At 60.3% G+C, this 96,611-nt stretch carries 90 protein-coding genes and 1 other RNA gene; 37 read left to right on the plus strand and 54 right to left on the minus strand.

All coding sequences use genetic code 11. The features are described from left to right. Nucleotides 1-203: 203 nt before the first annotated feature. On the minus strand, nucleotides 204-1,745 hold the full coding sequence (locus PSV26_RS14275; protein ID WP_300571616.1) for a hypothetical protein: 1,542 nt from the start codon (nucleotides 1,743-1,745) through the stop codon (nucleotides 204-206). 80 nt (nucleotides 1,746-1,825) lie between these two features. Between PSV26_RS14275 and PSV26_RS14280 the strand changes: the two genes are divergently transcribed. Then, on the plus strand, nucleotides 1,826-2,260 hold the full coding sequence (locus PSV26_RS14280) for a transcriptional regulator (RefSeq protein ID WP_300571618.1): 435 nt from the start codon (nucleotides 1,826-1,828) through the stop codon (nucleotides 2,258-2,260). Nucleotides 2,261-2,331: 71 nt separating this feature from the next. On the opposite strand, the gene PSV26_RS14285 is transcribed toward PSV26_RS14280, so the two are convergent. Continuing rightward, on the minus strand, nucleotides 2,332-3,039 hold the full coding sequence (locus PSV26_RS14285) for a hypothetical protein (RefSeq protein ID WP_300571620.1): 708 nt from the start codon (nucleotides 3,037-3,039) through the stop codon (nucleotides 2,332-2,334). A 15-nt stretch (nucleotides 3,040-3,054) separates the two neighbouring features. Next, nucleotides 3,055-3,498 carry a hypothetical protein gene (locus PSV26_RS14290; RefSeq protein WP_300571622.1) on the minus strand — a complete coding sequence of 148 codons (444 nt, stop codon included), beginning with the start codon at nucleotides 3,496-3,498 and terminating at the stop codon, nucleotides 3,055-3,057. Between the two features lie 120 nt (nucleotides 3,499-3,618). Between PSV26_RS14290 and PSV26_RS14295 the strand changes: the two genes are divergently transcribed. After that, the gene (locus tag PSV26_RS14295; protein WP_300571624.1) at nucleotides 3,619-4,311 is read left to right on the plus strand and encodes an HNH endonuclease; all 693 of its coding nucleotides are present in this window, start codon (nucleotides 3,619-3,621) and stop codon (nucleotides 4,309-4,311) included. Nucleotides 4,312-4,511: 200 nt separating this feature from the next. On the opposite strand, the gene PSV26_RS14300 is transcribed toward PSV26_RS14295, so the two are convergent. Beyond that, on the minus strand, nucleotides 4,512-4,946 hold the full coding sequence (locus PSV26_RS14300; protein WP_300571626.1) for a helix-turn-helix domain-containing protein: 435 nt from the start codon (nucleotides 4,944-4,946) through the stop codon (nucleotides 4,512-4,514). 41 nt (nucleotides 4,947-4,987) lie between these two features. Then, on the minus strand, nucleotides 4,988-5,896 hold the full coding sequence (locus PSV26_RS14305; protein ID WP_300571628.1) for a hypothetical protein: 909 nt from the start codon (nucleotides 5,894-5,896) through the stop codon (nucleotides 4,988-4,990). A gap of 293 nt (nucleotides 5,897-6,189) precedes the next feature. Here PSV26_RS14305 and PSV26_RS14310 point away from each other — a divergent pair, with 293 nt between their 5' ends. The 3 genes from PSV26_RS14310 to PSV26_RS14320 all read left to right on the plus strand — a co-directional run bounded on the left by PSV26_RS14310 (nucleotide 6,190) and on the right by PSV26_RS14320 (nucleotide 8,724). Beyond that, nucleotides 6,190-7,140 (plus strand): DUF932 domain-containing protein, encoded by a 951-nt coding sequence (locus tag PSV26_RS14310; protein ID WP_300571629.1) that lies wholly within the window; start codon nucleotides 6,190-6,192, stop codon nucleotides 7,138-7,140. 103 nt (nucleotides 7,141-7,243) lie between these two features. Further along, nucleotides 7,244-7,903, plus strand: coding sequence for a DUF1071 domain-containing protein (locus tag PSV26_RS14315; protein WP_300571631.1), 660 nt, complete (start codon nucleotides 7,244-7,246; stop codon nucleotides 7,901-7,903). After that, nucleotides 7,900-8,724: a lambda-exonuclease family protein gene (locus PSV26_RS14320; protein ID WP_300571633.1), complete on the plus strand. Its 825-nt coding sequence runs from the start codon at nucleotides 7,900-7,902 to the stop codon at nucleotides 8,722-8,724. The genes PSV26_RS14315 and PSV26_RS14320 overlap by 4 nt, the downstream gene beginning before the upstream one ends. Before the next feature lie 173 nt (nucleotides 8,725-8,897). Here the strand turns inward: PSV26_RS14320 and PSV26_RS14325 are convergent, their stop codons facing one another. The 8 genes from PSV26_RS14325 to PSV26_RS14360 form a co-directional block, all read right to left on the minus strand. Beyond that, nucleotides 8,898-10,787, minus strand: a complete 1,890-nt coding sequence (locus PSV26_RS14325) for a DUF262 domain-containing protein (RefSeq protein WP_300571634.1) — start codon at nucleotides 10,785-10,787, stop codon at nucleotides 8,898-8,900. A gap of 41 nt (nucleotides 10,788-10,828) precedes the next feature. Continuing rightward, nucleotides 10,829-11,986, minus strand: coding sequence for a GIY-YIG nuclease family protein (locus tag PSV26_RS14330; RefSeq protein ID WP_300571636.1), 1,158 nt, complete (start codon nucleotides 11,984-11,986; stop codon nucleotides 10,829-10,831). Continuing rightward, nucleotides 11,983-13,902: a DEAD/DEAH box helicase gene (locus PSV26_RS14335; protein WP_300571638.1), complete on the minus strand. Its 1,920-nt coding sequence runs from the start codon at nucleotides 13,900-13,902 to the stop codon at nucleotides 11,983-11,985. The genes PSV26_RS14330 and PSV26_RS14335 overlap by 4 nt, the downstream gene beginning before the upstream one ends. A 1-nt stretch (nucleotide 13,903) precedes the next feature. Beyond that, nucleotides 13,904-16,531 carry a DNA methyltransferase gene (locus PSV26_RS14340; RefSeq protein ID WP_300571640.1) on the minus strand — a complete coding sequence of 876 codons (2,628 nt, stop codon included), beginning with the start codon at nucleotides 16,529-16,531 and terminating at the stop codon, nucleotides 13,904-13,906. A 306-nt stretch (nucleotides 16,532-16,837) separates the two neighbouring features. Next, nucleotides 16,838-17,158: a hypothetical protein gene (locus PSV26_RS14345; protein WP_300571642.1), complete on the minus strand. Its 321-nt coding sequence runs from the start codon at nucleotides 17,156-17,158 to the stop codon at nucleotides 16,838-16,840. A 252-nt stretch (nucleotides 17,159-17,410) separates the two neighbouring features. Continuing rightward, nucleotides 17,411-17,656: a hypothetical protein gene (locus tag PSV26_RS14350; RefSeq protein WP_300571643.1), complete on the minus strand. Its 246-nt coding sequence runs from the start codon at nucleotides 17,654-17,656 to the stop codon at nucleotides 17,411-17,413. A gap of 99 nt (nucleotides 17,657-17,755) precedes the next feature. Beyond that, nucleotides 17,756-18,394, minus strand: coding sequence for a hypothetical protein (locus tag PSV26_RS14355; RefSeq protein ID WP_300571645.1), 639 nt, complete (start codon nucleotides 18,392-18,394; stop codon nucleotides 17,756-17,758). 131 nt (nucleotides 18,395-18,525) lie between these two features. Further along, nucleotides 18,526-18,984, minus strand: a complete 459-nt coding sequence (locus PSV26_RS14360) for a thermonuclease family protein (protein WP_300571774.1) — start codon at nucleotides 18,982-18,984, stop codon at nucleotides 18,526-18,528. Between the two features lie 336 nt (nucleotides 18,985-19,320). Here PSV26_RS14360 and PSV26_RS14365 point away from each other — a divergent pair, with 336 nt between their 5' ends. From PSV26_RS14365 to PSV26_RS14370, 4 genes are all read left to right on the plus strand, one after another. After that, nucleotides 19,321-20,256: a hypothetical protein gene (locus PSV26_RS14365; protein ID WP_300571647.1), complete on the plus strand. Its 936-nt coding sequence runs from the start codon at nucleotides 19,321-19,323 to the stop codon at nucleotides 20,254-20,256. 79 nt (nucleotides 20,257-20,335) lie between these two features. Continuing rightward, on the plus strand, nucleotides 20,336-20,758 hold the full coding sequence (locus tag PSV26_RS22690; protein ID WP_366946012.1) for a DUF4238 domain-containing protein: 423 nt from the start codon (nucleotides 20,336-20,338) through the stop codon (nucleotides 20,756-20,758). A 23-nt stretch (nucleotides 20,759-20,781) separates the two neighbouring features. After that, entirely contained in the window at nucleotides 20,782-21,306 is a 525-nt protein-coding gene (locus tag PSV26_RS22695) for a DUF4238 domain-containing protein (protein WP_366946013.1), read from the plus strand. Between the two features lie 31 nt (nucleotides 21,307-21,337). Next, complete coding sequence (locus PSV26_RS14370) at nucleotides 21,338-22,039, plus strand: SOS response-associated peptidase family protein (RefSeq protein ID WP_366946010.1); 702 nt, start codon at nucleotides 21,338-21,340, stop codon at nucleotides 22,037-22,039. 204 nt (nucleotides 22,040-22,243) lie between these two features. Here the strand turns inward: PSV26_RS14370 and PSV26_RS14375 are convergent, their stop codons facing one another. The 9 genes from PSV26_RS14375 to ompA form a co-directional block, all read right to left on the minus strand. After that, nucleotides 22,244-25,657, minus strand: a complete 3,414-nt coding sequence (locus tag PSV26_RS14375) for a DEAD/DEAH box helicase (protein WP_300571649.1) — start codon at nucleotides 25,655-25,657, stop codon at nucleotides 22,244-22,246. Nucleotides 25,658-25,720: 63 nt separating this feature from the next. Then, the gene (locus tag PSV26_RS14380; protein ID WP_300571650.1) at nucleotides 25,721-26,185 is read right to left on the minus strand and encodes a hypothetical protein; all 465 of its coding nucleotides are present in this window, start codon (nucleotides 26,183-26,185) and stop codon (nucleotides 25,721-25,723) included. Between the two features lie 134 nt (nucleotides 26,186-26,319). Further along, nucleotides 26,320-26,532, minus strand: coding sequence for an AlpA family transcriptional regulator (locus tag PSV26_RS14385; protein WP_300571652.1), 213 nt, complete (start codon nucleotides 26,530-26,532; stop codon nucleotides 26,320-26,322). A 161-nt stretch (nucleotides 26,533-26,693) separates the two neighbouring features. Then, nucleotides 26,694-27,173, minus strand: a complete 480-nt coding sequence (locus PSV26_RS14390) for a hypothetical protein (protein WP_300571653.1) — start codon at nucleotides 27,171-27,173, stop codon at nucleotides 26,694-26,696. A gap of 410 nt (nucleotides 27,174-27,583) precedes the next feature. Next, nucleotides 27,584-28,828 (minus strand): site-specific integrase, encoded by a 1,245-nt coding sequence (locus tag PSV26_RS14395; protein WP_300571655.1) that lies wholly within the window; start codon nucleotides 28,826-28,828, stop codon nucleotides 27,584-27,586. A 235-nt stretch (nucleotides 28,829-29,063) separates the two neighbouring features. Further along, nucleotides 29,064-29,450: a transfer-messenger RNA gene (gene ssrA, locus PSV26_RS14400) on the minus strand. A gap of 12 nt (nucleotides 29,451-29,462) precedes the next feature. Then, nucleotides 29,463-30,128: an HAD-IA family hydrolase gene (locus tag PSV26_RS14405; protein ID WP_300571776.1), complete on the minus strand. Its 666-nt coding sequence runs from the start codon at nucleotides 30,126-30,128 to the stop codon at nucleotides 29,463-29,465. A gap of 12 nt (nucleotides 30,129-30,140) precedes the next feature. After that, nucleotides 30,141-30,848: a bifunctional 2-polyprenyl-6-hydroxyphenol methylase/3-demethylubiquinol 3-O-methyltransferase UbiG gene (gene ubiG, locus PSV26_RS14410; RefSeq protein ID WP_300516413.1), complete on the minus strand. Its 708-nt coding sequence runs from the start codon at nucleotides 30,846-30,848 to the stop codon at nucleotides 30,141-30,143. A 69-nt stretch (nucleotides 30,849-30,917) separates the two neighbouring features. Then, on the minus strand, nucleotides 30,918-31,553 hold the full coding sequence (gene ompA / locus PSV26_RS14415) for an outer membrane protein OmpA (RefSeq protein WP_300571656.1): 636 nt from the start codon (nucleotides 31,551-31,553) through the stop codon (nucleotides 30,918-30,920). A 253-nt stretch (nucleotides 31,554-31,806) separates the two neighbouring features. Here ompA and gyrA point away from each other — a divergent pair, with 253 nt between their 5' ends. From gyrA to rfaD, 11 genes are all read left to right on the plus strand, one after another. Beyond that, nucleotides 31,807-34,467 carry a DNA gyrase subunit A gene (gene gyrA, locus PSV26_RS14420; protein ID WP_300571658.1) on the plus strand — a complete coding sequence of 887 codons (2,661 nt, stop codon included), beginning with the start codon at nucleotides 31,807-31,809 and terminating at the stop codon, nucleotides 34,465-34,467. Then, complete coding sequence (locus PSV26_RS14425) at nucleotides 34,467-35,054, plus strand: DUF2059 domain-containing protein (protein ID WP_300571660.1); 588 nt, start codon at nucleotides 34,467-34,469, stop codon at nucleotides 35,052-35,054. The genes gyrA and PSV26_RS14425 overlap by 1 nt, the downstream gene beginning before the upstream one ends. 91 nt (nucleotides 35,055-35,145) lie before the next feature. Then, nucleotides 35,146-36,228, plus strand: a complete 1,083-nt coding sequence (gene pheA, locus PSV26_RS14430) for a prephenate dehydratase (RefSeq protein WP_300571662.1) — start codon at nucleotides 35,146-35,148, stop codon at nucleotides 36,226-36,228. 38 nt (nucleotides 36,229-36,266) lie between these two features. Next, nucleotides 36,267-37,145 carry a prephenate dehydrogenase/arogenate dehydrogenase family protein gene (locus tag PSV26_RS14435; RefSeq protein ID WP_300516428.1) on the plus strand — a complete coding sequence of 293 codons (879 nt, stop codon included), beginning with the start codon at nucleotides 36,267-36,269 and terminating at the stop codon, nucleotides 37,143-37,145. A 10-nt stretch (nucleotides 37,146-37,155) separates the two neighbouring features. Beyond that, nucleotides 37,156-39,138, plus strand: coding sequence for a bifunctional 3-phosphoshikimate 1-carboxyvinyltransferase/cytidylate kinase (locus PSV26_RS14440; RefSeq protein ID WP_300571663.1), 1,983 nt, complete (start codon nucleotides 37,156-37,158; stop codon nucleotides 39,136-39,138). 138 nt (nucleotides 39,139-39,276) lie between these two features. Next, nucleotides 39,277-40,962: a 30S ribosomal protein S1 gene (gene rpsA, locus PSV26_RS14445; protein WP_300516432.1), complete on the plus strand. Its 1,686-nt coding sequence runs from the start codon at nucleotides 39,277-39,279 to the stop codon at nucleotides 40,960-40,962. Between the two features lie 69 nt (nucleotides 40,963-41,031). Beyond that, nucleotides 41,032-41,343, plus strand: a complete 312-nt coding sequence (locus tag PSV26_RS14450) for an integration host factor subunit beta (RefSeq protein WP_096664686.1) — start codon at nucleotides 41,032-41,034, stop codon at nucleotides 41,341-41,343. Nucleotides 41,344-41,395: 52 nt separating this feature from the next. Next, nucleotides 41,396-41,668 (plus strand): lipopolysaccharide assembly LapA domain-containing protein, encoded by a 273-nt coding sequence (locus PSV26_RS14455; RefSeq protein WP_300516437.1) that lies wholly within the window; start codon nucleotides 41,396-41,398, stop codon nucleotides 41,666-41,668. Next, complete coding sequence (gene lapB / locus PSV26_RS14460; RefSeq protein WP_300571665.1) at nucleotides 41,658-42,803, plus strand: lipopolysaccharide assembly protein LapB; 1,146 nt, start codon at nucleotides 41,658-41,660, stop codon at nucleotides 42,801-42,803. Before PSV26_RS14455 ends, lapB begins: the two co-directional genes overlap by 11 nt. Before the next feature lie 194 nt (nucleotides 42,804-42,997). Then, entirely contained in the window at nucleotides 42,998-43,945 is a 948-nt protein-coding gene (rfaE1, locus tag PSV26_RS14465) for a D-glycero-beta-D-manno-heptose-7-phosphate kinase (RefSeq protein ID WP_300571667.1), read from the plus strand. Between the two features lie 16 nt (nucleotides 43,946-43,961). Next, on the plus strand, nucleotides 43,962-44,978 hold the full coding sequence (rfaD, locus tag PSV26_RS14470) for an ADP-glyceromanno-heptose 6-epimerase (RefSeq protein WP_300571669.1): 1,017 nt from the start codon (nucleotides 43,962-43,964) through the stop codon (nucleotides 44,976-44,978). A gap of 22 nt (nucleotides 44,979-45,000) precedes the next feature. Here rfaD and PSV26_RS14475 read toward each other — a convergent pair whose 3' ends face one another. Both PSV26_RS14475 and PSV26_RS14480 read right to left on the minus strand, forming a co-directional pair. Further along, nucleotides 45,001-45,351, minus strand: a complete 351-nt coding sequence (locus PSV26_RS14475; RefSeq protein WP_300516448.1) for a cytochrome C — start codon at nucleotides 45,349-45,351, stop codon at nucleotides 45,001-45,003. 10 nt (nucleotides 45,352-45,361) lie between these two features. After that, nucleotides 45,362-45,814, minus strand: a complete 453-nt coding sequence (locus tag PSV26_RS14480) for a CBS domain-containing protein (protein ID WP_300571671.1) — start codon at nucleotides 45,812-45,814, stop codon at nucleotides 45,362-45,364. A gap of 197 nt (nucleotides 45,815-46,011) precedes the next feature. Here PSV26_RS14480 and PSV26_RS14485 point away from each other — a divergent pair, with 197 nt between their 5' ends. Beyond that, on the plus strand, nucleotides 46,012-46,515 hold the full coding sequence (locus PSV26_RS14485) for a helix-hairpin-helix domain-containing protein (RefSeq protein WP_300516454.1): 504 nt from the start codon (nucleotides 46,012-46,014) through the stop codon (nucleotides 46,513-46,515). A 123-nt stretch (nucleotides 46,516-46,638) separates the two neighbouring features. On the opposite strand, the gene PSV26_RS14490 is transcribed toward PSV26_RS14485, so the two are convergent. From PSV26_RS14490 to PSV26_RS14500, 3 genes are read right to left on the minus strand one after another with little or no spacing between them, the layout of a single operon-like run. Beyond that, entirely contained in the window at nucleotides 46,639-47,793 is a 1,155-nt protein-coding gene (locus tag PSV26_RS14490; RefSeq protein ID WP_300571673.1) for an FAD-dependent oxidoreductase, read from the minus strand. After that, nucleotides 47,790-48,524, minus strand: a complete 735-nt coding sequence (locus PSV26_RS14495; protein WP_300571675.1) for a DUF3047 domain-containing protein — start codon at nucleotides 48,522-48,524, stop codon at nucleotides 47,790-47,792. The genes PSV26_RS14490 and PSV26_RS14495 overlap by 4 nt, the downstream gene beginning before the upstream one ends. 1 nt (nucleotide 48,525) lies before the next feature. After that, the gene (locus PSV26_RS14500; protein WP_300571677.1) at nucleotides 48,526-50,694 is read right to left on the minus strand and encodes an FAD-dependent oxidoreductase; all 2,169 of its coding nucleotides are present in this window, start codon (nucleotides 50,692-50,694) and stop codon (nucleotides 48,526-48,528) included. Nucleotides 50,695-50,917: 223 nt separating this feature from the next. Between PSV26_RS14500 and mtnP the strand changes: the two genes are divergently transcribed. The 6 genes from mtnP to PSV26_RS14530 all read left to right on the plus strand — a co-directional run bounded on the left by mtnP (nucleotide 50,918) and on the right by PSV26_RS14530 (nucleotide 56,446). Next, the gene (gene mtnP, locus PSV26_RS14505) at nucleotides 50,918-51,796 is read left to right on the plus strand and encodes an S-methyl-5'-thioadenosine phosphorylase (protein ID WP_300571679.1); all 879 of its coding nucleotides are present in this window, start codon (nucleotides 50,918-50,920) and stop codon (nucleotides 51,794-51,796) included. Nucleotides 51,797-51,815: 19 nt separating this feature from the next. Continuing rightward, the gene (gene arsS, locus PSV26_RS14510) at nucleotides 51,816-52,778 is read left to right on the plus strand and encodes an arsenosugar biosynthesis radical SAM (seleno)protein ArsS (RefSeq protein ID WP_300571681.1); all 963 of its coding nucleotides are present in this window, start codon (nucleotides 51,816-51,818) and stop codon (nucleotides 52,776-52,778) included. A 7-nt stretch (nucleotides 52,779-52,785) separates the two neighbouring features. Next, nucleotides 52,786-53,469, plus strand: coding sequence for a TIGR04283 family arsenosugar biosynthesis glycosyltransferase (locus tag PSV26_RS14515; RefSeq protein WP_300571683.1), 684 nt, complete (start codon nucleotides 52,786-52,788; stop codon nucleotides 53,467-53,469). Nucleotides 53,470-53,476: 7 nt separating this feature from the next. Further along, on the plus strand, nucleotides 53,477-54,142 hold the full coding sequence (locus tag PSV26_RS14520; protein ID WP_300516470.1) for a TIGR04282 family arsenosugar biosynthesis glycosyltransferase: 666 nt from the start codon (nucleotides 53,477-53,479) through the stop codon (nucleotides 54,140-54,142). 33 nt (nucleotides 54,143-54,175) lie between these two features. Beyond that, the gene (locus tag PSV26_RS14525) at nucleotides 54,176-55,252 is read left to right on the plus strand and encodes a methyltransferase domain-containing protein (protein WP_300571684.1); all 1,077 of its coding nucleotides are present in this window, start codon (nucleotides 54,176-54,178) and stop codon (nucleotides 55,250-55,252) included. A 255-nt stretch (nucleotides 55,253-55,507) separates the two neighbouring features. Then, nucleotides 55,508-56,446, plus strand: a complete 939-nt coding sequence (locus PSV26_RS14530) for a succinylglutamate desuccinylase/aspartoacylase family protein (RefSeq protein WP_300516476.1) — start codon at nucleotides 55,508-55,510, stop codon at nucleotides 56,444-56,446. Between the two features lie 112 nt (nucleotides 56,447-56,558). On the opposite strand, the gene PSV26_RS14535 is transcribed toward PSV26_RS14530, so the two are convergent. From PSV26_RS14535 to PSV26_RS14570, 8 genes are all read right to left on the minus strand, one after another. After that, nucleotides 56,559-57,104, minus strand: a complete 546-nt coding sequence (locus PSV26_RS14535; RefSeq protein ID WP_300571686.1) for a DinB family protein — start codon at nucleotides 57,102-57,104, stop codon at nucleotides 56,559-56,561. A gap of 90 nt (nucleotides 57,105-57,194) precedes the next feature. After that, complete coding sequence (locus PSV26_RS14540; RefSeq protein ID WP_300571687.1) at nucleotides 57,195-60,824, minus strand: hydantoinase B/oxoprolinase family protein; 3,630 nt, start codon at nucleotides 60,822-60,824, stop codon at nucleotides 57,195-57,197. Nucleotides 60,825-60,886: 62 nt separating this feature from the next. Further along, nucleotides 60,887-61,861, minus strand: a complete 975-nt coding sequence (locus PSV26_RS14545) for a TRAP transporter substrate-binding protein (protein ID WP_300571689.1) — start codon at nucleotides 61,859-61,861, stop codon at nucleotides 60,887-60,889. 35 nt (nucleotides 61,862-61,896) lie between these two features. Continuing rightward, a complete protein-coding gene (locus tag PSV26_RS14550; RefSeq protein WP_300571691.1) occupies nucleotides 61,897-63,189 on the minus strand; it encodes a TRAP transporter large permease subunit in 1,293 nt (430 codons plus the stop codon). 23 nt (nucleotides 63,190-63,212) lie between these two features. Next, on the minus strand, nucleotides 63,213-63,722 hold the full coding sequence (locus PSV26_RS14555; protein ID WP_300571692.1) for a TRAP transporter small permease: 510 nt from the start codon (nucleotides 63,720-63,722) through the stop codon (nucleotides 63,213-63,215). Nucleotides 63,723-63,826: 104 nt separating this feature from the next. Next, entirely contained in the window at nucleotides 63,827-64,789 is a 963-nt protein-coding gene (locus tag PSV26_RS14560) for a TRAP transporter substrate-binding protein (protein ID WP_300571694.1), read from the minus strand. Between the two features lie 22 nt (nucleotides 64,790-64,811). Beyond that, the gene (locus PSV26_RS14565; RefSeq protein WP_300571696.1) at nucleotides 64,812-65,693 is read right to left on the minus strand and encodes a putative hydro-lyase; all 882 of its coding nucleotides are present in this window, start codon (nucleotides 65,691-65,693) and stop codon (nucleotides 64,812-64,814) included. A gap of 94 nt (nucleotides 65,694-65,787) precedes the next feature. Continuing rightward, nucleotides 65,788-66,702 (minus strand): LysR family transcriptional regulator, encoded by a 915-nt coding sequence (locus tag PSV26_RS14570; RefSeq protein ID WP_300571697.1) that lies wholly within the window; start codon nucleotides 66,700-66,702, stop codon nucleotides 65,788-65,790. 114 nt (nucleotides 66,703-66,816) lie between these two features. Between PSV26_RS14570 and PSV26_RS14575 the strand changes: the two genes are divergently transcribed. From PSV26_RS14575 to crcB, 4 genes are read left to right on the plus strand one after another with little or no spacing between them, the layout of a single operon-like run. After that, nucleotides 66,817-67,782 (plus strand): TRAP transporter substrate-binding protein, encoded by a 966-nt coding sequence (locus PSV26_RS14575; RefSeq protein ID WP_300571698.1) that lies wholly within the window; start codon nucleotides 66,817-66,819, stop codon nucleotides 67,780-67,782. A gap of 8 nt (nucleotides 67,783-67,790) precedes the next feature. Next, entirely contained in the window at nucleotides 67,791-68,300 is a 510-nt protein-coding gene (locus PSV26_RS14580) for a TRAP transporter small permease (RefSeq protein ID WP_300571700.1), read from the plus strand. A 7-nt stretch (nucleotides 68,301-68,307) separates the two neighbouring features. Next, nucleotides 68,308-69,609, plus strand: coding sequence for a TRAP transporter large permease subunit (locus tag PSV26_RS14585; protein WP_300571702.1), 1,302 nt, complete (start codon nucleotides 68,308-68,310; stop codon nucleotides 69,607-69,609). 34 nt (nucleotides 69,610-69,643) lie between these two features. Then, nucleotides 69,644-70,033: a fluoride efflux transporter CrcB gene (gene crcB, locus PSV26_RS14590; protein WP_300571704.1), complete on the plus strand. Its 390-nt coding sequence runs from the start codon at nucleotides 69,644-69,646 to the stop codon at nucleotides 70,031-70,033. A gap of 85 nt (nucleotides 70,034-70,118) precedes the next feature. On the opposite strand, the gene PSV26_RS14595 is transcribed toward crcB, so the two are convergent. The 3 genes from PSV26_RS14595 to PSV26_RS14605 are packed head-to-tail and all read right to left on the minus strand — an operon-like array spanning nucleotide 70,119 to nucleotide 72,763. Further along, nucleotides 70,119-71,078, minus strand: coding sequence for a tripartite tricarboxylate transporter substrate binding protein (locus PSV26_RS14595; protein ID WP_300571706.1), 960 nt, complete (start codon nucleotides 71,076-71,078; stop codon nucleotides 70,119-70,121). A gap of 41 nt (nucleotides 71,079-71,119) precedes the next feature. Further along, nucleotides 71,120-71,422 carry a hypothetical protein gene (locus PSV26_RS14600; protein WP_300571708.1) on the minus strand — a complete coding sequence of 101 codons (303 nt, stop codon included), beginning with the start codon at nucleotides 71,420-71,422 and terminating at the stop codon, nucleotides 71,120-71,122. Nucleotides 71,423-71,425: 3 nt separating this feature from the next. Continuing rightward, nucleotides 71,426-72,763 (minus strand): acyclic terpene utilization AtuA family protein, encoded by a 1,338-nt coding sequence (locus PSV26_RS14605; RefSeq protein ID WP_300571710.1) that lies wholly within the window; start codon nucleotides 72,761-72,763, stop codon nucleotides 71,426-71,428. A 194-nt stretch (nucleotides 72,764-72,957) separates the two neighbouring features. Here PSV26_RS14605 and PSV26_RS14610 point away from each other — a divergent pair, with 194 nt between their 5' ends. Next, the gene (locus PSV26_RS14610) at nucleotides 72,958-73,938 is read left to right on the plus strand and encodes a LysR family transcriptional regulator (protein ID WP_300571712.1); all 981 of its coding nucleotides are present in this window, start codon (nucleotides 72,958-72,960) and stop codon (nucleotides 73,936-73,938) included. 364 nt (nucleotides 73,939-74,302) lie between these two features. On the opposite strand, the gene PSV26_RS14615 is transcribed toward PSV26_RS14610, so the two are convergent. Then, complete coding sequence (locus PSV26_RS14615; protein ID WP_300571714.1) at nucleotides 74,303-74,935, minus strand: heme-binding protein; 633 nt, start codon at nucleotides 74,933-74,935, stop codon at nucleotides 74,303-74,305. Between the two features lie 713 nt (nucleotides 74,936-75,648). Between PSV26_RS14615 and PSV26_RS14620 the strand changes: the two genes are divergently transcribed. Then, nucleotides 75,649-76,833: an alkane 1-monooxygenase gene (locus PSV26_RS14620; RefSeq protein ID WP_300571716.1), complete on the plus strand. Its 1,185-nt coding sequence runs from the start codon at nucleotides 75,649-75,651 to the stop codon at nucleotides 76,831-76,833. A gap of 87 nt (nucleotides 76,834-76,920) precedes the next feature. Here PSV26_RS14620 and PSV26_RS14625 read toward each other — a convergent pair whose 3' ends face one another. From PSV26_RS14625 to PSV26_RS14655, 7 genes are all read right to left on the minus strand, one after another. Next, nucleotides 76,921-78,003: an XdhC family protein gene (locus PSV26_RS14625; protein ID WP_300571718.1), complete on the minus strand. Its 1,083-nt coding sequence runs from the start codon at nucleotides 78,001-78,003 to the stop codon at nucleotides 76,921-76,923. Nucleotides 78,004-78,036: 33 nt separating this feature from the next. Beyond that, entirely contained in the window at nucleotides 78,037-78,615 is a 579-nt protein-coding gene (locus PSV26_RS14630) for a carbon monoxide dehydrogenase subunit G (RefSeq protein ID WP_300571720.1), read from the minus strand. A gap of 49 nt (nucleotides 78,616-78,664) precedes the next feature. Then, nucleotides 78,665-79,849: a VWA domain-containing protein gene (locus PSV26_RS14635; RefSeq protein WP_300571722.1), complete on the minus strand. Its 1,185-nt coding sequence runs from the start codon at nucleotides 79,847-79,849 to the stop codon at nucleotides 78,665-78,667. 113 nt (nucleotides 79,850-79,962) lie between these two features. Beyond that, complete coding sequence (locus tag PSV26_RS14640) at nucleotides 79,963-80,871, minus strand: MoxR family ATPase (protein ID WP_300571724.1); 909 nt, start codon at nucleotides 80,869-80,871, stop codon at nucleotides 79,963-79,965. A gap of 162 nt (nucleotides 80,872-81,033) precedes the next feature. Further along, nucleotides 81,034-81,825 (minus strand): xanthine dehydrogenase family protein subunit M, encoded by a 792-nt coding sequence (locus PSV26_RS14645; RefSeq protein ID WP_300571726.1) that lies wholly within the window; start codon nucleotides 81,823-81,825, stop codon nucleotides 81,034-81,036. Nucleotides 81,826-81,847: 22 nt separating this feature from the next. Then, complete coding sequence (locus PSV26_RS14650) at nucleotides 81,848-84,223, minus strand: xanthine dehydrogenase family protein molybdopterin-binding subunit (protein ID WP_300571728.1); 2,376 nt, start codon at nucleotides 84,221-84,223, stop codon at nucleotides 81,848-81,850. 95 nt (nucleotides 84,224-84,318) lie between these two features. Beyond that, the gene (locus tag PSV26_RS14655; protein WP_300516536.1) at nucleotides 84,319-84,786 is read right to left on the minus strand and encodes a (2Fe-2S)-binding protein; all 468 of its coding nucleotides are present in this window, start codon (nucleotides 84,784-84,786) and stop codon (nucleotides 84,319-84,321) included. 247 nt (nucleotides 84,787-85,033) lie between these two features. Between PSV26_RS14655 and PSV26_RS14660 the strand changes: the two genes are divergently transcribed. After that, the gene (locus PSV26_RS14660; protein ID WP_300516539.1) at nucleotides 85,034-86,170 is read left to right on the plus strand and encodes a sigma-54-dependent Fis family transcriptional regulator; all 1,137 of its coding nucleotides are present in this window, start codon (nucleotides 85,034-85,036) and stop codon (nucleotides 86,168-86,170) included. Here PSV26_RS14660 and PSV26_RS14665 read toward each other — a convergent pair whose 3' ends face one another. From PSV26_RS14665 to queG, 4 genes are all read right to left on the minus strand, one after another. Further along, nucleotides 86,171-86,653: a copper chaperone PCu(A)C gene (locus tag PSV26_RS14665; protein ID WP_300571729.1), complete on the minus strand. Its 483-nt coding sequence runs from the start codon at nucleotides 86,651-86,653 to the stop codon at nucleotides 86,171-86,173. 43 nt (nucleotides 86,654-86,696) lie between these two features. Further along, complete coding sequence (locus tag PSV26_RS14670) at nucleotides 86,697-87,245, minus strand: YcnI family protein (RefSeq protein WP_300571731.1); 549 nt, start codon at nucleotides 87,243-87,245, stop codon at nucleotides 86,697-86,699. An 80-nt stretch (nucleotides 87,246-87,325) separates the two neighbouring features. Beyond that, nucleotides 87,326-87,703, minus strand: a complete 378-nt coding sequence (locus PSV26_RS14675) for a DUF2946 family protein (RefSeq protein ID WP_300571733.1) — start codon at nucleotides 87,701-87,703, stop codon at nucleotides 87,326-87,328. Between the two features lie 129 nt (nucleotides 87,704-87,832). Continuing rightward, on the minus strand, nucleotides 87,833-88,927 hold the full coding sequence (gene queG, locus PSV26_RS14680) for a tRNA epoxyqueuosine(34) reductase QueG (RefSeq protein WP_300571778.1): 1,095 nt from the start codon (nucleotides 88,925-88,927) through the stop codon (nucleotides 87,833-87,835). Between queG and tsaE the strand changes: the two genes are divergently transcribed. From tsaE to PSV26_RS14695, 3 genes are all read left to right on the plus strand, one after another. Next, the gene (gene tsaE / locus PSV26_RS14685) at nucleotides 88,913-89,422 is read left to right on the plus strand and encodes a tRNA (adenosine(37)-N6)-threonylcarbamoyltransferase complex ATPase subunit type 1 TsaE (protein WP_300516552.1); all 510 of its coding nucleotides are present in this window, start codon (nucleotides 88,913-88,915) and stop codon (nucleotides 89,420-89,422) included. The genes queG and tsaE overlap by 15 nt on opposite strands. Beyond that, nucleotides 89,419-90,822: an N-acetylmuramoyl-L-alanine amidase gene (locus tag PSV26_RS14690; RefSeq protein ID WP_300571735.1), complete on the plus strand. Its 1,404-nt coding sequence runs from the start codon at nucleotides 89,419-89,421 to the stop codon at nucleotides 90,820-90,822. The genes tsaE and PSV26_RS14690 overlap by 4 nt, the downstream gene beginning before the upstream one ends. Before the next feature lie 160 nt (nucleotides 90,823-90,982). Then, the gene (locus PSV26_RS14695; protein ID WP_300516574.1) at nucleotides 90,983-91,207 is read left to right on the plus strand and encodes a glycine zipper domain-containing protein; all 225 of its coding nucleotides are present in this window, start codon (nucleotides 90,983-90,985) and stop codon (nucleotides 91,205-91,207) included. A 588-nt stretch (nucleotides 91,208-91,795) separates the two neighbouring features. On the opposite strand, the gene PSV26_RS14700 is transcribed toward PSV26_RS14695, so the two are convergent. The 4 genes from PSV26_RS14700 to PSV26_RS14715 all read right to left on the minus strand — a co-directional run bounded on the left by PSV26_RS14700 (nucleotide 91,796) and on the right by PSV26_RS14715 (nucleotide 96,386). Then, nucleotides 91,796-92,284, minus strand: coding sequence for an aromatic-ring-hydroxylating dioxygenase subunit beta (locus PSV26_RS14700; protein ID WP_300518560.1), 489 nt, complete (start codon nucleotides 92,282-92,284; stop codon nucleotides 91,796-91,798). Nucleotides 92,285-92,390: 106 nt separating this feature from the next. Then, a complete protein-coding gene (locus tag PSV26_RS14705; protein WP_300518563.1) occupies nucleotides 92,391-93,701 on the minus strand; it encodes an aromatic ring-hydroxylating dioxygenase subunit alpha in 1,311 nt (436 codons plus the stop codon). An 83-nt stretch (nucleotides 93,702-93,784) separates the two neighbouring features. Continuing rightward, the gene (locus tag PSV26_RS14710) at nucleotides 93,785-95,638 is read right to left on the minus strand and encodes a long-chain fatty acid--CoA ligase (RefSeq protein WP_300571737.1); all 1,854 of its coding nucleotides are present in this window, start codon (nucleotides 95,636-95,638) and stop codon (nucleotides 93,785-93,787) included. A 94-nt stretch (nucleotides 95,639-95,732) separates the two neighbouring features. Then, nucleotides 95,733-96,386, minus strand: coding sequence for a DedA family protein (locus PSV26_RS14715; RefSeq protein WP_300518569.1), 654 nt, complete (start codon nucleotides 96,384-96,386; stop codon nucleotides 95,733-95,735). Nucleotides 96,387-96,611: the final 225 nt, after the last annotated feature.

Raw genomic sequence — 96,611 nt, forward strand, 5'->3', positions numbered from 1 at the left:
TGAACGCATCCGTTCGATACGTTGAGCTGGTTGGATGTATGCGTCGGGCCACCGGCTTTGGTGACGGCCCGTCTTACGTGGTTTTCTGTGAAGAACATGTGCTTTTCCTTTTAGTTTTGCATGCTCATCAGGCCAAAATGGAGACTACCTGATGTCTCCTATTTTAGTTCGTCAGCCTCCAGATTTAGACGCAATTGGCGGTCCTACCTGGCTGCTATTACCTCTGCGAGGGCCGATCTAGAGGAAGCGTTTTGACTCTCTACGTCAGTCACGGTTTGTCGAATATTTTGAAAGGCATCCTGCATGTTTTTCAACCGCTCCGTATTGGTTGCCATTGCGGTTCCCGGTGCTAATTTCGATGGGTTGGCTTCGATGAACTGATAGATCTGCATGAGCTTCTCGACCACGTCTTTCATAGCGCTAAGCTCGGCCAACCTTGCTTCCATCGTTACCATGATTTCTTTGGCGTTGGCTACAACTGCGTCCCTGTCCCCGATCTTCAATCGTGGCCTGAGAACGTCAATCTTCTCGACCAAAGTCTGATACTTCTTTCCGGACAGCTCACCTTCCTGCTCAAGCTCTAGCCGGCGGTTTTCTAGTTGTACGGGAGTGAGAGCAGCAAAATCCTCTGTACCCACCGTGGCATTCATAAACTGAGGTTGAACCACAGACGTCACTGGGACCGGGGCTGGAGCCCTGTCCGGCGAGTTCAGTGCGCCGGCATAATTGAAAATCAAGATAAATACGATGAAGATCCCCCCCAAGATGAGATAGCCGGTCGGTACATTCTCCCCAGGAGTCTTTGGCGTCTTCTCCTTTGGGAGCAAACCGTTCTTTGCCAAAAGCTTTGGCATGAAGGCGGTCACGTCCTGGAGTTGTTTGCCGTGCACTGTGCAATAGTGACTATTCTTGGCCACGCTCATAGTGCATGTCTGGATGTAGCAACTGTGAGCTAAACAAAAATCCGAGCCCTCGCAGGCCAAGTTCTCGCACTTGGACAAGACGCCGCCTTGAGTACACCTTAAAGCGGCAAAACCACGCTCGATCTCATCCAGTTTCTGGTTCCCCGCAGTTCTGTCCATTAGCAAAGCATTCACCGACAGATTCACTGCCTTCTTTGCCTCTGCATAGACCCTGAGCGCTCTATTGGCACCCTCGACGTAGACCGACTCCCGAGCTTTATAGGCCTGCTTGAAGTCGGCCTGCTTGCTCCGAAGCCAGACCAGTGCGGCATTGAGCTCCGCAATCCCCGACTGATACAACGTCACCCGGTCAGTGACAGTCTGATTGCCACCGCTTGCCGAATTGACCTGTTGAAGAACTTCCCTCCTGCGATTGAGTACAGGTAAGAGCCAGGTCTCGATATGCTCGATCAGCATTTCGACGGTGTCCCAGTTTGGAACCATCTCCGGCTTCTCAGACAAGGCCAATAGTCTTTGTGTGCGGTCGGCCTGCTTGATGGTGTCGAAGCTGTTGATCAGGTCAACGCCCATGCCGATGGCCGCACCCGCTACGGCTGCATGGCGTACCCCAGGGATCATTCCGACTATGCCGATTTGCTCATTCGCATCAGCACCCGTTATGTTTTCGAACTTTTTGCTGTAACCTCCAAGCCAATTGGCAAACGAGTCGGGGTCATTGCCTGAGAGGCGGTCATCGATATCGGCGAGCTCCAAGGTCCAGACCTCCGAGAAGGTGCTTAACGACGGTGTCGAATGTGAGTGTTGGTCGAGTACTTCGTTCATTCCAAAAGCATAAACCAAGTTGTTATTAACAACAACTATGCAGTTCCCGCAAAATAGCAGCAGCGTTTCACACTCGCTGAATGCCCGTCGATGACAAAAAAGCGTTCGCCGAAAGACTCAAAACTGCCCTGAAGCGGCTGCCTAAGTCCATTGAAACGGCTACTGAACTGGCTCATCAGTTCAATCTGAAGCATCAAAACGAGCCGATAACACCCCAAGCTGCCCAACGTTGGCTAAAGGGAACGGCTTATCCCACGGCAGACAAGCTCCAGACCCTGGCCGACTGGCTCAATGTCTCCGCTCATTGGCTGAAGAATGGCCCGCCCCCGGCACCGAGAAAGTCGGCATCAGGTAAACGTGGACAGCCAGGACAGCCCGGTCAACTGAACGAGAAGGAAGCCAGGCTACTGGCGAAGTTACGGTTGCTTTCAGAGCACCAGGTCTACATCGTGGCCGAGCTCATTGACCAGTTGGCACTTGAACGTGAGATCTGGGCAGATCCGTCCGAGAAATAACCGGCAAAAGGTTTCAGGCGTCCCACGGTGGCTAAATGCTCGAAAAAATGCCGCTTAAATGGGTTCGGGGCCTAGCTTCCGGCGTTACCCGGTAGCCCGCGCAGATACTCCATTGCGGCCCCTTCCCTCTCAATTTCGGGAAACGCGCGAGCCAGCACTCGAAGCATCTCCTCTTTGCTCTCCAGCACAGCCAGAAGCTGATCGGCAAAGTCATTCGCCACCGCCGACAAACTGTGCTCCTTCATAAAGTCCTGGATAACCTGAACTTGAGGCGAGTCGGGGAGCACGTAGCGTAAGAATGCCCAGTGCAAACAGACAGCAAGCCTTCTCTCGCTGTCGGGGATAGCCCGAAGGCCGCCACAGACGTCGGCCATGACCTCTTCCCAGTGGGGCTTACGCTCTGGATGAAGTTCGATCTCCAAGGGAACAATCACTATGTGTTCTAACGCGTTGTCGATGTCCGTTAGCCTCTCGGCTATGCCCTGATCCCATCTCATCGCACTTGCCAATGCCAGCTTCGGCACGCGCTGAACATGGAAGCGCTGAATATGAAGAAACTCATGCCTAACCGCCCCGTCCGGAAAGTACCCGTTGGTCGGTACAAACAGTCGAAGTCGCCGGGGTTCAATGGAAACTTCAAGCCGGCCTTGCCCGAGCGGTCCGGCCACGTTGAGCGCTGAATCCCCAAAGACCTCGACTTGCAAACCAGAGTCTTGCTCTACCTTGTGGACAAACTCCTGGACGGATTGACTGAGGCGGGCGAGATAGGCAGGCTGCATGATCCGACAGTCAAGTTATCTCAGCCCATTGCGAAACGCAGTCGCTGCCGCATTGACGGCAGACATTACGGCAACGAATAGTCCAGCATAAATCACGAGAAGGCCAAAGAAAGCCTCCAAAAAAACGGTGCGTTTGATCCTCCAGGTAAGGGCGACCATGCCGCCTAAAACCTTAATGTCAGAGTGTCCGCGAAGCCGCAGCCTTTGCCTTGCTCGGGTCAGATCAAGCGGTGATATGAAACCGTTGTCCATAAAAGCCGACACGTTGGCCCACATCGACAAGGCCGCCGTTAACGCACAGACGTAGAAGGCTGCAGTCAAGAGCCAGTTACTAAGGTCTATGCGGCTGAAGTCGAGTTGAACCCAGGCTAGTAGAGAAATCGACACCAGCAAGATCATTGGCGTCAGGTTTCTGAGAAATTCGAGAAAGGCAGCTCGCCCAGGACCGAGGATGTACATGAAGCAAAGTCTAACTTCTTCTATCCATATTACAGACGTAGCTTGTCGATCATTTGGCTATGGAACGAGAGACCTGCTCTGAGACTTCCGAAAAGTAGCTTCTTATGCCAGACTCCGCCGATGAAACTGAACTCCTACATAGACGCTATTCCGCGTGCCACCCCCACGCTCGCTCTGTACACGGACGGTGCGAACCTCAAGATTAACTTGGGCGCAGTATCCGAGAGTGGCCGCTGGAGCCTCGCTGAAAATCGCTCATTTTTGAAGGTGCTTATCTACCGCAAGACGGATACTGGTGGCGACATCTATGTCGGCGACTTTGTCCGTAAGATCAAGCGGCCACGGACCGATGAATTTTCATACGTGCAGTTCTCCAACACGAAGCTCGTTGGTAGAACAACCGTAAAGTGGACGGAGTTCACCGACCAACCGAATAGTCGGTCGCAACGCGTTTACTTACCCCGTCCAAGCGCTGTTTGGATAGACCCTTCAGAGGAAAAAGACTACTTCGAGGGCGCAACCACTTCCGTCGTTGTCAACAAGTACGAACGCGACCCGAAGGCGCGAAAGGCGTGCATAGATCACTTTGGAGCGAAGTGCCGCGTCTGTGATATGACGTTCAAAGAAAAGTATGGCGCGAAGTTAGGCGGTGAATTCATTCACGTTCACCATGTTGTCCCGCTCTCCTCAATCAAGAAGACCTACAAGGTCAACCCCCTCAAAGACCTCGTGCCTGTCTGCCCCAACTGTCACGCAATGCTTCACAACGGTAACTTAGGACCAGATGAATTGCGTCGCCATCTCAAGAAATAACGGCGTCAAACGGCGATTGAGGACCAGAATCAGCGATCAGCCCATTCGAAGATTGCAGCGACGTACACAAAGTTCGGCGACTTTGTGTACGTTGACCCGATTCTTTGCCTTTGATTCAAGGCAGTCGGACGACTCAAAGTTTCTTATATATAGATAGAGAAATCAGACTGAAATCGGCCAAAAACCTGGCCACACCCAGATCACTCCTGGGGCGGGGCCAGCTTCGCCGCAGCCTCTTTCTTGCCCATCTTCCTGAGCGCAGCAATGGCTGGCATCTGACTGGCTCTCGGGCGGGTCGTGCCCTGCTCCCACTTATAGACCGACTGATCGGAACAGCCCAAAAGCATCCCAGCCTCAGCCGCAGACAGCCCCAGCCGCTTGCGTTGAGTGGCCAAACCTTTAGCACTGAACCTGACAACTGATCCAGCCTCTCCAGGGGTAACAACTGGCCCCCTCTTCGGCGAACCCTTGCCTAACTTCGCCACGAGACGCTCCAGGTCAGCAACACGACGCTTTAAGGCTGCGATGTCTGAGCGATACGCAGCCGAGGACTTCTTCAGGGCTTGAAGCTCCGTGCGGACCTCCTTGCGTGAGACACGGGAGATCTCGGACTTGAGAATGGTGGCGATGTTCATGTGAAAGATACTAGCGAGTTATTTTTAGGTCAAACGGAGTACTATTTTCCACAAGTTAAACATTGTCCGTCTTGTGAAGAGCAGAGCCTTCCATCGCAGTCTTCTAATGGGCAATCCCTTACAGTGACCAAATATTTCTCACTGCAGACAACACAGAACAATTCACCACATTCGTGGGACTCTCGTGTTGTAACAGCAAGCCGTTCGTCAAAGCCTGCATCTCTGTTCACAGAGACTAAGCAATCAGGGCAAAAATATCGTGGTTTTTCCTTATCAAATGCAAAAAGTTTGAGAGTCTGCTCCGGGCTCATCAGATCAACTATTACTTTGGTTTCCACACAAAGAGAGAGAAGATACCACTGCCCCTCATCAAGAATCGAATCTGGTGCGGTTTCCATTAAATATCTTCTGACTTGAAGCCAAGGCTTATCAGGAAATAAGTAGGAGTAAAACTCCAAGGTTGTCTCAACCACCTCAAGAGCTTCGACACCCAAGTTCTTGTCTACCGTGTGAGCAATAGCATTTCTCTTTTTCCTGGCTGCTTCAAAACGTTTTGCAAACTCACCCGCTACAGCCGTTGACGAAACAGTTGTCAGCAGTTTGACTAAGTCTTGCGCATCGACACTTTTAAAACTGGCAAAAGCTACTGAATTCCCCTCCTTTATTGCTGGCCACTTAGAAGGGCTATCGGCCAGCAGGAGGAACGGAGAAACCTCGGCAATCTTACTTTTGAGTGCAAACTCAACACCTTGTTGAGCCAAAGTCAACGCAGTGGCCAGCCTTCGTCTTGCCGCCAACCAATAGTCACTCTTCACCTCATTTGCATCTTCCAGCCAATCCTTAGCATCTTCAAAGGCGGTCAGCAAACTGGCAGCAGAGTCCCAAGCCAGATTGAACAACTCTTCAGACGTGTCGCGAAAATCCGCTGCGGTTGGAATATCTGTAATCATTCTGGTCCTGTTCTTCCGGGGGTAGGTCTTAGGGCCACCTTGAATACAAGTCAAAAGCTCAATCTTGGCCCTCCTAGTTGGTATAAGAAATATACACAACAACCAAGGAACCTCACCATGTCAATCATCCTGCTGGACCTTCTCAAGGTCGCAGCAACTGCAGTAGTCAAAGCCGTCGCTGAGTACCTTTCAGCTTCGAAGCCAAACGACACCGCCAGCAAGTAAAAGCCCTTTTCTTTCAATCCAAGCCCCTCCACGGTCTCGTGCAGGGGCTTTTCTTTTTGGAGCTACTAATGTCACACGAAATCAACACCATGGCCTACGTGGCTGAAACACCTTGGCATGGCCTTGGTTCAAAGCTGCCCCCTGGTCAGTCTATCGAAGCTTGGCAAGCTGCCGCAGGAATGTCTTGGTCAATCAAAGAGACTCCGGTCATGTATTCAGTCGGTGCCGAGTCCGAACTGCACTTTCGCACCAGCATGGAGAACAAGGTTCTCTTCCGCAGTGACACACACGCACCGCTTTCCGTTGTATCGAATCGCTATAAGCCTGTTCAGCCAAGAGAAGTCCTGGAGTTTTTCAGGAGTTTGGTCAGCGCTGGCGGCTTCGAGCTAGAAACAGCCGGGGCACTCAAGGGCGGCAAGAAGCTTTGGGCACTGGCTAAGACCAACCAGCAGACTGTTCTCAAAGGCAACGATACGGTCAAGGCGTACCTTCTTCTGGCAACGTCATGTGACGGAACTCTTTGCACACAGGCGTTCTTCACATCGGTCCGAGTCGTTTGCAACAACACCTTGCAACTTGCTCTTGGGGAATCTGCCGGCGTTGTGAAAGTCCCTCACTCCACCAGGTTCGATCCGAAGACAGTCAAGGAAAGTCTTGGCTTGGGCCTCTCAGCCTGGGACCAATTCAGCCGCTCAATGAAATCTCTGGCAAATCGCCCGGTGTCCGAAGTCGAAGCTCGGGCATTCCTGGAAACGGTCTTGGGCGATGAATTCGAGGACGACGGCAAGGCTCATAGACCCATCCAAACAGTCTATGAGCTGTTCTCTGGCAAAGGTCTTGGTGCCGACATGCAATCCGCCCAGAACACTGCCTGGGGGCTTCTGAACAGCCTCACTGAGTACACAGACCACCGAACCAAAGCTCGAAGCCAGGACAACCGTCTGAACTCAGCTTGGTTTGGGGCCGGTGCGGCTCTCAAGGCGAAAGCATTTCAAGAGGCCATGCTGCTCACCGCTTAAACCTTCTCCCCTCTCCCCGCACCGCTGAGGTGGTGCAAACGTTGGCCCCGGCTGGAATCTGTCCAGTCCGGGGCTTTGTCTTTTTGAACTCAAGGAAATCATCATGGAACAACAACCCCAAGGGAATTCGTTCGTCCGCCTGAGCAACATCAACGTCGCAAGCCACGTTGAACGCAAAGGCAACTTCTGCTACCTGTCCTGGCCCTTCGCCGTATCCGAACTCCGCAAGGCTGACCCGCTGGCTTGCTGGGAAGTCATCCGGTTCAACGGCCTGCCTTACCTGGCAACCGAGACCGGGTTCTACGTCGAGGTAGCTGTGACTGTTGAAGGCGTGACATTGAGCCAGGTACATCCCGTGCTCGATGCCCGGAACAAGCCCATTCAGAACCCGACCGCGTTTGACATCAACACGTCAATTCAACGGTGCCTGGTCAAAAGTATTGCACTGCATGGGCTAGGTTTGAGCGTCTATGCAGGCGAAGACTTGGCGAACCTGGAAACAGCCCCAGCACCTACCGCAGCCGTGAAGGAAAAACCAGCCTCACGCCAGGCAGCAAAGGCTCCGGCTACGCCTACCCCACTCCGACAAGTCCCGGCCACGATCGACGCAAAGCAACAGGCTCGCATCCGGGAACTGATTGCAGAAACCGATGCCGACCTAGCTCGTCTGCTGGACTACTTCTCGGTGGAAAACCTCGGTCAGATCCAGGCGAACCAGTACGACCGGGTGATCCGAAGCCTTGAACACAAGAGGGCAGCATGACCCGGATCGTCAGACTGATTCAAGGTACTGAGGAATGGCACCAGCACAGAGCTTTGTATCGGAATGCATCTGAAGCTGCGGCCATGCTTGGGCTGTCTCCCTGGATGTCTCAATACCAGCTTTGGGAGGTCAAGACCCACCGAAGGCGTCAGGAAGTCACATACCCGATGCAGCGCGGCATTGAGCTTGAGCCTGCAGCAAGAGCGGCTTACGAGACCCACACCGGAATCATCATGCAACCGGTGGTCATGGTGGACGGCGAGTATTCAGCCAGCCTGGACGGACTGTCACTGCCCGGTGACACGATTCTCGAAGTGAAGTGCCCTATGAAAGGCACGGACAGCGAGACGTGGAAGCTGGCAGAGGCTGGCCAGGTTGAACGCCACTACCAACTGCAAATACAACAGCAGCTCATGGTCAGCGGAGCCAAGCGTTGCCACTTCTGGGTATTCAACGGAAAGTCAGGGCGAATGGTGGAAGTGCTGCCAGACCTTACAGACTGGGGAGTCCTTGAGACTGGCTGGGACGCCTTCATGAAGTTCGTCGTCACCGACACCCCACCACCACTGACGCCACTGGACACGGTTTACCGGGATGATGACGCCTGGAGGTCGGCGGCTGAGGTCTACATTGCCCGGAAGACTGCTGCAGAGCTAGCACTGGCAAAGGCTGAAGAGGCCAAGACGGAACTTGTGGAATTGGCCCAGCACAGCAGTGAGCGAGGCTATGGCGTGTCTGTGTGTCGGTTCTGGAAGGGGCGGATGAACTCGAAAGAGGAGGTTCGGGTCACTTTGACCAAGCAGGAGGTACAGCCATGTTGAGCGTGCTGTTTTGGGTAATATTTACACCAGTCCTGCTGATTAGCGTGGCGATGGCTTGGCTGTGGCTGCTGTCAATGGTGTTCAGAGCCATTTTTCGGGGCTGAGTGACAGAGGAAGAGAATGGGGCCTTAGGGCATTTTTCTCTCGGTGAAAGGCACGAGGTCGCCATCTGGCTAGCTCACGACGGGTCCTGGCCAGATACGCAAAGCAGCAACCCAAAGTGAATTTCCTCGCTGAGTAATCTCGTCTTCACCCCAAACGCTTGCTGAGAGCAAGCTCCGATTTAAATGTAGGTTCGTGTGCGATAAAAATAAGTCCTTCTTCACTTCAAAACTATAGTTTTTTGCCGCTCGATTTGTTCCGTAGTGCAATAAGGTGAGGTTTCCGAAAGTAGGGATCAGTTGCTCACGCTTCGCAATTGCCGCTTGTTTAGCCGTTCGTGCATCGGTTGAAATAAACCCGGAATTAACGTCAACCACCTCTTGTGCCGAAGCTACTGACCCGTCTCCAAGCGGCCAATGCTCAGTCCAGCTTTGCGGCAGCATGTGGTCAATATCCAAACTATCAAGCGATGGGGTGATAGGCTCCTCAGATCGCTCAGTTCGCAAGGCGTTCTCCAACTCCACTAGCACCGAACGCATTTTGGCCGTATCCAAGTGTCCTCCATACATGGGACTACCCACAAAATGGCGCAAAAATTCGTCGTCTCGTGGCCACCGTCCAGCATCCCCTGAAAACGCCTTTAGTGCTTCAGACAAGCTACTAGACGTGAGGGGGCTACCCTTAAGATTTCGAAGTACCTGCAAAAATACCTTGTTATAGTTTTTGTTCGTCAACTTACAAATTGCACGTCTTATAAGGTATGAACCAAGGGTGTTGAACATCTCATTTTGTTCAGCTTCGGAGCCGCCAGACCGTGCAATTGCGAGTGCGAGTACATAAGTCGTACTAGCATCCCACTGTGCAAAACGCTTACCAAAATGGCCAATCGGGGCCTTCGGATTTCCGTCCAACAGGGCTTCATAGGAGTCGGCATATTCATCCAAGAGATGAAGTTGACCTTCTGCACTAATTCCCGTAGCTTTCACATATCGCTGATACTCAGCATAAATTCGTCCCTGGTCTACTTCATCCCGCAATTCCGCTTGCAATACAGTTTGAACAAACCATTCGGTCCTGGGCCGATTCAGGCGACCCCTGCGTTCGTTGGACTTCCATCCCCTACTTTCATAGCGGCTCCAAAGCTCGGTATATAACGCAGCAGCATCAGATCCTTCCGCCTCAGCATTCAGAAAAACATAATTTCTAATCAAATCGGTGGCAGTGAGTTCAACCCCGTGCCCATTTAAAGTCTCAAAAATTACTTGCGCATCATCCTTCGCATCGAGCGTAATTGCAATTATTACAAGATCGTCCAACACGGCAGACACCAACGCTTCAGATGCCTCGTTTGGCGGACTGTCAATAGTCTTCATCCAGGCAGTCATCTGCTCTGCGAAATACCAAATAGCTGCGAGTGCTGGCGGGTGATTGATTCCAACTTTTTTCAGTGTCGCTTGCTGAGTGAAATGCTCAGGAAAATCACGTCGCAGATCGTCAAACGACGTAGATACGATGGCACGCTCATAGGCCCCCCGGTCATAAAACGTTGGCCAAACCTTAAAAGGCTCAACAGATTTATCGCGCATGTTTCGCAAGTCAGAGTTCTGCAGGCATGTTTCAACTGCCGGAAGGAGCTCAACGCAATCGGTATTACGCAAAACGATGGTGAGCGCAGCTAGAGCGAATTGAAGCGTTGTAATCCGTTGTTGTCCATCAATAATGTGAACTTTTTCAACGCCCAGTATCTTCTTGCGCTCTTGCGGCTCCAAGACTATTGCGCCCATAAAGTGAGGCGTCGGTGGCAAATCAGCCAATCGTGCTTCTGCTTTCTGCTGGATGTCCAACCACAGGCGAGACCATTGATCCTGTTTACTCCAAACGTAAGCACGCTGGTAAAACGGAACGCAATACTGGCGCTCAGGTTTAAAGAGTTGATGAACCGAAGTGCGGTCAGAATCCATAATGTCCTTCTTTTTATTGAATGTTGATCGATGCGGCTAGATCAATCTTTCAGAACTACCTGCTCAAGGTCACCGTCATAGTGGTAATGAATAATTTCGCCATTTATAAGTAGCTGAATCGCCAGTTCAATGCTGGCAATAGGAGCGATGAACCACTCTCTTGGAACATGAAGCTTGCCTTGTCCATCTGTGACCTTCAGTTCCAGGCAGTGCTTTCCAAAGAATGTGTGAAGCAGGTTCTCAAATTTCTGTGGATTGAGGTTGTAGCACTGGAACGCTGAGACAATTTTTACCGGCGCCATCAAGTAGGTTGGCTCCTTGGCTGCATTCTTAATACGGTCTTCAACTGAAGTCGTGGCAAAGCCAATCTTGAAGAGGTTGGCGATCTTCTTGACCTCGGGCAATTCGCTTCTGGACTTCAGGACATAAACATAGCCGGTGGACTGGTCATCCGACTTGATGAGTTCCAGCTCCTCCAATGCCTTGTCGTGGCCGTCAAGGATACGCCGACCAGATGGGTCCTTGTAGAGTTCTGTCGCAAGGGAGCGAAGCAACATGTTGGACTCAGTGCCATTGTCAAAGATGACTCTGAGCCTGGCATTTACCTTCTTGTTCTTTACTTCCTTCTCGCCCACTTCTGCCACATAACAAACCACTCCATGCAGTACGAAGAAGTGACCTGGTTTGATCTGCTGTTCACCCGTAAAAGCCCTCATTTCCCGCATGCCAGCACTAAGCTCTGCGTGACAAGTGACAAATAGCGGCTCAAATTTTTCAAAGTCCTCACACGGCTTGCGAGAAGCAATTTTGTCAGGCATTTTCATGGTGGATGGAACGTGGCGAAGCTTAAAGATGCTCTCTTCACCTTCGTCCAGTAGCCCTAGGTCGTCGTCCCCATAAATATCATCAACAGTCTCAACAAATTTCCCCAAAAGTTGATGGGTGTCAATGGCTCTCAGTGAATCAGATTTGAGCTTACTTGAACGAATGCCAGCTAGACGACTATTGAGCTTGAACTCATGCATGTCTGAATGATTGGGCTGAGGCTCACGTCCATTTTTGACAAAGAATTCCTCAATCTCCTTAAATGACGAAACAAGACGATGGTCTGCCGTCATGGCACCAGTTGATATCGGCTTAACCTTAAGCAATTCAAGGTCGTCGTCAGCCACCAGCTTGAGAAGGTCTTCCTTCTTCATACGCCTTGCTGTCTCCGTTGATTTCGAATGTAGATAAGTGCCTCACCCATACGGACTTCAAGGGCATCGGTAGACTGTGGGTTAGGTGCTCTTCCATTGATGCGCGTGAACTCCTTCACCTTTGGCCATAGGAGCAATGCCTCCTCCGGTGTCATAACGATACGGGTTGCTTCAATGGCTTCCTGAATGGTCTTCAACACACTTGCTGTGACAGATTTGGATAAGATTTCAAAAGCCGACTGGAACGGGTTCACCTTGTCAATGAGGTCAATATGCAAGTCGTCTATGTTCACAAACTTACCAGCCATTTTGATGAATCTGCGATCACCGTCCTCCTTAAATTCTCCACTTTTCAAAACAGAGTCGGCAACGATGTGCTGGCGTACTGTCTCAACTTCGTCGTCCGTCAAATCTGGATAGCGAAGCTTGATGATTTTGGGGATGAGAATTTTGTTGATGACTTCAGGATCAACATTTCCAGGTATTGCCTTGAGCATGGTGTCATCTTGAAGAATGACTGCCTTCATATCGTTTAGGTCTGACTCAATGATATCTTTGAGCTTCTTTGTGGATGGCTCCTTGAAACCACCGATCTTTACTTCGCCTGGTCCTGCCTTGTCGTCATCATTCAGTTTGGTTTTGAACTTGAAGTTCGGCGCAAGAACCTGCTCCATCAGAAGTGAACAAGTAATGGCCTTCAACATATTGTTTACGGCAACCTTCACAAGATCGTCATGTGCATCAGGCTGCGCAATCAGGTTCGTGAATTGAGCGTGGGACTTATTGGGACTGTCCCGCGTGCAACGGCCAATGATCTGGATAATTTCCGTCAAAGAGCCTCTGTAGCCGACAGTCAACGCATGTTCACAGAATGACCAGTCAAAGCCCTCTTTCGCCATTCCTAAGGCAATGATGAGATCAAGCTCTTCTGGCGTTTTTATTGTCCTCAGAAAATTGACTATTTTGTCTCTGGCTCTAGGTTCATCGTGAACCAAATCGGCAACACGGATAATTTTTCCGTCAGTGTGCCTCTTGACTGTGATGACCCCAGTTGCAGGGTCTTGGCTTTGCACGACACCAATGATGTCTAAGATCTCGTCAACTTCTCGGTACTTGTCCTGGGTAGATTCACCCGACCGAACATGTGGAATGTGAAGGATTGTTTTCTTGTCTGTATCCAGTACTTCACCAATCGCACTGAGATAACGTCTCTGGTAGAAGTGATAGCCAATACCCAATGACTTCATATAGGTGTAGCCGTTCAACTGCTCGTAGTAGTTGTAAGTCACCTTAGTGAACTTGGCCTCATCCTCAGGCAACAGCACGGGGACACTGTCACCACGGAAGTAGCTTCCAGTCATCGCAACAATATGCACCTTTGACTTCTGCATGACAGTGCGCAGCAGGAAGCCAAGCTTGCTGTCAGCATCTGCTGAGACATGGTGGAACTCGTCAATTGCGAGAACACAACCGTCCAATGCTTCCTCTTCAATGGCTTCGAATGCGAAGCGAAGAGTTGCATGTGTGCAAATCAGAATGTCGCTGTCGTCCTTCAAGAAATTCTTGAATGCCGTAACTTTGCTTTGATCTCCACCTGGTGTGCAAAGATTGTTCTCAGGCTTCACCACCCAGTCTGTAAAGAACCCATGCTCTGACAGCGGTGTGGAGGCAAATGACGATCCGATAGACCGCTCAGGAACAGCAATGATTGCCTTCTTGATTCCTTGGTAATGAATCTTATCCAAGGCGAGGAACATCAATGCACGACTTTTACCTGAAGCAGGTGGAGCTTTCAGTAAAAGATACTGCTGATTCCTGGCTTCATAAGCCCGAGCCTGCATCTCCCGCATACCCATGTCGTTGAGCTTCGTGCTCTCACCAGTCTGATGGTAGGTGACTTCGACTAAATTAGGCATCTCAGCTCATTTCCAAATATTGATTAAAAATATAGCTCAGACGCTCTTCATCATCTGCAAAACCTGAGATTCGGAAGCATTGCTCCACTGCTATATCAAGCTCATGGTGACTTTTTCGAAGGTCATCAGGCATGTCTTCAACATCGTAAAGATCAGAAAGACTTTTCTCGGAGTAAGCCTCCCTTATTGAAAGCATTTGCAAAACTTTGGTGCGTACCGCAGCCTTAAAAGATTCTTTTGGACTCGGAAACGGATAGTTGTTGTACACGATATCCTTGGAGTATCGAAAGTCCTGCTTTATACGACCACAAACAGCATCCACCCATACCATATGCATTCTTGACATCAATACACCATATAAAAATAAGTCATGACTTGCAATAATGAGGCAGCTATTTCCAGCGACATATTTTGGAGTGAATAGACCCATAGGTATATATTCACGTTGCGATGATGAATGGCAGGGAATCAGTATGAAGTTCTGACCTTTGGGTTGTGTGATCTGCGCAAAAAGGTGAGGTATAGCGGCTAGTTGAGGCCGCGACGACGCTTCACGAATCTTTTTCAGCTCAATTACTCTCTTTGCAATCACGGCAACATCCATATAGCTCTTGCGATCCACATCCTCCAACCAGATACACCAACGATCCGATCCATTCAAATATTCCTTCGCTGAAAGGAAGGGCTTTATCCATCGCTCGGCCCTACTGTCGCTTTGAACGACTTCTATTTTTTGCTCTGTGGTCAGCAACAACTTTCCGCCATCCGCGGGCATGTTCCCGAAGTTCATCTCAGGATAGCCAGCAATCTGCTTCGAACGCGAATGCACATACACCGTTCTTGCATCAGCCAAGTATGGATTTATCTGCTTCGCCTCTTTCGCATAGCTGTTCCTGTAGATAATTTTTTTACCGGGTCCGACAGCCTTCACCCCGATAATAATTACGACGACTTTTGCATTCTTCTTGGCACTGTTGGACCATACAAAGCTAGTGTGGGCAAAGAAAATTTCTAGATTTTTTTCTAGCACAAGTGGCCATCCAAGAGCAACTTGCTCACCTTGACAAATTGAGTTGGTCGACACAAAGGCAAAGGCCGATGAAGTTCCGGATATGTAGGCTGCAGCTTTAACAAACCACGCAAAAATGTAGTCAACACTTTTATAGTCTTCACCAAATACATGAATAAGATCTGCCGTCTGTTCCTCACTCTGCCTTCTAGACCCTAGATACGGCGGATTTCCCAGAACATAAATTTCCTCATCTTGTGAAATGGGACAGATTTGCTTCCAATCGGCGCGAGTCGCGTTGGCACAAACAATCTTTCCGCTCGGTTTCAACGGTAATGTCGGTGTGTTTTTCCCGAATTTTTTCATGAACACCATGTTCATTTGGTGCTCAGCCAACCACAATGAAAGCATTGCGATTTCATGTGCAAAGTCATCCAGTTCAATGCCAAAGAACTGACTTAGCTGGATTCCCGTCAATCCGAAATCAAGTTGATGATTTAGTTCACTTAATCGATTGAAAATATCCATTTCAAGTCTGCGAAGTTCCTTATAGGCAATGATCAAGAAGTTTCCTGATCCGCACGCTGGATCAAAAACTTTTATTCTTGAAATCCGCCGTTGCAAATCCTGCAATCGTTTTTCGCTATCCCTATTTTTCTGGAGTTCCTCGTAAAGACCATTAAGAAAAAGAGGCTCGATAACCTTCATGATGTTAGCTACTGAGGTGTAGTGCATCCCCATGCTCCCGCGCTGTTCAACGTCAACAACTGCTTGAAACATCGAACCAAAAATATCTGGATTTATTTCAGACCAGTTCAGATCAAGACCGCATTTGATTAAAAGGTCACGTGAGCGTTTATCAAATTTCGGGACCTCAATGTTCTGAGCAAACAATCCGCCATTTACATATGGAAAGTCTTTCATGTAAACGGGCGACTTGTCCCGTTTTTCTTGGTTCAAAACGGAGAAGAGGGTTTGAAGGTACTCAGTTAAGTCAGTTCCATCTGCTGATGTATGCGACTCAATGCTTTTGCTAAACAGCTTGGCCTTGAAGATTTCTGTGTCTTCAGCGAAATAACAAAATAGCAATCTTGAGAGAAATACATTAAGCCTGTGCCGATCCTCAACTGTCTCAACCGGATTTCTATCAAGAATCAGGTCATAAAGCTTTGCCATTTTTTCGGCTGCTTTGACATCAGCAGGACTGTCTTCCACCTGCTTTGATTTTTCCATTCCTGCCCACGGGAGGAAAAAGTCAAATTTGCTTCCGAGTTCAACGAATTCCATTTCCAGGTCTTCACCTGTCTTGGTGTCGTATGCACTTATTTTTTCGTAGTCAGTCGCAAGCAAGAACCTGGGCTTGTGCTTTTTGACTCCATCAACCAGCTTCATCTGCTTGAGCAGTTCACTGGGTTTCTGACTGTTGGTGGCACTGAAGAAGACATGGCTCTTCCAAAGAACGGAGGTCTTGTCTTTGGAGAGGTTGTATTCGCCGGCCGCAAGCCTCGTGATGGAAGCTTTAGGCTTACCGTAGGCTGTCAAAAGATCGTAAATGAAATTGGACTGATCGCTGGTGAGTAGGACTTGGCGTACGTTTTGCTCAATTTGGGCAATGTTCATAGTTTTTATTGATCTAATTTTTGGTTTATGGGCAATGTTGCCTTCCCCATTCGTGATGATACAGACGCTTGATACTCACGGCCAGACACCGTTCAACATCCTAGCCAACCTAGCCCCAGCCAAGCTCAGCCGTTGCTCAACAACCGGCGTACAGCGGTCAACGTACACCCCCTCAACCTTGCGGTCTGGATAAAAGCCTGGAGTAGCCACGATGCGGCAAAAGATCTCAAAGATCCCGGCGTCAGCGTTTAAGCCGGAGATCAATAGAACTCGTAGACACGCCTCCTCATTGAACAATCGCTTGATCTAGTACAGACGAAGGGTGAGTTTTCCGGCAATCGCAAGTATTGAAAGGTCCCCCACTTCGTAAGAATTTGAAGATGTCGCACCATTTTTCGGCTTTATCTTTTGCCCTTCTACAACCCATGTGTTGGAGCTGGTTGCACCGTTCTTAGGTTTTAGCTCCTTGCCGTCCCACACCCAGGTGTTTGAGGAAGTGGCTCCGTTCTTGGGCTTAATTTCCTTCCCATCCATCACCCAGGTGTTTGAGGATGTGGCCCCATTCTTTGGTTTCAATTCCCTTCCGTCGCAAACCCAATCTCTCGGTAGCTCAATCTTGTTGCTCATACCATTTCTCCCATAAACGTTCTTAGAAAACACTCACCTTATCTGGACTCCATAGGGCCTCTCCAATCCCTGACGTGGCTGAATATCCTCACGAGCAGCAGCTACGTCTGCAGTTCTGAAAACTCTTTGGGAGCCCCGACATAGTTGTTCGGAGCTTTCAGCTTACTCAGGCATTTGCACCCGGCAGCGGTTTGAATACTGCCGAGAGAGCAGCCGACCCAAGTAGCCCATCTAGCTCTGGGAATTTGGGTGTCACGCCCCTACCGCGTCTTTCACACACTTCTTCGTGAAGCTGTTCTTAGCAGCACCAGCCAACTTCTTGTCCTTTGCGGTGATGTCGCACTTAGCTGCAGCGTCTTTCTCGCACTTCTTCAGGAACGAGTTTTTGGCAGCACCAGCCAGCTTCTTCTCAGCGGCGTTCGCCGCGCAGGTTGCATCCTGGGCGAATACCGAGCCAGTGAACGTGAGAGCGGCGATCAAGCAAATTTTCTTCAGCATGAAATTCTCCGTTGAGTGGGGACATCCCGAGGGCAGTTTAGCGAGATGCAGTGAATTCTGGAACAGGTTTGTTGCTCGTGGGCGAAGTTTTGGGGAAATTCATGGTTTCACATCGACTTCCAGCGCTTCGTAGATCGTGTTCTGGTCAAGTGCCCCACCGGCATACCGAGTTACCCAAGTGCTACGCACGTAGCGTTTGGCTATGGGTGAGTACCACACAGTTTCAACTGCAACCCCCGAAGATCCCGAGCTGCGATTTTTCCAAACACCTTTTCCTTCAATCTTCACTGTTTCGTAAGTTCCAGCCGGAACCGTGATTCGCTCCGTGCCAGCGACTGTGTAGGTCATTTCAATTTGACCCTCACGCCCCCGGCTATTAATCCAATTCCAAGATGCGCTCCACGTCTTCCCGAGCACAAGGGGGAACGCATATCGTTGTTCCTTCTCAATTCTCCCCTTGACATCACTTAGCCTGTTCCAATCGAGGTCATAGAGATATGACTCACTCGGAGTGCCATCGGTCTTCCGGGTTGTTGAAATACTGTCGATGCCGACTAAAGCAACAACCTCCTCCCGCGATCCGGTTGCTACCTTGGAAAAACCATCAAGTGCTGAGGCTTTCCAGCGATCTCCGACCTGAACTGCTGGGCGATCAACAGGGAAAGTTATCTGACCATGCGCGAGTTGCGCGTAAAGAGCGACAACCACTACGAGCAGGCTATTTAGGCGAATGTTCATTCGAGTCCCCCGGTTGGGTTGAACTGCTACCACTCCAAAGCGATTATTGGAGATGGTCCAACGATTTTGCAACGCTCGTGCCCACCCCACACCCTCCAATTGGGGGAGACGTGTAAATCTTTGGAGTTTTACTACCGCCTTTGCTTCCGCCATTCCCATGGCGGCGTCGGCTCTCGATCCATCCAAAGCCCCTTCCGAGCCTCCCTGGCACGCTCTTCAGCGTGGGTGTATGCCAAGCGGTCAGCTCCGGATTGCTCTCGCTGGTAAGCCTTGTAGTGCCAAGCAAATCCCGCCTCGACCTGAGCCAGGTTGGCGTCCAGGCCTTCAACGAGGACTTTGCCAACGTTTCTGCCGTAGCGGTCAAGCTTGGTCGTTTCAACGGTCACTTCCTTGCCGGCAACCATGTCTGAGAGGTTGTCCTTGGACTTCTGACCGAAAGGCATGCCCTTTTCGGGAGCGTCGATACCGGAAAGGCGGATCTTGTGCTGGGTCTTGGACTGATCGAGGACCGTGATCGTGTCGCCGTCGCTGACTCGTACAACTTTGCCTTCGATGGTCTCACCGGCAGCAATCCCATGAGCGAGAACCATCAAGCACAGACCCACGACGCACCTAGATATCACACGCCGGCCTTTCACAGCGTTCAAGGGGGCGGAGTCGTAACGACTGGACGTAACCAAGTCGTGGCGGCCTCGTCCGGTGACATAGAGCGCAGCTTTGTGTCCTGCCAAATGACCACAGCAACCTCCTCCAACTGGGCAGGCTGAACTGTTTGCCAACGCTCATGCAGCTTCTCGCCGCACTTGGCAATCCATTGGCTGGGGGTCAACTCGTCCATGACTCAAATATACTGTATATAAACACATATTGTCCAGTACAATTGCGGGAATCGACAGCAGCCTTTGAGACAAGCACTGGAGAGCCAAATGACCTTTGCCGACAGCGAATCTTCCAAAAGTGAGCCATCTAATGAGGCTCAAAAGCCAATGGAAAGTAAAAGGCTCCTACGATTCGAAACCGCTGAGGAGTTTCGATCACGTCCTAACTACTGTGCCGATTTAGAACCCGAAAAAGACAAACCGCTACAAATATTCGGTGGGTATGGATTCAAGAAAGGTGCGTATGTTCACTGCGGCCTTGTAGGCTGCAAGCAATACCACGGAGCCGGCTTTAATGTGGTGAACGCCATTGGTAAAGAGACAAATATCGGGAGGTGTTGTGGCAAGACTCGCCTGGGAGCCGAATGGGCTGAGATGGAGGCAAGATTCCAAAAACAAACCACATTGCAGGCGCTTCAAGATGTCCTAGCCGAAGCAATGCGCAAACGTCAAGAGACTCTAGCAAACGCCAGAAAATTATCTTCCCTCGTTGAAGCTGCGCACAGGACCGTGGACACAATAATCGCTGCGATAGCTTCGGACAGGCCTCTACACAAAGCCTTCCTAAGCTGCCAGAAAGATCGCGGTAGATTGAGCTATTTCAGAAAATTAGATGCGGATGAGCGTGCGTTGTATCCAGGCCAAAGCACCGTCCGTACACCTATGGGCTACATCGATGGGATCAATGCCGCAAGCGTTAGTCCCAAGCTCATAAGAGAGTTAAAGTTCAAAATAATTGTTCCATTGGAGGAGCTAGAAGATGATAGTTTGGCCCTTCTATCTCACAAAGCACTAGCTGCCAAGTCACTTGAGTTCGGAGCTATGGGCGGCCTATTACAAACTGCAGAACTTTTTATCGCTGACGCTGAAAAGTTGTCCCGGCAAAAGAACTGGGAGAACTTTGAAAATTTCTGCGTTGCGTCTCAGGTCAATATGAGCGCAAATGCTCACCGAATTTTGCGCGGACTTGCCGGGACCTTGTGACAAGTCACTGCGCGGTCAATTCTTGATGTCCAACCTTTAAGCGAGTTGATCCAAACCCAATTTGGTCGCATGGATGAATATGCAGAAAAAGCGACACCACTACGTTCCCAAAGCCTACTTAAGTGCTTTCTGTGATGCAGAAGGTCGGATATGCGTTTACAGAAAGGACAGAGCTGAGACGTTGCTTCGCGTTAAACCTGATGCAACTCAATTTCGTGGCTACTACTATTCTCAACCTATACCCGAAGGGGGTACAGACAACAACACGCTAGAAGATTTATTCTCGACTATCGAAGGCCCGTGGCCAGAAACGGTATCAAGACTTCAGCGACGAGAAAACGTCAACGACAGGTTGGAGAATATCTTTGAGTTCATGGCACTGCAACGAGCGCGGGTTCCAGCGAGCCGCGATGGAACAGAAGCAGCACTCTCTGAAAAAGTTAGAGCGACTATGGTCGACATGTTGCAGAATGGAAAGTTGCCCCTCCTCCCGCAGGTTTAGAGAACATCGTTGACGATGTTCAGATTTCCATAGACCCGCATCAAAGCATTCACGCCATGGCCAAGGTAATGCAAGCCATGGGATCGATCTTCAATGAAGTGGGGCTTGCGGCAATACATAACACCTCACCACTTCCGTTCTTAACGAGTGACAACCCCGTTGCCTGGCTTAATCCAGCAACTCCGTTCGAACAGCAGCAGCCCTACGCTTTACAGCCTAACAGTCCAATCCTTCTCATGTTCCCCGTGAGTCCGAACGTACTCCTTTTGGGATCAACGGAATATCGGGAAAGTTTCGGCGCCCATGGTCTCTTGCATAGCGAAGTGAAAGATCCCGAATGGGTCGAGGTCATAAATGCCCAAACCTGCAGATTTGGCTATGAAGCTGTAATTGCGCAAAGTCCAGGTCAAGAGGATCTGATCAAACGATATGCCTCGATATCTCCAATATATAAACAGACAGGAGGATATGTAGGCCAACACCTCTTGCCACTACCTGACTATATTTTCGGAACTCGAACTCCAAAGCCAAAATGGCATAGCAAGTAGGCCCATCGGAGTCGAAAAGCCGCCCCTTCCCATGTGCTCCAACTACCGCCCAGTAACCCGTTCAGATCGGATGCTGACGTTTTTTGGTATTGAACGGGCCAAAGACGAAGCTCCAGTCGACGTTTGGCCTCTGGGGCTAGCCCCGTTCATCCGACTGGCCGAAGATGGCTCAGGCAACAAAGTCGTTGACGATGGAATTTTTGGTCTCCTCCCCCACTTCGCCGAACTCGCTGCGGGCCGGAAGACCTACAACGCCAAGTCGGAGACAGTGGCTAAGCTGCCCAGCTTTAGAGAGTCCTGGAGCAAAGGCTGGCGGTGCATCATTCCGGTCGAATCGTTCTATGAACCCAACTGGGAAACCGGCAAGGCCGTTCGCTGGTTGATCCAGCAGCCAGGTGAAGTTCCGATGGGACTAGCGGGGATCTACCGAAAGTGGCGACATCCAGACGGTCGGGAACAGCTTACATTTGCGATGCTGACGATCAACGCAGACGGCCATCCTGTGATGCAGCGGTTTCACAAGCCTGGCGACGAGAAACGAATGGTGGTGATCCTGGATCCCAAGGACTATGGGGAATGGCTGTCGTGTCCCGTGAAGGAAGCCCCGAAATTCTTCAAGCAATGGACTGGGCCGTTGGAAGCATTTGCTGCACCGCTACCTCCTAGAGCTCCTAAGGCTAGCAGTGTGAGAACTGTCAGAGTGCTGCCGCCTGAGGATCCGGGGCTGTTTTGAGACTGCATGCGTATGGGTCAAAGGTCACTTCTGGCGAAGCCTTCCAAATTGACTTGAAGCAATTCGGTCTCGACAGCTCAGCTTCTCGTCTTGATTCTTTCCTTCTATATATATAAGAAACTTCAGACTCACCGAAGCCCTGTGAAATCGACAAGTCCCGAGAATCGACGTACACAAAGTCCACTGACTTTGTGTACGAGCGCATCAAGCTGACAGCAAACGCGTAGGCATTGCGTAGAAGTCTTCGCACTCCATCGGCGCATCAAAATCTCGTTCAAGGCCCAACTCAGTCCAATCGATGTGATGCTCAAGTGCGCAACACTGCGCATCAAAAAACCGGCACGTTTGGCATCTACCCACCGGCGACGATTGCATGCCACGGCCTGTCAAGCTACGACCAATTCTGTCCACGCCTGTTGGCAACGACTCAAGCAAGACCTTGCGGCGCTTTAGGCGAAGCACCATCTCGTCCAGGTTCCAACCCACTGGGACCTCTGACTGAGAGAAATCTGTCGTTTTCTCTCGACCAGTGCCAATGACGGGAAAGAAGACGCCCAGCGGCTCCAGCAAGTCTTTTGTCATGCCAAGCGCAAAACTGTCCGCAGCAGCCTTATTTTCATTGGACCCACTGACGCGGACCTTCTCACGCAACGTCGCCAGCATGTTGAGCTCATTGGTCAGTTTGACCAACTCTCCCTCGGAGATCACCAAGGCCTTCAACCCCTCCTGTAATGCCTTATCCTGATTCAGCTTTTTCGAAAAGCCGATGCCATTCATCGCCCCACTCTGCATTCTCTGAAGCACCCGAAGGACTGGGATCAACTTCTCCGTCTTTTCAGCAGCTACCTGCGCCCAGGTCGAGCACTTTGAAGGCGTGAATAGATCAGACAACCAAGGCTCACGGTCACCGAACAACGACTGCAGTTTTCTGTAGCTGACCTTCCGGCCTTTTACCGGGTCTGTCAGACCACACAAGTGCATCAATACCGCGTGCTGCTCGTCAGCAATCTCACGATCCTTTCGCTCTTCAGCCTGGCCGTAGCTCCGCCGTTTTTCATCAGCCAACGAACGTAACCGCCAGAAATGAACATCTGGAACATCATGTCCACGACCCGGCATTAAAGCCAAGATTCGATCATCGTAATAGCGAGCTGCATCTCTCTGAGCGCGTTGAAACTGCTCCGTCGCTTGCTTCTTGACCTTGGCTGTAGACTTATCAGCGATTGAAGCGGCCAGCGGTTCAACTATCTGGTAGTTCTGGAACGAATCGTCCCGGATGAGTTGTCCCACGGCCTGGTTCTGCCTGCTCTCGATCTCCCTGTAGCTCCTGTAGGCCGACAGATCCAGGATTTGAGGCAAGTCATTTCCGTTGTATCCACCGCTGTACTCGTCAGCGAGGGCTTGCTGGACACGCTCAATGACGTCAGAACGTGGCGGGAAGTAGAACGGATCCATGTTCACCTCGCCCACATACACGCGTACTTCACAGGCGAGATCACCACGGTTTGCCCGGTTAATGGTCTGGATGATGCGACTGGTGTCAGCGGGAATCTTGTCGAAGCGGCAGTACAGGATCTCTAGCTGCCGGACGAAATTGAGACCAATCGAGAATATCGGACTGGCCACCAGAATAGGCTTTGACCCGATTCGGGCCTCCTCGACTTCTTCGTGAAGTGCTTCCTGGCGGGAAACAACATAGCATTGGTCCTCCAAGCCGAACTCTCGCAGCAAAATTCTGTAAGGCTCCATCTTGGAAGTGCTGATGGCCAGCATCACCTTCGGTAGTGGCCGCCCCTCATCTAGGGCCTGTTTCAAGCGTTTGAACAGCTCGATCACATCGGGACGAAAGTTATCCAGGGGATGGATGTGCAAGGGGTTGCGTTTGACCGGTTCGAACTCGTAGCAGCAATACCGGCTATCGACCAATGTTCCACCTTCAAGCTTCGTCAAGGTTCCGGTCAGCATAAGCCGCTGGATGTCCGTCAGCGTTCCAGTCATAAAGATGACAGACCTGGCCCTCGTGATGGCGTCCTTGAAGTAAGTGAACTTGGTACTGTTTTTACAGAAGTCGTCCAACGCGACGTGAAATTCGTCAATGACCAAGTGATACGGCGTCAAGGCCGCACGCTCCATCAACTTCAGGATTTTGGGCAGTGATTCGTTCGTTGTCACAAACGTACCGCTGCTGGGCGTGTACCGGTAGTCGAATGTTTGATAGTGGAACGACTCCACACCCTGTGCCAGCAGGTCTTGGTGCATTTGGGAGACCAAGGGGATCGTCTGTGCAACGTAAATGACCACGCCCACCTTTGCCTTTTCCCGAATCCACTCGATCACTGCTTGAGTCTTGCCAGAACCTGTCGGGGCCTGGACCAGGGCGTACTTTGAAGCGATGAAGCTGGCGAACGGGGGGACGTAGCCTGCGCTGGTGAGGGTCATGGTGCGGTGCGGAATCTCCTCAAACCACTTCAAGCCGTCACGAACATAGGCATATGCATCCTCAGACAACTCTTTCAGCGGAATGACAATGCCATCGCCGTGGCGTCTAGCGAACTGAGGCTGGAACTTGCTGACGTAGTAGGAGCCTGGTGTTCCCTCGTCGGCCAAGAATAGCTGGCAGAAGGCTTCATCTCGCAATACCGCGTTGACCAGCGACCGCCCCCCTCTGGGCGTACCCGAAGGCGGAACAAAATATTCAGCAGTCACTACCCCTGTGTTGGTCTGAAGCTGGATTTTCTTCTTTGCATAGCCATTGGCGACTTGCCAGTCGTGTCTTAGCCGTGACCGGCTCTGGTTGGCTTGTCGGATCATCTCCGGCAACAGCTCAGGCACATTGACCTCATCCCGGACACCCTGGATCAAGCCTTGACGGTTCTGCTCCTGCAGCAAGCACTGAATTCCTGCGTCAAAGATGGGGTTAGCTACGAAGTGAAGTTGAACAGACGAGACGATAGGAGCCGGGTCGATCCCGTAAACAAGCTCGGCCACACCTCGCTTGTTGGCGTGGATGTGAAAAAATCCGCTGTCCGTACAAAACTGCCTGAGATAAGCCCCGATCAGCCCCCCGCGGATGCGACGGTCTAAAAAGAAGAACAGGTGGACTCGTAGGCCGGGTTTAAGCAATTCGCCCTGAGCGTTGAGCACGCCTGAGCTGCCGCTGAACTGGTAGTGGCAAGTCACGTCTCGAAACTCGGCGGGCAGCTTTTCAGCGATGAGCCATTTGATGGCGTCTACAGACACGACCGAGATTCCGTCCGGGACTTCTAGGCCGTCGAAGTCCATCATGACCCAGTGTGTCCCGTCTGGGTGTTCCGGGAAGTTTTCCTTCAGTCTTTGGCAAGGCATCACGAGTCCAGGTGTACCGATGCCTCGGATCAATGCGGCTCGTGAGTTTCGGGAGAAATGCGTGATCAATTCACTCATCTCACGGATACCACTAACCGTAAACGTTTTTGCCAAGTAATAGAACGCGTTACCGTAGTTTTGCCGCTGTACCGAACCGTCTTCGTCGATAGTAAAACGCTTCGTGAGTGGCTTATCCTTTGCGAGCAAAACTGTAACGGTGGGCATGCCCGCAGGTTGCCCTTCCTCGGCCTTTTCATTTTTTGAATGAGTCATAGTATTTAACCTGGCTAAGCGGTGCAACCCGTCTTTAATAAACAGGTTGCACTTACTCATACCTCAAACGGCCTTCTTGAATTTGCCTTTCTTGAGCACTTTGGTACCCTTCATGAAGCGCCAATACCCCAGTTCGTCAGGCACAAGGCCCGTCGTGACGACTTCCGACCTGTTGAGAATCGGGTTAACCGCCGCAAACGCCGCTTTGGCTACGGCTGTGGTCAGTTTTCCCTTAAGACCAAAGGCAACGGCCCAGAGCCCAGAAGAGATACTGACCTTGGTTACCGCACCAACCTCGGAAGCTGACTGAAGCGCTTCAACAACCGTCAGAACCCGTGCGTATTCCGCTGAGCTTCCATGCGAAGACCCGGCAGGCAGGAATATCGTGTACGTGCCACTACCAACATCGGTTGTCTGGTCGTCTTCAGATTCGCCTGGAAACTCGATGTCGTCGAGCTGAATGGTCTCTTGCTCTTCAAGTTTGAGTGTCTCGTCATCTGTGGACGAGGTTGCATCATTTTTAGACATAGCTATCTTTCTGCGGCGATGCCGCATGAATTTTTAAACGTTTGATTTCGATTGAAAGCGTTGCGGCCGCAACGACTTTCGGTTGTCGGCCTGCAGAAGCTACTTGCAGCCGAAATATTGATGGGGAAACTAAATTAGCTGCTGACGGCAGGGCCGGACCGGTTTTGGATCCAGGCCTGGATTTCATGCGCCAGCCATGCAACGGCTCGGGTGGCAAGCTTGTGTTGGCGCGGAAACAGTCCCCGCTTAATCAACGCGTAAAGCGTGGACTTCTTCAGGCCAGTCAGCTGCATAACAGCCTTGAGGCGTAAGAGCTTGAGAGGCTCGGGTTCATTTTTTCTATCCATGAAGACACCTTTAAGAGTAAGTTGCACGTTCGCGGTGAACGTGTGTGTGTATCTTCAATGTTGTCGAAAACAATGCCCAGATTTGTACCTAGAAAACTACTTAGGTGTAGTTAGCATCCTTCATAAACGTCACTGATTTTCACTCTCAATGACGGCAAAAATCATTTTTTGCGCTTTGGTGAAATAAGTTTAGGGTAGGCGTCTCGAATCCACGTCTGAATGGTGCTTGGCTGGACTTTTTTTTGCTCAATCTCCGTCAACATATCGTGGATGTCGTTCCAGATGTCGAAATGCTTGCTCCAACGCCCGTACTTGAGTTTTTGTTTTGCTGAGCGCCTTAGACCGGCGAATGCAAACTTCAACACCCTCTTCTTCACCGGGTCAAAATTTTCACTGCGTTTGGTTCCCCCAGCCTTGCCAATCTTGCTGCGGACGGCCTTTGCCCCGCTCTCGACGACTAGGTGTTGGGAGTCATAAAGAACCCAATACCGGTGTGACAACTCCGTGAAAGCCACGATTTCTGCGACAAACGCAGACTGCTCTCTCGAAACGTCTGATGGCGTTTCAGAGTCGTTTTCCGTAGGGCATTTGTCGATTTCGCTTAGCCCTAATGTTGCAAGGAGTTCAAGTTCGTCCGACAAGGGAGTGTTAGGTGAGTCGATTCTCGGCATCAGCGCTCGTAGAAGGCGACGAAGAGGCGTGTCAAACGAGGTGAGCTGTGGAGTTGATTCCAATAACGCGGCTAGTCGATCAAATGATTGTTGTTGGCTATTTAAAGTTTGACGACTAGTTCTCCAGCGTTCGAATCTGGTTTTGTATATTGGGGATACTAGAAAGTGCATCCAATTCTTTCAAACGTTAGTACGGCGATGTACGCATTCGTCCAAGTGGTCCGACCAAGCCTGCATCATGACCCGCCGCTGCTTCAAGTACGTTGCGTGGTTATACGCCGCACTGACCTGGTCCCGTGGCAGGTGGGAAAGCTGCAGCTCAATGTGGTGGTGATCGAACCGAGCCTTGGGGAGGCTAAGGTACTCAGCCCTCCGCTGTATCATGCGGCCCGCTGAGACAGATCAATGATGTCTGCCCCCTTGCGCAGCTTATCCAGGTAGTCCGCCCACGATTGCATCATGACAGTCCGGTGCTGCAAGTATTGGGTGCGGTTGTAGGCTCGGCCATTGGCGTCTTTCACGGCGTGGGCAAGCTGTGCCTCAATCACCAGAGGGTCGCAATCCAGACGTTCTGCCAACATGGTTCGTGCCGTCGCTCTGAAGCCGTGCCAAGTGTGCACGTCTGGCGTGTAGCCAAGCGTAATCAAAGCCGTTCGGACTGAATTTTCAGATATTGGGCGATCATGATTACGCTCACCAGGAAACACCAACACCCCATGGCCAGTCAGGGGGTAAAGATTGCTCAGAATTTCCAAAGCCTGACGAGAGAGCGGAACTTGGTGAGGGTTGCCGTTTTCCTTACCATCCTTACCGCGTTTCATACGGGCGGCTGGGATTGTCCATAGCGCGTTTTCCAGGTCAATTTCTGCCCAGGCCGCAGCACGTAGTTCACCAGGTCTTTGAAACAGCAGCGGAGCTAACTGCAACGCAGAACGGACAATGTGGCCGCCCTTGTACGCCTGAATTGCCCGCAGCATCTCCCCCAACTTCACTGGGTCAGTGATGGCCGCAAAATGTTTGCCACGGTAGGGAGACAACGCACCTTTCAGATCCGATGTGATATCACGATCTACCCTCCCGGTAGCTACACCGTAACGCCAGACTTGCCGCGCAAGCATGAGGCCGCGATCAGCAGTTTCGATTGCACCTCGCTCCTCTACTTTGCGAAGTGTTGCAAGCAGCTCCACCGGCTCGATTGTCTTAAGTCGCCGATCACCTAACCTTGGGAACAAATCACGCTCAAACTGGCGCAATGATCGCTCAGCATGAGCCGTGCTCCATTGCGACAATTGTTTGCCGTACCACTCCAGGGCAACAACCTTAAAGGTCTCGCCCGCTGGATTGGTTGCTTTGAGCTTCGCGGCCACACGGACCTGAACAGGATCGTGGCCTTCAGATTTTTGCAATTTAGCCACGTCCCGAGCACGTCGCGCCGCTGTCAGACTAACGTCTGGATAGCTCCCCAGTGCCATTTGTTTTTCAACACCGGCAATTCGGTACTTCCAAAACCAGCGCTTCGAACCGGCTGGGCTGATTTGAAGGTATAACCCGCCGGAATCGCTAAATCGCGCTTGCTTCTTGTCCGATGGGCACTTGGCGTTTCTACATTGAGCATCGGTCAGCATTGGGGTACAGCTCCAGCATGGGGGATAAAAAAGCGCTTTTTAAGCAGAAAATGGGGGTACAAGTCCCAGAAAAATAACTAAAAATTTGCTTGTACCCCCGTTTGTACCCCCTCTTTAAACAGGCTGTCAATGGACCTTAGCGCACCTGCATAGACAGTCAAACCTCATAACTAATTGATTTACAAAGAAAAAAGGCCGCTTACTGGATGTCAGTAAACGGCCTTGGACGTTATAGTGGTGGAGCTGGGGGGATTTGAACCCCCGTCCGCAAGCCTTGTTCGGGCAGATCTACATGTTTAGCGGTCTGATTTGAGTCTCGCCACCTGTGTCGCGCAGTCGCACGCTACACAGGACGCCAGCACCCTATTTTCTTGCCCCGGGTTAAGGTACCCAGCCCGGAGCCAGCCGATGAAATTATCTTTACAGCCGGGAGCATTTAACTTGCGTCAAACACCCCTTGCCCAGCCCATCGGCCTGCTGTTGTAAAGCTCACTGGCAATTAAGCAGCGAGTGCGAAACGTTCGTCGTTTGCAGTTAGTTTGTTTGAATCAGTTTTACGAGCACACTCAGCTCGACATGCACCACACCGCGTCCGAACCCACGTCGAAACCAATGCAGCCCCAAGCCAAGTAGTTTAAGCCATCCGCAGCAAATTCAAGAGGGACGACGGCGAAACAATGGTGGCGTCGGCCTTCCAGTGCCGGGTATCGGCCAGCGCACCGAGGTAACCGTAGGCTGCGGCCACGGTCGGCATGCCGGCCGCGCGACCGGCGACGATGTCCCGCTCGTCATCCCCGACATAAATGCAGCGCCCGGGCTGGAGCTGGAGCTGGCGGGCAGCTTCGAGCAACGGCGCCGGATGCGGCTTGGCGTGCGGCGTGGTGTCGCCGCTGATGATGGTCTGCGCGGAGCCAAACAGCGGCATCCTGCGTGTCAGCGGCAGGGTAAAACGCGCCGATTTGTTGGTCACCACGCCCCACTTGAGCCCGGATCGGTCAATGTGTGCGATCAGCTCAGCCACGCCGTCGAAGGCATAGGTGCGCTCGGTCATGCAGGCTTCGTAATTGGCGAAAAACTCTTCTTTCAGGTCGCCGTAACCGTCATCGTCGGGGCTGAGGCCGAAAGCAATGCCAATCATGCCGCGCGCACCCGCACCGGCCATGGGCCGGTAATCTGTCAGCGGCAGCGACGCCAGACCGCGGTCGGTGCGCATCTTGTCGGCGGCTGCGCCCAGGTCGGGCGCACTGTCGATCAGGGTGCCGTCGAGGTCGAACAGCACGGCCTCAATATCGTTGAATATCGGCTCCATCGGTCACGGTTTCTGCGTGGCCAGCATGTAATTGACGCTGGTGTCGGCGCTGAGCCAGTAATGCCCGGACAGCGGGTTGTATTCCATGCCTTTGGTCTGCTGCAGCTCAAGCCCCGCACGGCGGCAATAGGCGGCCAGTTCGCTGGGTTTGATGAATTTGGCGTATTCGTGGGTGCCGCGCGGGAGCAGGCTCAACACATACTCGGCCCCGACAATGGCAAACAGAAAGGCCTTGGCATTGCGGTTGATCGTGGAAAAGAACACCTGGCCGCCCGGCTTGACCAGCGTCGCGCAGGCCCGCACCACGGAGGACGGGTCGGGCACGTGTTCGAGCATTTCCATGCAGGTGACGACATCAAAGGTCCCCGGCTGCTCGGACGCCAGTGCCTCGGCACTGATCTCGCGGTACTCGACGCCCTGGGTATTGGCCTCGAGCGCATGAAGCTGCGCCACCTTGAGCGCCTTGGTCGCCAGGTCGATCCCCAGCACCTGCGCGCCCCGGCGGGCCATGGCATCGGCGAGAATGCCACCCCCGCAGCCAATATCGAGGACGCGCTTGCCCTGGAGCGGCGCCAGACCCTCAATCCAGCCCAGCCTCAGGGGATTGATCTGGTGCAGGGGGCGGAATTCGCTCTCGGTGTCCCACCAGCGGTGGGCCAGATCGGAAAATTTGGCCAGTTCGGCCGGGTCTGCGTTTTCAGTGGTGTGCATGGATCTGATTATCGCCCGCCCATAAAAAAACCGCGCCGTAGCGCGGTTTTTTAAGTGATCCTTGAAGGATTACTTGTTGGCGCGGGTGCCAACCACTTCGATTTCCACGCGACGGTTCTTGGCGCGGCCTTCAGCAGTCTTGTTGTCAGCAACTGGCTGTTTCTCGCCTTTGCCTTCAGTGTAGACACGGTTTTTCTCAATGCCCTTGGACACCAGATAAGCCTTGACAGACTCAGAGCGGCGAACCGACAGCTTCTGGTTGTAGGAGTCGCTACCCACTGCATCGGTGTGACCGACAGCAATGATGACTTCCAGGTTGATGTCCTTGATCTTGCCGACCAGATCGTCAAGCTTGGCTTTGCCTTCAGGCTTGAGCACAGACTTGTCGAAGTCAAAGAACGCGTCAGCGGCGTAAGTGACTTTGGTGGCTGCGGGAGGAGCTACCGGTGCGGGTGCAGGACTGGCGGCAGGTGCTGCAGCAGCAGGTGCGGGAGCCGGTGTAACGACAGGGACAATAGCACCGTCGCAACCTGGAGCGGCAGTAGCCGGGGTCCAGTTGGCATCGCGCCAGCAGTATTCGTTGGTGCCGTTTTTCCAGACCAGCTCATTGGTGCCGTTTTTCCAGTTGTCAATTGTTTGTGCACCAGCGGCGGTTGCAAGCGCTGCGGAAGCAAACAACATTGCCACTTTGTTGAGTTTCTTCATGGTTCTCCTCTAGAGAAAAGCCGCAGACTTGCTGCGATTGGATACACGCCGTGAGTGACCATCACTCAAAGCGTTACAGTTATTGTGCCATAGCTCATTGACCGTTCAAGCGCGCTAGCGGCTTCGTCTGACACAGAATCGAGATTCTTTGTTTTTTGTTGCGGACTTGCCACACCCCGATCAAGCCCAAGTCAGGCCTTAAAATCAGCAGGCTTATCTCCTTGCGCGTTGCATTATCCTTTTCAGGCCTCTCATGACCCAGTTTGCCAAAGAAACCCTGCCCATCAGTCTTGAAGAGGAGATGCGGCGCAGCTACCTGGATTACGCGATGAGCGTGATCGTGGGTCGCGCCCTGCCCGATGCGCGCGACGGTCTCAAGCCGGTGCACAGGCGCGTCCTGTTTGCGATGCATGAGCTCAACAACGACTGGAACCGGCCTTACAAGAAATCGGCCCGTATCGTCGGCGACGTAATCGGCAAGTACCACCCGCACGGCGACCAGTCGGTTTATGACGCGATTGTCCGCATGGCCCAGGATTTTTCCATGCGCCACATGCTGGTGGACGGCCAGGGCAACTTCGGCTCGGTGGACGGTGACAGCGCCGCGGCCATGCGTTACACCGAAGTGCGGCTGTCCAAGATCGCCCAGGAGATGCTGACCGACATCGACAAGGAAACCGTCGATTTCGGGCCCAACTATGACGGCAGCGAGAAAGAGCCGCTGGTTCTCCCCTCCCGCATACCGAACCTGCTGATCAATGGCTCCGGCGGCATTGCCGTGGGCATGGCTACCAACATTCCACCGCACAACATCAACGAGGTCGTGGATGCCTGTCTGCACCTGCTGAAAAACCCCCAGGCCAGCATCGACGAGCTGATGGAAATCATCCCGGCGCCCGACTTCCCCACCGCCGGCATCATTTACGGCATCAACGGTGTCAAGGACGGCTACCGTACCGGCCGCGGCAAGGTCGTCATGCGCGCGCGCTGCCACTTCGAGGACATCGACAAGGGCCAGCGCCAGTCCATCATCGTGGACGAGCTGCCCTACCAGGTCAACAAGAAGACGCTGCAGGAGCGCATGGCCGAGCTGGTCCACGAGAAAAAGATCGAGGGCATCAGCCACATCCAGGATGAAAGCGACAAGTCCGGCATGCGCCTGGTCATCGAGCTCAAGCGCGGCGAAGTCCCCGAGGTCGTGCTGAACAACCTGTACAAGCAGACCCAGCTGCAGGACACCTTTGGCATCAACATGGTGGCCCTGGTCAACGGCCAGCCCAAGCTGTGCAACCTGAAAGACCTGATCCAGGTGTTCCTGTCGCACCGCCGCGAGGTGGTCACACGGCGCACAGTGTTCACACTGCGCAAGGCGCGCGAGCGCGGCCATGTCCTGGAGGGCCTGGCCGTTGCGCTGGCCAACATCGATGATTTCATCGCGATCATCCGCAATGCGCCGACACCGCCGGTCGCCAAGGCCGAGCTGATGCTGCGCCCATGGGACAGCAGCCTGGTGCGCGAGATGCTGACACGCACCCGCGCGGACGGCGGCGTGGTCAATGCCGACGACTACCGCCCCGACGGGCTGGAGAAGGACTTCGGCATGGGCAGCGACGGGCTGTACCGCCTGTCTGAAACCCAGGCCCAGGAAATTTTGCAGATGCGCCTGCAGCGCCTGACCGGCCTGGAGCAGGACAAGATCGTCGCCGAGTACAAGGAAGTCATGGCGGAAATCGACGACCTGCTCGACATCCTGGCGCGTCCGGAACGCGTCTCCACCATCATTGGCGAAGAACTCGCCGTCATCCGCCAGGAGTTCGGCCAGTCCAAGCTGGGCCTGCGGCGTAGCCAGGTCGAGCACAGTTCGTTCGACCTCAGCACCGAAGACCTGATCACGCCGACCGACATGGTGGTCACGCTCTCGCACACGGGTTACATCAAGAGCCAGCCGCTGTCCGAATACCGCGCGCAAAAACGCGGCGGTCGCGGCAAGCTGGCGACGGCCACCAAGGAAGACGACTGGGTGGACCAGCTCTTCATCGCCAATACGCACGACTACATCCTGTGTTTTTCCAACCGTGGCCGGCTCTACTGGCTCAAGGTATGGGAAGTACCCGCGGGTTCACGCGGCTCGCGCGGCCGGCCCATCGTCAACATGTTTCCGCTGCAGGAAGGCGAAAAAATCACGGTGGTGCTGCCGCTGACCGGGGAAAAACGCAGCTTCCCGGCGGACCAGTATGTGTTCATGGCCACCAGCATGGGCACCGTCAAAAAGACACCGCTGGAGGACTTCAGCAACCCGCGCAAGGCCGGCATCATTGCCGTGGACCTGGACGACGGCGACTACCTGATAGGCGCCGCGCTGACCGACGGCAAGCACGACGTGATGCTGTTCTCGGACGGCGGCAAGGCGGTGCGTTTCGATGAAAACGACGTGCGACCGATGGGCCGAAATGCCCGCGGCGTGCGCGGCATGATGCTTGATGAAGGCCAGGGCGTGATTGCCATGCTGGTCGCGGAAGACGAAGCCCAAAGCGTTCTGACGGCCACCCAGAACGGCTACGGCAAACGCACCTCCATCCAGGAATACACGCGCCATGGCCGCGGTACCAAGGGCATGATTGCCATCCAGCAAAGCGAGCGCAACGGCAAGGTCGTCGCCGCCACCCTGGTACATACGGACGATGAAATCATGCTGATCACCGACAAGGGCGTGCTGGTTCGCACCCGGGTCAGCGAGATCCGGGAGATGGGCCGCGCCACCCAGGGCGTCACACTGATCGGCCTTGATGAAGGCTCCCAGCTCAGCGGCCTGCAGCGCATCGTGGAAAACGATGCCAGCCTGGACGACAATGACACGGACACGGACACAGACACTGACTCAGGCGCAACCGCCTCCAACCCGGAAACGAATTGATGAAAAAACTGCTCACCACCCTCCTGATTGCCGGCTACGCCTTTTCGGCCGGAAGTCAAGCCCAGACGGTCGACCCCAAGCTCGAATGGGCCACCCGGCTGGTAGCCCTGCAGCAGGGTCCGGATCTGGACAGCCTGGTCGAACAGCTGGCCGGCGGCGCCACCCAGGACCTGATCGCCGGCTGGGAATCCAGGCTGGAAACCTCCGTTCCCGCCGCCCGACAGGCCAAGGTCACCGAAGACCTCAACGCCGAGCTTGCCAAGTTCGCGGCAGACGCCAACAAGATCATTGCCAGCAAGGTGAGCCAGGCCAACCGGGATGCCCTGGTGCCGGCCTACATGGACCGTTTCACACTGGAAGAACTCAAGCAACTCACCGCTTTTTTCGACTCCCCTGCCGTGAAAAAATACAAGGCCTCCACCCCCGATCTGGTGGGCGTTTTCGTCAATAAACTGGTGGAGAGTTCCAAAACCGAGATCCAGGCCCGCGCCAAGCAGTTCAATGAAACCGCCACCAAAATCGTGGGTGTGGCACCAGCGGCCAAACCTGCGGGCGCCGCACCAGCGGCCAAACCCGCGAAAAAATGACGCGGGGTCGCTCCGCCCAGCCGGCGTGCCGGCGCCCAACTTTCCACCCATGCGGCGCCCTCCCGACCGCCTGGCTTGAGACGCCTTATCCATGACCCAAAGTCTTCAGCAACTTCGCGTAAAAATCGATTCGGTCGACCAGCAACTGCTGGCGCTCCTGAACCAGCGCGCGGCGCTGGCCAACGAGGTCGGCGAGATCAAACGCCAGGACGGTTCGCCGGTCTTCCGGCCGGAACGTGAGGCCCAGGTCATCCAGGGGCTGCAGGCGGCCAACCCCGGACCGCTCAAAGGGGACAACATCGCCCATATCTGGCGCGAAGTCATGTCGGCCTGCCGCGCGCTTGAAGCGCCCCAGCGCGTGGCCTACCTCGGTCCTGCCGGTACCTTCAGCGAGCAGGCTGCCGTGCAGTTTTTCGGCTCCAGCATCGAACACGTGCCCTGCGCCAGTTTTGACGAGGTGTTTCGCGCCGCGACGGCCGGCACCGCCCAGTTCGGCGTTGTTCCGGTGGAGAACAACACCGAAGGCGTGGTGACACGCACACTGGACCTGTTCCTGAATTCGCCCCTGCACGTGGTGGGCGAAACCAGCCTGTTGGTACGCCACAACCTGCTGCGCCTGACGGCATCGCTCGACGGCATCAAGGTCGTGCTGGCCCACGCACAGGCCCTGGCGCAATGCCAGGGCTGGCTCACAACCCATTTGCCCGACGCCGAGCGACGCGCAGTCTCCAGCAATGCCGAAGGAGCGCGCCTGGCGGCCAGTGACACCGCGTGGGCCGGTATCGCGAGCGAGCGTGCCGGGGCCGAATTCGGCCTGCACATTGCGGCCCATGCGATCCAGGACGACGCCTTCAACCGAACCCGCTTTGCCGTGATCTGCCTGCCGCAGGTGCTGGGCGCGCCACAGGCATCGGGCAAGGACTGCGTCAGCCTGATTGTGTCGGTTCCCAACAAGCCGGGCGCTGTCCACGACATCCTGGTCCCCCTGAAAACCCATGGCGTGTCCATGACGCGCTTCGAGTCGCGCCCTGCGCGCTCGGGTCAGTGGGAATACTTTTTCTACATCGACTTGCAGGGTCACCCTTCGCAGCCCAACGTGGCAGCGGCCCTGAAAGACCTGCAGCAGCTTTGCGCCTTCTACAAAGTGCTGGGCACCTATCCGGTCAGCGACTGAAACCATGACGCAATTGCAAGCAACCACGACCCCCCGACATGTTTGAACAACTGGGATTGATAGGCTGCGGCCTGATGGGGGGCTCCTTTGCGCTGGCGCTCAAACGTGCAGGTCTGGTCAAGCGGGTGGTGGGTTACAGCAAATCGCCGTCTACCACCGAGCGGGCTCGCCAGATGGGCGTGATCGACGTGGAGGCGCCTTCGGCACTGCTGGCGGTCTCCGGGGCCGACATCGTGCTGCTGGCCGTGCCGGTGTCCGCCACCGAGGCCACCTTCAAGGCCATCCGCCACCTGGTGACCCCCACAACGCTGATCATGGACGTCGGCTCCACCAAGCGCGATGTCGTGGACGCAGCGCGCCGGGTGCTGCGCGACCACCTTGGCTGTTTCGTGCCGGCCCATCCGATCACCGGCAAGGAAGTCTCGGGTGTCGAACATGCCGATGCGGACCTGTACACCGGAAAACAGGTCATCCTCACGCCAATCGAGCGCACCTTCACCGTCCAGTTGCAGAAGGCGGTGGATGTCTGGACGGCGCTGGGCTGCGACGTCCTCAAGATGTCGCCCCAGTCGCATGACGCCGCGTATGCCGCCGTCAGCCATCTGCCGCACCTGATTGCGTTTGCGCTGATCAACAGCATCTCCGGCCAGGCTCAGGGCAAGGATTACCTGTCGCTGGCCGGCCCGGGATTTCGCGACTTCACCCGCATCGCGGCAAGCGATCCCAAAATGTGGCGGGACATCCTGATTGCCAACCGGGAAGAGTTGCTGGAGCAATCAAAAATTTTCCAGGCCACCCTGCATTCGCTTGAAAAACTGATCAGCAGCGGCGACGGCGATGCGCTGGAAGCAGGGATCGACCACGCCAGCCATACCCGCGCCAACTGGCGGATCACCCCCCTCAAAGCCCTCAAATAGGCGCGGGGCCATGTTCGATACCGAGTTCCTGGACATTCCAGCACTGACGGGTGCCGGTGGCAGCGTGCAACTGCCCGGCTCCAAAAGCATCTCCAACCGGGTCCTGCTGCTCGCCGCGCTGAGCGAAGGCCGCACCAAGGTGCATGACCTGCTCGCTTCCGACGACACGGCCGTGATGCTGGCCGCCCTGCGCCAGCTCGGCTGCACGGTGGTGCAAAGCGGCAACAGCGCCGTCATCGAAGGCCTGGGCGGCCAGCTGGCGCAAAGCCAGGCCAGGCTTTATCTCGGCAACGCCGGCACCGCCATGCGGCCGCTGACGGCGGCGCTGGCGCTGCTGGGTGGCGACTTTGAACTGGCGGGCGTGCCACGCATGCACGAGCGTCCGATTGGCGACCTCGTCGACGCACTGCGGGGCCTGGGTTGCGCCATCGACTACCTGGGCGAAGAGGGTTTTCCGCCGCTGCGCATCCGCACCGGGCGGCTGAAGCTCGATGCCCCGATCCGCGTGCGCGGCGATGTCTCCAGCCAGTTCCTGACCGCCCTGCTGCTGGCCCTGCCCCTTGTCGCCACGCGGGATATTTCCATCGATGTCGTCGGCGAGCTGATCTCCCGTCCGTATATCGAAATCACGCTGAACCTGCTGGCGCGCTTTGGCATCACCGTCCAGCGCGAGGGCTGGCAGCGTTTCACTATTCCGGGTGGCAGCCGCTACCGCTCGCCCGGCGAGATCCATGTCGAAGGGGACGCCTCGTCTGCTAGCTATTTCATAGCGCTTGGCGCAATAGCAGCGCCGACTGAAGGCCAAAATGGCATAGAGATTCAGGGCGTGGGCGCGGACTCCATCCAGGGCGATATCCGCTTTGTGGAAGCAGCGCAGATGATGGGCGCCCGCATCGACAGCTCGCCCAACACCTTGCGCATTTCGCGCGGCGCCTGGCCGCTCAAGGCCATCACCCTGGACTGCAACCACATCCCCGACGCGGCCATGACGCTGGCCGTGATGGCGCTGTATGCCGACGGCACCACCATGCTGAGAAACATCGCCAGCTGGCGCGTCAAGGAAACCGACCGCATCGCCGCGATGGCCTGTGAGTTGCGCGAGCTGGGCGCCAACGTGGAGGAAGGTGCCGATTACATCCGCATCACGCCGCCGATCCGGTGGCAAACGGCCGCCATCCACACCTACGACGATCACCGCGTGGCCATGTGTTTTTCGCTGGCGGCCTTCAACCCGGCAGGCCTGCCGGTGCGCATCCTGGACCCGAAATGTGTCGCCAAGACCTTTCCGGACTACTTCGAAGCCCTGTTTTCGGTGTCGGTGACCGAGCGCCGGCTGATTCCGGTGATCTGCGTGGACGGCCCCACCGCGTCGGGCAAAGGCACGCTGGCCGCCCTGGTGGCGCATCGCCTCGGCTACCGCTATCTCGACTCGGGCGCCCTGTACCGCCTGACGGCCTTTGCCGCCGGCCGTGCCGGCGTGGCACTCGATGACGAAGCCGGCGTCGCTGCCGTTGCGCGCACCCTGCCGGTGCGTTTTCAGGGCGATCAGGTCTTCCTCGGCCAGGAAAACGTCTCGGACGCCATCCGCAGCGAAGCCGCCGGCATGGCCGCCTCCCGGGTGTCGGTGCATCCTGGCGTGCGCGACGCCCTGACCGAGTTGCAGCGGGGCTTTCGTCAGCTGCCAGGGCTGGTGGCCGACGGGCGGGACATGGGCACCGTGATCTTTCCTGACGCCACGCTGAAAATCTTCCTGACGGCGAGTGCCCGGCACCGGGCGGAACGGCGCCATAAGCAATTGATTTCAAAGGGAATTCCGGCTACAATCAAAGCGATTGAGCAGGATTTGGAGGCAAGGGACGCGCGTGACATGTCACGGCAATCCGCCCCTTTGAAGCCCGCTGATGATGCCAGGCCACTGGACAACTCCGAGCTGTCGATTGAAGAATCGGTAGCCCGGGTGCTGGACTGGTGGCAAGGCAGCCGGCCCTTCTGACACTCAACGCACGCCAGTGCACGGTCAGCGGGATCATTTAACTTAACCGCGGGTCACCCGCACACAACCGCCGCAGTCAGCTCTAAAAACGATAGCAATGGTGCCGTCGGAAACCTGCTCTGTGGACTAGGAAAATCAATGTCTGAATCTTTTGCCGCCCTCTTTGAAGAATCGCTGAAACGCTCCGAAATGCGTACGGGCGAAGTCATTACCGCCGAGGTAGTGCGTATTGATCACAACCACGTGGTTGTGAATGCCGGACTCAAATCCGAGGCTTATGTCCCCCTCGAAGAATTCAAGAACGACCAGGGCGAACTCGAAGTCCAGGTCGGCGACTTTGTCTCCGTGGCCATCGACTCGGTCGAAAACGGTTACGGCGACACCCTGCTGTCCCGCGACAAGGCCAAGCGCCTGGCTTCGTGGATGAGCCTGGAAAAAGCCCTGGAATCGGGCGAATTCGTCACTGGCCAGACCAGCGGCAAGGTCAAGGGCGGCCTGACCGTCCTGGTCAACGGCATCCGTGCTTTCCTGCCCGGCTCGCTGATCGACACCCGCCCCGTCAAGGACTTGTCTCCGTACGAGAACAAGACCATGGAATTCAAGGTCATCAAGCTCGACCGCAAGCGCAACAACGTCGTGCTGTCACGTCGTGCGGTGGTCGAAGCCTCGATGGGCGAAGAACGCGCCAAGCTGATGGAAACCCTGAAGGAAGGCTCTGCCGTCAAGGGCATCGTCAAGAACATCACCGAATACGGTGCCTTCGTTGACCTGGGCGGCATCGACGGCCTGCTGCACATCACCGACATGGCATGGCGCCGCGTGCGTCACCCGAGCGAAGTGGTGACGGCTGGCCAGGAAATCGTGGCCAAGATCCTGAAGTTCGACACCGAGAAAAACCGTGTCTCCCTGGGTCTGAAGCAGATGGGCGACGACCCATGGATGGGCGTGAACCGCCGCTACCCGCAAAGCACCCGCCTGTTCGGCAAGATCACCAACATTGCCGACTACGGCGCGTTTGTGGAACTCGAGCCTGGCATCGAAGGCCTGGTCCACGTGTCCGAAATGGACTGGACCAACAAGAACGTGGCCCCGAGCAAGCTCGTCAACCTCGGCGACGAAGTTGAAGTCATGGTTCTGGAAATCGACGAAGACAAGCGCCGCATCAGCCTGGGCATGAAGCAGTGCAAGGCCAACCCCTGGCAAGAGTTCGCGCAGGACACCAAGCGCGGCGACCGCGTCAAGGGCCCGATCAAGTCGATCACCGACTTCGGCGTCTTTGTGGGCCTGGCTGCCGGCATCGACGGCCTCGTGCATCTGTCCGACCTCTCGTGGAATGAACCCGGCGAAGCCGCCGTTCGCAACTACAAAAAGGGCCAGGAAGTCGAAGCCATCGTGCTGGCCGTTGACGTGGACCGCGAGCGTATCTCCCTGGGCATCAAGCAGCTCGATTCCGACCCGTTCACCACCTTCGTGTCGATCAACGACAAGGGTGCAGTTGTGACCGGCAAGGTCAAGACGGTTGACGCCAAGGGCGCCGAGATCGATCTGGGTGAAGACATCATCGGTTACCTGCGCGCCAGCGAAATCAGCCGTGACCGCGTTGAAGACGCGCGCAACGTGCTCAAGGAAGGCGACGAAGTCTCCGCAGTGGTGGTGAACGTGGATCGCAAGACCCGCAACATCCAGCTGTCGGTCAAAGCCAAGGACAACGTTGACCAGCAGGAAGCCATGGCGACCCTGAGCCAGCAGTCCTCGCGCGAAAGCGCCGGCCTGACCAACCTGGGCGCCCTGCTGCGCGCCAAGCTGGACAACAACGAGAAGTAAACCGGACTTCCGAGACATGGCGTGCCCGCTCCCCGGAACGGCACGCCATTTCTCTGTCCCCTGATTTTTATGACCCGAAGCGATCTTGTCGAGGAACTGGCTGCACGTTTCAGCCAGCTGACCCACCGCGATGCCGAATATGCCGTCAAGACAATTCTTGACGCCATGAGCGATGCGCTGGTGCGTGGGCACCGCATAGAGATTCGTGGTTTTGGCAGTTTTTCGATCAACCGCCGACCGCCGCGCATGGGCCGTAACCCGCGCTCCGGCGAAAGCGTGGCGATCCCGGAAAAGCGTGTTCCCCATTTCAAGCCGGGCAAGGCCCTGCGCGAAGCGGTGGATACCCGGACCGAAGAAATGCTGGCACCTCCTGTCAAATAGCAGCGTCCCGCCTGGTGCTGGCTACAATTGCCGGACCACAAGGGGACCTGCAGTGAAATACCTCATGTGGCTGCTCAAGGCAGCCATTTTTTTTACGCTTTTTGCGTTCGCGCTGAACAACCAGCAAGCCGTTTCCGTGTATTTCTTTTTCGGCACGCTCTGGCAGGCGCCCCTGGTGCTGGTCGTGCTGGTCACCTTTGCCTGCGGGCTGGCCACCGGCATCCTGATGATGATGCCGCGTTGGTGGAAAAAGCGCAGAAACGTGCGGGCCAGCCAGCAGAGCCAGCTCGGCGAGCACCCCTCCACCATGCACCATGGACTTTGATTTCACCTGGGTTCTGCTCGGGTTTCCGGTTGCCTTCACCCTGGGCTGGCTGGCGTCACGGCTGGACCTGAGACAACTCCGGATCGAAAACCGGCAGGCGCCCAAGGCCTACTTCCGCGGCCTCAATTTCCTGCTCAACGAGCAGCAGGACCAGGCGATTGACGCCTTCATCGAAGCCGTCCAGAACGACCCCGACACCTCCGAGCTGCATTTCGCGCTGGGCAACCTGTTTCGCCGCCGTGGCGAGTACGAACGGGCCGTTCGAGTCCATGAGCACCTGATGTCGCGCGGTGACCTGACCCAGACCGAGCGCGACCGGGCGCAGCACGCGCTGGCGCTTGATTTTCTCAAGGCCGGACTGCTGGACCGCGCGGAGGTGGCGCTGCGAAAGCTCGAAGGCACGACTTACGAGGAAGAAGCCCGGCTGGCCCGGCTGTCGATTTACGAGCGCTCGCGCGACTGGGCCCATGCCACGGAAATCGCCGGCAAGCTTGACAGCGCCAGCCATGGCAGCTTCAGCGGCCGTCAGGCTCACTACCTGTGTGAGCAGGCCCAGGCTGCCTTCGCGTCCGGCGACACGGCGCAGGCGCTGGACACGCTGCAACAGGCGGTCAAGCTGGCACCGGCTTCACCGCGCCCGCTGATCGACCTGGCCAAACTGCAAAACCAGCTGGGCCGGCACCAGGATGCTTTCGAGACCCTGCTCAAACTTGAAAAAACCGCGCCGCAGGCCTTGCCACTGGCGGCAGGACTGCTGAGCAACCTTGCGCAGCAAGGCGGCCAGCAACAAAAGGCCGTTGACCTGCTGCAGGCCAGTTATGCGAACACGCCATCCATTGACGTGGTTGAAGCCATCATCAAGATCGATACCCAACCCGGCGAACCACGCGACCGCTATGTGCAGCACCTGGAGCGCGAGGCCTCGCTGGTAGCTGCCGCCAAATGGCTTGCAGGTGAAAAGTTCGGCGACGATCATCAACGCGTCCTGGTTCAGCGTGCGCTGGACAAAGCCACCAAACCCCTGATGCGTTACCGCTGCGCCGCCTGCGGGTTTGAGGCGACCCAGCATTTCTGGCACTGCCCCGGCTGCCAGGCCTGGGACAGCTATCCGGCCCGCCGGATCGAAGAGTTATGAACACCCCCGTCGGATGCTCACTTCGTGTAGCACCTTCCCCCCTTGCAGGGGGCGACACCTGCGGCCTGGCAGAGCCGATGTCTAAGTACACCCCCGTGGCTTCGCTTCGCTGCGCCCTCCCCCTTGCAGGGGGCGACACCAGCGGCCCGGCAAAGCCGGTTCCACGGTGCCCGCTAGTGTAAGAATCCATACCCATGACAACACATACAACTCTGTCCCGCGAACAGCTTGCCCAGGCGCGTGTGCTGGTGGTCGGTGACGCCATGCTGGACCGCTACTGGTACGGGGCGGTGGACCGCATCTCGCCTGAAGCGCCTGTTCCCGTGGTGCGGGTCACGCGCCAGGAAGAACGCATGGGCGGCGCGGCCAACGTGGCCTACAACATCGTGACCGTGGGCGCGCGCGCCTCGCTGCTCAGTGTGGTCGGCGACGACGAAGCCAGCCATCAGCTCGAGGCCCTGGTGGCCGGCTCGGGCATCACACCCTGCTTCGGCCGCGACCCGCAGCTCAAGACCACGGTCAAGCTGCGCGTGATCGGCCGCCAGCAGCAGCTGCTCCGCCTGGATTTCGAAAACACGCCCGAAAACGAGGTGCTGGCCTCGCAGTCAGCCGAGTTCCAGAAACTGCTGCCGGCGCATGACACGGTTCTGTTCTCCGATTACGGCAAAGGCGGGCTGGCGCACATCGGCCTGATGATTGCGCAGGCCCGCGCCGCCGGCAAGGTGGTGCTGGTGGACCCCAAGGGCTCGGACTACTCACGCTACCAGAACGCCACGGCGATCACACCGAACCGCGCAGAACTCGAGCAGGTCATCGGCCCCTGGCAGGATGAAGCCGATCTGCAGCACAAGGTGCAGAACCTGCGCGAGCAGCTCCAGCTGCAGGCCGTGCTGCTGACACGCAGTGAAGAAGGCATGACACTGTTTGATGCCCAGGGCCAGCTGCATGTGCCAGCGCTGGCGCGCGAAGTTTTCGACGTCACCGGAGCCGGCGACACCGTGATCGGCACCCTGGCCGCCATGGCCGCCGCCGGCCTGAGCCTGCGCGAAGCCGTCCCGGTGGCCAACCGCGCCGGCGGCATCGTGGTCGGCAAATTCGGCACCGCGACGGTCAGCTACGGCGAGCTGTTTGCCGCGCCCTGAAAGACAAGGAACAAGCATGAAAATCGTGGTTACCGGCGCAGCGGGGTTTATCGGCGCCAACCTCATCAAGGGGCTGAACGCTCGCGGCATCGACAACATCATTGCCGTCGATGACCTGACCGACGGCGACAAGTTCCGCAACCTGGCCGACCTGCAGATCGCCGACTACATCGACGCCGACGATTTCTACGAGCTGTTTGCCGAATCCGCCTTTGGCAATGTCGAGGCGGTTTTCCACGAGGGCGCCTGCAGCGACACCATGGAGCCCGACGGCAAGTACATGATGGACAACAACTACGCGCTGTCCTGCGACCTGTTTGCGGCCTGCCAGGAGCAACGCACCCGGCTGCTCTATGCCTCCTCGGCCGCAACCTATGGCGGTTCAAGCACCTTCCGCGAGTCGCCCGAGTTCGAAAAACCGCTCAATGTCTACGGCTACTCCAAGCTGCTCTTCGACCAGCGGCTGCGGCGCGAACTGGGGGCCGACTTTTCCGGCACGGCCACCCAGGTCGCGGGCTTTCGCTATTTCAATGTGTACGGCCCGCGCGAACAGCACAAGGGGCGCATGGCCAGCGTCGCCTTTCACCAGTTCAACCAGTTCCGCGCCGAAGGCAAGGTCAAGCTGTTCGGCGAGTACGGCGGTTATGGCCGGGGCGGGCAGATGCGCGACTTCGTCTTCATCGACGACGTCGTGGCCGTCAATCTCTGGTTTTTTGACAACCCCGGGAAGTCCGGCCTTTTCAACCTCGGCACCGGCCGCGCACAGCCCTTCAACGATGTGGCGCTCGCCGTCGTCAACACCCTGCGCCAGCAACAGGGCGATGCGCCGCTGACCCTGGAAGAAGCGGCCCACGGCAGCCTGATCGACTACATCGACTTCCCGCCCGCGCTGGTCGGCAAGTACCAGAGTTACACCCAGGCCGACCTGACGACCCTGCGCTCGGCCGGCTGTCAGCATGCCTTTGCCGATGTGCAGACCGGTGTGGCGGCCTACATGCGTGCCTTGACCGAGGGCGAAGCCGCCAAAGCCTGAACTGCCTGCGACCGGATCGCCGTCAGCGCGGGTATCCCGGTGCGCTGGCGTCTGCCGTCGAAGCGCCATCGGCCTGCGGCTCGGGGAAACGGTAATACAGGGTGTTGAGGTAATGCGCCACGTCGGTCACGTCCTCCTCGCGCCAGCCCAGCCCCGAGGTGTTCTGCCAGCGCTCGACTTCGGCCTTGAGGCTGGCCCAGTTGCTGGCCGCCTTCCTGTCGCGCCAATGAAGCTGGCTGTTATGGCAGCCAATGCAATGGGTCGAATACAACAGTTCGCCGCGCAGGGCGTCGGTTTTTGTCCGGGCAGACACAGGCCCGGCAAGGCCCCAGAGAACGACCACAAGAAAAACAAGCCACTTCTCAACCATCATGGGGTTCTCCTCATGCGCTCTGCTCGAATTCCCGGTCCCTGGCGCCGATCACTCCGGCGGCCAGATCGGCCAGTTCCCGCGTCAGCAGCTCCAGGATGTCCTCCATCGTGACAACGCCCGTCAGCCGGCCCGCCTCATCGACGATGACCAGCCGGCGCAGCCGGTGCCTGCGCATCAGTGCCACCGCGTCCATCGCATCCATCTCCGGGGTCACCTGGACAAGCTCAACGGACATGACGTCGCCAGCGGTGAAGACCTCGGGGTCCAGCCCTTCGGCCATCAGGGCGAGCACGAGGTCCCTGTCGGTCAGGATCCCGACTGGCCGGCTCTTTTCCGCCGCATCAACGACAACGAGCGCGCCAACATGGTGCTTGCGCATCAGCTGGGCGGCCACCAAGGCCGAAGTCTCGGGCTCGACCACAGCCACCACAACGGTTGCAAAGTCTTTCAAACGAGTGGTCATTTTCAGCTCCTTTGGGCTGCCTGGAGGCTTCTTTGTGGCGATACTGCAGCTTATGCCTTTCCCGGCGCCGGCATCGTTGATCCAGCGCAAATACCCGGGCCGGTCAACCCGGCTGCCGCAACAGCCGTTAAATGCGGGACATCCTGGTTCACGGGAGGGATCACCCGCTTCAACCATCCATTTTGAGGAGCTTCCTGATGTTCAAGAAACTGCTGGCCTTCGTGGCCACCATGTATGTTGCCATGGCCTTTGCCGCCGTCGACGTCAACACCGCCACAACGGCCGAACTCGACAGCATCAAGGGCATCGGCCCCGTGAAATCCGCCCTGATCATGGCCGAGCGCAAGAAGGCGCCGTTCAAGGACTGGAATGACTTTGTGACCCGCGTCAAGGGCGTGGGCACCGACAGCGCCGCCAAGTTTTCCGCCGATGGCCTGACCGTCAACGGCACCAGCTACAAGGCCGGCGGCAAAGCCGGGGTCAAGGCTGATGTGAAGGCCGACAAGCCGGTGACTGAAAAAGCCAAGGATGCCGCGGTTGCCACCAAGGACGCCGTCAAAGGCGCGGCCATGGCCACCAAGGATGCGGCCAAGGAAACCGCCAAGGACGTCAAGGCCGCCGTGACCCCCAAAGCCGACACCAAAGCCGAAGTCAAGGCCGACGTGAAGGCGGGCGCCAAGACCGAGCCTGCCAAAAAGTAAGCGCCCCGCGCTTGGAAAACAACCCGCCCTGCGCGGGTTTTTTCATGCCTTTTTGGCCATCAGCCCTTATTCCAGAAGCGCAAACAGCTATCGAAAACAGAGCAATTCAGGACATGTTGCAGGTCATGATGGTGCCGCGTACCGGGCCACAAAGCCGCGGTCAATGCGGTCCTTCAGCTGCCATACCCAGCGCCCTTCCACGTGCAGACCGCCCCATGCGGCAATCGCGTAACGTCCGCCGCAGGAAATCAGGTTCAGCGTGCGCGCGGGCGGCGTGTAAGGCCGCAGCGCCTGCCCCTGCCAGGCAGCGCGCAGGTTGGCCAGCAGGGGTGGCCCGGCATGCACGGCGTAAACGCCGCTGCGTGGATGCGGCGCATCGATGCGGCTGGCCACATCGCCGGCGGCAAACACATAGGGGTGACTGGTGCTTTGCTGAAAGCGGTTGACGGCCACAAATCCGGCTTCGTCCAGTGCCAGCCCGCTGCCGGCCAGCCAGCCCGGCGCTTGGGCGCCGACGGCCAGCAAGGGGGCGTCGCAGGCCAGGCGCGCGCCGCCGGCCAGCCGGATTTCTCCGGGCGACATGCCCACGCAGGCAGCGGGCAGCACCGTGATCTGCAGGCGCCGCAGGGCCTGCACCACCCGGCGCTGCACACCGGCCGGGTAGTTCCAGGCCGGTGGCGGGCCCCCGGTCACCAGGCTGACGCGGCTGCCCGGCGGGTAATCGGCGCCGCCCAGCGCATGGGCGGCGGCCATGGCCAGCTCCAGCCCCGCCGCGCCCGCCCCCACCACCGCCAGATGAATCGGCCGGCTGCGGCCCAGCGCTGCCACCTGCGGCCACAGCTGGGCGAAGGCTTCGATGGGGCGCACAAACAGGGCGTGTTCGCGCGCGCCGGGCATGCCCGCCTCGATGTTTTCGCGGTCCATCACCGGACCGGTGTTGATGCTCAGCCAGTCCCAGGCCACCGTCTCCCCGTCGGCCAGTCTCACGGTTTTCGCCTCGGCATCAAGGGCGACGCCACTGCCCTGAACGTAACGTGCACCGCAGCCCGCCAACAGCCCGTCCAGCGGGATGACACACTGATCGAGCGCGTAATGCCCGGCCACAAAACCCGGCACCATGCCGGAATACAGCTGGCGCGGGTAAGGGGCGATCACGGTGATGTTGAGGTCCGCCGGCCGGTTTTGCGCCAGGCCGTGCAGCACATGCACATGGGCATGGCCAGCGCCCAGCAGCACCAGGTGTTTCAGGCCCGGGCGCGCCTTCGAAGTAACAGTCATGGGGACAGTGTGACATCCCCGACATGGCCCAGGCTGCGGCCGCCGGTGTTGTCGGCATCGGCGCCCACCAGCACGGCCTGCAGCGGAGGCACCGCATCGCTTTCCTCGCCAAAGGCGCGCCGGAAATCAGCGCCCAGGTCGCGCGAATGGGCGACCCACTGGCCCAGGCGCTGCTCGCCGCTGTCCAGCACGATGAAACGCACGCGCGCGCTGTAGGCATTGGGCAGCAAGGTCCCTGGCGCCAGGGTGGCATCCCAGACGTAACACAGGGTGGCCGAGGGCAGTTTCTCGCCGCTGGCGACACGCGCCAGGCGCAACAGGTTGCGCTCGAACAGTCCGAGCATGTCCAGCGGCATGTCAAACAGCGCACACACCTTGAGCGCGCTGTCGTCGCCCTCGCGGCGGCGCAGGTCGCCCCCGCGCAGCGCTTCGTCCAGCCGCCAGCGCCAGCGCAGCCGCAGCCCCGCCTCGGGCACCAGCGCAGGCAGGTCGTGCACCAGGTTGCCATAGGACTTGACCGCTTCAACCCGCAACACCTTGCGCCCATCCATCTCGACCAGGGCATAACGGGTCAGCGGGATCTTGCCGCCCGGCACGCCCACCACCCGCCAGGGCGGCGGGGGTTGCGCTCCGGTGGCCGATGAAAACGCCGCGAGGGCCGGGCCGGGCGTCTGCGCCTGAGCCAGGGGCAGCAGCAGTCCGGCGAGCAATACCGCCAGCCAGTGCGTCATGTCAACCCCGCTTCCAATCATGGTAGCGGCGCACCCATTCAAGCAGGCGCTTGGGCTGGTGCGCCCGCTTCCATTCGCCGGCCGCAAACTTGTTGGCCTCGGCCAGCGTCGGGTAGGTGTGGATGGTGGAGAGGATCTTGTTCAACCCCAGGCCGTGCCGCATCGCCAGCACATATTCCGCCAGCAGGTCGCCCGCGTGCGTGCCGACGATCGTCACACCCAGAATCGTGTCCTTGCCCGGCACCGTCAGTACCTTGACAAAACCGCGCGCCTCGCCATCGGCAATGGCCCGGTCCAGATCGTCCATGCCGTAACGGGTCACTTCAAACGGGATGTTTTTCTCCCGCGCCTCCTGTTCGTTCAGGCCGACACGCGCCACCTCCGGGTCGATGAAGGTGGTCCAGGGAATCACCGAATAATCAGCCTTGAACAGCCTGAACTCGCCAAACAGTGCATTGACTGCCGCGTACCAGGCCTGGTGCGCCGCCACATGGGTGAGCTGGTAGGGTCCGGCCACGTCACCCGCCGCGTAGATGTTGGGGTAGATGGTCTGCAGGTAGTCGTTGGTCTCCACCGTGCGTTGCACCGGGATGCCGAGTTCTTCCAACCCGTAACCTTCCAGCCTCGCGACCCGCCCAACGGCGCAGATCAGCTGATCAAACTCAAGGCGCTGTTCACTGCCGCCGTGTTCGACGACAAGCGTTTTCACACCGCCCGATGTTTCGCAGCGCAAGGCCTTGTGGCCAGTCAGCACCGACACGCCATCGGCGGCCAGCGCCTGGCGCGCCAGCTCCGACACCTCTACATCTTCACGCAACATCAGGCGCGGCGCCATCTCGACCTGCGTGACCTGCGAACCCAGCCGGGCCAAGGCCTGCGCCAGCTCACAGCCGATCGGCCCGCCGCCGAGGATCACCAGGCGCCGGGGCACTTCGTCGAGCTGCGCAAAAGCCTCCCACAAGGTGTCGCTGGTCACGTAGCCCGCCTCTTCCAGCCCAGGCAAGGGCGGTACCAGCGGCCGGGCACCGGCTGCGATCACGATGCTGCGTGTCGTCAGGGTCTGGGTACCGCCCTCGTTGAGGGTGATTTCCACCGTCCAGGGGTTGACGATGCGCGCATGACCCTGCAGCACCTCCACCCCCAGGCCGGTGTAACGCTCGATGCTGTCATGCGGTTCAACGGCGCGGATGACCGCCGCGATCCTCTGCATCACCGCCTTGAAACTGAACACCGGCGTGCTGTCGCTCAGGCCATAACTGGCGCCGTGCTGCATCTGGTGTGCAAGTTTCGCGCTGCGGATCAGCGCCTTGGACGGTACACAGCCGTAGTTCAGGCAGTCGCCGCCCATCTTGTGGGCCTCGACCAGCGTCACCTTGGCCTTCACCACCGCGGCAATGTAGGCCGACACCAGACCGCCGGCGCCGGCGCCAATCACGATGAGGTTGCGGTCAAAAGACGCGGGGCGCACACTGGCCCAGCGCGCGTAGACCTTGCGGCGCTTGAGAAACTGCAGCACTTTGTTGACCGCCAGCGGCAAGACGCCGAGCAGCACAAAGGAGCCGATCAGCGCTGGCGAGGCAATCGACTGCAGAGAATCGATTTTTGCGATCTGCGTCCCGGCATTCACATAAACGACGGTGCCGGCCAACATGCCAAGCTGGCTGACCCAGAAGTAGGTCCAGGTCCGGATGCGGGTCAGGCCCATGAGCAGGTTGAGGGCAAAAAACGGCACGACCGGGATCAGCCGCAGCGAAAACAGGTAAAACGCGCCCTCTTTCGCTATGCCCTTGTTGATATCGTCCAGCCGCTTGCCAAAACGCGCCTGGATGCTGTCCCGCAGCAGGTAACGCGCCGCCAGCATGGCCATCGTCGCCCCCAGGGTCGAGGCGAACGACACCACGACGGTCCCGAGTACCAGGCCGAAACCGGCGCCTGCCGCCAGCGTCATGATGACGGCGCCCGGCAACGACAAGCCGGTGACGGCGACGTAAACCGCAAAAAAAACCAGCGTCACCCACACCGGTTTCTGATCGAACACCGCCTGGAAAGACGACTGGCTGTCCTTGAGGAAGGCCAGGCTCAAAAATCGCCCCAGATCCAGCGCAAAAAAGGCGCCTATGCCCGCCAGCAGCAGCGCGGCGATAAAAAGTTTGCGTGAATTCAAGGCCATCCTCTAGGTTGTTCTGTGGATTCAGTCGGACGACGACGCCGATTCTTACCAAAACAGGCGTGGGCGGTGTAAGAAATCCCGCGCGGCAGCGACCAAGCGGGCAGAAGGCCTTAACGCCGGGCTAACACCGCTGGCTGCAAAACTCGCTCAAAATCGAAAGATGAGGCGAATGGTCTTGGGCCGGCGCCCGCAAGCAGTCTAAATCAACAAGGAACCCGCAAGCATGACCCAGGCACTGGTAGGCATCATCGGAGGCAGCGGCCTCTACCAGATGGACGCGCTCGAGAACGCGCAGGAGCATGTGATGGACACGCCCTTCGGCGCGCCCTCCGATGTGCTGGTCACCGGCAGTGTCCACGGCGTTCCCGCCGTGTTTCTGGCCCGCCACGCGCGCGGCCACCGCCTGCTGCCTTTCGAGGTGCCTTACCGCGCCAACATCCACGCCATGAAGCAGCTCGGCGTGCGCTACATCGTCTCGGTATCGGCCGTGGGTTCGCTGCGCGAGGATTTCAAACCGCTGGACATGGTGCTGCCCGACCAGTTCATCGACCTGACCAAGCGCCGCGACAGCACTTTCTTCGGCCAGGGTGCGGTCGCCCATGTGTCCATGGCGCAGCCGGTCTGTCCCGCCACTGCCGGTCTGCTGGCGCGTGCGGTACGCAGCATGCTGGCTGCCGATACGTCGGGCCACGGCGTGGACCTGCACGAAGGCGGCACCTATGTGTGTATCGAGGGCCCGCAGTTTTCCAGCCTGGCCGAATCGCACTGGTACCGCAGCATGGGCGCCGGCGTGATCGGCATGACCAACATGCCGGAAGCCAAACTCGCCCGCGAGGCGCAGATCGCCTACACCACGCTGGCGATGGTGACCGACTTCGATTGCTGGCACCCGCGCGAGGCCCAGGTCAATGCCAACATGGCGCTGGCGAACCTGCTCAAAAATGCCGGCCGTGCCCAGCAGGTGGTGGCCGAGGTGATACGCCTGCTGGGCGCCGAACAACCGGCCAGCCAGGCCCACACCGCCTTGCACAACGCGCTGGTCACCCAGCCCGACACCATGGCCCCCGAGGTGCGCGCACGGCTGGCCGCGCTCCTGCCCTGAACCCCACCGGACCCCAGTTATGCACGACACCCTTCCCCTGCTGAAAAAAACGCCTTTTCCAGCCCTGCGCCGCGCGCAGCTCGACACCCTGCAAGTCAACCTCGGCTACCGATGCAACCAGAGCTGCGTGCACTGCCATGTCAACGCCGGCCCGAACCGCACCGAAATGATGGACGCCGACACCCTGGCGCTGATCCCGCAGGTGCTGGCCGCACGCGGCCTGGGCACGCTGGACCTGACCGGCGGCGCCCCTGAACTGCATGCGGGCTTTCGCGACCTGGTGCGCGCCGCCCGGGCGCAGGGTGTGCGCGTGATCGACCGCTGCAACCTGACCATCCTGTTCGAGCCCGGGCAGGAAGGTCTGGCCGAATTCCTGGCAGAACAAGGCGTGGACATCGTGGCGTCCATGCCCTGCTACTCGGCCGCCAATGTCGACAAGCAGCGCGGTGAAGGCGTGTTCGACCTCAGCATTGCGGCCCTGCAAAAACTCAACCAGCTCGGTTACGGCCAGCCGGGATCCGGCCTGCTGCTCAACCTGGTCTACAACCCGCAGGGCCCCTCGCTGCCGCCCGACCAGCAGGCGCTGCAGGCCGACTACAAGCGCGAGCTGCTGGCGCATTTCGGCATTGTCTTCAACGAGCTGTACGCGCTGACCAACATGCCTATCCAGCGTTTCGGCTCGACCCTGGTGTCCAAAGGCACGTTTGACAGCTACATGGACCTGCTCAAGGGCAGCTTCCAGCAGCACAACCTGGCCGGCGTGATGTGCCGCAACACGGTCAGCGTGGACTGGCAGGGCTGGCTGTCGGACTGCGACTTCAACCAGCAGCTCGGCCTGCCGCTGGGCACCTCGGGCCTGCAGCGCCATCTGCGTGATCTGCTCAGCAGCGGGATCGACGGGCAGCCCATCCGCGTGGCAGGCCACTGTTATGGCTGCACCGCCGGCCAGGGCAGCAGTTGCGGCGGCGCGCTGGAACACTGAGTACAGCATGGCTGCGGCGCGCCTGTCCGTGGTTTTGCCGGTGCTCAACGAAGCCGGCGGCCTGGGCGCGGCCCTGCAGGCGCTGGCGCCGCTGGGGGCACGCGGTGCAGAGCTCATCGTGGCCGACGGCGGCAGCAGCGACCACAGCGCCGCGCTGGCGCTGGCTGGCGGCGCGTATCTCGTCAACGCGCCGCGCGGCCGGGCGCTGCAGATGAACGCGGGCGCGGCGCAGGCTACGGGTGAGGTGTTGATGTTCCTGCATGCGGACACCCGCTTGCCCGCTGACGCCGACGCGCTGATCAGCGAAGCGCTGGCCGGCGGCTCGCAGGTCTGGGGCCGTTTTGACGTGTCCATCACCGGTCGTCCCCGCATGCTCAGGCTGATTGCCGCCTTGATGAACCTGCGCTCGCGCCGGACCGGCATCGCCACCGGCGACCAGGCGCTGTTCATGACCCGCGCGGCCTTCGAGGCCGTGGGCGGCTTCCCGCCCCAGCCGCTGATGGAAGACATCGAAATGTCCCGGCGGCTGCTCACACTGTCGCGTCCGGCCTGCCTGAGGGCCAAAGTGCAGACCTCGGGCCGGCGCTGGGAAAGCCGCGGTGTCTGGCGCACCGTGCTGCTGATGTGGCGGCTGCGGTTTGCCTACTGGCGCGGCGCGGCGCCCGAGCGCCTGGCCGAGTTGTACCGTTGAGCACGCCATGACCTGCCTGGTGATTTTTGCCAAGGCACCGCAACCCGGCGCCGTCAAGACCCGGCTGATTCCCGCGCTGGGGGCGGACGGCGCGGCGGCGCTGGCGCGCGCCATGCTGGACCACACGCTGCAACAGGCGCTGGCGGCCGGCCTGGACGCGGTCGAGCTGTGTTTGAGCCCGGCGCCCGGCGACACGGCCTGGCACGGCGTGACGCTGCCTGCGGGCGTGGTCTGCACCGCACAGGGCGAGGGTGACCTCGGTGAACGCATGGACCGTGCGCTGCAACGCGCCCTCGCCCTGCACACCGGCCCGGTGCTGCTGATCGGCACCGACTGCCCGGCACTGGGCAGCGCGCACCTGCGCGAGGCGGCCCGGCAGCTGGTACACCACGACGCCGTGCTGCTGCCCGTGGCCGACGGCGGTTATGTGCTGATCGGCCTGCAGGCACCCTGCCCCGCGATCTTCACGAACATGGCATGGAGCACCCCGGCGGTCGCCGCCGAAACGCTGCACCGCCTGGCCGCGCTGGGCCTGCGCGTGTGGCAGGGGCCCATGCTGCACGACATTGACGAAGCAGCCGATCTGGCCCACTTGCCGTCCGGCTTCACAAACCCGAAATATCAGGCCAAATCGGCCTCCAGCCCAATCAGAACAAGCGCCAGCAGCTCCTGATTCAATAGCAAATCACTTCCCGAAAATTGCCCCATGAACAACGATAACGACCAAAACACCTACGACATCGTCACCGATTATTACGGCCGCCAGCTGCAGGGCACGACCGACCTCAAAACCAGCGCCTGCTGCGACATCAGTGCCATGCCCGAATGGCTCAAGCCGCTGCTCGCGCGCATCCATCCCGAGGTGCTGTCGCGTTACTACGGCTGCGGCCTGGTCTGCCCGCCGCTGCTTGAAGGCTGCCGCGTGCTGGACCTCGGCTGCGGCTCGGGCCGCGATGTGTATGCGCTTGCCCAGCTGGTCGGGCCCACCGGTTCGGTGGTTGGCGTGGACATGACCGATGAACAGCTGGCCGTGGCACGTGCGCACCAGGCCCACCATGCCGGGCTGTTCGGTTACGACAACGTGACGTTTCTGCACGGCTACATCGAGCGGCTGGACGAACTCGGCCTGGAAGCCGGCAGCTTCGACGTGATCGTTTCCAACTGCGTGGTCAACCTCTCGCCCGACAAGGACGCGGTGCTCGCCGGTGTGCAGCGCCTGCTCAAGCCCGGTGGCGAGTTCTACTTTTCCGATGTGTATGCCGATCGCCGCGTGCCGATCGCGGTGAAAAACGACCCGGTGCTGTATGGCGAATGCCTGGGCGGCGCACTGTACTGGAAAGACTTCGAACGCCTGGCGCAAGGCCACGGTTTTGCCGACCCTCGCCTGGTGGAAGACCGGCCGCTGGACATCACCGACCCGCAACTCGCTGCGCGCACCGGTAACCTGCGCTTTTATTCGGCCACCTGGCGGCTCTTCAAGCTGGCCGCGCTGGAGTCGGCCTGCGAGGACTATGGCCAGGCGGTGATTTACCAGGGCAGCATTCCCGGCCACCCCGGCCGCTTTGTGCTCGACAAACACCACGACATCCAGACCGGCAAGGTGTTCCCGGTCTGCGGCAACACCTGGCGCATGCTGCAGGACACGCGCCTGGCACCGCATTTCAGCTTCATCGGCAACTTCGACACGCACTACGGCATTTTTGAAGGCTGCGGCACCAGCCTGCCGTTTGACGGCGCGCCGGGCAGCAGCGCCGGCGTTTGCGGGCCGGCCGGCTGCTGCTGATTAACTTCAAGCCACCGGGTACCTGCTGATCGCCATCGTCCTGACTCCGACCTTGGCAACGACAGGCCTGCAGCCGACCTGCCCGAGGTGTTAGCCCCCTCGGGGAGCACTCCGGCAGCCGCAGGGGCCTGGGCCACAGGCCTTTGCTGCTGCAAAGCAGACCCGCCGCTTCAGCCCATACGCGATATTCAGCTATTATTTATGTAGCATTTGTCGCCGCAAAGCGCCGACCACCTCCACCACCGAAGGACTCCATTGACCTCTGAACTGCCCCTCGAAGTGCTTCCACGCGACCTGTCGGCCTACCGGGCGGGCAACACCGGCGTCGACTACGTTCACCGCTTCGCCTCGGGCCGGCCCGGCCCGCATCTGCTGGTCAATGCGCTGACCCACGGCAACGAGATCTGCGGCATGGTCGCGGCCACGCATCTGCTGGATGCCGGCATCCGGCCGCTGATCGGCACGCTCACCGTCAGCTTTGCGCATGTCGAAGCCTACAACGCCTTCAACCCCGACCAGCCCTTCGACAACCGCCAGGTGGTTCACAACCTCAACCGCGTCTGGTCGGACGAGTGGCTGGACGGCCCGGAAGACAGCCCCGAGCTGCGCCGCGCACGCGAGTTGCGACCGGTGATTACCGCGGCCGACCACATCCTGGACATCCACTCGACCTCGCAGGCCGTGGAGCCCTTCTGGGTCTACCCCGCCTTCGAACGCAACGCAGCCGTCGCGCAAGCCATAGGCCGGCCGGCCGTCCACCTGGTGATGCCCAACGGCCTGGGCTCAGGCACACCCCTGATCCAGCACGGCCGGCATGGCCAGCAGGACGGCACCGCCGGCGCAGCGCTGGTGGTGGAATGCGGCCAGCACTTCGCCCGAAGCTCGGCCGATCTGGCGACCCAGGTGACACTGGACTTCCTGGCCCACTTTGGCCTGATCGAACGCACCGCCGCGCCGTCCGCCCTGCCCGCGCAACGCCGCTTTGAGCTGCTGCAAACCCGCATGGTGCAGACCAGCGAGTTCCGCTTCGTCAAGCCGCTGCTCGGTTTTGAGACCTTCCAGAAGGGCGAGCTGATCGCCACCGACGGCAGCGCTGAAGAAGTGCGTTCACCGTGCGACGGCTGCACCGTGTTCATGCCGACCCGGGAGCCGATTGTCGGGCGCGAAGCGGTGTATTTGACGCGGGCGATTTGACTTTGAGGGGGTCGGCCAACCGGTGAAAAAATCCCGCACCCGACAACGCCACGTCAGGCGGCCAAAACCGCCCGGAGAACGAGCGCAGATTCCACGAACGAGGAGCCCCGCCTTACACCAGCGCAACCAGGTCCGTGACCCCCACATCCACGCCGGCCTGCATCAGCAGCGTGGTCGCCTGTCCGCGGTGATGCGTCTGGTGGTTGAAAAAATGGGTCATCGCCTGCCAGGCGGGGTGTACGCGCGCCACACCCTTGGTGTTGCTGTAGGTCATGGTGAACTGCGGGTAGGCCTCGGGCATGTCCGCCACCCAGGCCTCCATCGCAACGTCAAGCTGCTCGCGCTTGGCGCGCAAGGCGGACCAGTCGTCAAACAGCACGGTGCCCAACTGGCTGCCCGGCGGCAGGTCCAGCACGGACTCGCTCAGGCTGGCCAACGGGGCGCCGTGGTCCAGACCGCACTGCGCAAAACGCCGCAGCCAGATCTGGTCGGCCACCACGAGGTGGTTCAGCGTGTGGTGCAGCGATCCGAAAAAGGCGCCGCGATCCCGTTTGCGCTCTTCGTCGCTGAGCGACTCACAGGCCGCATACAGGCGCTGGTTCATCCAGCGGTTGTATTTCGCCAGAAAGCGGTAGTTGTCGGAGAATGCCGCACTCATGCCAAACGCTCCTGAATTGATAGCTGCTTTCGCCCGCAGGAAAAGGTCTGCAAGCGATTTTTACCACATATCAGGAGATGCAGCACCGCCTCACGGCTTGCCAAAGCCGCCACCGCCCGGCGTGTGGATCTCAAAGATGTCACCCGGCAACATCTCGGCCTGGCCGATGTGGTCCAGCGCCTCGATCTGTCCGCCGGCGCGCACCACCACGTTGCGCCCAACCTGACCCGGCTCACCCCCGGCCATGCCAAACGCGCCGTGTTTGCGGCCGTTCGACAAAATGCTCGCAGTCATGGCTTCCAGGAAACGCACACGCCGCACACCGCCGTTGCCACCTGTCCAGCGCCCGGCGCCGCCCGAACCGTGGCGGATTTCGTAACTCTCCAGCCGCACCGGGAAGCGGAACTCCAGCACCTCAGGGTCGGTCAGGCGCGAATTGGTCATGTGCGTCTGCACGACGCTGGTGCCGTCGAAGCCCTCGCCTGCACCGCTGCCACCCGAGATGGTTTCGTAATACTGGTGCCGTTCGTTGCCGAAGGTGAAGTTGTTCATGGTGCACTGGCTGGCCGCCATCACGCCGAGTGCGCCATACAGCGCATTGGTGATGCAGGTGGAGGTCTCCACGTTGCCCGCCACCACCGAGGCCGGCGAGTTGGGGTTCAGCATGGAGCCGGCCGGGATGATGACCTTGAGCGGCTTCAGGCAACCCGCGTTGAGCGGGATGTCGTCGTCCACCAGCGTGCGAAACACGTAAAGCACCGCCGCCATGCACACCGCCGTGGGCGCGTTGAAGTTGTTGCTCTGCTGGGGCGAGGTGCCGGTGAAATCGATCTCGGCGCTGCGGCTTGCCGTGTCCACCCGGATCGCCACCTGGATCTGCGCGCCATTGTCCAGCGGCAGCGTGAAGGCGCCGTCCCTGAGCTGGGTGATCACGCGGCGCACCGACTCCTCGGCGTTGTCCTGCACGTGACGCATGTAGGCCAGCACCACCTCCAGACTGAAGGTATCGACCATCTTGCGCAACTCCTGCACGCCTTTTTCATTGGCGGCGATCTGCGCCTTCAGGTCGGCCATGTTCTGCTGCCGGTTGCGGCTCGGGTATTGGCCGCTTTTCAGCAGTGCCACCATCTCGGCCTCGCGCAGCACGCCGCGTTCGACCAGCTTGACGTTGTTGATCTGCACGCCCTCCTCCTCGATACGCGTCGAAAACGGCGGCATGGAGCCTGGCGTGGTGCCGCCGATGTCGGCATGGTGACCGCGCGAACCCACATAAAAGGTCGGCAGCTCTGCGCCGCCCAGGTAGACCGGCGTGATCACCGTGATGTCGGGCAGGTGCGTGCCGCCGTGGTAGGGGTCGTTGAGCACATAGACATCGCCCGGCTGCATTTTTCCGGCGTTCTCACGGATCACCGTCTTGATGCTTTCACCCATGGAACCCAGGTGCACCGGCATGTGCGGTGCATTGGCAATCAGGTTGCCTTCGGTGTCGAACAGCGCGCAGCTGAAGTCCAGCCGCTCCTTGATGTTGACCGAATAGGCGGTGTTCTGCAGCTGCAGGCCCATCTGCTCGGCAATGTTCATGAAGAGGTTGTTGAACACCTCCAGCAGCACCGGGTCCACCGTGGTTCCCGCGGCAAACTGGATGGCGCGCTCGGCGCGCCGGTCCAGCACCAGGTGGTCCAGTGCCGTCAGCGCGGCCTCCCAGCCGGGCTCGACCACCGTGGTGGCGTTTTTCTCGGCAATGATGGCGGGGCCGGAAATGATGTCGCCGGGCTGCAGGTCTTCCCGCACCACCAGGGCCGCATCGTGCCACTGGCCGCCCGAATACATGCGCACGGTTTCGCGGCGCGGTACTTCGCGCGGCTCGTGGGTGGCGTGGCGCGGCTCCACCGGCGCATCGCCGGCAACCACCGCCTCGACCGACACGGCTTCCACCACCAGGCCCTTGCCCTGCATCAGGAAGGCAAACCGCTGCCGGTAGGCGGCTTCGAAGCCGGCCTCGATCTCGTCCAGCGTGCCGAAGGGAACCACCAGCGCCGAGTCGCTGCCCTCGTAACGCACATGCACGCGGCGGTGCATGGTGATGGTGCCCGTGCTGACCTGCTGGCGCTGCAGTTCGGCCTGCGCCGTGGCAGCCAGTGCGTCGAGCTTGTCGGCCACCTCCTGCAGGGCCGCCGGCGACAGCTTGAGCTCGACCGCCTGCTCGCGGATCACGTTCTGGTCGGCCAGGCCCATGCCGTAGGCGCTGAGCACCCCGGCCAGCGGGTGCACAAACACCCGGGTCATGCCCAGCGCATCGGCCACCAGGCAGGCGTGCTGCCCGCCGGCGCCGCCGAAACACTGCAAGGTGTAACGGGTCACGTCGTAGCCGCGCGCCACCGAGATTTTCTTGATGGCATTGGCCATCTGCTGCACCGCGATGTTGATGAAACCTTCGGCCACCACCTCGGCGCTGCGCCCGGTCTGGCCGGCCAGTTCGTTGAACTGCGTCTGCACCGCCTCATAGCTCAGCGGCTCGTCGGCGTTCGGGCCGAACACCTTGGGAAAATAACGCGGCTGCACCTTGCCGACCATCACATTGGCGTCGGTCACGGCGAGGCGGCCGCCACGGCGGTAACTCGCCGGTCCCGGGTTGGCGCCGGCGCTTTGCGGCCCGACGCGGAAGCGTTCACCGTCAAACTTGAGGATGGAGCCGCCGCCGGCCGCCACCGTGTGGATGCTCATCATGGGCGCGCGCATGCGCACGCCGGCCACCTGGGTTTCGAACTCCCGCTCGAACTCGCCGGCGTAATGCGACACGTCGGTGGAGGTGCCGCCCATGTCGAACCCGATCACCTTGGCGTGGCCGGCAATCGCCGCGGTGCGCGCCATGCCGACAATGCCGCCGGCCGGCCCGCTCAGGATCGCGTCCTTGCCCTGGAACACATGGGCATCGGTCAGGCCGCCCGACGACTGCATGAAAAACAGCTTGACCCCGGGCATCTCGCCGGCGACCTGCTCCACATAACGGCGCAGGATGGGCGAGAGGTAGGCATCGACCACGGTGGTGTCGCCGCGGCTGACGAACTTCATCATCGGGCTGGTTTCGTGCGAGGTGCTGACCTGCGTGAAACCGACCTCGCGTGCAATGCGGCCGGCAGCCTTTTCATGGTCGGTATAGCGGTAGCCATGCATGAAAACAATGGAAACACTGCGCAGCCCTTGCTGGTATTGCGCAAGCAGCTCCCTTTTTAATAGTGCCTCGTCGAGCGCCTGCAGTACCTCGCCCTGGGCACCGACGCGTTCCTCGGCTTCCACCACGGCGCTGTAGAGCAGCTCGGGCAGCACGATGTGGCGGTCGAACAGCCGCGGGCGGTTCTGGTAGGCAATGCGCAGCGCGTCGCGAAAGCCGCGTGTCGTCACCAGCAGCGTCGGTTCGCCCTTGCGTTCGAGCAGCGCGTTGGTGGCCACGGTGGTGCCCATCTTCACGCAGTCGACCACGTCGGCGCGGATCGGCTCCCCCGCCTTCAGGCCCAGCAGGTGGCGGATGCCGGCAACGGCGGCATCCCGGTACTGCTCGGGGTTCTCGGACAGCAGCTTGTGCGTCACCAGCGAACCGTCGGGCTTCTTGGCCACGATGTCGGTGAATGTGCCGCCACGGTCGATCCAGAACTGCCAGCGCTTGTCTGTCCTGACTGAAGCGGGCGATGCGGTCTGTGCTGAGGATTGTTTCGAAGTCATGGTTTAAAGCCGTTTCCGGACAGGAAGTTGGCGGGGCCTGCGATCACGGCGCCCGTCGATATTTACTGAAGGTAATAGGGAACAAAAATCTGGTTGGCCTCGTTGCCCACAGTGCGCACCCATTCACGCGAGAATTTTTCGCCCATGCGTTTGATCTCAAGCTCCACGTCTGGCGGGATGCGCTCAACCCTTATGCCATTTTGCCGCAGCTCCTCGGTGGCGCTGGTGGCCAGCGACTCGCTGGTCGCCCAGCCCCGGGCTTCAGCTTCGGCAGCCGCCTTGCGCACGGCGCTGCGCGCTTCCGGCGTGAGCGCCTCAAATGCCCCGCTGCTGACAAACACCACGTTCTTCGGAAACCAGCCGTTGATCTCATAGTAGTACTTGATCGAGCCCCAGACCTTGTTTTCCACCCCGGTCAGGGCCGAGGTGATCATGTTGTCCATGCGGCCTTCGGTCAGGGCCTTGCCGACGTCCACCATGGCCACGTCCACCGGCCTGGCGCCCAACAATTCGGCAATCCGCTGCGTGGTCGAGTTGTAGGTGCGCATCTGCGTGCCCTTGAAATCTGCCAGGCTGCGTACCGGTTTGCTCGAGTGCAGCCCCTGCGGCGGCCAGGGCACGGCATACAGCAGCGTCAGCCCGCGCTGCGCGAAGTGTTTCTCGATACCGGGGCGTTGCAGCTTCCACAGGCGCGCCGCATCCTTGTACGAACCCACCACAAAAGGCACGGCGTCGGCGCCGGCGATCGGTATCTCCTTGACCAGGCTGGTCATGATGGTCTCACCGGCTTGCGCCTTGCCGTCTGCCACCGCCTGCCGGATGTCGTTGAGCTTGGCCAGGGTGTTGTTGGGGTGTACCTGGATCACCAGCTGCCCGCGCGTCGCCTGCTCCACCTCGCGCGAGAACTGCGCGATGTTCTGGGTGTGGAAGGACTCGGCGCGGTAGCCCGTTGCCAGCTTCCAGGTGGTCTGGGCCAGCAGGGTGGGGACGTGACCCAGCAAAACCGCGGCCAGGGCGGCGATCCAGAGCTTTTTCATGGGGAGACTCCTGCAGAAAAGTGTTTACAGGCGGGCTACATATGACGCGGCAGCCACAGCACCACGTCCGGGAAAAAGTAGGTGATCAGCACCGCGACGATCATGAGCATGAACAGCGGCAGTGCGGTGCGTGCGATCCAGGTCACTTCCCGCCGCGTCAGGCCCTGGATGACAAACAGATTGAAGCCCACCGGCGGTGTGATCTGCGCCATTTCGACCACCAGCACGATGAAAATGCCGAACCAGATCAGGTCGAACCCGGCCGCCTCGACCGTGGGCAGCAACACGGCAATGGTCAGCACCACGACCGAGATACCGTCCAGAAAACACCCCAGCACAATGAAGAAGCCGATCAGCCCCAGCATCAGCATGAAGGGCGAGAGGTTCAGTGCCCCGATGAACTCGGCCAGATGCCGCGGCAGGCCGATGAACCCCATGGACAGCGTGAGGAAAGCCGCGCCGGCAAGGATCAGGCCGATCATGCAGTAGATGCGGCAGGCGGCGACCAGGCCTTCCCTGAACTTGTCCCAGGTGAGCGATCGCTCGATCGCGGCCAGCACCAGCGAGCCGGCCACGCCGAGCGCCGCCGCTTCAGTGGCGGTGGCGATGCCGCTGTAGATGCCGCCCAGCACCACCACGATGAGCGAGACCACCGGAATCAGGTGACGCGATGCGTAAATTTTCTGGCCAAAGCTCATGCGGGTATCGGCGGCCGGCACCTTGTCCTTGTTGAACAGCGCCCAGACGATGATGTAACCCATGAACAGCGCAGCCAGCATGAGACCTGGAATCACGCCGGCCAGGAACAGCTTGGCAATCGACACATTGGCCGCCACGCCATACACAATCATGATGATCGACGGCGGGATCAACAGGCCCAGCGTTCCCGCACCGGCGAGCGTGCCGACGGAGATGTCGTCCGGGTAACCGCGTTTTTTGAGCTCGGGCAGGGTGATCTTGCCGATGGTCGCGCAGGTCGCGGCCGAAGAGCCGGAGATCGCCGCGAAGATGGTGCAGCCCACCACATTGATGTGCAGCAGCCGGCCCGGCAGGCGGTCCAGCCAGGGCGCCAGGCCCTTGAACATGCTGCTGGAAAGCTTGCTGCGAAACAGGATCTCGCCCATCCACAAAAACAGGGGCAGTGCGGTCAGCGTCCAGCTGGAGGTCGATCCCCAGATGGTCAGCGCCATGCTGTCACCGGCCGGGCGGGCGGTCAACAATTCCATGCCAAGCAGCGCCACGGCCAGCAGTGACAGGCCTATCCACAACCCCGATCCCAGTGCCGCAAAAAGCAGCACGATCAGGCCGACAGCAAAAACGATATCCATGATGATCTTTCCTTGGGTCCGGGCTATTCGATGTGGGCGGCTTCGCTGGAGACGGCAATGAAGATGCCGCCCTGCCAGCGCTCGACCAGCGCCTGGACGAACGACAACGCAAAGCCGATGCAGCCCAGCGCCATGGCAAGCTGCGGTATCCACAGCGGCGAGGCGTCGGCCGCCGGTGAAATGTCGTGTGTGCTGTACGACACCCAGACCAGGCGGGCCGCATACCAGGCCACATAGGCGGTCAGCGCCAGCCCCGCCCCCAGCGACCACCATTCCAGCAGCCCGCGCACCCTGGGCGACACACGATCGAGCAGCAAGGTCACGCGGATATGGTCGCCGTGCTGGAGCGTGCCGGGCAGCGCCAGGAACAGGGCCGCCGCAATCGCGTAGCCGGCGTAGGCGTCCAGGCCGGCAATGTCCCAGCGCAGCTCACGTGCCGCCACCCCCAGCATCACGGTGCCAAAGGCCACCAGCATGGCCAGACAGGACAAGGCCATCAGCAGTTTGTAGAAATTCCGGACGAGTTTGCCCATCACGTGCTCCTGCATCGTTCAAAAAAGGGGGGAAGAGGAAGGGGACGGCGGCGGGCTGCCTGCGGGGCTTGCCTGGCGCAGCCCCGCCCGCCGCGGAAGACGGCTTACTTTTTGCGGTAAGCGTCGATCACGGCCTGGCCTTCCGGACCGGCGGTCTTGAGCCATTCGGCCGTCATGGTCTCGCCAATGGCTGCCAGCTCCTTCTTGATGCTGTCGGAGGGGGCGCTGATGGTCATGCCTTTCGCAGCCAGCTCCTTGATGTACTCGCCATCGAGCCGCTCGCTGGTGGCCCAGCCGCGCTCCTGGGCCGCGGCGGCCGCCTTGAGCAAGGCCTCCTGGGTGGGCTTGTCGAGGGCGTCGAAGGCCTTCTGGCTCACCACGGTGGCGTTGCGCGGCAGCCAGGCGCTGACCGGGTAAAAATACTTGACCTGTTCATGCAGCTTGCTCTCGATGCCGCTGGCGCTGGAGGTCAGGAAGTTCTGCACACCACCGGTGGCCAGCGCCTGGCCGAGCTCGGCCAGCTGGATGGTGACCGGCTGCGCCTTGAGCAGCTGCGCGATGCGTGTGGTCGCCGGGTTGTAGGCGCGCATCTTGGTGCCGGCAAAGTCGGCCGGCGTGGCGACCGGCTTGAGCGAATACAGCGACTGGCCGGGCCAGGGCACGGTGAACAGCACCTTCACCCCCTGAGAGGCGAGCAATTTGTCCTGTGCCGGCTTGGCCGCCAAATACAGGCGTTTGGCATCGACGTAACTGGTGGCCAGGAAGGGAATGGAGTCCACGCCGAACAGCGGGTTTTCATTGGCCGCACCGGACAGGATGAACTCAGCCGCCTGGACCTGGCCGGTCTGCACCGCACGCTTGATCTCGTTGGCCTTGTACAGCGAGCCGCCCGGGTGCAGCGTGATCTTGAGCTTGCCGCCGGTGAGCTGGTCCACCTCGTTGGCGAACTGCTGCACGTTCTGCGTCTGGAAACTGTTGGCCGAGTAACCGGTGGGCAGGTCCCATTTGGTCTGCGCCTGGACAAGCCCGGCGCAGGCGACGGTCAGACCGAAAATGAGTGTCTTCATGAAATGCTCCTGTGAGTAAAGCCTAGAAACTGGCCAGTTGGTGGTTGAGAAGATCGGTGATCAGCATCGCGCCAGGCGCGTGGGTGATGCAGAAGGCCGGGCGCGCCTGCTGCAGCGCGGCTTGCGGTGTGACGCCGCAGGCCCAGAACACGGGCAATTCGTCGGTCAACACCTCGACAGCGTCGCCGTAGTCGGGCCGACCCAGATCAGCAATGCCTATCAGCGCCGGATCGCCGATATGGACCGGCGCGCCATGCACATTCGGGAAGCGCGAGGTGATCTGTACCGCACGGATGGCGGCGGCGGCTTTCATGGGCCGCATGGACACCACCATCGGACCGCTGAAAATACCGGCCGCCTCGGTGGCGATGCCGGTGCGGTACATCGCCACGTTTTTTCCCTGCGCAATATGGCGCAGCGGCACGCCGGCCTCCAGCAGCGCCTGCTCGAACGAGAACGAGCAGCCGATGACAAAAGTCACCAGATCGTCGCGCCAGAGCTGGATGATGTCGGTGGGCTGGTCCACCAGTTCGCCGTCACGCCAGACCCGGTAGCGCGGCAGGTCGGTGCAGATGTCGATGTCGGCACCCAGCGACGGCAAGGCGGCCTGGCCCGGCTCGGACACGGCCAGCAGCGGGCAGGCCTTGGGGTTGCGCTGGCAAAAGCGCAGGAAGTCATTGGCCTGCGCGGCCGGCAGGATGACCACATTGCCCTGCACATGGGTGCTGGCCAGGCCGCTGGTGTGGTGCGTCCACCGGCCCTGGCGGATCGCGCTGCGCACCTGTGTTGCGCTTTGAATCGCGTCGCCTGCAAACACCGAAAGTGCCGATGGAGCCGATGGCGATGCTGACTCGCGGACTGCTGATTGTGACGATGTACTCACCGGAAAATTCCCCTGCTGCATGTGTCAAGTTGATGACGATGAGCGGATTGTGTGGGGGTGCCGGTCGGTGTGCAAATTCAAAATATTTTGCTTGTACCATCGATTTTTTCGATGATCAGGGTTTACCTTTAGATGCCTTTTTTGGTGCATTTTTGAGGCCGCCGGCAAAGTCGATCGCCGACTGCAGCACGGTTTCCACCGTCTTGGACGTCGGGTCGGTGCGGTAGCTGGCATGGATGGGCAGCGACTGCAATTTTGCGTCGCAGGCCAGCGGCCGCAGCCGCGCAAAACCGGTCAGCCGCTGCACCGCAGCGCGCGGCAACAGGGCCACGCCAAAGCCGCCCTGAACCAGCTGCACCATGGCTGAAATCGAGGAGATCGCATGCACCTTTTTGGGTTCCAGTCTGCGCAACCGGAACAAATCGAGCAGGGTCACATGCGGCTGAGAGCCCTTTTGAAAGGTCAACAATTCCATCTCGGCCAGCTCGGCCAGACGGTAATTTCTTTTTCTGTGCAGCTCCGGATGGCCGACAAAAACCATGTCCATGGTCGGTAGGGCCCGGTTGCGCACGCCCTCGGCCGACGCCGGCAGCACCGCAAAGGCCAGGTCCAGCGTGCCGCGCTGGATCTGGTCCACCAGGATGGGGGTGGTCTCCACCGTCAGCTCCAGTTCCAGCCCGGGATGGTCGGCGCGCAGCTTTTCCAGCCAGGGAATCAGCCAGGAGTGCAACACCGACTCGATGGCCCCGATACGCATGGACACCGCCATGGCCTGACCCGAGCCCATCTCGGCCTTGACCTCGCGCTGCAACTCCAGCAGCTTCTCGGCGTAGACCAGGAACCGGGCGCCGGCCACCGTGAGCTTGAACTGCTTGTCGCGGCGGTCCAGCAGCAAGATGCCCAGTTCGCTTTCCAGCGTGGCGATGCGGCTGGACATGGCCGACTGCGTCAGGAACAGTTTTTCGGCCGCCCGCGATATGCTTTTGAGGGAGGCCACCCAGTAAAAAGCTTCAACAAACCGCAGATTCATGCAGAAGGCCCCTGGAGGAAGTATTCGGGTTTTCGGGGTATGCCCGGGGAAACTGGCGCGGGATTTGCGTCTATCCTATCCACACTTATCAACTTCCATTGTCCTGGAGCTTTCATGAAATTCAAACTCGCACTGATGGCCGCCGTCCTGAGTGTCGGCAGCGCCGCATCCGCCCAGACCAAGTGGGACCTGCCCGCGGCCTACCCCGCGACCAATTTCCACAGTGAAAACCTGGTTCAGTTCGCCAATGACGTGGACAAGGCCAGCGGCGGCAAGCTCAAGATCACCGTACACGCCAACGCCTCGCTGTTCAAGGCCCCCGAGATCAAGCGCGCCGTGCAGGGCGGCCAGGCCCAGGCCGGCGAAATCCTGCTGGTCAACTTCCAGAACGAGTCGCAACTGTTCGGCGCTGACGGCCTGCCCTTTCTGGCCGACAGCTATGACTCGGCCATGAAGCTTTACCAGGCGCAAAAGCCGCTGCTCGAAAAGAAACTCGGCGAGCAGGGCATGGCCCTGCTCTATGCTGTGGCCTGGCCCCCGCAGGGCATCTATGCCAAGAAGCAGCTTAACGCCGCGGCCGACCTCAAAGGCGTGAAATGGCGCGCCTACAGCCCGGCCACGGCCCGCATCGCCGAGCTGGTGGGCGCCCAGCCCGTGACCATCCAGGCTTCCGAGCTGTCCCAGGCGCTGGCAACCGGCGTGGTCGAGTCGTACATGTCCTCGGGCTCCACCGGCGTGGACAGCAAGACCTACGAACACCTGAAGTTCTTCTTCGACACCCAGGCCTGGCTGCCGAAAAATGCGGTCATCGTGAACAAGGCCGCCTTTGACGCGCTCGACGCAGCCACCAAGCAGGCCGTGCTCAAAGCCGCCGCAGACGCCGAAGTGCGCGGCTGGTCCGCATCCAAACGCGTCAACACCGCATCGCTGGACACGCTCAAGGCCAACGGCATGAACATCGTCACGCCCTCGCCTGCCCTGAAGGCCGACATGAAAAAAGTCGGCGACGTGATGCTCAAGGAATGGCTGGAGAAAGCCGGCCCTGAAGGCCAGGCCATGGTCGACGCCTACCGCAAGTAAACGCCGACATGCGCAAGCTGCTTGACGGCATTTACAACAGCGCCGCCGCCCTGGCGGCGCTTTTTATGGTGGGCCTGCTGGTCATGGTGCTGCTGTCCATCGTCAGCCGGCAGTTGCACTTTCATGTGCCGGGGACCGACGCCTACGCCGGCTACCTGATGGCTGCCAGCGGCTTTCTGGCCCTGGCGCACACCCTCAAGCGCGGGGAGCACATCCGTGTGACGCTGCTGGTCAATGCCCTGAAAGGTCGCTGGAAAAAAACCCTCGAAGTCTGGGCCCTGGCCGCGGCCACCTTGCTGGCCCTGCTGTTTGCGGTCTACAGCTGCAAGCTGGCCTGGCAGTCGCGTGTGTTCAACGACATCTCCACCGGCAGTGACGCCACGCCGCTGTGGGTTCCCCAGCTGGCCATGGCTTTTGGCGCGGTCATCCTGGTGATTGCCTTCATCGACGAGCTGGTGCTCGAGATCCAGGGCCGCCGGATGGCCGTCACCAGCAGCGAAGCGCTGCGCAACGAATAAGGACCCCATGAACGACCTGACCATCATGGCCCTGCTGGTGCTTTCCCTTTTCTTCATTCTGGGCACCGGCGTGTGGATTGGCCTGACGCTGTCCGGTGTGGCCTGGATAGGCATGCAGCTGTTCACCACCCGTGTGGCCGGCGACGCCATGGCGGTCACCATCTGGGGCTCGGCCTCGAGCTGGACCCTGACCGCCCTGCCGCTGTTTGTCTGGATGGGTGAGATCCTTTTCCGCACCCGGCTGTCACAGGACATGTTCAAGGGCCTGGCGCCCTGGATGCAGGGCCTGCCGGGCCGGCTGCTGCACACCAACGTGGTGGGCTGCACCATTTTTGCGGCGGTGTCAGGCTCGAGCGCGGCCACCTGCGCCACCATCGGCAAGATGACCCTGCCCGAACTCAAGCGCCGCGGTTACCCCGAACACATGATTGTCGGCACGCTGGCCGGGGCCAGCACCCTGGGCCTATTGATCCCGCCTTCCATCATCATGATTGTTTATGGCGTTTCGGCCGAAGTCTCGATTGCCAAGCTCTTCATTGCGGGCGTGTTTCCCGGCATCATGCTGGCTTTGCTGTTTTCGGGCTACATCGTGGTCTGGGCGCTGCGCAACCCCGGCCAGATCCCCCCCGCCGACGCCAAAACGACATTTGTGCAAAAGCTCTCGGCCTCACGCGCGTTGATTCCCGTGGTGCTGCTGATCGCCTCTGTGCTGGGCTCCATCTATTCCGGTATTGCCACGGCCACCGAGGCGGCGGCCATTGGCGTGGTGGGGGCCCTGGTCATCTCTGCATTTCAGGGCTCCCTGAGCTGGGCCACCTTCCGTGACGCACTGATGGGCGCCACACGGCTGTACTGCATGATTGCGCTGATCCTGGCCGGTGCGGCCTTCCTCACGCTCTCCATGGGTTACATCGGCCTGCCGCGCCACCTGGCCGAATGGATTGGCTCGCTGGGCCTGAGCCAGGGGCAGCTGATCCTGGCACTGACCTTCTTTTTCATCGTGCTGGGCTGTTTTCTCGACGGCATCTCCATGGTCGTGCTGACCATGGGCGTGCTGATGCCCACCATCCAGAAAGCCGGCATCGACCCGATCTGGTTTGGCATCTTCATCGTGCTGGTCGTCGAAATGGCGCAGATCACGCCGCCGGTCGGTTTCAACCTGTTTGTGCTGCAAGGCATGACCGGCCGCGAGCTGCCGTGGATCGCCAAGGTCACCTTGCCGATGTTTTTCCTGATGTGTGCCGCCATTGCGCTGGTCTACCTGTTCCCCGGCATCGTCACCTGGCTGCCGCAGCAGATGAGCCGCTAGACTGCGTTTTTCACCACCGTCCTTCCTCTCGACCATGTTCTACTCCGCCATCGCCATCGGTCTGGGCGCCTCGGTGGGCGCACTGGCCCGCTGGGGTCTTGCGCTGTGGCTGACCCCCGGCGGCATCATTCCCTGGGGCACGCTGGCCGCCAACCTGATTGGCGGCTACCTGATCGGCATCTGTCTGGCCATCTTCCAGTCGCTGCCGCAGCTCGACCCGGTCTGGCGCCTGATGCTGGTGACCGGCTTTCTGGGCGGGCTCACCACGTTTTCTTCCTTTTCCGCCGAAGTCGTCACCTTCCTGATGGAAGAGCGTTACGGCCTGGCGCTGGGCACGGCCGCGCTGCATGTGCTGGGCTCGCTGCTCATGACCGTGGCCGGCATCAAGACCGCTCTGTTTTTGATAGCATCTCGCGCCCAGTAGAAAAGGACTTGAAGCCCTTTTCTTGACAGATCACCCGACTGCGCGCGAGCCGCAAAGGCGGGCCTGGTTGCAGCTGTTGGCTGCCTTATTGCGGCTCGATCTTCGCGTCGCGGATCGCCTTGGCCCACTTGGCCGTTTCCAGCTTGCTGCGCTGGGCCAGGGCTTCAGACGTTCCGGGTTCGACCAGGAAGCCGATCGGCGCGAATTTTTCCTGCAGATCCTTGCTTTGCGCCGCGGCGTTGATGGCCTGGTTCAGTTTGGCAATGATGTCGGGCGGTGTGCCGGCCGGTGCAAACATGGCGAAGTAGGCGATCAGCTCGTAGTCCTTCAGGCCCAGCGCTTCGTTGACCGTTGGCAGTTCCGGAACCGCGGGTGAACGTTTGCTGGAAGTCACCGCCAGGCCGCGGACCTTGCCGCCCTTGACCTGCGGGAGCATGACGGCAAAGTCGGCCGTGAACATCATCACCTGGCCGCCAATGAGATCGGTCATGGCTGCAGGGCCGCTTTTGTAAGGCACGTTGGTCATCTGGATACCGGCCATGCCGGCCATCATTTCAGACGACACCAGTTGCGAGGTGCTGGCGCTGGCAAAGGTGACATGGCCCGGTTTGGCCTTGGCGATGTCGACGAATTCGCGCAGGTTTTTGGCCGGCACATCATTGTTGACGGCCACGATCAGCGGCACCGAACCCATGTAACCCAGCGGTGCAAAGGCCGTGTCCTGGTCGTAGGGGAGCTTTTTCATCAGGCTCTTGAGCGCCGCGTTGGTGCTGTTGGTTCCGATCAGGATGGTGTAGCCGTCGGGTGCAGACTTGGCCACAGCATCGGCCCCCAGCATGCCGTTGACGCCAGCCTTGTTCTCGACCACGATGGTCTGCCCCAGCGCTTCCGACATCTTGGCCGCGAAAGCGCGACCGATCTGGTCGGTGGCGCTGCCGGCGGCAAAGGGCACGATGGCCTTGATCGGCTTGTTCGGATAGGCCTGGCCAAACGCGGCCAGGGAAAAACTGGCCGCAGCCGCGAAAAGAATCGACTTGTACTTCATGTTGATGTCTCCTGTTTTAAAAAATTGTGGAATACGCTAGCTTATTCGATGACCATGCCCAGAATGGCGGAGCTCAGGCACTTGCCATGGGCGTCCAGTGCCAGGGACCGGGTCACCCCCCCGCCCAGCGCGTCGTGCAGCACGAAGTTCAGGGCGCCCAGATGCGGCACCACATAACGCTCGACCTCGCCCTTGACGGTGTCTGCGTAGTAGGCACGCACGCGTTCCGCCGTCACGGCGCGCTCGATCGCCGGGAAGTCCTTGAGGTCGTAGGCGATCACGGAAATGATGGACCGGTTTCCCTTGTCACCGGTACGGGTGTGGGCGATGTCGCGCAATATCATTTTTCAAAGTTCCAGCATGGTGATTGTTGTCTGAACCAGGTCGCGCGGAACCAGGGTTGACGCCGCGGCGATCACCTCGCGAACCGACTTCGTGACACCACCGCCGCCAGCCGGCCCGTTCAGGTACATGGCCTCGACCTCGTTGGCCACCCGTTCCGCGTCTTTCAGGGTGGCCACACGCAGGGCCACACGCGCCCGGACTTCATAAGGCGTGTGGCCCGCGGACAGGGTCTCGCCATGCATGGCGTTGACCCCGATGAGTTCATAACGGCTGTCGAGCGCCTCGATGTCCGAGGCCTCCAGCCGCTGCTTCAGCACGTCCAGCGCCAGCCGGCCCCGCGCCTCGGCTCCCAGGCCCGCATAGGAGATCTGCCCCTCCCCGATGAAGCCGTCACGGTAACCCACGGTCACCTTCAGCGTCGCAGGTCGCTGATGGCCGTTGGCGCCCTCGATCCGCACGCGGTCGGGGCCCACCTGGGTCAGCGTCACCTTGGAAAAGTCCGCCACCACATCGGGCTGCAGGTAGCTGGCGGGGTTTTCGATTTCGTACAGCAGCTGCGCGGTGCAGGTGGCGGTGGTGACGCAGCCGCCCGAACCGGCCACCTTGGTGATGACGGCGAGACCGTCGGCCGACACTTCGGCCAGCGGAAAACCCAGATTTGCCAGATCAGGCACATCGCGGTAACCGGGGTCGGCAAAATACCCGCCGGTCACCTGCCCGGCACATTCCAGCAGATGGCCCACGACCGTGCCCTGGCCCATCTTCTGCCAGTCCGACATGGACCAGTCAAACTCATGAATGAGCGGCGCAAGAAACAGGGCCGGGTCGGCCACACGCCCGGTGATCACCACGTCCGCGCCCAGCCGCAGCGCCCGCACCAGGGCCTCGGCGCCGAGATAGGCATTCGCCGACAACACGTCGCTGCCCAGCGACGGCAGCGGTGCGCCGCTTTCCAGCAGGGTCAGGTCCTGGTCCTGAATGCCGGGCAACACGTCGTCGCCCTGCACCACCGCCACCTTCAGGCGGTCCAGACCCAGCTCGCGCGCGATCCGGATCACTTCCGCGCCCGCCGCTTGCGGGTTGGCGGCCCCCATGTTGGTGATGATCTTCACGCCCCTGCCGGCGCAGGCCAGCAGCACCGCCTCCATGCGGTCCCGCAGCAGGGGGTCGAAGCCCAGGCGCGCGTCCTTGCTGCGCTCCAGCTGCGCCAGGGCGATGGTACGTTCGGCCAGGCACTCGAACACCAGGTAGTCGAGGTCGCCCTTTTCCGCCAGCTCCACGGCGGGGGGGATGCGGTCCCCCGAGTAGCCGGCGCCGGCGCCAATGCGGATGGTTTTCATGAAGGGACTTTCACAGGGAACGCGATGTTGATGCAGGTGTTCGGTCAGGTCACGCCAGAAGGACTGTGCGGACTATGGCGCAAGCCGGGCCGCCTGTGAATTCGAAATTCCGGATGAGACTCAAAGGAAATCCAGATCAATCGGAATCCATGGTCCCGGCGGGCACGCGGCATCCTTGGGTATTATCCGCACGGATGAACCTGTCCACACGTCAACTGCGTGCTTTCCTGGCGCTGGCTGACCTGCGCAGCTTCACACGTGCCGCCGGGCAGATGCATCTGTCCCAGCCCGCCTTCAGTTCACTGATCCGTTCGCTGGAAGACACGCTGGCCGCCCGGCTGTTTGACCGCGACACGCGCAAGGTCGACCTGACCGCAGCCGGCCGGCGCTTTGAACGCGCCGCGCGCGAGGTGGTGTCCCACTTCGACGATGTCATGGGCAGCGTCTGCCGCGACCTCAGCATCGTGGACCGCGTGGCGGTGGCCGGCATCCCTTCGCTGTGCGCGCGCTTCCTGCCGGTGGTGGTCGCCGACTATCGGCGCAAACACCCGGCCATCGACATTGAGGTGGTCGATGCGCTGCCCCAGCCCTGTGTGGACCTGGTGCGGGAAGGCAAGGTCGACCTGGCCCTGTCCACCATCGACGCGAAAGACGCCGACATTCACAAGGAGCTGCTGTGCCTGGACCGCTTCTACGTTGTCTGCAGGAAAGACCACGCGCTCGCCGGCAAGGTGGCCGTCACGATTGAGGAGCTGGTTCAGTTCCCGTTCATCCACTTCACGACGACCACCCGCCTGCGCCGCCAGATCGACGCGGCCCTGCTGCCACACAAACCCAACACGGTGATGGAAGTCGAACGGCTGGAGGCGGTGCGCGGCATGGTGGAAAGCGGGGTCGGTATCAGCCTGGTGCCCAGCCTGACACTGTCGCACTTCAACAGCAGCCAGCTCGCCATCAAGCCGCTGGCCGGGCCCGGCATCGTGCGCGAAGTCTTCTTGCTGAGGGCGCAAGGACGCGTGCCCTCCGCCGCTGCCGATGCCCTGGCCGACCCCATCAAACGGCAGATGCGCTTGCTGCTGCAGCCCGGCAGCCTTGAGCTCAACCATGAAAAACTGGCCGCTCTGGTGCCAGACCTGAAAGATGATGCCCCTCCGACCTCAGCGGCGGCATCGTAGCCACCCCGCTGCTGCCTGTTTTCTGGGCAGGCCCTGCAGAACCAGCGCTGGCGCGGCATTTGAGAGTTGTTCAGGCTCTTATCCACAACCTAAGCAACAGGGGGTGGGGGTAACTCTGCAGGGCACCAGTTGTTTCACCGCAAATCAATCCTGCACCGGCCTGAGGGTTGGTCCATCCGGTCCGCTCCTGTTTTAATAGCGCCTTGCGCTTGCGGCATAAGGGCAGGAGGCATGTTTATCCATAAGTCCACGGAATTGTCAGTTTGGGGTGCAGGGGCGATGAGTAAAAACCCCTCTGAGACAACTTGTCGCATAGCGATCAACAGCCACTTGAGAAAACCCCGGAGGGCGCAAAACGAGCCCGCTACTCGGTCTCGAGCATGATTTCGTTGCGGCGGAACATGGGCAATGTCCAGGGCGGGTTGTAGCGTGCCAGCTGAGGGCTGCCAGTGGTCCTGATTTTTTGCGCAGCCAGCCATGCCACCAGCTCATCAGTGCGCTGCTGGATTCCGGCTTCGGTGTTGAAACCTGAATAGCTCAGCACGGCCCAGGTTTTGGCGGGCACTTCACGCAGTTGCACGGCCGGATTGCCGGGCTTGGGCAGGGTGTTCAGTGTGTAGGCGCTGGGCATCACAAAATGCACCCGCCAGCGCTTGGCACCCTGCATGGCCTGGGGCGCCTGACTGACCTTGCCGGATTCGGGCAAGGGCTCCAGGGCCACAGGCGCTGTCATGGCGATTTTCTGCGACGCCTGCTTGACGGGCTCCATCGTCACAGGTGCAGTCATCGAAATTTTTTCCGGGCCCTGGGCGGGTGTCGAACCTGCGGACATGTTGTTTCCGAAGATGTAGTCAGCAATGGCCCGAAAACCTTTGCCTGAAGCCGCATCCATGTCGCCGTCGACAAAGGTTTCTGCCACGATGAAGGACGGGTAGCGGCGCAACTCGATGTGCTCATGCCTGGACAACAGTTCAAATTTGGGTTCTTCAGTGGCCATGGCAGGAAATCCAGACAGCCCAAAGGCCAGAAAAATGGTGAATTGAATGAGGCGTTTCAAAAGGGCAGGTTCAGCATCTTCTGCTTTTGGTGACTCGTCGCCATCGGTTTTTTGACCAGTGGCGCTGGGTGTCTGCTTGGGCCGGCACATCTGTTCGCCATCCCATTGCTGGCCGCACCAGCAACGTCCATCCGTGTCAATCAGGCAGGTGCCCGTGCCGCAGCAGCGTGTGTCTTCCATGGTGCTGCTACTTTGCTGGCAAGTGATGAGGGAAAGTGATGAGGGAAATAGTACCTTTCAGCGCTGCTTTTTCGCTGGTGAGGTCCGGCAAGACGGCTGGCTGTAGGGTTTTGCGCGACCGTTCTCCTCTTTGTGAAGGTCATCCTGCACCAGACAGTCACACCCCTTCCATCATGGACGCCATAACCAGCACGAAAGCAAACCGAAACAACTGGTTCTGCTCGGGCAGCGCGCCCGGGCTGGATCACACCGCCGATGACCCCTCGCAGGCGTACCTGCGGTATTCCCTTGGACTGCTTGATTTGCCTGCCTGTTTGGGCGTTAATGACGATTCATCGCTTGTTTGGCAGAGTTCGGGTTTTGGCTTGTTTCGAGAGCCGACTCACGTCAACGCAGGAAAAGAGCGAGGAGAACAAACAGGCCCCCTTCTTTCGCAAAGGGAGATCCTGCCGTGGCTTCAGGAGATTTTTTCAATGAGCATGCCGTCGGTACAACCCGCGAAAAACTGGAGCGACAAACGCTGGTTGTGGCTTTTCAGTCCGGCCGTCCCTGTGGCGTTCACCGGATCATTGGCCGCATTTGCCTGGAGCGGGCAATGGTGGTGCCTTCTGTTTGCACCCGTCTTCGTCCATCTGCTCATGCCCCTGCTCGATGTGGTGTTTGGAGAAGACTTCAGCAACCCACCCGAGTCCGAAGTTGCACAACTCGAGCAGGATGTCTACTACCGCGCACTGGTCTGGGCCTATGTGCCGTTCCAGATTGCCGGAACGGTGTTTGGCGCGTGGCTGGCGACGACGCAGGCCCTGCCTTGGTACGCCTTTGCGGCATTGGTGCTGTCCGTGGGCTCCTTCAACGGCATCGGCATTGCCACCGCGCATGAACTGGGGCACAAAAAGGAGGCGCTGGACCGCTGGCTGGCAAAGATCGCGCTGGCGCCCACCCTGTATGGGCACTTCTATGTGGAACACAACCGCGGCCACCACAAACGGGTGGCCACCCCGCAAGACCCGGCCAGTTCACGCATGGGCGAAAGCTTCTGGGCCTTCCTGCCGCGCACGGTGCTGGGCAGTCTGCGGTCTGCCTGGGACATCGAGCGCGAACGCCTGAACCGGCAGGGCAAAAGCGTGTGGAGTATCGACAACGACAACCTTCAGGCCTGGGCGTCAAGTCTTGTCCTTTACGGCTGTCTGGCGGGTTGGTTGGGATGGCCGGTGCTGCTTTTCCTGGTGCTGCAAGGCGTTTACGGCGCGTCCATGCTGGAGGTCGTGAACTATGTTGAGCACTACGGGCTGCTGCGCGAGAAAGACAGATCCAACCGCTATGTGCGCTGCCAACCGGCGCACTCCTGGAACAGCAACCACATTGTCGGCAACGTCCTGCTGTATCACTTGCAGCGGCACTCGGACCACCACGCCCACCCCGCACGGCGGTACCAGGCGCTCCGGCATTTTGATGCGGCACCCCAATTGCCCGCAGGTTATGCCACCATGATCACGGCGGCCTACTTTCCACCCCTGTGGTTTGCCTTGATGGACCATCGTGTGGTGGCGCACTACGCGGGAGACCTGAGCAAAATCAACATGCAGCCGTCGGCACGGCAGAAGATTTTCCAGCGCTGGCACACCGCGAAAACCGCACAGCAGGACACCGCCACTTGAATTCCGACACGATAGCCCGGGCACGTGCTGGCTGGCCCCCGTGATGGGCGCCACCCGGATGGCAGCCACTCAAAGAGCCTGATGCCCTCAGGCGCTGCGCGCCACGCCGCAGACCAGCTCGCCCGCATCGTTGCCTGGCACCGCACGTTCGTTCTTGGCCTGCGCCACTTCCATGTCGCGCGGCAGCACCACGCCGTTTTTCACGGCCAGCACCTCGGCCATCACGCTGACGGCGATTTCGGGTGGTGTCTTGCTGCCGATGTAGATGCCGATGGGGCCGCGCAGGCGGGCCAGCGCGGCTTCGTTGAGGCCGAAGTGTTCGGCCATGCGCTGGTGGCGCGCCTCGTTGTTGCGGCGCGAGCCGATGGCGCCGACGTAAAACGCGTCGGTGGCCAGGGCTTCGAGCAGCGCCAGGTCGTCGAGCTTGGGGTCGTGCGTGAGTGCGATCACGCAGCTGCGCCGGTCCGGCTTGAAGCCGATCACCACGTCGTCCGGCATCTCGCTGAGCACCTTGGCGCCCACAACCGACCAGGCGCTGCGGTACTCCTCGCGCGGGTCGCACACGGTGACGGCGAAACCGCTGAACAGGGCCATGGTGGCGAGGTATTCGGTGAGCTGGCCCGCGCCTATGAGCAACATGCGGTACTCGGGCCCAAAGGTGTTGACCAGTTCGACCGACGACACGCTGAGCTCGGCCGGGGCCCTGGCCGTGGCGAGCGTCACCGCACCGTCGCTCAGGTGCACCGTGCGCTGCATCAGCTGGCCGGCCTCCAGCGCCTGCACCAGCTGCGCCAGCGCGGCGGCGTCGGGGTCGTATTCCAGCAGCAGTTCCAGCGTGCCGCCACAGGGCAGGCCGAAGCGGTGGGCTTCGTCGGCGGTGATGCCGTATTTGACAAAGGTCGGCGGCCCCAAGGGAATGGTGTTGCCACCGCCCTGCGCGGACGCCGACGCCGACGCATAGGCCTGGGTGTGGCGGTAGATCAGGTCGTCTTCAATACAGCCGCCGGAGACCGATCCGACCACCGCGCCGTCTTCACACAGCGCCATGATGGAGCCGACCGGCCGCGGTGACGAACCCCAGGTGCGCACCACGGTGGCCAGCAAGGCGCGCTTGCCCGCTGTGCGCCAGTCGCGCAAGGTGCGCAGAACCATCACATCGAGGTTTTCCATGGTTTTTCCTTTCCCGTCTGCGGCAGGCGCCGCTTAACGCGCCAGCCAGACCGCGCCGGCAACCAGCACTGCGGCGCCCACGATCCATACCCAAAGCGGGATGGCCGGGCCGGCGGCCGGCTCCGTGCTGACATCGCCCATGACCATTTTGGCCGCATAACTTTCGGGGTGCTGGCGCTGCATTTCCTCGTCAAAACGCTTGAAAAAATCTTCAGCCATGGACTTGGCGGCGCCGTCGATCAGGCGCTGCCCGAGCTGGGCCACCTTGCCGCCGACCGAGGCATGCACGGTGTAGGAGAGTTCGCACCCGTCAACATGGGGCGACAGCGTGACTGCGGCACTGCCCTTGCCGAAACCGGCCACGCCGCCCTGCCCGTCAAACGACAGTTTGTAACTGGCCGGCGGGTTGATGTCGGTGAGCGTGATCTTGCCGGTGAACTTGGCCGACACCGGGCCGATCTTCAGCGCCATGGCAATGGCGTACTGGTTCTCGCCGGTGGGTTCCACCTTGTCGCAGCCCGGAATGCAGGCCTTGAGCACGGCGGGGTCGTTCAGCGCGTCCCAGGCCTGTTGTTGTGTCACCGCCAACTGGCGGCTTCCTTGCATGTCCATGTGTTCTCCCTTTTGGTATCAGTGTGAGTTGCCGGTATGTGATTTCGGCTTATTTCTTCATCAGAGTCGCCAGGCTGGCGGCCAGTTCCTCGAGCTTGGCCAGATTGTGAACGGCCAGCATGCCGTGCGCGTGGGCATGCAACACGGCGGCCCCGCGCGCCAGCGGCGCGTAGCCGTCAAAACGCAGCAAGGGGTTGAGCCACAACAGGCGGCGGCTGCGCCGGCGCAGCCAGGCCAGTTCGCGGGCCAGGTCGGACGGCTCACCGGTGTCCAGCCCGTCGGTGATGACCAGGACGATGGTGCGCCGGCCGACCAGGCGGCGCGCATGCCGCTCGCGCAAGGTGGCCAGCGAGGCGCCGAGTTGGGTGCCGCCGGCAAAGTCTTCAATCGCCAGGCTGGCGTGGGCCAGCATCTCGTCGGTGTCGGCCTGGCGGAAGGCCGGCGTCAGGTCGGTCAGGTGCATGCCGAAAGCAAACACATCGCGGTGCGGGTGACGCCGCGTGGCCGCGTGCAGAAAGGCCAGCAGCAAGCGCGCGTAACGCTCCATGGAGCCGGACACATCGACCAGCACAAGCAAAGGCAGGGCCTGCTCGCGCCGCTGCATGCGCGGCAGGTGCATCAGCTCGCCGCCCGTTCGCGCGGCCTGGTGCATCACGCCCGGCCAGTGCATGCGCGCGCCACTGGCGGCGGGCCGGCTGCGCCGCGAGGCAAACATCGGCAGCGGCAGCTTGATGTCGCGCGCCAGCCGCTCGACCAGCCGGTACTCGGTGGCCGACAGCGCGTTGAAGTCGGCATGCTGCAGGCGGGCGATGTCGCTGGCGGTCATGGCGGCGTCAAACTCGACCTTCTGGTCTTCGGTACTGGGTTTGGCCTGCTGGCCGAACGCCTTTTGCGGTGCCAGCGCCTCGCGCACCCGCGGCCGTCGCTTGCTGGGCTCGGCCTTGCCTTCGGCGCTGGGCAGCAGCTGGGCCAGCAGCTTGTTGGCGACTTTCGGGTCCTGGAAATACACGTCGAACAGTTCGCGGAACACCAGCCGGTCCTGCTCACGGCTGACCATCACGGCTTCAAAGGCGGCGCTCAGGTCTTCCCTTTCGCTGATGCCGACGGCAAGTGCGGCTTCCTTGGCCAGGGCGATACGCTGGCTGTCCACCTTGACACCGGCGCGGCGCAGGGCGCGGCCGAAGCCGGCGATGTTATCGGCGAGTTTGCCCGCTCTGGCATCACCGAGGAGCATGGAGAGCCCTCACCCTAGCCCTCTCCCAGGGGGAGAGGGAACAAGAACAGGGGCCCGCCCCCCTCTCCCTCTGGGAGAGGGTTGGGGTGAGGGCTGCCCGCCGTTGAGCGGGTTCAAGCAGGCTCCACCGTCTCATCGGGCTTCAACAATTCAACAGCCAGCTCATGCGTAAGCGCGGCCACGTCTTCGCGCTGCTTGAACAAAATGCCGGCGGTGTCGGCCACCACTTCCGGGTCCACCACCAGCGTGTCCAGCGCTACCAGCGCCTTCGCCCACTCGACACTTTCGGCGATGCCGGGCGCGCGCTGGAAGGCATTGCCGAAGGGCGAGCGGCGCAACCGGTCCACAAAACCGGCTACCTGGGCCGAGAGCTGTTCGCCCGCCTCGGGCACCTGGGCGCGGATGATGGCCAGTTCGCGGTCGCGGTCAGGGTAATCGAGCCAGTGGTAGAGGCAACGCCGCTTGACCGCGTCGTTGAGTTCACGCGTGCGGTTGCTGGTGAGAATAGTCACCGGCGTCACCTCGGCGCGCACCGTGCCGATTTCCGGAATGCTGACCTGGTACTCGCCGAGGTACTCGAGCAGAAAGGCCTCAAAAGGCTCGTCGGCGCGGTCCACCTCGTCGATCAGCAGCACCGCGCCCGGCGCCGGGGTTTGCAGCGCCTGCAGCAGCGGTCGGCGTATCAGGTAGCGGTCCTGGTAGACCTCGCGTTCGACGTCGGCGGCATCGCCGTGGCCTTCGACCGCACGCATGTGCAGCAGCTGGGCGGCGTAGTTCCACTCGTAGAGGGCTTCGCGCTGCTCCAGCCCGTCGTAACACTGCAGGCGAATCAGCTGGCGCTGCAGCGCCAGCGCCAGGGCCTTGGCCAGCTCGGTCTTGCCGACGCCGGGCTCGCCTTCGAGCAGCAGCGGGCGCTGCAGCTTGAGCGCGAGAAACACTGCCGTGGCCAGCCGCCGGTCGGCAAAGTAACCAGCACCCTGCAGCGCCAGGGCCAGTGCATCAATCGTGGGAAAAGGTGTCATCGGATCAGTGTACCTGTTGCTATCTATTCAATAGCTGCTTGCGCCCGTCCATCAAGGGCGGGAGGCCTAAAAGGCCCAAAAGTCCCAAAGAGCCTGAAAGACTTCAGGACTTCAAAAACCGCAGAGGCCCGGTGCCGGGGCGACACCGGGTCAGCCAGCCGGTCAGGCCAGCGCCTTCGCCACGCCGCGCTGGGTCTGCACGCTGATCAGGTTGGCGCGGTAAGCCGCCGTCGCGTGGATGTCGCTGTTGAGGTCGGTCGCGTCAATCTTCACCGCTGCCGCCGCTTCGGGCGTGAAGCTCTTGCTCAGCGCCGCTTCCAGCCCCGCGTGGCGAAACACGCCGCTGGAGGCGCCGGTGACAGCCACACGCACACCCGCATCGAACTGCGCCACAAACACGCCGACCAGCGCAAAACGCGAGGCCGACTGCTTGAACTTCATGTAGGCCGCGCGCTTCGGGATGGGGAAGCTGATCGCGGTGATCAGCTCGCCCTCTTCCAGTGCGGTGGCGAACATGCCGAGGAAAAAGTCGTCGGCAGCAATCTTGCGCTTGGTGGTGTGGATGGTCGCGCCCAGCGCCAGCACCGCACTCGGGTAACAGGCAGAAGGGTCGTTGTTGGCGACCGAGCCGCCCAGCGTGCCCATGGCGCGAACCTGGCGGTCGCCGATGTTGGCGGCCAGCTCGGCCAGCGCCGGCAGCGCTGCTTTCAGCTCGGCGTTGTTGGCCACGTCGATGTGGCGCGTCATCGCCCCGATGACAAAGCTGTTGCCTTCGCGCTTGATGCTGCTCAGCTCCTTGATGCCGCTGAGGTCCACCAGCTGGTCCGGGCTGGACAGGCGCAGTTTCATCGACGCCAGCAGGGTCTGTCCGCCGGCCAGGGCTTTGGCGCCGTCGGCGGTGAGCTGCGCGGCGGCAGCCAGGGAGGTGGGTCGTTCCAGGGTGAAGGGGTACATGGTGGTTTTCTCCTTGGAGGGTTCAGTGTTTGGCGGACTGGATGGCTTCCCAGACGCGGCTGGGGGAGGCCGGCATGTCGAAGTCGATCACGCCGAGCGGCTTGAGGGCGTCAAGCACGGCATTGATCACCGCTGGCGGCGAGCCGATGGCACCGGCCTCGCCGCAGCCCTTGGCGCCCAGCGGGTTGTGGCTGCAGGGTGTGCACAAGGTGTCCAGCGTGAAGTTGGGCATGTCGTCGGCACGCGGCAGGGTGTAGTCCATCATCGAGCCGGTCAGCAACTGGCCGGACTCGAGGTCATACACGCAGTTTTCCAGCAGCGCCTGACCGATGCCCTGCACCAGCCCGCCATGCACCTGGCCCTCGACAATCATGGGGTTGATGATGTTGCCGAAATCGTCCACCGCGGTGAAACGATCGACCCGCACCTGTCCGGTGGCCGGATCCACCTCGACCTCGCAGATGTAGGTACCAGCCGGGAAGGTGAAGTTGGTCGGGTCGTAAAACGCGGTTTCGTTCAGGCCCGGCTCCAGCTTGTCGAGCGGGTAGTTGTGCGGCACATAGGCCGTCAGCGCCACCTGGCCGAAGGTCACCTTCTTGTCGGTACCCTTGATGGTGAACTCACCGTTGGCAAACTCCACATCGGCATCGCTGGCCTCCATCAGGTGGGCGGCAATCTTTTTCGCCTTGGTCTCAATCTTGTCAAGCGCCTTCATGATGGCCGTGCCGCCGACCGACAGGGAACGCGAGCCATAGGTGCCCATGCCGAAAGGCACGCGCCCGGTGTCGCCGTGCACCACATCCACCTGGTCCACCGAAATACCCAGCCGCGCAGCCACGACCTGCGCAAACGTGGTCTCGTGCCCCTGGCCGTGGCTGTGCGAACCGGTGAACACCGTCACGCTGCCGGTCGGGTGCACCCGCACCTCGCCACATTCGAACAGGCCGGCACGCGCCCCGAGCGCACCGGCGATGTTGCTGGGCGCCAGGCCGCAGGCCTCGATGTAGCAGGAGTAACCCATGCCGCGCAGCAGGCCCTTGGCGGCCGATGCAGTTTTGCGCTGCGCAAAACCTGCCACATCCGCCAGTTCATTGCCGCGCTTGAGCAGGGCATGGAAGTCGCCCACGTCGTACTGCAGCGCCACCGGCGTCTGGTACGGAAAGTCTTTCACGAAGTTGCGGCGGCGGATCTCGTCCTGCGCCAGGCCCAGCTCCCAGCCGCAGCGTGAGACCAGGCGCTCGAGCAGGTAGGTGGCCTCGGGGCGACCCGCGCCGCGGTAGGCATCGACCGGGGCGGTGTTGGTGAACCAGGCATCGACCTCGACGTAGATCTGCGGGCAGGTGTACTGGCCGGCCAGCAAGGTCGCGTACAGAATGGTCGGCACGGCGGGTGCGAACGTGGACAGGTAGGCGCCCATGTTGGCGTCGGTGTGCACACGCATGGCCAGGAACTTGCCATCCTTGTCCATGGCCATTTCGGCATGGCTGGAATGGTCGCGGCCGTGCGCGTCGCTGACAAAAGCCTCGCTGCGCTCGGCCGTCCACTTGATGTTGCGGTTGAGTTTTTTGGACGCCCAGGTCAGGCACACGTCTTCGGCATACAAATAGATCTTGGAGCCGAAGCCGCCGCCGACGTCGGGGGCGATGACCCGCACCTTGTGTTCGGGCAGGCCCATCACAAAGGCCGTCAGAAGCAGGCGCTCGACGTGCGGGTTCTGGTTGGACACATACAGCACGTACTCGTCGGTCGCGCGGCTGTAGGAGCCGATCACGGCGCGCGGCTCCATCGCATTCGGGATCAGCCGGTTGTTGGTCAGGTCCAGCTTGGTCACATGGGCGGCGGTGGCGAAAACCGCATCCACCTGGCCCTTGTCGCCGATGGCCCATTTGTAGCAATGGTTGTCGGGCGCGGCCTCATGCAGGGCGGTGGCCTTGGCGGCGTCGGTGACACGCACCACCGCGCTCAGCACCTCGTAGTCGACCTCAACCAGCTCGGCGGCGTTCTTCGCCTGCTCCAGCGTTTCGGCCACCACCATGGCCACATGGTCACCGACATAACGCACCTTGCCCTGGGCCAGGATGGGGTGCGGCGGCTCCTTCATCGGGTTGCCGTCGGTGCTGGTGATCAGCCAGCCGCAAGGCAGCCCGTTGATCTTGTCGGCCGCCACGTCCTCGCCAACAAACACATCAAGCACACCGGGCGCGGCCTTGGCGGCGGCGGTGTTGATGCTGTTGATCTTCGCGTGGGCATGCGGGGAACGCACGAACACCGCGTAACTCTGGTTGGCCAGCGTGATGTCGTCGGTGTATTGCCCGCCGCCGGTGAGAAAGCGGTAGTCTTCCTTGCGGCGGACGGAGGTGCCAATGTTTGGCAGGTTGACGAAGTCGGATGCACCCATGTGTGTACTCCTGAAAATTTGGAAAGAAACGGTTGGCAGGGTTGCCGGCGGCTCGCCCGACAGCGGCGCCGGAAAAAAGGGGTCGGCGCGGCGGTTCAGCTCGCCATGGCAGCAGCGCCCTGCTGCACCGCCTTGACGATGTTCTGGTAGCCGGTGCAGCGGCAGATGTTGCCTTCGAGCAGCTCGCGAATTTCGCCTTCGCTGGCCTGGGGGTGGTGCTTGCACAGGTCCACGGCACTCATGACCATGCCGGTGGTGCAGAAGCCGCATTGCAGACCGTGGCATTCCTTGAAAGCCGCCTGCATCGGATGCATGGTGCCGTCGGCAGCCGCCAGGCCTTCGATGGTGGTGATGTCAGCGCCCTCGGCCTGGGCGGCCAGGATGTTGCAGGACTTCACGGCGCGCCCGTTCATGATGACCGTGCAGGCACCGCACTGGGCGGTGTCACAGCCGACATGGGTGCCGGTCATCTTGAGCTGCTCGCGCAGCACCTGGACCAGCAGGGTGTTGGGCGGGGTTTCCACACTTTTGGCTTTGCCGTTGACTTTGAATTGAACTTGCATGCGCTTGTCTCCAGTGGGCTGTTTTTGTGACGACGGGTTGGGCTACGGACGGAACAAGGATCATTGTTGAAGTGGCGACCCCGCCGGGGCCTAGGTTAAACCCTAGGACCTTGCCAAAGCCCGGTTAAATTCTCAAAATGGAACAGTTGGTGGCCGACCGCCAGCGCGGTTGCGCCGGGTCTGATACGCTGCAGCCACCGCGGGCATCCTCCCGCAGCCAGCCGCCGTTCACGAGCATTGCCACCTCATGCTGACCGTCCTTCCCACCTCCTCCGAGCAACGCCTGCAACAGATCGCACAAGCGCGCCAGGCGGTGCTGCGCGACGGCCAGAGCGTGTCTGGCACGCATACCGAATCGTGGATAGAACGCTCCTGGAAACGCTGCCTGGCCAGCGGCAAGAGGCCGGAGCAGGAGGTCAGTTTCGACCTGCTGTCGCCGCAGGCGCTGCGCCGCACCGAAGAAGCCAACCACGTGCTGGTGCAGGCGGCCCGCCCGGTCCTGGAAAAGCTGGGGGCGGCGATTGCCAGCACGCGTTACTTCGCCATCCTGACCAACGCGCAGGGCGTGGTGGTCGACGTCAATGGCGCCATCGACCGGCGTGACCGGCGCGCCGACCTGATCACCCGCATTGGCGTGGATTTGTCCGAGGACAGCGTGGGCACCACCGCCATAGGCGCGGCGCTGACCGAGCTGCAGCCGGTCTGGCTGCACCGCGGGGAGCATTTTTTCAGTGCCAACTCCGCCTACAGCTGCGCCGGGGCACCCCTGTTCGGACCGGACGGCCGCTGCGCCGGCATGCTGGACCTGACGGGTGTGGACACCGTTGAGCGCCCCGAACTCAAACACCTGGTGGTGCAGTCGGCGCGCAGCATCGAAAACGCCCTGATGCAGAGCCGCCCGCACGATCTGCTGATACGGCTGAACTGGTCCGGCCACAGCCTGGGCGAAGACAGCGACGGCCTGGTCAGCCTGGACCCGGACGGCTGGGTACTGGGGGCCAACCCCGCGGCACGCCAAATGGTGCCGGCGCTGCAGGCCGGCAGCCCGCCGGCCGTGCATTGCAGCGAGCTGTTTGCCCTGCCTTACGAAATGCTGTTCGATGCCGCCAGGAGCGACGCCGCGGGCATCCCCCAGGCCATGGAAGTGCCCCTGTGGTCGGGACTGCGCCTGCACGTGCTGCCGCTGCTGCGCGGCCGTGCGGTCGCACCCGGTCGGTTCAGCGGCCCGGCGCCGGCAGGGCCGGCCCTGGCGCTCAAGGATGTTGAAACGGCGCTGATCCGCAAGGCGGTCAATGAAGCCCGCGGCAACGTCATGAAAGCGGCGCGGGCACTCGGCATCAGCCGCGCCACGGTCTACCGCCGTCTGGGCGGCAAATCCAGGTAGTCAGTGCTTGTGGTCCATGGCAGCGGGCTTGCCCGATGCCGGAACGGTCGCACCCGGCGCCGAGGCGGCCACCGGCAGTTTCAGCTCGACCTTGCTCTCCTGGCCCCCGGCGTCCTTGAACGTCAAGGTCAGCGGCACGGTGCTGCCCTTGGGCAGGGCCTGCCTGAGTTCCATCAGCATCAAGTGGTAGCCGCCGGGCTTGAGCTGCACGGTGGTTCCGGCCGGCAGGTCCAGCGCGGGGACGGCGCGCATGCGCATGATGTCGCCTTCCATCTTCATCTCGTGGACTTCGGCCACGCCGGCCACCGGAGAGGACGCGCCCACCAGCCTGGCGCCGTCTTTGGCCGTGATGCTCATGAAGGCGCCGGTGCCCGACTGGCCCGGCACGGCGGCGCGCACCCAGGCGTCCTTGACCTCGACCGTCTGGGCGAACACAGCGCCAGCGGAAAGTACCAGCAAGGCGGCAATAACGTTTGTTTTCATGGATAGCTTTCGTTAATAAAAGAGATGAATCGAAAAAACGTAGTCAGTGGTGGTGCTGTCCGGCCGCATCGGACCGGACATCGAGCAGCACGGCAGGTGATTTCAGGCCCAGGGTCGAGGTGCCGGTGGCCGGCAGCTCTGACCAGTCATTGCGGCCTGACGCGCAGGTTTGCAGCACCTTGAACCAGAGCGGACCCGCTTCGGCGGGCAACCTGCCGCGCAGCACAAACTCGTCGTAATGCGCATCCGCCAGGGCCGCCTCCTGGTTGGCCGCGCGCCAGCTGACCAAGGTCACCTCTTCCGTCACCCGCTTGCCGTGGCTGTCATAAGGCCTGGCCAGTTGGCCGAGCTGGGTGCTCACCGTCCAGCCGGCCTTGGGCATGGGCTTGGCGCCCTGAAAGCCTGGCGGCAACCGCACCTCCAGCCCGGTTGTGGCCGAGCCGGCACAACCGTGGCCGACACCGAACACCGCTTTGTAGGTACTGCCGGCCGGAGCCTGCCCCTCGGCCAGGGAAATATGGGAAAACGCCGGCACAGCGACCGTCACAGCTGCGCAAAGCGCTATGTTTTTAATAGCTGATAAAAATTTCATGGAAACCACACATTGAAATGAACACAAGCACGTGCGCCGTCAGGCCCACACGCAACCGGCCTCGTCAGAGGCGTTTTATTTCAAAGTGCAGGCGGGCCGCGGCTGAAGGGCAGCCCCGGCGAGGACGCCGAGCGGACGGCATCCTGGAAGACGGCACCCATCGCGGTGACGGGTGCAGGAAAGACACTGGCCTGGACGGCCGGCGGCAAACCGGGTCCGGCAGAGCCGCAGAGGTCGCAATGCGCGGCAGCCGGTGAAGACCCGTCACCGCCCGACAGGTCCCCGGCTGCAGAGGACGACCCGTTGCCGGCCACGCTGCATAGCCCCCCCAGCTTGCCGGTCCGAACTTCCTCGGCCAGCATGGACACGGGCGCCAGCAGCGCCGAAAAGACGGCCAGAAACCCCAGCCACGCGGCAAAGCGGGCCCACAGCGGGCGACAGGACGAGGTGGCGGACACGGCCCGATTATAGGGACCGCCGACGGCGGGGTTTCGCCCGCAGGGCTGGACGACGGTGCTTCACCGCGCCTATACTGCTACAAAATAAATAGCTGTCCGCGCCCGCCCTACAAGGGCCGGATGCCTTTTTTATGGACAATTTCCGGAAGGCTCCTGAGCAAGCCCCCATGCCACATGTTCCCTGACCACCTCGCTGCCATGTTCGCGCCGCGCCAGCAAGGCGCCGCGCAGGTTGCCCTCTGCACCGGCGCGCAGGGCATTGCCGAGCGCCACCGCGATGTTGCGCAGCCAGCGCTCGTGGCCGATGCGGCGGATGGCGCTGCCTTCGGTGTGGCGCAGGAATTCTTCTTCCGTCCAGGCAAACAGCGTCGTCAGCTGCTGACCGGTCAGGCCCTGGCGCTCGTCGAAGTCGGGCAAGGCACTGCGCTGGGCAAACTTGTTCCAGGGGCAGACCAACTGGCAATCGTCGCAGCCGTAGATGCGGTTGCCGATCAGCGGCCGCAGTTCCAGCGGAATCGGGCCCGCATGTTCAATCGTCAGGTAAGAGATGCAACGCCGTGCATCGAGCTTGTGCGGCGCCACAATGGCCTGTGTCGGGCAGATGCTGATGCAGGCGCTGCAGCTGCCGCAGTGGTCGCTGACGGGCTCGCTGGGCGGCAAGGCCAGATCGACATAAATCTCGCCGAGGAAAAACATGGACCCGGCCTCGCGGTTGAGCAGCAGCGTGTGTTTGCCGCGCCAGCCCTGGCCGCTGCGCGCCGCGAGTTCGGCCTCGAGCACCGGCGCCGAGTCGGTGAACACGCGGTGGCCCAGCGCCTGCACTTCGGTCTCGATGCGCTCACTGAGTTTTTGCAGGCGTGCCCGCATGATCTTGTGGTAGTCGCGTCCCCGCGCATACACCGACACGATCGCCTCGCCGGGCCGCTGCAGGCGCGCCAGCTCCGCAGCCTGCCACTGCCCCGGCTGCACGGGTGTGGATGCCGGCAGATAGTCCATGCGAGCGGTGATCACGCTGACGGTGCCGGGCACGAGTTCGGCCGGCCGCGCACGTTTGAGGCCGTGCGCCGCCATGTAAGTCATGTCACCATGAAAGCCCGCAGCCAGCCAGGCCGACAAGCCAGGCTCAGCCGATGAGAGATCCACACCCGCAATGCCAATTTGCGAAAATCCAAGCTCGCGCGCCCATGACTGAATTTGAGAAACGAATTGATGGCTATTGAAGATCACCGACACATTGTAAAAAGGATGGCCTGGGACAGCGAGGCCCAGACCCAGGCCTTTGCCGAAGCCCTGGCCGGGAAACTGCGCGCCAGTGCCACGGGCGCCAACGCATTGATTGAGCTGCATGGTGATCTGGGCGCCGGCAAAACCACACTGGCCCGCCACCTGCTCAAGGCCCTGGGCGTGATGGGCCGCGTCAAAAGCCCGACCTATGCGGTGGTGGAGCCCTACAGCGTGGCCGACCCGGCCACAGCGGACGGCGTCTTGTCCATCTGGCATTTTGATTTTTTCCGCTTCAACGATCCCGACGAGTGGGAAGAAGCCGGCTTTCGCGACATCTTCGCCAGCCCCGGCCTGAAACTGGTCGAGTGGCCCGAAAAAGCCGGCAACCACCTGCCGCCGGCGGATCTGGACATCCACATCGAGATGCTGGCCGACGAAACGCGCGCCGTCATACTCACCGCCCACACGGACGCCGGCGCGGCGCTGCTGCCATGAGCGACAAGCCTGACACCACTATCAGCCGACGCAGCGCGCTGCAGATGGGCAGCCTGGTCCTGCTGCTGGGCGTGCAGCAGATCGCGCGCGGCGCGACGATTCTGGCGGTGCGGGTCTGGCCGGCCAGGGACTACAGCCGCGTCACGATCGAGTCCGACACGGGACTGAAAACCAAAACCTACTTTATTGCCGAGCCGCCGCGCCTGGCGGTGGACATCGAAGGCATCGACCTGATTCCGGCGCTGCGCGAGCTGGTGGCCAAGGTCAAGCCCGACGACCCGAACATCTCCGGCATCCGGGTCGGACAGAACGCGCCGGGGGTGGTGCGTCTGGTCATCGACCTCAAGCAGCACATGCTGCCGCAGGTGTTCACCCTGCCGCCGGTCGCGGCTTACCAGCACCGGCTGGTGTTCGACCTCTACCCGACCCAGGTGCTGGACCCGCTGGAGGCCTTGATCGCCGAGCGGCTCAAGGACAAACCGGATCCGGGGGCCGCACCCGATGCCATCGGCGAACTGCTCGCGCGGCAGACGGCCCGGCCCGCCGCCGGCCATCCCGCCCCCACCCCTGCCGTCCCGCCGCCGCCGGTCGCGGCTGCGGACAGGAACCAGGCAGGCGGCGCCAACCCGCCCGTCGCCCAGGCGCCGCCCGAAAGTGTCGGCGCCGGCGCAGGCGGGCGCAACAAGACCGACCGCCTCATCATCGTGGCGCTGGACCCCGGCCACGGCGGCGAAGACCCGGGCGCCATCGGTCCCGGCGGCACACGCGAAAAAGACGTGGTGCTGCAGATCGCCCTGCGCCTGCGCGAACGCATCAACAAGATCCCGAACATGCGCGCCTTCCTCACCCGGGATGCCGATTTTTTTGTGCCGCTGCACGTGCGTGTGCAAAAGGCCCGGCGCGTACAGGCCGACCTGTTCATCAGCATCCATGCCGACGCCTTTTTCACGCCCCGGCCGCAGGGGGCCAGCGTGTTTGCGCTCAGCGAAAAAGGCGCGACCAGCAGCTCGGCGCGCTGGATGGCCGACAAGGAAAACTCCGCCGACCTGGTGGGCGGCGTCAACGTGAAGGCCAAGGACGCGCAGGTACAAAAAGCCCTGCTCGACATGAGCACAACCGCGCAGATCAACGACAGCCTCAAGCTGGGCGGCGCCATGCTCGGCGAGATCGGCAACGTCGGCAAGCTGCACAAGCCGCGCGTCGAGCAGGCCGGCTTTGCCGTGCTGAAGGCACCCGACATTCCAAGCGTGCTGGTGGAAACCGCCTTCATCAGCAACCCCGACGAAGAGGCCAAACTGCGCAGCGAGGCCTACCAGGTGCAGTTGGCCGATGCGCTGATGCGCGGCATCGGCAGCTACTTCGCCAAGAACCCGCCGTTGGCGCGCAACCGTCCGCTGTAGGCGCGCATACCCCCCCGCGCATTCACGCGGGGCCCTGACAGGCGGGCCGGGCCCTCTCCTACAGGGCGACATCGCCTGCGGGCTTATGCTGAAGGTACAGGTGGCAGAGCTTCATCTCAAGCCTCATGCGACATCCCTGGACTTTACGAAGGTGAACATGATGAAAACGAAATTCTTGATGGCGGTTGCCGCAGCTTCCCTGATTGCCTTGACCGGTTGCGGCACCAATCCGACGAACGCACAGATCGGCACCGCTACTGGCGCGGTACTCGGTGGTGCGGCAGGCAGCGCTCTCGGCGGCGGCACACTGGGCACCGTGGGCGGCGCAGCAGCCGGTGCCTTGATCGGCAACGAAGTCGGCAAGCGCCAGGATCAGAAGCGCTAAGACGATTCAGGTCGTCCTTAGCAGACAAGCGGACATCAAGCGTCACGCTGCGCCTGCGGTCCGCAGTGGACAGTAGGCGTAACTCCCCACTCCCTCCCCCCACCTCTCCCTCGCCCCGCTGGGCGATGGAGGGGTGCTTCATTTGGCCGCGTGTGCTGCGCTCACGTGCAAACATGTCGGCCATCTGACTCCGACATGACGCGCTACGCGCGTCATGTCCCCCGAACCCGATCCCGATCCCGCACCCGTATTTGTTCCCCCACCCGTCGGGCTGGGCCGAGGAGCGCAGGCAAAAGCGGATCAGGGCTCGCGATTGTCTGAGCCGAAGCCGAGTTCGAGCGAGACCCCGCTTTTACCGAGCACCGCAGGTTGCCCCGAAGCGCAGTGCCGGGGACCCAGACCATCGGGTCGCCTTTTCTTTGCTTCCTTTCTTTTGGCGACGCAAAAGAAAGGGAGTCGCCCGCCGGGGCGAGTCCCGGCTTGTTGGAAGACCCTCTGAAGCGCAAGCTTGCCAATGCTTCGACAAGCTCAGCCAGAGGGAACTTGCGCTCAAGCTTGAAGCCAAGCGGCATGGCGCCGCTGGCCGAATCAAACCGGATAGATCAGCGAGTTGAGAATCATCTCGCTGTCGTACACACACAGGCGGCGCCTGAACTTCAGGCCCTCGCCCGTCCGCACGACCTCATCGACATAACGCCCCACGTTGTAGACCTCGCTGACACCTGCCGGCCTGGTGCGAAACACCGCGTAGTTCGCCTGCGACGTGATGACGTCCCCTTCCGCAGACAGAACCTGCGCCGGACTGATCACATGCCGCATGTAGTATGGCCCGTGGTAAATCGTCTGCGTGATGCCGTAGACGCGGTCTTTCATCATGCCGCGGCTTTCCAGGTCCATCAGGGCCAGCGGCAGGCCACGGTCGAAATTCTCGCGCGCCTGTACGGTGTAGCGCCCGTCCTCAAGAAAAAACTCCGGCCAGGCATCGAAACGTTTCTCGTCCAGCGCGGCCGCATAGGCCGCATAAAGCTGGTCAATCTCGAACTGAAGCCCCAGCCGTTCCAGCGTCGCACTGCTCATGGCGCCGCCTCCGTCATCACACCGTCTGCCAACACCCAGGTGTCGGCGGCCGGCGGCATTCGCGCTGTGTCGATCCCCACTTTGTGGGGCCCCTCGCCAAGTGCGCTCATACCGCCATCACTTTCTTCCAGTAGGCGTACATGCTGCGGATCAGTGTCTCGGTCACCATGTGTTCGGTCGCCTCGGTACCGGTGCCGCCCAGCTCGCACAGCGTCGAACGCCCTTCCCCGCCCTGGCGGAAACCGTCCTGGCTGAACTCGATGACCTCGCCGTCGTCGGCGCTGACAAAACCCGCCGGCCCGAACAGGTTGGCCTGGCGCAGGCGGCGCCGCGTCATCTCGGGCGTGTCGTCGGCAAAACCGAAATGTGTCCAGACAAAATCAAACTCGCCCTCGCCGCGCGGCACGATGTGGCGCGTGCTCAGCGAGTTGACCTGCTGCTGGATGATCAGACTGGGAAACAGGGTGATCATGGTGACGGTTGGCGTGATGGGGGTGCCGGGATGCGAGGGATCGTCCACCGTCCACCAGGCTTCCGGCACCACGTCGAGCAGGCGGTCGTCATGCAGCGCCATGTTGGCCTTGAAGGAAGTCACGCCTTCGGTCACCGCGGCGTTCTGCCCGCCCTCGTTGCGCCGCGAGATCATCACCGCGTGGCGACCGTGTTCGTCCATCACCATGCGGCTTTTCTGGTCGGCGCGCCACAAGCCGAAAGTGACAAACCAGGTGTGCAGCAACCCCGGGTGGTAAGGGTCCTTGATGTTTTCCATCATCAGCTTCCAGTTGCCCGGAATGCGCTGGCGGTTGTAGCCCAGCAGCGTGAGCTGCCGGCCCTTGAAGATGCGGTCCAGCCAGGGCATCACGTTCGGGCCCAGGTAATCTTCCAGCGGCTCGGTCGCCTCGCTGAAGCTTGCAAACACCAGGCCGTGCAGCACCGCCACGCGCAGCTTGGTCAGGCCGTGGTCTTTCAGATCGAACCCTTCGGGCATGCCGCCGTTGATGCAGTCGCCCTCCTTGACGCCATCCTTGAAGGGCAACCCGGCGAGGTCGCCGTTGAGCTTGTAGGTCCACTGGTGGTAGGGACAGACAAAACTGCGGGCATTGCCCTGCCCGTTCTGGCAAAAGCGCACGCCACGGTGGGCGCAGCGGTTTTCCACCACACGGATGCCGTGGTCGGTGTCCCGGTCTTTTGGCGCCACGCGGTCACGCACCATCACCACCTGGCGTTCGCCGACGTGACTCAATTTGAAATCGCCGAGCTTGGGAATCTCGACTTCGAGCCCGACATAACACCAGTGCGGGCCGTAGAAAATTTTCTCGAGTTCACGCTGGTAAAGCTGGGCGTCGGTGTAGGCCCAGAAGGGAACGCGGCTGGAGCCCGGTTCGCTCCAGCGGGAAAGGGGTTGATCAGCCATCATGCAAGCATCTTCCCGACCGGCTGTCCGGTCTGTGGTTCATTTCCCCGAATGATAAGCTTACTTATCAATTTTCGGAACAGGGTTTATGCGGACCCGCCACTCCGCCGTGTCTGCGGGTGATACATGGCCTCGATCTCCTGCGCAAAACGCTTCATCAGGTTGTTGCGCTTGAGCTTGAGCGTGGGCGTCATCAGCGCGTTTTCGACCGTCCAGGGCTCGGTCGTCAGCAGCACCGCCCGCGGCATGGCGTAACGCGCAAAATTCGCGGTCTGGGCCGCCATGCGTTTGAGCGCGGCCTGGTGCACCGCCGGCAGCTTCAGGCTGGCCGCGTCATCGGGGTTGACCCCGAGCGCCCCGGCGAGCCGGCACCATTCGGCCGGGTTCACCACCGCCACGCAGGCGATGAAGGGCTGGTTCTCGCCCACCACAAACACCTGCGCGAACAGGGGATCGACCGCAATCGCCAGTTCCAGGTCGCCCGGCGGCACCTTCTCGCCGGTGGAAGTGACAATGATTTCCTTGATGCGGCCCATGATGCGGATGCGCCCGCCGGTCATGTCGGCCTGGTCGCCGGTGGACAGCCAGCCATCGGGTGTCAACACCCGCGCCGTGTCCTCGGGCCGTTTCCAGTAACCCCGCATCACCGACGCTCCTCGCACCTGCAGCTCACGGTTTTCGCCCAGGCGCACCTCCACGCCCGCCAGGGCGCGGCCCACGGTGGCCGGGTCGTTGTCTTCCACGCCGTTGGCCGCCACCACCGGCGAAGTTTCCGTCATGCCGTAACCCTGCAGCAGGGGCAGGCCCAGCCCCAGAAAGCAGCGGGCCACCGCGTGTGACAGCGGTGCACCGCCGCTGACGGCCACCCGCACCCGCCCGCCGAATTGCGCGCGCAAGGTGCGCGCCACCAGGCGGTCCAGCAGCGGCCACAGCAGCGGGTCCAGCCAGGCCCGGCGACTGCCCTCGCCAGCAGCGAGCGGCAGGCCCTGCGACCGGCAAAAACGCCGCCAGCCCACGGCCTGGGTGGCCTCGAACAAACGGGTTTTCAAGGCCGAAGTGGCCAGTGTTTCCTGCAGTTTGGCAAACACCCGTTCGTAGATGCGTGGCACCGAGACCAGCACCGTGGGTCGCACGGTTTTCAGGTCCTCGGCCAGCAGCGGCACGGACCGCGCATAGGCCACGCAGCTCCCGCACGCCATCGGCAGGTAGTAACCAGCGGTGCGTTCGAAGGTGTGGGACAGCGGCAAAAACGAGAGGAACACATCGTCCAGCATGGGCACCACGCGCGCCAGGATGGCCTGCACATTGGCCACCACGTTGCGGTGCGTGAGCATCACGCCCTTGGGTTTGCCGGTGGTGCCCGAGGTATAGACGATGGCGGCCAGGTCGTCCCCGGACGGCGGCACGAAAGTGCCGTCCTGGCCCTTCCCGGCGGCCAGCCAGTCGGCCAGCGAACACACAGGCACGGCCTCGTCTGAAGAAGGGGTCGGCACGGCCTCGCCAGTGACCACGACGCGCCTGAGCGCCGGCATGGCCACACCGAGCGCCTCGATGGCGCGCCACTGGGCCAGGGACGACACCATGAGCAGCGCCGCCTCGCAGTCCGCCAGGATGTAGGCAATGCTGCCCGGGTTGTCGAGGGCATGCAAGGGCACCGGCACATGGCCGAGCGCCAGGGCCGCCTGGTCGAGGCTGACGGCATCCAGCCCATTGGGCAGCAGGATGGCGATGCTGGCGTGGTCCGGCAGGCCCATGGCCGCCAGCGCCTGACGCCATTGGGCAAAACGCTCGCCGGCCTGCGCCCAGGTGGTGGCCACCCAGAGGCCGGCGCCGGCATCAAATTCGCGGTAGGCCTCGGCCTGCGGGCTGCGGGCCACCCGAAAGGCCAGCAGCTCGGGGAGCGTGTGGACGGTGGAAAAATCAATCTCGGTGACAGTCATGGGCAGCTTGTTGGAAACGGAAAATTCTCCCGGGCAGTGTGCACCGCGCAGACGCGCCCGCCCTGCCCTGGATCAATGGAGCGGAAAAAAACCGTCAGTGCGCCGCTGGCCGGGCGGTCCGGCTGGCTTTCCAGGCGCCGTACAGCACAAACAGCCCGGGAATCAGGATCATGGCCCAGATGATCTTGCTCAGGTTGGCCTGCACCCAGGGCAGGTTGCCGAAGAAATACCCGGCGGTGCACAAGCCCACTACCCAGATCAGCGCGCCGATCACGTTGTAGGCGGTGAATTTGGCGCGGTTCATTTCGGCCACGCCTGCCACAAACGGCGCAAACGTTCGAATGAAAGGCATGAAACGCGCAATGATGATGGTGACGCCGCCATAACGCTCGTAAAACTCGTGCGCCTGGTTGAATGCGCGTTTGTTGAAAAACCGCGACTGCTCCCACTGGAACACCTTGGGCCCGAAATGCCGGCCTATCGAATAGTTGCACTGGTCCCCCAGGATGGCTGCCACCAGCATCACGGCGATGGCGACCGGCAGGCTCAGCAGGCCCACCCCGCAGAGGGCGCCCACCACGAACAACAGCGAATCGCCCGGGAGGAAAGGCATGACCACCACGCCGGTTTCCACAAAAATGATGAGGAAAAGCAGGACGTAGACCCAGGTGCCATAGGCTTGGGTGAAGGCCTCCAGGTGTTTGTCCACGTGAAGGATGAAGTCCATCAGAAAAGCAAGAAGTTCCATGGGGGTGATTTTGACATGGTGAACTCCTCCGGCTTTTGCAAGCCTGTGCTTTGCGGGTGCTTCGAGCAAGCCGGGGGTTGCCCGGCGGCAACTCACTTTTCTTTTGCGTCGCCAAAAGAAAAGTAAGCAAAAGAAAAGGCGACCCTGCTGTCTGCGACCCCCTTCGCTGTCGCTACGGGGGCAACCTGCGGTGCTCGGTCCAGCCGGGGCCGGGCTCGAACTCGC

The sequence above is a fragment of the Polaromonas sp. genome (assembly GCF_029945685.1).
Lineage (GTDB): Bacteria > Pseudomonadota > Gammaproteobacteria > Burkholderiales > Burkholderiaceae_C > Polaromonas.

What these genes read in the sequence shown, in the direction of transcription:
- PSV26_RS14275 (WP_300571616.1), bottom strand. Translation starts at nt 1,745, where the DNA reads ATGAACGAAGTACTCGACCAACACTCACATTCGACACCGTCGTTAAGC.
- PSV26_RS14280 (WP_300571618.1), top strand. Translation starts at nt 1,826, where the DNA reads ATGCCCGTCGATGACAAAAAAGCGTTCGCCGAAAGACTCAAAACTGCC.
- PSV26_RS14285 (WP_300571620.1), bottom strand. Translation starts at nt 3,039, where the DNA reads ATGCAGCCTGCCTATCTCGCCCGCCTCAGTCAATCCGTCCAGGAGTTT.
- PSV26_RS14290 (WP_300571622.1), bottom strand. Translation starts at nt 3,498, where the DNA reads ATGTACATCCTCGGTCCTGGGCGAGCTGCCTTTCTCGAATTTCTCAGA.
- PSV26_RS14295 (WP_300571624.1), top strand. Translation starts at nt 3,619, where the DNA reads ATGAAACTGAACTCCTACATAGACGCTATTCCGCGTGCCACCCCCACG.
- PSV26_RS14300 (WP_300571626.1), bottom strand. Translation starts at nt 4,946, where the DNA reads ATGAACATCGCCACCATTCTCAAGTCCGAGATCTCCCGTGTCTCACGC.
- PSV26_RS14305 (WP_300571628.1), bottom strand. Translation starts at nt 5,896, where the DNA reads ATGATTACAGATATTCCAACCGCAGCGGATTTTCGCGACACGTCTGAA.
- PSV26_RS14310 (WP_300571629.1), top strand. Translation starts at nt 6,190, where the DNA reads ATGTCACACGAAATCAACACCATGGCCTACGTGGCTGAAACACCTTGG.
- PSV26_RS14315 (WP_300571631.1), top strand. Translation starts at nt 7,244, where the DNA reads ATGGAACAACAACCCCAAGGGAATTCGTTCGTCCGCCTGAGCAACATC.
- PSV26_RS14320 (WP_300571633.1), top strand. Translation starts at nt 7,900, where the DNA reads ATGACCCGGATCGTCAGACTGATTCAAGGTACTGAGGAATGGCACCAG.
- PSV26_RS14325 (WP_300571634.1), bottom strand. Translation starts at nt 10,787, where the DNA reads ATGGATTCTGACCGCACTTCGGTTCATCAACTCTTTAAACCTGAGCGC.
- PSV26_RS14330 (WP_300571636.1), bottom strand. Translation starts at nt 11,986, where the DNA reads ATGAAGAAGGAAGACCTTCTCAAGCTGGTGGCTGACGACGACCTTGAA.
- PSV26_RS14335 (WP_300571638.1), bottom strand. Translation starts at nt 13,902, where the DNA reads ATGCCTAATTTAGTCGAAGTCACCTACCATCAGACTGGTGAGAGCACG.
- PSV26_RS14340 (WP_300571640.1), bottom strand. Translation starts at nt 16,531, where the DNA reads ATGAACATTGCCCAAATTGAGCAAAACGTACGCCAAGTCCTACTCACC.
- PSV26_RS14345 (WP_300571642.1), bottom strand. Translation starts at nt 17,158, where the DNA reads ATGAGCAACAAGATTGAGCTACCGAGAGATTGGGTTTGCGACGGAAGG.
- PSV26_RS14350 (WP_300571643.1), bottom strand. Translation starts at nt 17,656, where the DNA reads ATGCTGAAGAAAATTTGCTTGATCGCCGCTCTCACGTTCACTGGCTCG.
- PSV26_RS14355 (WP_300571645.1), bottom strand. Translation starts at nt 18,394, where the DNA reads ATGAACATTCGCCTAAATAGCCTGCTCGTAGTGGTTGTCGCTCTTTAC.
- PSV26_RS14360 (WP_300571774.1), bottom strand. Translation starts at nt 18,984, where the DNA reads ATGGTTCTCGCTCATGGGATTGCTGCCGGTGAGACCATCGAAGGCAAA.
- PSV26_RS14365 (WP_300571647.1), top strand. Translation starts at nt 19,321, where the DNA reads ATGACCTTTGCCGACAGCGAATCTTCCAAAAGTGAGCCATCTAATGAG.
- PSV26_RS22690 (WP_366946012.1), top strand. Translation starts at nt 20,336, where the DNA reads ATGCAGAAAAAGCGACACCACTACGTTCCCAAAGCCTACTTAAGTGCT.
- PSV26_RS14370 (WP_366946010.1), top strand. Translation starts at nt 21,338, where the DNA reads ATGTGCTCCAACTACCGCCCAGTAACCCGTTCAGATCGGATGCTGACG.
- PSV26_RS14375 (WP_300571649.1), bottom strand. Translation starts at nt 25,657, where the DNA reads ATGACTCATTCAAAAAATGAAAAGGCCGAGGAAGGGCAACCTGCGGGC.
- PSV26_RS14380 (WP_300571650.1), bottom strand. Translation starts at nt 26,185, where the DNA reads ATGTCTAAAAATGATGCAACCTCGTCCACAGATGACGAGACACTCAAA.
- PSV26_RS14385 (WP_300571652.1), bottom strand. Translation starts at nt 26,532, where the DNA reads ATGGATAGAAAAAATGAACCCGAGCCTCTCAAGCTCTTACGCCTCAAG.
- PSV26_RS14395 (WP_300571655.1), bottom strand. Translation starts at nt 28,828, where the DNA reads ATGCTGACCGATGCTCAATGTAGAAACGCCAAGTGCCCATCGGACAAG.
- ubiG (WP_300516413.1), bottom strand. Translation starts at nt 30,848, where the DNA reads ATGCACACCACTGAAAACGCAGACCCGGCCGAACTGGCCAAATTTTCC.
- ompA (WP_300571656.1), bottom strand. Translation starts at nt 31,553, where the DNA reads ATGAAGAAACTCAACAAAGTGGCAATGTTGTTTGCTTCCGCAGCGCTT.
- gyrA (WP_300571658.1), top strand. Translation starts at nt 31,807, where the DNA reads ATGACCCAGTTTGCCAAAGAAACCCTGCCCATCAGTCTTGAAGAGGAG.
- PSV26_RS14425 (WP_300571660.1), top strand. Translation starts at nt 34,467, where the DNA reads ATGAAAAAACTGCTCACCACCCTCCTGATTGCCGGCTACGCCTTTTCG.
- pheA (WP_300571662.1), top strand. Translation starts at nt 35,146, where the DNA reads ATGACCCAAAGTCTTCAGCAACTTCGCGTAAAAATCGATTCGGTCGAC.
- PSV26_RS14435 (WP_300516428.1), top strand. Translation starts at nt 36,267, where the DNA reads ATGTTTGAACAACTGGGATTGATAGGCTGCGGCCTGATGGGGGGCTCC.
- PSV26_RS14440 (WP_300571663.1), top strand. Translation starts at nt 37,156, where the DNA reads ATGTTCGATACCGAGTTCCTGGACATTCCAGCACTGACGGGTGCCGGT.
- rpsA (WP_300516432.1), top strand. Translation starts at nt 39,277, where the DNA reads ATGTCTGAATCTTTTGCCGCCCTCTTTGAAGAATCGCTGAAACGCTCC.
- PSV26_RS14450 (WP_096664686.1), top strand. Translation starts at nt 41,032, where the DNA reads ATGACCCGAAGCGATCTTGTCGAGGAACTGGCTGCACGTTTCAGCCAG.
- lapB (WP_300571665.1), top strand. Translation starts at nt 41,658, where the DNA reads ATGGACTTTGATTTCACCTGGGTTCTGCTCGGGTTTCCGGTTGCCTTC.
- rfaE1 (WP_300571667.1), top strand. Translation starts at nt 42,998, where the DNA reads ATGACAACACATACAACTCTGTCCCGCGAACAGCTTGCCCAGGCGCGT.
- rfaD (WP_300571669.1), top strand. Translation starts at nt 43,962, where the DNA reads ATGAAAATCGTGGTTACCGGCGCAGCGGGGTTTATCGGCGCCAACCTC.
- PSV26_RS14475 (WP_300516448.1), bottom strand. Translation starts at nt 45,351, where the DNA reads ATGATGGTTGAGAAGTGGCTTGTTTTTCTTGTGGTCGTTCTCTGGGGC.
- PSV26_RS14480 (WP_300571671.1), bottom strand. Translation starts at nt 45,814, where the DNA reads ATGACCACTCGTTTGAAAGACTTTGCAACCGTTGTGGTGGCTGTGGTC.
- PSV26_RS14485 (WP_300516454.1), top strand. Translation starts at nt 46,012, where the DNA reads ATGTTCAAGAAACTGCTGGCCTTCGTGGCCACCATGTATGTTGCCATG.
- PSV26_RS14490 (WP_300571673.1), bottom strand. Translation starts at nt 47,793, where the DNA reads ATGACTGTTACTTCGAAGGCGCGCCCGGGCCTGAAACACCTGGTGCTG.
- PSV26_RS14495 (WP_300571675.1), bottom strand. Translation starts at nt 48,524, where the DNA reads ATGACGCACTGGCTGGCGGTATTGCTCGCCGGACTGCTGCTGCCCCTG.
- PSV26_RS14500 (WP_300571677.1), bottom strand. Translation starts at nt 50,694, where the DNA reads ATGGCCTTGAATTCACGCAAACTTTTTATCGCCGCGCTGCTGCTGGCG.
- mtnP (WP_300571679.1), top strand. Translation starts at nt 50,918, where the DNA reads ATGACCCAGGCACTGGTAGGCATCATCGGAGGCAGCGGCCTCTACCAG.
- arsS (WP_300571681.1), top strand. Translation starts at nt 51,816, where the DNA reads ATGCACGACACCCTTCCCCTGCTGAAAAAAACGCCTTTTCCAGCCCTG.
- PSV26_RS14515 (WP_300571683.1), top strand. Translation starts at nt 52,786, where the DNA reads ATGGCTGCGGCGCGCCTGTCCGTGGTTTTGCCGGTGCTCAACGAAGCC.
- PSV26_RS14520 (WP_300516470.1), top strand. Translation starts at nt 53,477, where the DNA reads ATGACCTGCCTGGTGATTTTTGCCAAGGCACCGCAACCCGGCGCCGTC.
- PSV26_RS14525 (WP_300571684.1), top strand. Translation starts at nt 54,176, where the DNA reads ATGAACAACGATAACGACCAAAACACCTACGACATCGTCACCGATTAT.
- PSV26_RS14535 (WP_300571686.1), bottom strand. Translation starts at nt 57,104, where the DNA reads ATGAGTGCGGCATTCTCCGACAACTACCGCTTTCTGGCGAAATACAAC.
- PSV26_RS14540 (WP_300571687.1), bottom strand. Translation starts at nt 60,824, where the DNA reads ATGACTTCGAAACAATCCTCAGCACAGACCGCATCGCCCGCTTCAGTC.
- PSV26_RS14545 (WP_300571689.1), bottom strand. Translation starts at nt 61,861, where the DNA reads ATGAAAAAGCTCTGGATCGCCGCCCTGGCCGCGGTTTTGCTGGGTCAC.
- PSV26_RS14550 (WP_300571691.1), bottom strand. Translation starts at nt 63,189, where the DNA reads ATGGATATCGTTTTTGCTGTCGGCCTGATCGTGCTGCTTTTTGCGGCA.
- PSV26_RS14555 (WP_300571692.1), bottom strand. Translation starts at nt 63,722, where the DNA reads ATGGGCAAACTCGTCCGGAATTTCTACAAACTGCTGATGGCCTTGTCC.
- PSV26_RS14560 (WP_300571694.1), bottom strand. Translation starts at nt 64,789, where the DNA reads ATGAAGACACTCATTTTCGGTCTGACCGTCGCCTGCGCCGGGCTTGTC.
- PSV26_RS14565 (WP_300571696.1), bottom strand. Translation starts at nt 65,693, where the DNA reads ATGCAGCAGGGGAATTTTCCGGTGAGTACATCGTCACAATCAGCAGTC.
- PSV26_RS14570 (WP_300571697.1), bottom strand. Translation starts at nt 66,702, where the DNA reads ATGAATCTGCGGTTTGTTGAAGCTTTTTACTGGGTGGCCTCCCTCAAA.
- PSV26_RS14575 (WP_300571698.1), top strand. Translation starts at nt 66,817, where the DNA reads ATGAAATTCAAACTCGCACTGATGGCCGCCGTCCTGAGTGTCGGCAGC.
- PSV26_RS14580 (WP_300571700.1), top strand. Translation starts at nt 67,791, where the DNA reads ATGCGCAAGCTGCTTGACGGCATTTACAACAGCGCCGCCGCCCTGGCG.
- PSV26_RS14585 (WP_300571702.1), top strand. Translation starts at nt 68,308, where the DNA reads ATGAACGACCTGACCATCATGGCCCTGCTGGTGCTTTCCCTTTTCTTC.
- crcB (WP_300571704.1), top strand. Translation starts at nt 69,644, where the DNA reads ATGTTCTACTCCGCCATCGCCATCGGTCTGGGCGCCTCGGTGGGCGCA.
- PSV26_RS14595 (WP_300571706.1), bottom strand. Translation starts at nt 71,078, where the DNA reads ATGAAGTACAAGTCGATTCTTTTCGCGGCTGCGGCCAGTTTTTCCCTG.
- PSV26_RS14600 (WP_300571708.1), bottom strand. Translation starts at nt 71,422, where the DNA reads ATGATATTGCGCGACATCGCCCACACCCGTACCGGTGACAAGGGAAAC.
- PSV26_RS14605 (WP_300571710.1), bottom strand. Translation starts at nt 72,763, where the DNA reads ATGAAAACCATCCGCATTGGCGCCGGCGCCGGCTACTCGGGGGACCGC.
- PSV26_RS14610 (WP_300571712.1), top strand. Translation starts at nt 72,958, where the DNA reads ATGAACCTGTCCACACGTCAACTGCGTGCTTTCCTGGCGCTGGCTGAC.
- PSV26_RS14615 (WP_300571714.1), bottom strand. Translation starts at nt 74,935, where the DNA reads ATGGCCACTGAAGAACCCAAATTTGAACTGTTGTCCAGGCATGAGCAC.
- PSV26_RS14620 (WP_300571716.1), top strand. Translation starts at nt 75,649, where the DNA reads ATGAGCATGCCGTCGGTACAACCCGCGAAAAACTGGAGCGACAAACGC.
- PSV26_RS14625 (WP_300571718.1), bottom strand. Translation starts at nt 78,003, where the DNA reads ATGGAAAACCTCGATGTGATGGTTCTGCGCACCTTGCGCGACTGGCGC.
- PSV26_RS14630 (WP_300571720.1), bottom strand. Translation starts at nt 78,615, where the DNA reads ATGGACATGCAAGGAAGCCGCCAGTTGGCGGTGACACAACAACAGGCC.
- PSV26_RS14635 (WP_300571722.1), bottom strand. Translation starts at nt 79,849, where the DNA reads ATGCTCCTCGGTGATGCCAGAGCGGGCAAACTCGCCGATAACATCGCC.
- PSV26_RS14640 (WP_300571724.1), bottom strand. Translation starts at nt 80,871, where the DNA reads ATGACACCTTTTCCCACGATTGATGCACTGGCCCTGGCGCTGCAGGGT.
- PSV26_RS14645 (WP_300571726.1), bottom strand. Translation starts at nt 81,825, where the DNA reads ATGTACCCCTTCACCCTGGAACGACCCACCTCCCTGGCTGCCGCCGCG.
- PSV26_RS14650 (WP_300571728.1), bottom strand. Translation starts at nt 84,223, where the DNA reads ATGGGTGCATCCGACTTCGTCAACCTGCCAAACATTGGCACCTCCGTC.
- PSV26_RS14655 (WP_300516536.1), bottom strand. Translation starts at nt 84,786, where the DNA reads ATGCAAGTTCAATTCAAAGTCAACGGCAAAGCCAAAAGTGTGGAAACC.
- PSV26_RS14660 (WP_300516539.1), top strand. Translation starts at nt 85,034, where the DNA reads ATGCTGACCGTCCTTCCCACCTCCTCCGAGCAACGCCTGCAACAGATC.
- PSV26_RS14665 (WP_300571729.1), bottom strand. Translation starts at nt 86,653, where the DNA reads ATGAAAACAAACGTTATTGCCGCCTTGCTGGTACTTTCCGCTGGCGCT.
- PSV26_RS14670 (WP_300571731.1), bottom strand. Translation starts at nt 87,245, where the DNA reads ATGAAATTTTTATCAGCTATTAAAAACATAGCGCTTTGCGCAGCTGTG.
- tsaE (WP_300516552.1), top strand. Translation starts at nt 88,913, where the DNA reads ATGGCTATTGAAGATCACCGACACATTGTAAAAAGGATGGCCTGGGAC.
- PSV26_RS14690 (WP_300571735.1), top strand. Translation starts at nt 89,419, where the DNA reads ATGAGCGACAAGCCTGACACCACTATCAGCCGACGCAGCGCGCTGCAG.
- PSV26_RS14695 (WP_300516574.1), top strand. Translation starts at nt 90,983, where the DNA reads ATGAAAACGAAATTCTTGATGGCGGTTGCCGCAGCTTCCCTGATTGCC.
- PSV26_RS14700 (WP_300518560.1), bottom strand. Translation starts at nt 92,284, where the DNA reads ATGAGCAGTGCGACGCTGGAACGGCTGGGGCTTCAGTTCGAGATTGAC.
- PSV26_RS14705 (WP_300518563.1), bottom strand. Translation starts at nt 93,701, where the DNA reads ATGATGGCTGATCAACCCCTTTCCCGCTGGAGCGAACCGGGCTCCAGC.
- PSV26_RS14710 (WP_300571737.1), bottom strand. Translation starts at nt 95,638, where the DNA reads ATGACTGTCACCGAGATTGATTTTTCCACCGTCCACACGCTCCCCGAG.
- PSV26_RS14715 (WP_300518569.1), bottom strand. Translation starts at nt 96,386, where the DNA reads ATGGAACTTCTTGCTTTTCTGATGGACTTCATCCTTCACGTGGACAAA.